We start from the raw sequence: 113,889 nt of genomic DNA, 5'->3' as shown, positions 1-113,889 counted from the left end.
AGTCGACGGCCCGCTGCCGAGGGACGGCAGGGGCCGTGGGACGCCCGAGAGCCTGCCCGGCCCGCCTGTGACGGGCGGGAATCCACTGGCTGGGCCGGGCCGCGCGATGACATGCTGTCCGGCGTGAACGGACCCGTAATCCCCTTCAGCTTCGCCCCTGAGCTGCACCTTTTCCTTGCGGCAGAGCGCAGCGCCGCCCGTACTCCCGTGGTGACCGACGGGGCGTCGACGCTCGGCCATGTCGTGGAGTCGCTGGGCGTCCCACTCACCGAGGTCGGACGGTTCGTCGTGGACGGCACGGAGGCTTCCGCCTCCCACATCCCCGGCGCGGGCGAGAGCATCGAGGTCTACGGCGTCGAGCGCCCGCAGCAGGTCCCCGGCGCGCCGCTGCGGTTCCTGCTCGATGTCCACCTCGGCACGCTCGCGCGCAGGCTGCGGCTGCTCGGCGTCGACGCGACGTACACGAACGAGGACCCCGGCGATGCGGCGCTGGCCGCGCTCTCGGCGAAGGAACAGCGTGTGCTGCTCTCCCGGGACCGCGGTCTGCTGCGCCGCCGGGAGATCTGGGCGGGCGCGTTCATCTACAGCGACCGGCCCGATGACCAACTCCGGGACGTACTGGAGCGTTTCGCCCCCACGCTCGCCCCATGGACGCGCTGCACCGCCTGCAACGGGCCGCTGGCAGACGCCGACAAGGACTCGGTCCGCGAGCACCTCGAGCACGGCACTCAGCGTACGTACGACGTCTTCGCGCAGTGCACCTCGTGCGGCCGCGTCTACTGGCGCGGCGCTCACCACTCCCGGCTGGAGGCGATCGTGGAAAAGGCGCTCAGGGACAGCGCCACCTGAGCGGCGGGGCGAAACGGCGGCCCTCGGTGCTTCCTGTGAAGCATCGAGGGCCGCCGCATACCGGCGCGTCCGGTCGGTCGTAGGAATTCCTCAATCCGGGTGACGAATGTCGGTCCTTTGAGGAGGAGCGGGGGATGGGGAGGAGGGGAGGTGCCGCCGGTGATGCGTCGACGGCCATGTGTCGGTGTATCCGTCCGTGCGTCCATTCCGTTGCGATGAGGGCGCGTGTCCCTTGCTGTTCCAATTGCGTGTCAGCAAAGGCGTTTTGGGAGTTCGCCGGCTGATGGATCCCTGTATCGAAGGAAGCTGATTGCTCATCAGGTGAGGAGTGTGCTGGCTGGCGGTTGCTCGTAAAAGGGCACTGTTTTGAGGTGAGTTCAGGCCCCGGCGGACGCTGGCCGGGCAGCGGAGCGGCTCTCTCGGCTGGGCGAGGCCGCCGGGTTTGAATGCAGGTGCCCATGCCGATCCCCATACCGACCGCGGTAGCCCCCTCATACCGACCCCGTGCCATACGGGAGCGCCTCCCACCTGCGTACTGCCGGAGTCCCCCTGCCGGCGTCCGCCCGAGGGCGCCGAACATGGCGGGGGCACGCCGGCAAAGCCCTCGGCGTGTCGCCGAGCGCGTCGTCCGGAGCGGTCCTTCGGCGGGCATCGCGCCGCCTCGGAGGCGGCTTGGAACCCCTTTAGCCCACTCGTTGCGCGACACGCCGACGACGCGCGCCATCCAACGGGTGAATTCGCTGCCTTCCGCCACCCGAAGAGCCCAGGGGCTCCCTCGAATGCGACGTTCTCCGGTGGTGCGGGGCCCCGATTCGGCTGACGGTGATCACGTCGCTACTGCGATTCCGATGTGCCGACAAACAGTCAGCCTTCGCAGTCGTGCCGAAAGGAACATGTCCTCATGCGCACTGCTCGCACACTGTTCGCTTCGGCCGCCATCACGGCGGTCCTTGCAATCTCTGCACCAGCCGCACATGCCATGATCACGGAGGACAACGCCGCGGGTGGTTCCTCCTCCAGCGACCACGACCGCGACAGGCACTGCCGCGACGGGCGTGACCATGGCCGCGACGGCGGTCGTGACAACGGCCGCGACAACGGCCGCGACAACGGCCGCGACAACGGCCGCGACAACGGCCGCGACAACGGCCGCGACAACGGCCGCGACAACGGTCGTGACAACGGTCGTGACAACGGTCGCGACGGCGGTCGTGACAATGGCCGGGGCAACGGCCGCGATGGTGGCCGCGACAACGGTCGTGACAATGGTCGCGATGGTGGTCGTGACAATGGCCGCGATGGTGGTCGTGACAATGGCCGCGATGGTGGCCGCGACAACGGTCGTGACAAGGGCCGCGATGGTGACCACGGCCGCGACTACGGGCGCGATGGTGGCCGTGGCCACGGCCGCTACTGCCACTGGCACCGTCCGAGCGGTGGGGTGCACACCGGCGGTGGCTTCCTGGCCAAGACCGTGGTGAACGACTGGGATGACGACGACCACGGCCGTGGCGGCGGCCGGGACCACGGCCGCGATGGTGGCGGCTACGGACGCGATGGTGGCCGTGACGGTGGCGGCTACGGACGCGATGGTGGCCGTGACGGTGGCGGCTACGGACGCGACCACGGCCGAGGTGGCTACGGCGACCACGGTCGAGGCGGCTACGGCGACCACCGCAAGCCGCACGGTGGCATCCACACCGGTGGCGGTGGCATGGCGACCAACAGTGGCCTGGCAGCCGGCTCGGTGCTGATGCTCGGTGGTCTTGGTGCCGGTGCCTACATGCTGCGCCGTCGTAACGCCTCGGGCTCCGCGGCGGCCTGACAAGGCTGCCCCGTACGGAGGCCGCTGCGCCGTCGCGGCCACCGTTCCTCGTGGACGGTGGCCGCGGCGATTGCGTTCCGCTTCCCCTTCACGCCTCGCCGCCGCCCCGTTCACGAAAGGCACCCTCACATGACCGCCCAGCAGTCGCCGCCCCAGCCGAACACGAACCCACCCCGCACCGCCGTCTCCGCGACCCGCCCTGTCGGCCGCGGTCTGCTGTGGTCCGCGGCGGCGTTTCTGCTGGGCTCCCTCCTCGTCTACAACTCCGTGGACACCTCGGCAGATCCCAAGCCGCAGTCCTCCACCGCCGTCGCCGCCTCCGCCTCTCCCAGGGCGACCGCCCCCGCCGATCAGTCCGCCGGTCTGGCTCTGCCCCGCTCCTTGCCGAAGCGACTGACGATTCCGGCGATCGCGGTCGACGCGCCCTTCACCCAGTTGGGTATCGGTGCGACCGGCCAGCTCGACGCACCGCCCGCAGGCAACAGGAACCTCGTGGGTTGGTTCAAGGACGGTGCGACGCCGGGTGAGCGTGGCTCGTCGATCGTCGCCGGACATGTGGACACCAAGACCGGACCGGCGGTGTTCATGCAACTCGAATCGCTCAAGCCCGGCAGCACGATCAACATCACCCGCGAGGACGCCATGGTCGCGACCTTCAAGGTCGACTCCGTCGAGACCTTCAACAAGTCGCGGTTCCCCAACGACCGGGTCTATGCCGACTCTTCGAGCGCCCAGCTCAGGCTGATCACCTGCGGCGGTGCATACGACAGGAAGGTCAGGGACTACGTCGACAACGTGGTGGTCTTCGCCCACCTTTCCTCGTACAGACACGCCTGACATAACTCCGTTTCGCACCCGGAGGCCGTACCTCGATTCCGCACAGGTGCAACCGAACAGGCCCAGGCCGGCACCCCGCCGGCCTGGGCATCGCCATACCGCTTGAAGGGAGACGGCCTGAAGGGAGGCGACACGCGGCGCACCGGTCCTTCTCTCTATACGGAATACCCGGGGAATAAGGGGAATAATGAGATGAGCCATCGCTGACTTCGCATTTCATGAGGTACCGCATCCACTCTGCTGACGGGATGAAATGAGCGCCGGAGGCCAGGGACCGTCGAATCCACGAACGGGCCGGAAACCGGCTCGTGGAGGTACCGCCGCCACCGATCGGATGCTCCGCGTTCTGCTGCGCCGCCGCAAGCGGCCGCTGAGCGCCGAGGACGTGACGGTCACCGATCGACCCGCGGTGCGAAGGGCGGTATCGGCGGCCGCGCTGGGCAACACCATGGAGTGGTTCGACTTCGGTGTCTACGCCTATCTCGCGGGCACCTTGGGCAAAGTGTTCTTTCCGTCGAGCTCGCCCGGGGTCCAGGTGGTCTCGACGTTCGCCACATTTGCGGCGGCGTTTCTCGTCCGGCCGCTCGGTGGCCTGGTATTCGGACCGCTGGGCGACCGTATCGGGCGCCAGCGGGTACTGGCCGCCACCATGATCATGATGGCGGCCAGTACCTTCGCCGTCGGATTTCTGCCCTCTTACAACACCATCGGCTTCGCCGCACCGATTCTGCTGCTGATCTGCCGACTGGTGCAGGGCTTCTCCACCGGTGGCGAATACGCCGGAGCGACCACATACATCGCCGAATACGCTCCGGACACCCGGCGCGGATTCCTCGGCAGCTGGCTCGATTTCGGCACCTTCGTCGGCTACTCGCTCGGCTCCGGACTGGTGACCGTCCTCACGGCCGTGCTCGGCGACGACGGCCTGGTGGACTGGGGCTGGCGGCTGCCGTTCCTGGTCGCCGGCCCGCTGGGGCTGATCGGTCTGTACATGCGACTACGGCTGGAGGAGACCCCGGCCTTCCAGCGTGAGGCGGAGCAGGCCCACCACGACGCGGAGGAGGTCCGCGCCGCGGGCGGCCAGGACCCGGTGGAGGAGGCCCGGCAGTCCGGCCGGGGCCGGCTGAAGGAGATCTTCACCCGGCACTGGCAGGCGGTGCTGATCTGCATGGGCCTGGTGCTGCTCTACAACGTCACCAACTACATGGTGACGTCGTATCTGCCGACGTTCATGACCGAGACCCTTGGCGAGGACGCCCTCACCGCCCAGCTGCTCGTACTCGGCACCATGATCGTCGTGGCGCTCACCATCACCACGGTGGGCCGTACCTCCGACCGATGGGGTCGCCGGCCCGTCTTCATGGCGGGCAGCGCCGCCCTGATCGCCCTCGCGGTGCCCGCGGTGCTCCTCATCCGCGTCGGCGGCATCCTGGCACCGGCCTTCGGCTGCCTGATCCTGGGGCTCCTGCTGGTGTGCTTCGCCGGCACCTCCGCCTCCACGCTGCCCGCGCTGTTCCCGACCCGGCTGCGCTACGGAGCCCTGTCCATCTCCTTCAACATCTCGGTTTCGCTCTTCGGCGGTACGACGCCCCTGTTCGTGTCCGCGCTGGTGCAGGCGACCGGCAGCGACATGATCCCCGCCTACTACCTGATGGCCGCCGGGGTGATCGGGCTGATCGCGACCTTCTTCCTCCACGAGACGGCGGGCAAGCCGCTGCGTGGCTCCGGCCCGATGGTGGAGACCGAGGAGCAGGCCCACCAACTGGTCGCCAGGAGCCGCGCCGAGGCGGGGCGGCGGGCCAGGGACGTCTGGATCCGACTGCGGCACCCGTGGGCGCGGCACTGAGGAGGGCGGGTGCGCCGTGCCGGCCGGCCCGACACCGAGGGCGACCGCCCGCCCTTACCCGCCGGTCCGGCACGGAAGACGACCGGCCGCCCGCCGCGCTCGGTGGCCCCGGCCTGACGCCCGCTCACCCAGTCGGCGCAAGGGGCGGGAACCAGAGCCGGCCCGGGGGATCAGGGGCGGACGGTCCCCGATCGGCGGAGTTCGCGTCCCTTCGCCAACTGGTCAGGTGCGGGGGCCTGCTGGTGACCGTGGCGTGGACCTGACGGTCTATCGTGGGCGCATGTCCGCCCCAGAACTGATTCGCATCGTCTCCCGCGACTCGCCGATGGCCCTGGCCCAGGTGGAGCGCGTCCGCGCCGAACTCGGCGCGCTCCATCCCGGCATCGCCACCGAGGTCATCCCGGTCAAGACGACCGGCGACCGCTGGATGGGCGCGCTCTCCCAGGTCGAGGGCAAGGGGGCGTTCACCAAAGAGGTCGACGCCGCCCTCCTGGCCGGTGAGGCGGACCTCGCGGTGCACTGCGTCAAGGACATCCCCGGCGACCGCCCGCTGCCGGCCGGCACGACCTTCGCCGCCTTCCTGAAGCGCGACGACGTCCGTGACGCCCTGATCCACCCGGGTGGGCTCAACCTCGACGAACTTCCTGCGGGCACCCGGATCGGCACCTCGTCGGTCCGTCGGATCGCCCAGCTCGCCGGTTTCCACCCGCATCTGCAGTGCGTGCCGATGCGCGGCAACGCCAACCGCCGCATGGAGAAGCTCGCGGCCGGTGACGCGGATGCGCTGCTGCTGGCGGTCTCGGGGCTGGAGCGCATCGGCCGTACGGATGTGATCACCGAGATCCTGTCCGTGGACGAGATGTGCCCGCCCGTCGGCGCGGGCGTGCTGGCGCTCCAGTGCCGCGAGGGCGACACCGAGACCATCGACGCCGTGAGCGGTCTGGGCCACCCCCAGACGCACCAGGAGACCACCGCCGAGCGCATGCTGCTGCACGTCCTGCAAGGTCACTGCAACAGCCCGATCGCCGGCTACGCCACCACCGACCGGCGCGGTGAACTCTCCCTGCGGGCCTGCGTCTTCACCCCGGACGGCAAGACGGTCCTCAACGCGCACGAATGGGCCGGTCCGCTCACCCCGGAGACGCTCGGGACGTCCGTGGCGGTCGCCCTGCTGCGGCAGGGCGCGCGTGAGCTGATCGACGGCATCGCGCACTGAAGTCACCCGCCCGCCGGGCCCGGGAAACCGGGCCCGAGGGGACCCCACGCCCTGCCGTTCCCGGCATCGCGTAGGACCGCACCCCTGCTCGCACCCCGTCCACGCCCGGCCATCGACGCGTGACATCGGTTCCTTACTGCTTCCCGACTGCTTCCTCGACCGTTTCCTTGACCGGGAAGAGTCAGGTCGTAGGCTGAAAACCGATGGGTCACCGCCGACCAGCGGTGACCTGTGACCGGGGGAACGGGGGAGCACGGATGGCCGTGCGCATTCACTTCAGCCTGGAAGATCTCGCCAGGACGCATATCGCCGAACGGCCCGACCCGCTGTGGGAGGTCCTGCTCAGCCTGCACCTCCTACAGACCCGCTGTGGCGCGCCGGCGTTCGCCCGCTGGCGGCAGCGGACCCTGCCGCGGCTCGACGGCCGGATCCGCGGGCTGCTCGCCCTCGCGCCACCACGCGGCTACAGCCCCGACTTCCTCACGCCCGATTCCTCGGCCGTCGGCCTGGAGGAGGGCCTCCAGGACCTCGCGGCCACGCCGCGCAGCCGGCTCCGCACCGACCTCGCGCGGCTTTCCCGCTCCCGCCAAGTACCGCTATGGGTAGAGGGATCCGCAGTTGCCGCCGGTCCTGGTGTACCCCGTCGAGCGCAGCCCCGACTGGGCGCACACCGACGGCGACGACCGCGCACGGACCGGTGCGAAGGGCCCGTGCGCCGCCCTGCTGGGGCACACCCGAGCGGCGGCGCTGGAACTCGTCGCCGCCGGCTGCACCACCTCCGAACTGGCCCGCCGGCTGAACGTCTCGCCGGCCACGGCGACCCACCACACCGCGATACTCCGCGAGGCCGGACTGATCGCCTCGAACCGCACGGGCGGGAGCGTGCACCACACCCTCAGGTCGCTGGGCGAGGCGCTGCTGCGGGGTGATCCGGAAGCGGGGTGACGGGTACCACCACGACCTGCTCGTCGTCCTCGTAGATGACCCGTCCCGGGTCGGTGGACTCGACCCGCTTGCACGGCACTTCATGCTGGGCGAGCAGATCGAGGTAGCCCTCCGCCCGTTCGAGGAGGTGCACGGCGGTGGCCTTGAACCAGGCCACCGCCCCCGGGTTGAGATCGCGGTCGTAGACGGTGGGATCGACGTCGGAGGGGTTGGTGAAGTGGGTGTCGTACCAGTCGTTGCCCGCGCGCCAGAACCGGTACTGCTCGTCGGTGAGCCTGCCGTCGCGGGCGAGGCCGTTGGCGAGGGCGAAAATCCCGGGGAAGTGTCCGTGCGGACTGCGCGTGGTCCCCTGAAACCGCACGTACAGCGTCTCTCCCACGAAGGGTCCTCCTCTTGGACCGGTGAATCGGTCAACTTGTCGATTCTGGACGGGGAGTCTGCCAGGGCGACGCCGATCGCGACGCGTCGTCGTGGCCCGTGGCGACCGCCCATCTGCTCCACGCTGTACTGTTCCGGCCTGTTCCAGTGGTCCTCTGGCGGCGCGTCATGTCACGCCGTCCGGGGTGTGGCTGGAACATGGCCGGATGCGGAGGGAATGCAGCGGAGGCGACAGCGGTCGGCGGCCGGAGCGCTCGTTCGGCGACTGGGGTGTGCGGTATCCGCGGCGGGTGCTGATCACGGCCGGGATACTGTGCGTGCTGCTCGGCTGGGTGGCGCTGGGACTTGGCGAGCGGCTCTCCGTCGGAGGGTTCGCCGCGTCGGGGACGCCCTCCGCACGGGCCGAGACCTGGGCCGCTCGCTACGGGGCCGACCGGCCGGAACTGTTCCTGGTACTCCACCTGAAATCCGCCCGGCTCTCGCTCGACAGCCCGGCGGCGCAGAGGGCGGGACGCCGTATCACGGAGCGGCTGGCGGCCGAGCGTGGAGTGTCCCGGGCACGCTCCTACTGGACCGCGGCGGACGAGGCGCCGCCCTCGACCGATGGCCGCTCCGCCCTCGTATACGTCGATCTGGACGGCAGCGAGACCGACACGGCCCGCACGGCCCAGCGGTTGGTGCCGCACTACACCCCACGGGGCGGCCCCTTCGAGATCCGGGCCGGCGGGCCCGCCTGGAGCCTGGCGCAGTCCACCGGGCAGGCGCGTACGGACCTGGTGCGGGCGGAGCTGATCGCGGCCCCGCTGACCTTCGCGATCCTGACCGTGGCATTCCGGTCACTGGTGGCGGCGCTGCTGCCGGTCGTGGTGGCTGGACTGTCGGCGGTCGGCGCGCTGGCGGTGCTGCGGGTGCTCACCGCCGTCACGGACGTCTCGGTGTTCGCCGTCAACCTCATCGGGGCACTGGGCTTCGGGCTCGCGGTGGACTATGCGCTGTTCATCGTCGCCCGGTTCCGCGAGGAGCGGGCTCGGGGGCTGGCGCCGCCGGAGGCCGCGCGGGTCACCGTGGCAACGGCCGGCCGTACGGTCGCGGTGTCGGCCGGCACGGTGACCGCCGCCCTGGCGGCGCTGCTGGTGTTCCCCTTCTCCTTCCTGCGCTCCATGGCGTACGCGGGGATGGCGGTGGCCTTGCTGGCGGCGCTGACCGCGGTGGTCGTACTGCCGGCCGTACTGGCGTGCTGGGGGCCGGGGGTCGCTTCGCTGGATCCGTTCGGGCGTCTGCGGTGGGTACCGGCGCCGACGATCGGCGCGGCCAGCCCACTGTGGCGTGCGGTGGCCACGGCGGTCACCCGGCGCCCGCTGTGGTGGGGAGCGGGTTGCCTGGTACTGCTGGCGGTCTTGGTGCTGCCGTTCGGCCACGGCCGGCTGGGGCTTGCCGACGAGCGGATCCTGCCCGGCGGCGCCGAGGCCCGGACGACGGGGGAACTCATCCACCGGGAGTGGCCGACCTCCGGGGAGCGCTCCCTGGCCGTCGTGCTTCCGAGGGCCGATCCGGTCGCCGACAGGGCGGAACTGGACGCCTACGCCAGGAGGCTGACCGCGCTGCCCGGTGTGCGCGGCGCGGCGACGGTGACGGGACGCTACGCGGACGGCGGGAGGGTGGCCTGGGCACGCCCGGCCGGGGCGGCGGGGGCCGCGGCGCCGAGAGCCCGTCCCCGGCCGCCTGCGGCCTCGCCCGGCAGAGGGGAGCGCGGGACCGTGGTGAGGCTGACGATGACGCCGGATCCGCAGTCCGAGCGCGCGGCCGATGTGGTGCGCGCGGTCCGCGAGCTGCCGTCACCCGGCCCCGCGCACCTGGCCGGCTGGGCCGCGCAGGTCGTCGATGCCCGCGGCGCGTTGCTGAGCCGGCTGCCGCTGGCCGCGGCGCTGATCGCCGTGGGAACCATGACGGTGCTGTTCCTGTTCACCCGCAGTGTCGTCATCCCGCTGAAGGTGGTCGCGGTGGCGGGCCTGAGCCTCACCGCGGCTCTCGGCGGCATCGTCTTCGTCTTCCAGGACGGGCATCTGCGGTGGTTGGTGGGCGACTTCGCCACCACCGGCACGCTGGACATGACCATTCCGCTGTTGCTGTTCAGCGTGGCGTTCGGCCTCTCCGTCGACTACGAGCTGTTTCTGCTCTCCCGAATCCAGGAGCACTGGCGGATCACCGGAGACACCACCGCCTCGATCGTGCACGGCATCGCCCGGACCGGCCGGCTGTTCACGGCGGCCGCACTCACCGTGGCGGTGGCCATGGGCGCACTCGCCTCCTCAGGGGTGCTGCTGCTGAAGGAGCTGGGATTCGGCCTCGCGCTGGCCGTGGTGGTCGATGCCACGCTGGTACGCGGTGTGCTCGTACCGTCCGTGATGCGCCTCGCCGGGCGCGCCAACTGGTGGGCACCCGCCCGTATCCGCTCACGCCGAGGACGGGCCACCGCCCCGGAGGGCGCGGCCGGCGAGGTGCCGTCAACTACAGAGCCCACGGCTACGGACCGGAACGCCGCCGGTCGCCTCGGGTGACGCGGGCCGCCCGGAATGGCCTGCTCACCTGTGGTCGGAATGCGACCGGAGCGACTCCACGAGGGCGCTCGCCTCCCGGAGCGTCATGGCCGGACGCAGATCGGCGTCCCCGCCGCTCACGCCGAGCCGCTCGCCCATCACCAGGGCGAACTCCAGGAGCGCGAGCGAGTCGAGGTCGAGTTCCTGGAACGTCGTGCTCGGCCGAAGCGCATCGGGTTCGACACCGAACGTCTCCGTCAGGACCGCACAGATCTCGGCATAGGCACCGGAATCAGAGCCTGGGGCAGACGTGGGGTCGGATACGCGATCAGCTGCGACATCGGATACGGGATCAGACACGAGTTCAGACATGAGCCGTCACGGCTCCCTTCCTTGCCGCGCCGGCGGGTGCAGCGCCGGCGGATGAACAGGACAGCGGCGCGGACGCCGCCATGCCCGACCGCACATACTGCGCCGACAGTTCCGCCGGCGGTTCCAGACCGGGTGTGGCCGCGTCCAGACGAGTGCGGTCGTAGCGGCGCCGGGCCCACCAGTACGGCGTCAGCCCGGCGGCAAGTCGCATGAGGAACCGCTCCAGCGGCCGGACGTCCTCCGGCGCGAGATCCGGATCCAGCGCGAAGTCGAGCCAGTCGCACGGCTCCAGGGCGATCCGCAGCAGCTCCTGGACCGGATAGTCGTGAGGGTGCGTCAGGTGGTACGTCGCCACCAGGCCGCCTTGGTCGCCTTGGCCGTTCGGCCCGCTCGCCGGCCGTGGCTGCTCCGGGAGGCGGGCGTCGGCGCACCGCAGCATCGCGGCCGCCGCCCAGTCCACCTGCAGCAGATTGACCACGGCATCGGGCCGGCCCGGCATCCGCGCCGTATAGGGGAGGCGGATGTCGTCGGGAGACAGGCCGGCCGCCCGCAGTACGTGCGAGGGGTCCTGCCGCCCGAGGACACCGGCCCGCGCGGCCTGGACCGCCAACCAGTGGCGAGGTTCACCCGGCGCGACGGGCCGGTCCGTCACCAGCACACCCGGCCGCATGACCACTACCGGCCGGCCCCGCTCCTGCGCCCAGCCGCGGACCAGCGCCTCGGCACGGAACTTGGACTCCTCGTACGAGGTGGCGAACCCGAACCGCCCCTCCTCCAGGGTGTCCTCGAACACGGTTCCCTCGCGCCGCTCGCCGGCGACGAACGCGGTGCTGACGTGGAACAGCCGCGTGCTGCGCGCACCGGCGTCCAGCAGTTGCAGGACGTGCTCGGTGCCCGCCACGTTGGCCCGGTGCAGCGCCGTGGTCGGGCCCGTCGGGCTGGTGTCCGCGGCGCAGTGCCATAGCTCCTGTGTCCGCCGGGCCAGCGCGCGGTGGTCCTCGGCGGAGAGGCCGAGCCGGGGCGCGGCCAGCTCGATCCGTACGGGCGTGACCCGCCGATGGAAGTCGGCGGCATCCCACCGGGCACCCGTACTGCGCACCGCCCGCAGCAATCGCTCCCGGGCCGTGCCCGGATCATCCCGTACGAGAGCGCTGACGGGGCGGTCGTCCCTGCGGAGCAGCCCGGCGAGCAGATGCGCTCCGAGGAAGCCGGTGGCACCGGTGACCGTGATCAACGAATCACTCCTTCGATCGTGTGCCGGCCGCGGCCCGGCCGCTCGGCCGCGCCACACACCACCACACTCACGCAACGGATGATTTTCCTATTTATGCGCCGTACATTGCAGTATGTCGGAGTGTCAGAAGGCGGGCATACTGGCGCACGGGCGAAAAGGCGCGCATTCGCGTGAACTCACCGTCGCAAACCGCTGCTGCTGCTGCCGCCGCTGCCGTCGGTCGTCGTCCCCGTTCGCCCCGACCCGCCTCAGGGTGCCGAGCGGAGCACCAGCACCGCGTTCTGCCCGCCGAACCCGAACGCATTGCTCACCGCGGCCGTCATCCGCACCGGTCGCGGCGCCTTGCTGACCACATCCAGCTCGATCTCCGGATCCAGCCGGTGCAGATTCGCCGTCGGGGGGACCACCTGATCCTCCAGGGACAGCACCGTGCAGGCCGCCTCGATCGCTCCCGCGCCGCCGGCCGCATGCCCCAGCGCACCCTTCACCGCGGTCACCGGCGGCGGGCGGCGGAACACCTGGCGCAACGCCGATGCCTCGGCTCGGTCGTTCAACACCGTCGCCGTGCCATGGGCGTTGACGTGCGCGACGTCCCCCGGCTCCAGCCCGGCGTCATCCAGAGCGACCGCCAGCGCCTCTGCCGCTCCCCGCCCTTCCGGGTGCGGTGAGGTGAAGTGGTAGGCGTCGCAGGACGCCCCGTACCCCGCCAGATAGGACCGGATGCGGGATCCCCGGGCACGCGCGTGCTCCAGCCGCTCCAGGACCAGCACCCCGGCGCCCTCGCCGAGGACGAACCCGTCGCGGTCGGCGTCGAAGGGGCGGGAGGCGGCGGCGGGATCGTCGCCGCGGCGCGAGAGCGCACCCATCTGATGGAAGCACGCCGCCGGAATGCGGCTGCACAGCGATTCGCTGCCGCCCGCCACCACGACATCGCAGGCATCGGCGAGCAGGAGTTGCCGGGCGGTGCCCAGAGCCGTCGCCCCCGAGGCGCACGCCGTACTGACCGTCAGATTCGGCCCGCGCACTCGTAGATCCATCCCCACCTCGCCGGCGACCATGTTCGGCACACTGCGTGGAATGGCCAACGGCGAGATCTCGGTGGCCCGCCCGCCGGAGATCTTGGCGAACTCCTCCTCGTAGCGCTCCATGCTCGCCGTGCCGACCCCCAGGACGACACCCACCCGGACCGGATCCCAGCTCCCCGCGCCCAGGCCGGCATCCGCCACCGCCTCACGGGCCGCCACCAGCGCCATCGCGGCACACCGGTCGAGCCGCCAGGACAGCCGCCGTCCCAGGCGCTGGTCCGCATCGAAGTCGGGCACCCGGCAGCAGAAGTCCACCGGCAGGCCGTCGAGCGCCGGACAGCGCACCGCGTTCGACGTTCCGCGGAGCACCCCCTGCCAGGTCGCCGCCACCCCCACGCCCGCGGGCGTGACCAGCCCCAACCCCGTCACGGCCACATCCCGCGCGCTCATCCGGCCCCCACCACCAGCACACCTGCCCCAGCGATTCCCGGCATCCCGTCAGTATCGGCAGTCGGTGCCCGTCCTCGGTGACGCCGAGCCGCGCGGTAGCCCGAGCGGCGCAGCAGGTTCCGACGAACCGGCGCGGAGGCGGACGGGTGCGGAGCGGATGCGGGCCGCGCCGAAGCCCGCACGCCTGGCGCCGGGGTTCCGGCCTTTCTGGCGGCACGTCTCCGCGACACCCGCCCAGCCTCGACTCCCTGTCACCCCGTCAGATTCCTCAAACTTCCTTATTGTTTCCCTTGGTAGGGGAAGTTAAGGTATTTTCATGAGTGATCATCTGTACTCCGTGGAGCAAGTCGCCGAACGGTTGGGCCTGCACGTACGCACCGTCCGCAACTACGTGCGGGACGGGCGGCTCGCCGCGGTCCGCATCGGCAAGCAGTACCGGATCGCGCACGAGGATCTGGAGGCGTTCACCGGCCGCTCGGTGCCCGAGCCCCCGGATGCCGCGGCTGGACGGTCTCGGCACACCGAGGTGTCGAGCATCGTGGAGATCGACGCGATCGACGCCACGATGGCCCACCGGCTGACCACCCTGCTGACGGCCTCGGCCGCCAACCGCCGCCCAGGTGACGGGCCCCTGCGGATCGAGACGGCCTACGACAAGGAGAGAGCGCGGATGAAGGTCATCGTCCTGGGCGGCCTGGCCGACACGGCCTGGCTGTTCACCTATATGGAAGGGGTCCTCGCGTCATGAGCGCGATCTACAAGTCCGAGGCCGGCGAGCGCGAGCTCCGGCGCCACTATCAGGAGGGGCTGCGCACCTGGCCGGTCCCCGCCGAGGAGGTGCGGGTGCCGACCCGCGAGGGCGAGACCTTTGTCGTCGTCTCCGGCCCAAAGGACGCACCGCCCCTGCTGCTGCTCCATGGCTCGGGGGCGAACGCGATGATGTGGCGGGACGACATCGCCTCCTGGGCACGGCACTTCCGCACCTACGCCGTCGACCTCATAGGTGAGCCGGGGCTGAGCGCGCCCTCCCGTCCGCCGCTGTCCTCCGACGCCTGCGCGCTGTGGCTGGACGATGTGCTCGCGGGACTGGGGATCACGAGCGCCTCCGTCGTCGCGTCGTCCCTCGGCGGCTGGGTGGCGCTGGACTACGCCACCCGCCGACCGGAGCGGGTGACGCGGCTGGCCCTGCTGTGCCCCGGTGGCCTGGGGCGGCAGAAGATGGGTTGGCTGGTCAAGGCCCTGCTGCTGCCCCCATGGGGACGCTCGGGGGTGCGCCGGTCGGTCGCGTCCGTGGCCGGCCTGGAGTCGCCGGATGTCGGGCACATCCTCGATTCCGTGGCGCTGACCTTCCTGCACTTCAAGCCGCGTACGGAGCAGCTGCCCCGGTTCTCCGACGATGTGTTGCGTCGCCTGACCATGCCCGTACTGGTGATGGTCGGTGGCCGCGATGCCATGTTCGACTCCGAGGGCACCGCCCGGCTTGTGCGACGGTGCGTCCCGCACGCGACCGTGAACGTCCTGCCGGAGGTCGGGCACGCGATCCTCGGCCAGACCGATTCCGTCCTGGAGTTCCTCCGTGACCGGCCGGCCGTCGAGGAATGCGACGGAAATGAGCAGCCGGCCCGCTGAACTCGCCGAATGCGGCAGCTTGTTCGGCGACACGTCCGGAGTTGGCTCCTGAGTGGCCGGCGGTCGCCTCGATCCCGAACGCGGAGTCCGCACTCCGTTCAGCTACTCATCCCGCATAGGCAGCCGAGCGGATTCGGGCGGCCATTGGGGGCTCGTAGTGTCCAGTACATGATCGAGAGCAAGGCGAGGTCCGGAGCGGCACTCAGGGCAGGGGGAATCGGCTGTGCGGTGGCCGTACTGCTGCCGGTTCTGGTGATCGGCGGGGTGTTCCTCATTTTCTCCATCGAGCGCGCCACCCCCGAGGGCTATCCCGACGTCAAGCCGGAGTCCATGGCACGCCGCGTCACGGGGTACTCCAAGGGCGCCTTCGCGGCCCTCGGCCTCGACCGCACTCTCCAACCGAATGTCTACGACATGCGCAAGGGCGACGAGAACACCCTCGACTCGGACTTCTGCTATCCGGACGGCGTGGAAAGCATCGCCGACCAAGCCGAGGAGGGCGCATACCGGCTCTATCACCGTTGGTCAGTGGGAAAAGTGGCCCCACGTGAGGGATCCTCCGCCCTGCGCAGCCTCCGTGACCACCTCACCAGCACGGGCTGGCGTATCACGGAATCCGGGGTCGGTGAGCAGCGCCACGAGCGGACTCTGAAAGCGGAACGAGACGGCGGCTACACCATCGCCCTCACCTGGGAAGCCGACCGCCGGCGCCTCAGCGGCGGCAGCTCGGCTCCCTGCGCGACGAACCCCGACTGGAAGGAGTCGGACGGCCGCTACGCCGAGCCGAGCGTAGGTCGACCGCCGGTACTCACCGGTCGTGCGTCGAAGTGAGGGCGAACGGTGTGCAAAGGGTGTGGCGCGCAGCACGCTGATGCATTGGTGACCCAAGGGGTGAAATGCCGCATGGGGTGTCATCCAAACCGTGCATTCAGCCGACAACGGTAATCAATACTCATCAACGCCTATCAACATCCATCAACACCCATCAACGGTCTCAGTCATTGGGATGATCTTTTGCGTGCTCGCCACGCGCATGACAGGATGTCCCGCGCCGCACGGGGGAGCGGCGCATGAGTAGGGACAACCTCCCTTTGCGCACCAAGAGTTCAGCTGACAACTGAGGTGCTCCCTTTATCCCGGGGCGGCGAAACCTGCTGAGCCGCATCCATCGACACAACGGGAACGGGACCATCGACATGAACACCGCGACGCACACGCCCAACGCCACGCCCATCTACGAGAAGCTCGTCAAGGAGCACGGCGATGTTCTCGCCGAGACCCGTGAGGCGGCGGAGCGTTCCCAGCTGAAGGCATCCCAGGCACTGGACTGGAGCGACCTGCGCCGCCACCACGGGTGAGCGCGGGTCAGTCGGGTCAGTCCGACGGGGGAGACGCGGGGAAGGCGTCCAGCAGTCGCGTCGGAGCCGCCTGCCGCCAGGAGTCCACGAGGATGTCCCGCAGTTCGGCCATATCCTCCAACTCGGCCAGCCGGACCCGCACCCATGAGGAGCCGGCCTCGTGCGGCGGTACCCAGAATTTCTTCGGTTCCGCCGCGATCAGCTCCTGACGCTCATGGATCGGGCAGCGTACGGCGAATGACGTCTCATCGTCGGGGATGGTGATGAACATCTTCCCGGCTACCCGGAACGTGGGTATCTCCCAGGCCTCCTTCTCCACCGTTTCCGGCAGGGAGAGGGCGATGCGGCGGACGTCGTCAGAATCGGGCATGGCTCTACTTTAGGCATACAAAGAACCACGCGAAGACGTACGTGTGGATGCCGCCGTTTCAGGAGGGGGAGCGCGGGCCGCCGTCCCTGATCAGGTTCTCGACGTGGTCGAAACGCGCGTGCAGTGAGCGCAGCTCCGAACGGAACGCCTCCGCTTCCTCGCGGGCGTGATGCCCGACCGCCTTACCGAAGCGGACCACGTCCTGCTCCGCGCGGCCGACGAACCAGGTGGCCAGAGCGGCCGTGATCACACCGAATGCCGTAATGGCGCACAGCATCAACAGGGTCGCGAGCACGCGGCCCCACAGCGTTACCGGGTAGAAATCCCCATAGCCCACGGTGGTCGCCGTCTCCACCGACCACCACAATGCCCGCGGATATGACGTGATATTGGCGTGCGGGGCACCGGATTCGGCGACGACTACCAGAGCGGCACCACCGAGCAGCACCGCGGTCATCAGCAAGGTGACCCAGAGCGCCGCCTGGGCGTGCAGCCGGCGCCACGCCTCATTTCTGAAGAGGCGGTTCAGTGCGGCGGCGAGAAACGACGGCACCAACGGACGTCCCCTTCCCTTGCGGACCTGGTGGACAACCGGCCTTTTCCTCGACGCCGACATTAACAGGGGAAAACGCCATGCCCGGAAATGCCGGCTAATGATGACGTGTCAAACACCGCGCCGTCGTATTCCTTGGGCCCTGGCCCCGGCCCTGATGCTCAGCGGCGTGGCTCCGCGGGCGTATCGCCGCGCACCGCGTGCAGGTAGAGCGCCAGGGTGTCGAGGGTGAAATACGAGCTGTAGGAGACGTCGGGGAAGTCACCGCCGGTGTGATAGCCGCCGATGACGCCGATCAGGGCGTAACCGGTGAAGTCCCGCACCAGGAACGGTCCGCCCGATGTGCCGCCGATATAGCCGGCGCAGGCGATCTCAAGGAAGTCGCCGGGGGCGGCCGGGTCGGCGCTGGTGTACCGATGCGTGGACGAGGTGCAGTCCAGCGGCTTGGGGTGGGTGGTGTCGCTGTTGCCGGGGTAGCCGATGAGCCGTACACGCCGATGGTCGTATCCCGGGTACGGCATGAGATCGAAGCCACCGGTCACATCCTCCACCTCGGCGCCGTCCTCACGCGCCAGGAGCCGTACGACGGCGTAGTCCCAGCGGGCACCCGCGTCGGTGCCGAGGTCGTAGTACCGCTGGTCCAGGTAGATACGGTCGACGGGGTAGATGCCATGCGGCTTTTGGCCGTCGTGGTACTGCGGCACGAACGACAGTCGGCGCTTGGGGTCGGGGGAGCGCAGGCAGTGTCCGGCGGTGACCACAAGGTCGCGGTGCGGGCTGCGCACCACCGTTCCGCCGCAGAACCGGCCGGTGTTGTGCGCGTCCGTCCAAAAGAACGTCCCCACCTGGGGGAGGCCGTCGAACGGGTGGCTCGGTGGCGTGGGGGCCCCGGACCGAAGCGGCGCCCGCGAACTCCGCGGGGCGACGGCCGGTTCGGCGGCCGCCATCCGCTCCGGAGTCCAGTAGGCATCGGCCGATGACGCCGCCGACCGGCCCGGCGGGTCCACGGCGTGCGCGACCGGCCCGGACGGGACGGCGAGCGACAGGCCGAGAAGCACGGCGACGAGCAGGACGGCACGGCGGCTGCGTACGGCGATCGGCAGGCTCATGGCTGCCTTATGCCCCCGTACTTACGCCCCCGTAACACCGTCGATGCTCTCCCGGAGCAGATCCGCATGGCCGTTATGGCGCGCGTACTCCTCGATCATATGGACCAGGATCCAGCGCAGTGAGACGTCTTTGCCGCCGACATGGCCGGCTTCCTGCTCGGAGAGCTGACCGGCGTCGTCCAGCGAGGAGTCGGCGGTCAGCGCGCGGCTGCGCGCGACTTCCTCCTGCCAGGCGGCCAGCACCTCGTCGAGGCTCCGGTCAGGGGCGAGCGCGAAGCCGTCTCCCTTGTCTTCCTCGAACACCACGGGCACGTCGTCCCCGGCGAACACCCGCTGGAACCAGTTGCGTTCCACCTCCGCCATGTGCTGGACCAGCCCCAGCAGCGTCATCGAGGACGGTGCCACCGAGGCCAGGCGCGACTGCCGATCGTCGAGTCCCGTGCACTTGAGGGCGAGCGTGGCGCGGTGGAAGTCCAACCAGGCTTCCAGCGTCGTGCGTTCATCCCCCTGCGGCGGCGGTACGGGGCGTCCATCCGGTGTCGTAACCATGCACCGAACCCTCGCACACGCCACTGACACCGCACCCGTGCGAGGTCCGACCCGTGATGCGGAACGTCTGCTGAAGGTGCGCGACACCGTTGCCCGGGTCACTGGCCCCCCGGCCAGATCGTTCCAACAGCGGGCGTCGGAGAATATGGTGCCGCTTTCCGCTGAGCACGCATCCCCACCTGCCCCGGTAGGCGTGTGCGGTGTGGGCCGGCGGCCGGCCGCCCGTGCGATCCGAGGTGCGTTTCATGTGAGATCCGCCGCGTGTTTCGGATAGGGTCGGGGCGGAGGTGTTCCCCGTGCCCAACGAACAGGACGCGCTGTTCGCGTCGGTCGACGCGCTGCTCGACCAGGCCGCCGCGCCGGACTCCCTTCCGGCACCGGCCGAGCGCAAGCGGCTGCGTGAGGCGGGCGGGCTGAGCCAGGACCAGGTCGCCAAGGCGCTGTCGGTACGGCGCGAGACGATCACCAGTTGGGAGTCGGGCCGGACCGAGCCGCGGCAGCCCAAGCGCGCCGCCTATATCCGGCTCCTGGAGGGCCTTGCCGAACGCTTCCCCGCCGAGCGGACCGCCCCCGCGCAGGTCCCCGCTCCGGCCGCGGAGCCCGTCCCGATCGCGGAACCCGCCCGGGCTGCCGAACCGGCCCCCGAGCGGGCTCCCGTTCGCGCCGCCGAGCCGTCCCCGGTCCCGGCGCGGCCCGCACGCCCGGCCCCGTCGTCGATGTCGCCCCGCCGCCCGGCGAACGGGAGGTCCAACGCCACCAGCACCGCGAGGACGGCAGTTCCCAGCACCCCGGCGCGCAAGACCGCGGCCCCCGACGTCGCGGCCCGCAAGCCCGCCGCTGACCCGGCCGCCCCCACCGCGGCCGCCCCCGACCCCCGGTTCGCCCACGGGCCGCTGGCCGTGCTGGACGGCGACGGCACGGCGTACTGCGTGGACGGGCTGGTCCTCGACTGCCCGGCCAGGAGCGTCGCAGCCCTGGTGGACTGGGCGCTGACCGAGGCGAAGCTCGGGGCACCCCGCCTCCATCGCCACGGCAAGGACGCCGACCCGCTCGTCGTCATCACCGCCGCGGCGGCCGAGCGCTTCGGTCTGCCGAGCACGCTGGAGGACCGGCGCGGTCTGCGCCTGCCCGCGGACCACAAGGTCATCACCCAACTCGCGCGTGCGAAATGGCAGCTCACCCGGCGCGGCTTCGGCCCGTGGCCGAGGGTCTACCGACCGGCGCAGAACGGCCGGCGCCGGTGCGTCCAACTCGCGATCCTTCCCTGGGGCGCGCTGGACGCCCGCTCCTGGGGGGACACGGACCAGCTGTCGCCGGCCGAACTCGCCCGTGTGCTCGGCGCGTACGCGACCCGGGTCATCACCCCGCGCGGTTCGACGGCCGTCTGCGGTCTGGAGTTGATGACCGCGCTGCGCCCACCGACCCGTGCCGTCAAGGACGAGAGCACCGGCTCGTGGATCTCCGGCCCGAACCCCGGCGCGCTGACCGAGCCCCTCGACCCGGCGCCGCCGGAGGCCCCCGCAGAACACCCGGTCGTCGCCGCCCGCTACCCGCGCCACCACGAACGCACCCCGGACCAGGTCCTCGACGAGGAGGCGTACGACTGGTTCCGGCCCCTCACCGATGAGGAGTGCGCCCGCGGCTATACGTACGGGGTCGGTATCGACGTCAATATGGCGTTCGCCGCGGCCGCGAACCGCCTCACCGTCGGCACCGGGCCGGCCACGCACGTCCAGGCCCCGGAATTCGACGCCAAGTTGCCCGGCAGCTGGCTGGTCGACCTCTCCCACGTCGAGATCGACCCACGCCTGCCCAACCCCTTCACCCCGAAGGGCAACCGGCCCACCGGACCCGGCTGGTATGCGACCTCGACCGTCGCCTACGCGGTCGAACTCGGCGCCCGGGTCCGGCCGTCCGAGGCGTACGTACGGTACGAGCACGGCGCCTACCTGGACGCCTGGTACACCCGGCTGCGCGACGCCTACATGGCCACCATGGCCGACCTCGGCGTCAGCACGGGTATGCCGGACGCCGACTTCCTCGACGCCATGGCGCGGCACAAGGACGCCGACCCTGGGCAGGCCGCCGTCCTGTCGGCCATCAAGTCGTCCGTCAAAGGCGGCATCGGCAAGCTGCGTGAACGGCCGCAGGGCATCGGCTACAAGTACGGCGAGCGTTGGCCCGCCCTGGAGCGGCCGACCTGGAGCCCCCACATCCGGGCGGAACTCATCGGCAAGGCCCGCAGCAACATGCACCGCAAGATGGCGAGGCTCGCGTCGGTCGGGCTTTTCCCCGTCGCGGTGCTGTCCGACTGCGCCGTCTATCTCTCCCATGGCCCTTCGCCGCTCGACTTCCTGCCGTATACGGACGACGGCAAGCCGCTGCCCGGTGGATTCCGCCTGGGGGTGTCGCCCGGCATGGTCAAGCACGAAGGCACCCAGGAATTCCTGTGGGTGGCCGCGATGACCGAGGACGAGCAGACCAACCCGGCCCGGCACATCAAGGGCACCGACGCCGCCGCCGGCGGGGAATAGGGGATCGCGATGGGCATCCTCGGCGACAGCCTCGACAAGGCCGTGGCGGGCACGTCCACCCGCCCCATCCCCAAGTCGGCCGGTGCGCAGATGCGCTTCCTGGTCAGGCACGAGAAGGGGTCCACACGAGTGGTGGCGGAGCGCCTGGGCATCTCCCAACGGACCGTGGAGCGCTATATCAAGGAGCAGATCAGGCGGCCCCGCAAGGATCTCGCCGCTCGACTGGTCGCGGAGGTCACCAAGGACTGGCAGCCGCGGGTGCGCGACCGGGCGAAGAAGAAGGCCGCCAGCACCGCCGGGATCACGATCGAGACCCGGGCCCGCTTCGGGTTCACCGCCGCTCCCGGCACTACCGACGACGGCCGCATCCGGCTGATCACCCAACATTTGCCCCCTGCCTACGCCGCCCGCCTCTTCGACGCTCAAACCGCCGGCGCCACCGAACAGCAACTGCAGAACATCGCCGCCGAAGGCCTCCAGGAGATCTACTTCAAGGACCGGGGGCGACGCGCGGACGGGCTGATGGTGGAGTTCACCGATATCGACTATGTGGAGTGGGGGTTGGAGTCCTAAGAGCCGTCCCGCAAGCGATCTTCGAGGGATTACTGGCCAGTGGGAGCCATGGGAGCCGCAACCGCATCCGCACGTAGTCGGCTCCCCCGGGACCGGGCCGTCTCCCGCCGTCTACACACCAGCCGTGCTTGACATAGAACCTGCGGGCCCGAGCGTTGGCCTACCACGCTTTCAGATCCTCGGCCGATGCCTCTCGCACTCGAAAGCCCAAAGCGTTCTGGACGACTTCGGTGACATCGCCTACGAGGAACTGAAACCGCATCACCACATAGCCTATGCCCGAATACGTGATGGTTCTGGCTACAGCCGAGCAACGCGAAGGGCTTCTCACGCACCTCGGCATCAGGTTCCATGAGCCGCTTTGACGGTGTATCGGATCTGACGCCCCAGCGGATAGTGGGGATAGCACCGGCTATGGCAGGCGCCACCCGAAATGGACCTGCGGTGAAGGTGAAAAGGCCGGGGATCTGGGTCTGAAGTTCGTTTGGTCCGGGCGCGGAGGGCGGGAATTCAGAGAGCAACCAGCGGCCACTTTGCGTACACGAAGAGGCCTAAATTTACGTGAAGTTTCAGCAGTTTTCCGTTTGATTTCGGTTTGCGTCCCGGCGTACTGTGGGAGGTGGTCCAACTGGAGAGGGCTGGACCATTCCCAGCGATTCCAAGGAGGCACAACATGAGCTTCCGCAACGTACTCCCTCTCAGGCACAGGGATGACTGCGGCGGTTGGGGCGACGGATACGGACGTGGCTACGGACGCGGACGTCGCTTTGGTCGCGGTCGTGGACGCGGCTACGGTCGCGGAGGACGCGGCTACGGTCGCGGAGGCCGCGGATTCGGTCGCGGAGGCCGCCACTAGCGAGCCAACGAGATAACTTCGAGGCTGGTCCCCGTCTGTAAGGACTGGCCTCGTAAGTTGCCGCGAGACGCAGGCTTCCGGTGACACCGAGCCTGCTCCTCAAATCCCCTATCTGTGTGCGATCTGATGCGGCATCTCGGCTTACGGCCATCGACGGCGAAGGTAAGCACCATAAGCGTCATCGGGGCCGGTGTCCGGTAACGCTGCGACGGTCGCTATCGGTAGTGACACTATGAGAACCCTCGTTCACTCCGTGAACCGGGGGTTCTCGCACGTGGCCGTCGAAGCCATCGAGTGTCATGGCGGCCCAGGCCTTACCGAGTTGTCTCACAATGAAAACGCTGCGTGCGGCATCCTTGTCCACACGCAGCGCGTTTCCGGGGCCTTCCCAGCCAGGAATACTCAGTATTCTCCTCGGCTTCTCGCATTGCAATACCTGTCGTGGCAGGGGGCTGATGGACCCTGCCGGTGTGGCCCGTCTGTCTGAGGGGGCAGGCAGGCCACACCGGCAGGCGCCCCCGGGGATCGTCTGCCCGCAGGATCGCCTACCGTCCCGAAAGCGACCGGTTACCCAGGGTTGCGCGCGTTATCGGGACGAGCCCGCCACCCCCGCCCGCCGCTCCACCGCCGCTCAGGCCCCTACCTCGGCCTCTGTCTCAGGCCCCCCTCAGCACCTCGATCACGCCCGCGTAGCTGGCCTGGCCGTGGCCGGCGGCCTTGGCGCGTTCCATGGTCGCCTTCAGCAGTTCCGGCAGGGCGTTGTCGATGCCGCGTGCCGCGGCCGCGTGGATGAGGTGGTCGATGGCCGCGATCTGTACGTCGACGGTGGCGTCGTCGCCCGGGTAGTCGCCGGCGTCCACCTGAGGTGCGTAGGTGGTGAGGAAGCCGGCCACGGCCGTCAGCCAGCGGATCGCCAGGGGCGTGAAGGTCGTGGCCGGTGTCTGCTCCGCGCCCACCAGGGCGGTGCCGTGCAGCCAGCCGGTCATGGTGGCCCACATCAGGCCGAGCAGGGCGGAGTCGTAGAGGGAGGCCAGACCGGGGTCGGTGCCCAGGTACAGCGGGTCTCCCAGGGTGGCGAGGGTCGGCCGGTGGGCCTCGAAGACGGCGTCGGAACCGCTGTAGAGGAACATCATCTCCGGCCTTCCGACACCCGGCGGGGTCGTCATGATCGCGCCGTCGAGGTAGTCGGCGCCGTGCGACCGGGCCCATGCCGTCGCCTCGTGGGCCTGCTCCGGGGAGCCGGAGGTGAGGTTCACCAGGACCTTGCCGGCCAGGGAGTCGGTGAGGGGATCGAGGACGGTGTGCAGCGCCTCGTAGTCCAGTACGCAGGCGATGATGAGCGAGCTCGCCGCGAGGGCCTCCTCGGGCGTCGCGGCCAGCCGGGCGCCCCGGGCGACCAGCGGTTCGGCCTTGTGTGCCGAGCGGTTCCACACCGTGGTCGGGTGGCCGCGCTCCAGTAGCGCGGTGGCCAGCGCCGAGCCCATCTGGCCCAAACCGATGACGGTGACGGCCGGGTGAGGCGTATTCAGGGCGTTCATGGCACAACTCCTTGTTCGCCGCCTGCGGCTGACTCCCGCGGCGGTGGTCGATCACGTACGGACCACGTTCGCAGCCGGCGGCGACCGGAAGAAGTGACAGTGGTGACGGCCGGCACCAAATTCCTGCCATACCCTTCAGGCATGAGCGCTGGTTCCGTCGCCGTAGTGGTGCCCACCGATATCGGGGTTCCCTCCTGGGACCTCTACGAGTTGAGCATCCCGTGCACCGTCTTCGGCAAGCGGCAGCCCGACCTGGCCGACCCCTGGTACGACCTGCGGCTGTGCGGAACGGCAGACCAGCCGGCCGTCGCGGGCGGCAGTACCGGCCTGGAGCTGCGGACCAGCTACGGGCTGGACGACCTCGTCGGCGCCGACACCGTCATCGTGCCGTCGGTGCCCGACCCCTGCGTCGAGGACGGCAGACCGCTGCCGGCGGACCTGATCGACGCGCTGCGCCGCGCCTACGACGCGGGCGCCCGCATGGTCTCCCTGTGCACCGGAGCCTTCGCGCTCGCCGAAGCGGGGCTGCTCGACGGGCGCCGTGCCACCGCGCACTGGATGCACACCGCCCAACTGGCCGAGCGCTACCCGAAGGTGCAGGTCGACGACTCGGTGCTGTACGTGGACGACGGTGACGTCCTCACCAGCGCCGGGCTGACCGCCGGCCTCGACCTCTGCCTCCATCTCGTACGCCGTGACCTGGGCGCGCATGTCGCCAACCAACTGGCCCGGCGAATGGTCGTGCCCGCACACCGGCCCGGTGGCCAGGCGCAGTTCATCGACCTGTCCGTACCCGTCGCCGACGACCAGGGCCTGGGTCCCGTACTGGAGTGGGCTCGCGCGCACCTGGATCAACCGCTGTCGGTCGAGGACCTGGCCCGGCGGGCGGCGATGAGCCCCCGCACGTTCTACCGCCGGCTCCAGGCGGCCACCGGGACGACGCCCCTGCAGTGGCTCCTCAACCAGCGCCTGGGTCGTGCGCAGAGCCTGCTGGAAGCCACCGACCTGCCGATCGACAAGATCGGTGAGCTGAGCGGGCTGGGGACGGCGAACAATCTCCGGCACCACTTCGTCAAGCAGGTGGGGGTGTCGCCGGGGGAGTACCGGCGGGCGTTCCCCAGGGCGGTGCCGGGGCGGGGCCCGCGCTGAGGGACGCGCCCCGCCCGCCGGCAGGTGTCCCGGCGGGCTCGCCGATGGGCCGCGCGCCGGTTCCGGTGCAGGTCAGCCGCTGTCGATGCGGTTGGTCGCCGTCCGCAACCACCCGGAGGTAACCTGAATCCATTGCTCCTGCTCCCCCGCGCAGGGGAGGTCACATGACCACATGCGAGAGTCTGCGCCCCAGCAAGGCGGACGCACCCCGCTACACACCGATCGCCGAGCACGGCCTGATCGGCGATATGCGCACGGCCGCGCTGGTCGGCACGAACGGCACCATCGACTGGTACTGCTGCGCCCGCTTCGACGCCCCCAGTGTCTTCGCGGCGATCCTGGACGCCGACCGCGGCGGGGCCTTCGAGCTCGCCCCGGATGTGCCCGCCCGGACGAAGCAGTTCTACTTCCCCGACACCAACATCCTGATCACCCGGTTCTTCGCGGACAGCGGCGTCGGCGAGGTCCAGGACTTCATGCCGATCGTCGGCGATTCACGCGAGGCGGGCCGCCACCGGCTGATCCGCCGGGTGCTGTGCGTGCGCGGGTCGCTCCCGTTCACCGTACGGGTGGCCCCCCGGTTCGACTACGGCCGGCAGGCGCACACGGTGAGCATGCAGCAGGGCCAGACCGTCTTCGCCTCCCCGGACCTGTCCCTGGCGCTGACGTCGACCGTCCCGGTGGAGATCGACGGTCCGGACGCCTGGTGCTCCTTCACGCTCCAGGAGGGCGAGGCCGCGGTCTTCGCCCTCGACCGGATCGGCGGTGGGCTGGAGCCACGGGCCTGTGCGGTGCTGGAGGCGGAGGAGCTGTTCGGCGCCACGGTGCGGTACTGGCGCGGCTGGCTGTCCCAGTCCCGCTACCGGGGACGCTGGCGCGAGATGGTGCACCGCTCCGCGCTCACCCTCAAGCTTCTGACGTACGCGCCGACCGGGGCGATCGTGGCCGCTCCCACGGCCAGCCTGCCCGAGCAGATCGGCGGGGAGCGCAACTGGGACTACCGCTATGCCTGGGTGAGGGACGCCGCGTTCTGCATCTACGCCCTGCTCAGACTGGGCTTCACCGACGAGGCCAAGGCCTTTGTGCACTTCCTGTCCCAGAACATCTGCCTCAACACCGGTGGCGACGGCCCGCTGCAGATCATGTACGGCATCGACGGCCGCAGCGAACTCCCCGAGGAGGAACTGACCCATCTGGAAGGCCACTTGGGCTCGGCGCCGGTCCGGATCGGGAATGACGCCGTCAACCAACTCCAGCTGGACATCTACGGGGCCCTGATCGATTCCCTCTATCTCTACGACAAATGGGGAGAGCCGCTGTCCAGCGACCACTGGGACACCGTCGGAAAGCTGGTCGACTGGGTCTGCGACAACTGGGACCAGCCGGACGAAGGCATCTGGGAGACCCGCGGCAAGATCCAGAACTTCCTCTACTCGCAGCTGATGTGCTGGGTCGCGATCGAACGGGCGATTCGGATCGCCACCCACCGCGGACTGCCGGCGGATATGCTCCGCTGGTCCCGGACCCGCGACGCGATCTACCGGCGGATCATGGACCGTGGCTGGTCCACGGAGCGCAAGGCGTTCGTCCAGCACGAAGGGGACGATGTGCTCGACGCGGCCGTGCTGATGATGCCGCTGGCCAAATTCATCTCGCCCACCGACCCGAAATGGCTGTCCACCCTGGACGTATTGGGCGAGGACCTGGTCTCCGACTCCCTGGTCTACCGCTACGACCCCCGCGGCAGTCCGGACGGACTGCGCGGCGAAGAGGGCACCTTCTCGATCTGCTCCTTCTGGTACGTCGAGGCGCTCTCCCGCGCCGGCCGCGTGGACGAGGCCCGTCTCGCCTTCGAAAAGATGCTGACGTACGCCAACCACGTCGGCCTCTACGCCGAGGAAATCGGCCGCACCGGCGAGCAGATGGGCAATTTCCCGCAGGCCTTCACCCACTTGGGACTCATCAGCGCGGCGTTCAACCTGGACCGGGCGCTGGGGTGAGGCCGGCGCACCGGAGGCCCCCCGCTGAACCGTGATCTGCGCCCTCGGACCATCCGCGTACGGCTGCTGGACCGACGGATGTAGTGCCGGCCCCGGGCGGTTCGTACCGCAGGAGGGTTTGCCGGGCCGTTCGTGTCCTGTGCGCCGAAGTGCGGCATCAGGCCCGATGACACGGGCACACGTAGGGCTCGGAGACCTGGCGGAGAGGATGTGCGGAGGTCGGTGACCATGACGGCGGAGGCGAAGGCGAGGTATCGGCACGCGGGGGAGCGGGGCTCGGTGTGGCGGCCGTGGAGGAGGGCGCTGCTCGGGGGAGCGGTGATGGCGGGTGCGCTGGGGACCGGGAACGCGGTGGGGGAGGCGGGCGCCCGGACGCTCGGTATCGGGGGGTATGCGGGGCGGCTGCTGCCCGCTGTCGTGGTGAGCGCGCTGGCCGTGCCCGTCATCCTGGTGTTACGGGCCGGGCGGCCGGCGCGGCGTCGGCCGCTGGGGCTGGGCCCGCCGTCCGCGGTGGCGGCGGGCCTCGTCCGCGGCATCGTCGTCACGGGGTGGTGTGCGGCCCTGGTGCTCGGGGCCGGCACCGCGGCCGGATGGGTCCGGTGGTCCGGGCTGGAGCCGGCCGCCCTCGTCTCGTTCCTGGTGGGCAATGCCCTGGTGGCGGTGCTGCTGGAGGCGTTGCCGGAAGAGTTGACGCTGCGCGGACACGCCTGGGCCTCGTTGCGCGAGCGGTTCGGCGGGGCGGTCTCGGCTGTGGGGACGACGACGGTCTTCCTGCTGGTACCGGCCGTGTCCACCGTGGTGCAGGCCGGGGTGGCGCACACGCTGGGAGTGAGCGCTCCGCCCGTGGGACTCACGCCCGCCGGACAGGACCCGCTCGCGTACCTGGTGCTGCTCACGGTCTTCGGCCTCACACTGGTGGCTGCGCGGACGGCACCGGGGCGGGCGCCGCTGTGGGCGGCGATCGGTGCCCACCTCGCCGTACTCAGTGTCAACCGGGTGGTGTTCGAGGGGGACCGGCGTGCCGCGGGCTGGTCGGCGAGCGTCGCGCCGGTCCACGCCGCGGTTCTGGAACTGGCCTGTCTGCTGGCCACGGCGGCGGTCTTCCTCGGGGCGCGGCTGCTGCCGTCCCGCAAGGACGTACGGGCAGGGAGTCCGATCGGCGCGCGCGGGTCGGGTACGCCGACGCGTCGTCAGGCGCGTTCGGCCAGCACGAGGTTCGCCGCGAAGCCCAGGAAGGTGATGCCGCTGATCTGCTCCATGCGGCGGCGGAAGGACCGGCGCCTGGCCCGCTCGCCGAGGGCGGAAGCGGCACGGGAGAGCACCGCGAACCAGATGGCCAGCTCCAGGACGTCGATCGCGGTCAGTAGGAGAGTGGTGCTGAAGACCGCTGCCCCATGGGGGATGAACTGCGGGATCAGGCTCATGTAGAACACGCCCGCCTTGGGGTTGAGCAGGTTGGTGGCGAGCCCGGCGCGGAAGGCGGCAAGCCGTCCGTGGGAGGCGTCGGGGGAGGCGGCGGCGGTCTCGTCCGCCGCGTCCATCTCGCCGTCGTGCCGCCCCTGTTGCCTGGACCGCCACAGTGCCGTGATGCCCAGCCATGCCAGGTACCCGGCGCCGGCGATGCGCAGGGTGTCATAGGCCAGGCGGGAGGCGGTGAGCAGTGCGGTGAGCCCGACGGCGGTCGCCAGGCCCCATGCGAGGCAGCCGGTGATGATGCCCAGGGCGGCGGCGTACCCGCCCGTCCGGCCGTGTGCGACGGAGGTCCGGACCACGAGCAGAGTGTCCAGTCCCGGCGTGACGTTGATGAGCGCGGCGACGCCGGCGAACGCGAGGGTGGCGGTGAGCATGTCACGAGGCTAATGGCTCAGCACTTGCCGCTCCGAACTCCGTCCGGGAACTGGCGCACACGGCCGCCCGGAGTCGTCGTCCCGTCGGGGTGCAGCTGCCTCCGGCGGCGGCTCGTCCCCGCGTTGCCGCGGACATGCGCGGGGACGAGCCGACTTACCGGGTGCGGCTATCTGCGACTACTGGTGAAGCTCCCGAAGCCGCGAGGCTTTACAGGGGCCGTGCCCACAGGTCCCACTGGAGGCCCGAGCCGTCGCAGAAGGGGTCGGCCCACTTGCCGCTGCTGACCAGGTCGGTGCCGGCTGCCTGGCATCCGCTGAGGGTCCAGAACTTCTTGCCGGTCCACACCGTTCCGGGAGGCCCGTCCATCGGCTTGACCTGGTGCTGTGCCTGGGCGGTGGTCGGCGCGGCGGCCTCGGCTCCGGTGGTGGCGTGGGCCTGGGCGGCGCCGCCCAGGCTGACGACCGTGAGTGCGGCGGCGGCGAGTGCGGTGGTCAGAGTTCGCTTGTTACGCACGTGATGTCCTTTCCCCGTAGTGTCGTGACGTGTTGCGGGCCCGTCGCTCCGTACACGGATACGGGGACTTCGACGTATGACAGCACTTTGTATGACGTGGGTCACATGCGCGGTCTCGGGTGGCGTTCGGCGAGGACCTCATCGATGACGTGGTGCGCGATAGCCGCCATCACCGGGTTCGTCTCCTGGTAGTAGCCACATTCCATGAGCGCGACGGACAGCGCCCAGCCGCGCCCTCGTGCCCAGGTCGCCTCGTCGACGTCCAGCGCGGCCCGGAAGGCGCCGCGCGCGCCGGCGGGCAGCACGTACCACGCCGCGATCAGGTCGACCGCGGGATCCCCCAGGCCCAGGCAACCGAAGTCGATGACGGCGCTGAGCCGTTCACGGGCCACCAGCAGGTTCCCGGGCTGCAGATCGGCATGGATCCAGACGGGCGGGCCGGGCCATCCGGGCGCCTCCAGAGCCGTGTCCCAGACCGCGGCCGCGGCATCGGCATCGATGGTTCCGCGCAGTTCGCCGATCGCGGTGCGGGTCGCGGCGTCCCGCACCGCCAAGGGTTCGCCGCGGTACGAAGGGGGCCCGTCCGCCGGGTCGATGCGGTGCAGCGCGGTGACGAACTCCGCCAGATCCTTCGCCAGCCGGCCGGGATCGGCGATCCGACCGATGACCGGGGTCTCGCCCTCAAGCCAGCGGTAGACGGACCAGGGGAAGGGGTAGCCCTCAGCCGGCGTGCCCAGGCCCAGCGGTTCGGGGACGGCGACCGGAAGCGGCGGGGCGAGCCGGGGCAGCCACCGGTGCTCCTTCGCCACGTCGTCGGCGGCTCCCGCGATGCGGGGGAGCCGTACGACCAGGTCCTCGCCGAGCCGGTACATCGCGTTGGACGTGCCGGCGGAGTCGACCCGCGTGACGGGGAGATCCGCCCACTGCGGAAACCGCTTGCCGAGCAGCCGCCGTACGAGGGAGTCGTCGATGTCCACCTCGTCGGTGTGCATCCTGTGCGTGCTCATCACTACCTTCCTCGGCCTCTTCGGCCACTTCCTCGGCCTGGCGTCGATCCGCCGGCGGAGATCATCGCAGTCCGAAGTCGCAGAGTGCCGTGCCTTTTTCGGAAGCCGAGCGGCCGAGCGCGTGCGCACGACGGAGGGCCCTCCCGATACCGGTGTATCGGGAGGGCCCGGCAATGCCGGTGAGGTGCCTACGGGGCCACTCGCCAGCTCAGCGATCCGGCCAGCAGCTTGCGCAGCGCCGGGTCGAGGACCGCCTTCGTACGGTCGCTCGCGCGTGCGGTGACCGTGTGGCGCCGGCCGTCCGCGGGGACGCCGAGCGTGCGTGGCGTGAGCGAGGTCTTGCCGCGCGCGGCCTTGCGCTCGCGACCGTCGACGTACCACTTGACCTGTGCCGAGGAGGGCACGGTGACCCGGATGCGGTCCCCGCGGCGCAGTGCGCGGTCGGTGGCCACCGGGCTGCTGACCGCGCTCGCATAGCGGTAGAAGCCCGCGATCATCGCCTCGCGACCGGGGAGGTTGAACTCGCGGCCGAGCGTCCGCATGATCGAGTTCTCCGTGGGCCGGTTGAGCCCGTACTGGTAGTAGCCGCCGCCCTCGTACGCGCCGACCGGTCCGCCGTCCGGCGACTCCTGGCCGAGCCAGCGGTACCACTTCTGCTGCTGGGAGCCCATCTCGTCGGCGGACAGCTTGGTGAGGTTGACCTGGGTGGGCTCGGGGCCGGTGTAGGTGCCCGACTGGCCGTAGTCGTACTCGTCGGCGAGCTTGCCGAGCGAGTGGCCGGTCTCGTGGACGGCTATCTGGTCGGACTGGTCGTTGTCGGAGGAGGCGGTGGCGATGCCGTCGTAACCGACCTGCGAGGAGACGTCGTTGTAGCCCGCCCCGCCGTACTTGGTGGAGTTGGAGAGGACGACGACGAGGTCGGCGGCCGGGGCCTTGGAGGCGTACGACTCGACCTTGCCGGTGTCGACGCAGAGCAGGCGCTCGGTGCCGTCGCAGAAGAAGGCGGAGTCGAGCGCGGTGTCGCGGACCACGTCCTTGGTGGGGTCGCCGGAGACGCCGGACTCGTTGGAGACCGCGTCGACCGCCCAGACGTTGAACAGGCCGGTGTACGAGGCGTAGGGCTCCACTGCCGTCATCTTGGCCCACTTGGCGCGGACGTCGGCGTGGAAGTCCTCCTGCTGGTCGGCGGTGTAGCCGTCACCGACGAAGGCCACATCGAGCTTCTTGTCGACCGGGCCGTTCTGCACGATCGGCGTGACATCGCCGTCGCCCGCGGCGATGGCGGCCTTGTCGGAGGCGGAGAGCGGCTTGGAGGCCGGGACGGTGGCCTCACGGGGGTGGGAGCCCGAACCGGTGAAGTACTCGACCTTCTGGGTGCGTTGGGCCTGCGGGGCCGAGGGGGCTCCCTGAGCGGTGGCCGCGACGGCCGTCGTGGCGGCCAGCGCCGCGACGGCCAGCCCGGCGGAGACCGCGGTGCGCACGGAGATGCCGACGGATATGCGTCTGTTCATGGGGGGTTTCCTTCCGAAGCCCGCCGTAGGGAAGGCGGGTTGAGACGGATTGAGCGCGCTCAACGTAAGGGCTGCGGAAGGAGACGGGCAACGGAAGTGGCCCAAGTGTCCAGATGGAGGGATGAGTTCGGGACGGCGGCGGGCGGACTCCGCGCCCGCCGCCGTCCCGATGCGGCTCAGACCTCGATGATGAGCTTGCCGCGCACATGGCCGGCCTCGCTCAGCTCCTGGGCCTTGGCGGCGTCGGCGAGCGGGAAGGTCTCGGCGACCGGCACGGTCAGCCGCCCCGCGACGGCGAGGCGGGCGTGCGTGGCCAGCCCCGCCACGACCTGCTCCGACGGCGTACCGCCCGCGGAGAACGGCACGCCGTGATCGGCGGCGTCGGGGTCGGCGATGGTGACGATGCGGTCCGTGGTCCCGCCGCGCAGGGCGATCGAGACCGGCAGCGCGTCATGGCCGGCCGCGTCGAAGACCGCGTCCACGCCCTGCGGGGCGGCCGCCCGCACCCGGTCGGCCAGGCCCTCTCCGTACGCCACCGGGACCGCGCCCAGCGCCCGCAGGAAGTCGTGGTTGACCGGCGACGCGGTACCGATCACCGTGGCGCCCGACGCCACCGCGAGCTGGATGGCGATCTGGCCGACCGCCCCCGCCGCGCCGTGCAGCAGCAGCGTCTCGCCCGCCGTCAGGCCCAGCAGATCCAGTACGCGCTGCGCGGTCTCACCGGCGACGGGCAGCGTCGCCGCGGTCGCGAAGGACAGCTCGGCCGGCTTGGGTGCGATGTCCCCCGCGAGGGCGTACTCCGCGTACGCACCGGTCCTGGTCCAGCCGAAGACCTCGTCGCCGACGGCCAGACCGTCCGCCGGCCTGCGGTCGGTGGTGCCCCCGCCGTCGGCGCCGATCGCGTCGACGACCCCGGCGAACTCCAGGCCGGGCACGGCGGGGAACGTCGTCGGGTAGTGCTGCTCCATCCACCCGTAACGCCGCTTGTAGTCGAGCGGATTGACGCCGACCGCCACCACCTTGACCCGTACGTCACCCGGGCCGGGCTCCGGCTTGTCGGTCTGCCCGAACGTGAGCACGTCCGAGCCGCCGAACTCGTTGTAGATGATCGCCTTCATGTGGAAACTCCCCGCTGGATGCATCGATGCGGCACATACGGCGTATGCGCGGTATCTGCCGCATGTGCTTGATCGGTTGATGGCTTCAGCTTCGTCGGTGAGGTGGGGTCCGGCCGCCGGCCATCAGGACAGTCCGGCCTGGTCGAAAGGCCAGCACTCGTCCCGGAGCCGCTGGCTACGCTGGAGTACATGGAGATGACCGGATCCGGATCCGTAGCCGCCCTGACCGCCGCCTACGAGGTGATCCGCCAGCCACTGGGCGAGATCCTGCCGCGGCTCTCCACGCTCCTGGCCGAACTGCTCCCGCACCGGGCGGTGGCCGAACTCTCCACGCACTGTGCGCACTCACCGTTCAAGACGTACGGCGATGCGGAGATCACCGGCCGGCTCTCCACCGCCGACCTGGCGCCGCTGCTCGCCACGGGCACTCCGGGCCGCCCGTGGCAGGGCACCCTCCCCCTCGCGGGCGCCGAGCGCTCCGTGCTCGCCGTGACGAGCCATGCGACACCTCGGGGCGCCGTCCTGCTGTTCGTACGGGATGCGGACGGCGGAGAAGCAGACGGCGGCGGGGACGACGGTGTGCTGCCGGCGGTCGACGAGCCTGCCGCCGCGCTCGTACAGGCACTGTGGGACGTGGTGACCAGCCACTTCGACCGGCTGGCGGCCGAGGCCGTGCCCGGGGCGCTGGCTCGCTCGCGGACCGCCGCCGGGACACGGGCCCGGGTGATCGCGGAGCTGGGCGAGGCGTACTCGGCCGCGCTCACCGGGCTGCTGGGTGTGCTGCGCAGCCGCACCCTCGACGATGCGGCGGCCCGCGCCACCGCCACGGATCTGGCGGTCTCGGCCCTGGTGGAGCTGCGGGCGGAGGCCGAACGCGACCAGGAGATCGCCGAGGAGCCGGCCGGGCAGGCCTTCGCCCGGCTCGCCGAGTCGCTTCGGCCGCTCGTGCGCTACAGCCCCGTCCGGCTGGAGCTGGGCGCGCCCGACTCCCAGCTGACGGTGGCCGCCGATGTGGCGCACGCGGCGCGGGTGATCGTGCGGGCCGTGCTGCTGAGGGTCCTGGAGCAGGAGACCGTGACCCGTGTCCATGTCGGCTGGCAGCTCACCGATGACGAACTGCGCGCGACCGTACGCGACGACGGGCCGGGCACCCTCACCTCCGACGGCCTGGCGACCGGCCGGGTCACCGACCGCCTCGACGTACTGAACGGGCGGCTGGACGTCGATGCCGTACCCGGCTGGGGGACCACGGTGTCGGCGACGATCCCGCTACGGGTCTCCCAGGACCCGGCCCCCGACCCGCTCATCGCGCTCGGCGAACGGGAGCTGGAGGTACTGGCCCGGCTCGCGCTCGGCCACCGCAACCGGGCGATCGCCCAGGAGCTGCACATCAGCGAGTCGACGGTGAAGTTCCATGTCGCCAAGATCCTGACCAAACTGGGTGTCGGGTCCCGGGGCGAGGCGGCGGCGCTCTTCCACGCGGTGGCGTAGGACCGTCGCCGTACGGACTTCCCGCGGTGGCCCGGGACCGCCGGAGAGCCGGGGCGGCGGATCACGTCAGGCGAGGTGTTTGCCGTTGTCCACGTGCCGGGCTCGGGGCACGCCGCTGAACTGCGCGGCCTGCCCGCCCGGCGCCGCACGCATCGTCCGCTCCGCGCCCGCACGTTGCTCGTCGGCCTCCGCCACCGGCGTCACATCGGTCCAGTAGATGTCGAGCATCGTCCGCAGCGACGTCGGCTCGCTCGCCGGCCCTATCGGCACCGTGATCTGGTCCAGGGCGCGCCACAGTTCGTAGTCGGCCTGCTCGGCGATGCCGCCGGCCCTGGCGTGCGCGGCCTGGTGCTTGTGCACGGCGAGGGCGAGGTCGCGCAGGCGGTCCCGGTGGTTCTGGGCGACCTGGTGGTTCAGGGACCGATTGAGGTCCTTCTTCGCCTTGTTGATCTCCGACAGGGCGTTCTGCACCGTCCGGCTGAAGTTCGCCGCGCGGTGCCGCCATGCGTCGTACTCCCGCTTCGAGGCGAACCACTCCTCCTTGCCGGCCTGCCCGCGGGCGAAGCACGCCAGCCGGAACTGCTCGCGCTCCTCGCGCCGTTTGCGCAGCACCGACGAGTTGCGCTGGAAGAGCGTGTTGAGGGCGCCGCGGGTGCGGTCGATGAGGGCGGGGTCGATCAGCACCGCCCAGACACCGGGGTCACGCGCCGGGGGATGGGCGTGGTCGAGAACCAGTTGTTCGTAGTCGGAGTCGTCGAGTCGGGCCAGGCGCTGTGCGTCCATCAGTCGGCCTCCAAGCCGGTGGTGGGCTGCTCAGTCCATGGTGACGGCTGGGTCTGACAGTCGGGCAGGGCGCACGGGGATCGGGGTGAATGCGCCCCTGGCATGGGACGGGCACACATCGAGGTGAACGCGGGCGGGTGGTCTTCCGTATCCCTTCACAGCCGTGTCCCTTCAGGACACCGGTCCACGATGCGAGGAGGGCCCATGACCGACCCTGGTTTCCCATCGATCCATGCTCTGCCGGACGGCGACGCCGAGGTGTCCTTGGTGGTGCGCCTGACGTGGGAGGACGTCGCCGCGCTGGGCCAGGATGCCGCCCGCCTCGCGGCCCGGGTGAAGCGCCCGGTGACCCTGGACGAGGCCGCCAGCCACCGGCTGCGTACCCGGCCGCCGGCGCCCCAGCCCAAGACGGTGCCGCAGGAGCGGGCGCAGCCGGCCGTCGCCGGTACGACCGTGTCGACGTTGCCGGCCCGCTCCCCGCAGGAGCAGGCCCGGCAGGCGATCGAGAAGATCAACGGCACCGCCACCGGACATGAGACCGCGTAGGCCGGCCGCGCGCCGGCTCAGCAGCGCTCGTCGGTGTAGCCGTCGGCGCCGGACGGCCGGACATCGCGATCGCGCAGGGTGATGGACAGGCGCTTGCCCCAGGAGCGGCAGGCTGCGGCGAAGTCCTGCTTCCGGTACTCGACGACGAAGATTCTGTTGTCGTAGGCGTCCGCGAAATCGGTGCATTCCTTGTAGCGGGTGCATTCTTCGACGACGGCGAAGTCGAAGCCGATGCGCTTGCGCCGGGACAGCAGATCGGTGGTGTTCTTCTGGGCGATGGCCAGGTGTCGCTGATGTGCGCGGCGCGCGAGGAGTTCGGCGAAGGCGGCCGCATGACGGGCGCTGAGCTTGTTCCGGGAACGTTCGTAGGAATCGAGGTTGTCGGGTTCCACGGCGTCGTATCCGGCCTTCGCGCAGCCGTCGATCCAGGGGCCGACGACGTCCATCAGAGACTTGCGCTTCGCGGCGGTGGAGATATCGAGCAGGGGCTCGTCCCAGTCCTGGTCGATGACGGGCTTTCCGTCGTCATCACGCAGCAGGAGTTCGGGGTGGCGGGCCTGCCAGGTGTCGGTGTCGTCGGGCTGGGCCTGGAAGGCATTGACGTAGCAGATGTTGTAGAGACCGGGCACGGGCTTTGCGGTGCGGTCGCGGGAGACGGCCCGTACGTTTCGGGGTGGTGAATAGGCGCCGCCGAGCTGATAGTCGAATACGGCGTTCGCGGCCGGCGGCCGGACGGAGCCGGTGTCCTGCTGGGGGCGGGCGGCGGAGCACGCCGTGCAGAGAGCCAGGGCCAGGACAGCGGCGCCTATGGCGAAGGGGCGGAGCGGGGGCATGGCCGGAGCCTACGCGTGGGGGGCTGGGACCTCGCCGTCCGGGTGACTCCGGCGCGGCGAGGTAATCCCCGATCAGCTCATCAGTCGCGCTCGAATCCGCTCCCCGAACGGCCCATCAGCTGCCCGCCCCCTTGGCGATTTCCCCGCTCGACTACTCGGCCCCGCGATCCCTCTGCCACTCACGCAATCGCATGGCGTCGCATCCGCAGCGGCGAGGCTCATCGGGTCTTTTCCATACGACGTTCATACTGCCACCGGACGCCGACAGCGCTGATCCAGCGGAAATGACGGCTTTCACTTCCCTGAAACCGGGCGGGTGGCGAGAGGACGGGAATGCCCGAGGAGTTTTCGGAACGGCGCCGGGCGACGGCTTGGCTGCACGTCCCTGACGGACGCTTAGCGGAGCACATCGAGGACGACCTCGGGCCCGGACATCCCGCGCTGCGGGACACCCGGCTCTACCGCAGGGTGAGCGGAGTGGACCGGCACGCCAGGGAAGTGAGCGAGAAGGAACTCGCCGCCCTGGGGGATCCTATGGCCACCGTGTTCTTCCAGCGGAACAGCTTCCCCATGGCCGTGGAGGAAATCCTGGACGGACTTCCCCGCGTCGCGGATCAGCCCAAGGTCTATCTGGTGAGCGAGTCGGGCACGATCCCGCCCACCGACGCGCCGCACCTGCGACGGGACATCCGCTTCGCCCTCACCTACGCCGTACGGGGCAACGAGGCCGACCTGCTGATCAGCACCGGCGCCAACAGCGACCCCAGGACCACGTTCCTCCAGGTCGCCGCCTGGGACGAGGCGAACCAGGTCTTCAACTACTACATGCGGATCACCCCCGCCTGGGTGTGGACCGGCAACTCCTGGGACGCGCTGGCCGCCGCCTCCCGCGGCAGCGGCTGCTTCGACAGCCACGTCAACGGCAGCGTCGTGATGAAGGAACTGAAGCAACCCTGGATCAACTGGCAGTCCCAGTCCGCCGCCATCCGACTCGACGCGGACGACCCCCTGCGGGAGAACCCCCTGTACCAGCGGGTGATCGGCGCGGAGAACCTGGAATCGACGGTCCGGGCCCAGATCGACCGCTGGAGCCGGGCCCGGCTGCGCGCGGTCACCGCCGGCGCCACCGTGGAGAACCCGGACCACCTCCTGCGTCAGCTGTTCACCACGACGGCCGTCAACCTCACCAGCACCGCCGCCCAGAGCGCGGCAGTCGGCCGGGACGGCGACGATCCGCTGCCGCTGCCGATGGGCTTCTGGCTGAACAACGACGCGCTGCTCGACGATCTCGGGATCGAGGTGGACGCCACCGTCCCGGCCACCACCGCCACCCTCTACGCCGACAGCCTCGACACCTTCGGCTTCCGGCTGGAGGAGAAGGCCAGCGGCTTCAGCCGGCCCGGAGACACCTTCTTCGCCTTCGTGGTGCCCGAAGCCGCCCTGGAGGACAACAGCGTCGTACGGGCCATGTGCGAACACGGGCTGATCTCAGCGAAGTTCGCCGCCTGCGCGCTGATGGTCGACTTCCCCAACCCCGTCTTCAGCGCCCACCGCGCCCGGCTGATGCGGTACGTGCCCACCGAGGCCACCGCCGCCGAAGGACTCGGCGACCGGATCGCCGAGCGCATCCTGGCGGCCGCCGGCCAGCTGACCACCTACAGCCCCGAAGCCCAGTTCGCGGCTAACTGGAGCCTCCCGGACGCCACTTGGCGCGAGGACTTCTCCCGCCGGATCACCGACTATCTGGCGAAGGTCCGGCAACGGATCACCACACGAGAAGGCTTCGACGACTACGTCCTGCTGGCCGAGTCACGCCGCAGGCAGTTCAAGGCCCTGAAGCTCCACGAATTCGAGCTGACCCTGCCCACCACCGACATCCCCGCCACCGCCCCGCCGCTGCGGATGCGCGAGGACGCCACCGTGACCGACCAGCCCTGAGGACGCCGCCACCGCGGCCGCACAGATCCGAGGAGCACCACCACCATGACCACCATCAGCAGCTACGGACCGCCCGGGGGACTGACCGACCTCGGCGAATTCGGCCGCAAGGCGTGGGACGTCTTCGTCTCCGACAACATCGACGCCGCCATCCAGGGCCCCGACCCCGGCGAGGTGCTCCACGACGCCCCGCGGTCGCAGTTCTACAACCTCACCAAGACCGACACCGCCGCCGACGCCCGGACCGCCACCGTCAGCTGGACGGCCTTCCCCCGGATCCTCAAGATCAGCTCCCCATCCGACGCGCAGCGCTGGAAGAAGGCCGAGGCCAGCCGCAAGGCCCAGGACGAGTACTGCGAGTGGAGCGTCACCCGCCGCGACGGCAAGATCACCAAGGCGGCCTTCACCTGCGAGAGCCCCGAGTACTGGGACGTCCTCGCGAAGACCAGCCCGGAGACCGTCCTGAGCCTCTACCGCCGGCACATCAGCCCCGACGTGCAGGAGAGCGACCTCTTCGTCAACGGCGCGTACGACCGGGCCAACAAGTGGAACAGCACCACGACGAACGGTGCGATGCACCTCATCCAGAAGAACAACACCCTCGCCGCCGAGATCGAACTGGCCGCCGCGGGCACCATCCGCCGGGTCATCGACGGAACGGAGCTGACCGCCGAGCAGGAGCTCATCAAGTGCAGCGCCTACGGCCAGGCCGAGCGCAACAGCGACCCCCACATCGGCGCGTCGGTCAACGCCCTCGCCCGTCAGAAGGCGTCCATCAGCCTCGCCGACCCCGTAGGCCTCTACTTCGACGGCCTGTCCACCGAGGGCTGGGCCACCCCCGACGGCTCCGACCCGCAGAGCTACTGGACCTACGAACGCGGCGAGGCCGACCACCGCGTACGCGCCGTCTACGAGGTCCCCGCCGACAAGAACTTCACCGTCGGCGACATCACCATCAACGGCCGGCCCATCCAATTCGGCGCCCAGATCGCCGACTTCATCACCATCAAGCTCATCGCCGTCGCCTGCCGCTTCGGCCAGAGTGCCACCGAGCCGCAGACCGCCTGCAAACAGGAGGCCGCCACCGAACTCGCCCGCCCGGAGGAGGCCTTCGTCGCCAGCGCCTTCTCCGCCTACGGATACCTCGGCACCGCCCCCGGACGGGCCCTGCGGCCCACCCGGAATGCCTGACGGCGCGCGCTCACCGCTCGATGCGGGGCCTCAGCTCCGGTGCCAGCGCCATGGTCAGGGCCCGGAAGATCTTCACCTCCGGATTCGCGTCGTCCGCCCGTACGGCGAGGTAGCTGCTCTCCCAGGGGGCGTCCAGCACCGGAACGAACGCCGCCCCCGGCCACGCGTAGTAGCGGGCGAAGGACTTCAGCCCCGAGCCTGCCGCGCGGCCGGTGATCACGCCGGTCAGCACCTCGTGGGGCGTCAGCGCACAGTCCGGGCTGCGGCGCTGCGCCTCATGATCGAAGTACAGGTAGTCCGTGAACGGGGCCGGCGTGTGACCCGGCACCCGGACGAACGGCAGGTCGATGATGCCCGCCAGGCGCACCCCCTCCTCGCGGGCGTCCGCGATCACCGACGCCTCCGGCACCGCGACGATGCGCTGCTCCGTGGTGAGCACGTCCGCGACGACCCGCTCGTCGTCCGGTGCCGGCCGCACGAACGCGATATCCACCCGGTCCTCGGTCAGCGCGGTGACGTGCTCGGTGAAGTTCAGCTGCCGCAGCTCGACGGGGACGCCGGGGCGGGCCCGCCGGAAGGCGTTGATCGCGGCCGGTGTCAACTCCGCCGAACCATGGCCCATGATGCCGATCCGCAGCGGGCGGGTGACCTCGTCCAGGGGCTCGCGTATGACGTCGGCGATGTCGTCCAGCGCGGCGTTCGCGGCGGCCAGCAGGGTACGTGCGTGCCCGGCCAGCCGCGCTCCGGCCCGGGTGGGGGAGACCGGGTTGCGGTGCAGCAGCCGGGTGCCGAGCTCGGCTTCGAGCTGGCGCACATGCTGGGTGACCGCGGGAGGGGAGAGGAACAGCCGCGCGGCCGCCCGTTTGAAATGTCCTTCCTCGACCACCGCCAGGAAGGACGACAGCAAGCGAAGGTCCATGTCAACCACCCTAAAGGCACAGGTGGGCGGTTCGAACGGGCATTCACGAATCGTGAACGCGGGCCGCGCCGGCGGACCGGCGGCGCGGAGACTGAGCGCCATGAGCAGCACGATCAAGCCATCGGCAAGGCCCGAGCCGTTCGCCGGCGACCGCACCACCGATCCCGCACCCGCGCCACCGCCGCGCCGCTACGGGCGACGCGTCGCCCTGATGATGCTGGCCTCCGGATGGAGCGCCAACCAGTTCTCCGCCCTGCTGGGCGCCTACCGCACCGAGATGGGCCTGTCGGAGTCCGCGGTGACCGGCCTGTTCGCGGTGTACGTCATCGGACTGATCCCCGGGCTGCTGACCGGCGGCCCACTGGCCGACCGATGCGGCCGCCGCCCCGTCGCGCTCCTCGCCCTGGTCGTCAACCTGCTGTCGACCTGCCTGCTCATGGCGGGCTCGGCCGCCACCTGGTGCCTGCTGCCGGGCCGCTTCCTGACCGGCCTCGGCGCGGGCGCCCTGCTGGCCGCCGGCAGCGCATGGGTCAAGGAGCTGTCCTCACCGCCGTACGACCCGACCACCTCGCCGGGCACGGCCGCCAAGCGGTCCGGGATGTTCGTCTCCGCGGGCTTCGCCTCGGGAGGGCTGATCGCCTCATTGATCGCCCAGTGGGCGCCGTACCCGATGCTCACCGCGTATCTGCCGCACCTCGTCCTGGCCATCGGGGCGGGCGCGGCCGCGTACGGCGCACCGGAGTCCCGGCCGGCGCGGACCCGGCCGACCGAAGGGGCCGCCCCCGCCGCACCGGAGACCTTCGCACGGGCGCGGTTCTGGCGGTCGGTACTGCCGGTCGCCCCCTGGGTGTTCGCGGCCCCGACGATCGGCTTTGTGACCCTGCCCGGCCTGGTCGACGGCGGAATGGCGGGGTGGCAGACCGTCTACGCCGGCGTCGCCACCGCCGTCGTCCCCGGAGCCGGGCTGGTCGTCCAGCCACTGGCCCGCCACCTCGCCACCCGGCACCGGCTGGCCAACGGTGTCGCCGGGCTCCTGGTCATCGCGGCCGGGCTCACCTGCGCCGCACCCGCCGCGGCCGCCGAGCAGCCGTGGCTCGCGCTCGCCGCGGCCGCGATCCTCGGCGCCGGCTACGGGCTGACCCTGAGCTTCGGCCTCACCGAGGTCGCCGCCCTCGCCCCGAGGGCACACCTGGCCCGTCTGACCTCCCTGTTCTGGACGCTGGCCTACACCGGCATGTTCACCCCGTACGCCCTCGCCGCGCTGTTCTCCGCAGGGCTCGGGGTGCCGGCGCTCCTCGGGGCGGGCGCGGGGCTGGCGGTGCTGGTCTGCGCGGTGTTCGGGCTGCTGAACCGCTACGGCCGCTGAGGCCCGCTGACGGCGGCCTCGGAGGAGACGAGGAGCGTCAACGGTCCCTCACCGGCGCCACATGCATGGCGTACGCCTCGCTCAGGTCGCGGATGTCCACGGAGGCATGGACCGCCACGGCGGTCGCCGAAGCGGTGTGGCGCCGCACCAGGTCCAGGACCGCCCGGCTCAGCGCCGACTTGGTCGGTGTGCCGCGCCCGGGCAGGATCGCGAACTCCACGTGGATCAGCGCGTGTCCGGGCTCGTCGTGCGCGATGACGGCCTCGTCGACGCGGCGGAAACGGGTCTTGCAGCTCTCGACGGTGATGCCGTCGACCGTCTCGGCGGCCAGCTTGTGCAGTTCGCGGGCGAAGCCACGGCGATCGAAGGACTCCTGCAGTGCTTCGTCGTAGTCGACGAGGATGTGCGGCATTCTCTCGTTCTCCTTCCAACTGGTGGACACAGACGGGTGTACGGGGAGGGACACTAACGGACCGCCCAGCCCCGGCTTCTGAGTGCTTCGGTGAGCGGGTGGGCGACGTCCGGGGCCACCACGAGCCCGACCGAGCCGTCCGGCGACGCCGGTGCGTCCGGAAGGACCATGTCCTCCAGGTCGAGCCGGGCCTCGCCCACGTCGTCGAGCAGCCGCCGGAGTTCCTGGTGCCGGCCGCCGACGGCGACCGACAGCACGGTGGGGGGACGCGCCGCGGCGCCGCCGTACGAGGGCGCGATCCGGGCCCGGCCCCCGATGCCGCGCCGCAGCACGTCGGACAGGTCGGCCAGCGCGTCGTGCTGCGGTTCCGGGTCGTCGCCGGCCAGGCGGGCCAGGGCGTCGGCCGCGGTCTCCAGGTCCGTGCTGAGCCGGGCGAGCAGCGGGGCGAGCGCGGCGGCGTTGGCGGCGAGGATGTCCGCCCACAGGGCGGCGTCGCCGGCCGCGACCCGGGTCACGTCCCGCATGCCGCGGCCGGCCAGCCGCACCGCGTAGTCCTCGCCGTCCAGGAGGCGGGCGGCGGTGAGGCTCGCCATCAGGTGCGGCAGATGGGAGACCAGTGCCACGGCACGGTCGTGGTCGGGCGGATCCAGCAGCACCGGCACCGCGTTGCACAGCGAGACGAGTTCCAAGGCGCGGTTGAGCGCATGCTCGCCGGTCTCCGGGGTGGGGGTGAGCACCCAGTGGTGGTCCTGGAAGAGATCGGCGCGGGCCGCGAGCGGGCCCGAGCGCTCCCGGCCGGCCAGCGGGTGCCCGCCCACCAGGGTGGTGGTGTCGCAACCGAGGGCCAGACATTCGGCGTGCACCAGGGACTTCACGCTCGCCACGTCCGTGTACACCCGGGCCAGCTCGGCTTTTTGCTGGTCCGCGATGGTCCGGGCGATCAGCGACGGCGGGACGGCGATGACGGCGATGTCCACCGGCGCCGCCGGCGGCTCGGGGGTGCCCGCTCCGCGTGCGGCGGCGATGCGCACGCTGTCGGGGTCGTGGTCGATCAGATGGGCGGTCACTCCCCGGCCGGTCAGGGCCAGGGCGATCGAGGTACCGATGAGACCGGTGCCGACGACTGCAGCGGTATGCAAGGAAGGGCTCCTCGGCCATCAGGGGTGGGTGGCGGACCCGTGCGGGCCCGGCCGGTGCGAGTCCGCACGGGCTCGGAAGGGGGCTACCGGTCGGCCGACGCCTGGACCGCCGACTCCGGCTCCGGTTCCGCGGCGACCGGCCGGCGGGCCAGCCGCCGCAGCAGCGCGGGGTCGGCCAGCATCACGGCGTTGCCGATCAGGATCAGTGCGACCCCCGCCAGGTCCCGCGCCGTCCACCGGAACGCCTCGAACACCGTGGAGAGCAGCAGCGCCACGATCGGGAAGAGCACCATCGCATAGGCGGCGCGCTCGCCCCCGATCCTGCCGAGCAGGGTGAGATACGCGCCGAAGCCGACGACCGAGCCGAAGACGGCGAGGTAGACAAGCGATCCGGTGTACTTCAGCGTCGGCTGGAACAGCGCCCCGTGGCCGAAGACCGCGGCGAACGGCGCCATCAGCAGCGCTCCGTAGGCCATGGCGTAGCCCGTGCCCTGGATCACCGGGACCCCCGCGGCCTGGGTCTTGCCGGACACCACATTGCCCAGGCAGAAGACCAGGGTGCCGATGGCCGAGAGCACGATGCCCTGCCCCGACCCGGAGGAGAGCCCGAAGTTCTGGAACTCCGGCCAGAACACGGTGACGATCCCCAGCAGCCCGACGCCCCCGCCGACCAGCATCTTCGCGGTGATCGTGCGCCGGAAGAACAGGCGGGCGAAGACCATGTTCACCAGCAGCGACATCGCGAAGACGATCGAGACGAGGCCGGTGGTCAGATGCTGCTCGGCGAAGTAGAAGCAGACGAAGTTGGAGGAGAACATCAGCCCGCCCATCAGGACGAACTGGCCGTGCACCCGCAGGGGGTAGCGCAGCGGCAGCCCGCGCACACGGGCCCACGCCAGCAGGATCACGGCGGCCAGCGCGAACCGGTACGCGATCGACGCCGTGGGGTGCACCTCGCCCAGCTGGCCCTTGATCGCCAGCCAGGTAGAGCCCCAGATCAGCACCGTCACGACATACAGAACGGCGTTCACAGGCAGCTCCGTTCGAGCAGCTCCACCAGCCGGCGGGCGCCCTCGGCGATCTGCGCCGGCGTCAGATAGCTCAAGGAGAGCCGTATTTGGTGACGTCCGCCGTCTCCGGGCGGATAGAAGTAGTTCATGGGGGTCCAGATCACTCCGTGTTCGCGGGCGGACGCCTCCAGGAGATCATTGTCCGCCGCGACCGGGAGGGCCAGGGTGAGGAAGAACCCGCCCTCGGGCACGTTCCAGCTGATTCCCGCGGCCTCCCGCCGCTCGCGTGGCAGCAGTGTGTCGAGGCGGTCGAGCAGGACCGCCAGGTTCTCCTGGTAGAAGTCGGCGGCCGGCTTGTTGGCCTCCCGCAGCCGGAAGTCATGGGTGAGCAGCATGCCCCCGATGACCGCCTGGCTGAGCGCCGGGGTGTTCACCGTCACCATGCCCTTGATCTTGGACAGTTCGTCCGCGAGAAGGGTGCGTCCGCCGTCCGCCGCCTGAACGTGCTGGTCGGCGATCACATAGCCGACCCGGGCACCGGGGAAGCAGGTCTTGGCGAAGGAGCCCAGGTAGATCACCCGCCGTCGGGTGTCCAGCGCCTTGAGCGTGGGCAGTCCGGTGCCGGTGCGGGTGAAGAAGCCGTACGGGTTGTCCTCCAGGAGCAGCAGATCCGCTTCCTCGGCCACCTCCAGCAGCCGACGGCGGTCGGCAGTGGGCAGACAGCTGCCGGTGGGGTTGGAGAAGTCCGGCACCACGTAGAACGCGCGGGGGCGCTTGCCGGCCGCCCGCAGCGCGGCGACCGTCTCGCGCAGCGCGTCCGGGTCGGCGCCCCGCTCGCCCTCGGGGACGTGCACGGTCTCGATGTCCAGCAGCCGGGCCGCTCCCGTGATGCCGACGTAGCAGGGGGAGGAGACCAGAAGCACGTCCGCGGGGTCGGCGAACAGCGCCCGCAGGACCAGGAACATGCCCTCCTGGCAGCCCACGGTCACCACAAGGGACCGCGGATCCGCCTCGATGCCCTCGTCGTTGCGCAGGGCGCGGGCCACCAGTTCGTGGATCTGGCCGTTGGTGCGCCCGTACTGGAAGAGCAGTGTGCGGATCTCGTCCGGGGTGTGGCCCGCCTCCTCGGCGAGGTACCGCCGGTAGGCATCCAGGTAGTCGCCGATCCGGTCGACCTCGAAGAGCCCTTCGTACGGGCGGCCGGGGCCGAAGGAGATCGCGTCCGGGTAGCGGGAGGTGACCTCGTTGAGGAAGTTCATCACCTCCATCAGCGGGTCGCCGAGCGAGCCGTGCAGCCGCTCGGCCGACAGCACGGTGGTGGGGGAGGCGTCGGTCACCGGGGGTCCTCCCAGAGGACGGGGCAGAATTCCGGGTCGGTGTAGTCGGGGTTGCCGTGTGCGTCCGCGCGGACCAGCACATCGTTGTTGTAGACGACGCGCTCGCCGGAGGACAGCCCGAATCGCCGCCACCGGTTGGTCCGGTCCTGCAGATGCAGCGAGATGGCGCGGCGGGGGCGGTCGCTGACGTTGTAACCGCTGCCGTGGTAGGTGCGGCAGTGATGGAAGCTGATGTGGCCCTTGGGGATGTCGACCGGAACCTTGCGCACTTCCGCCTGGTTGTATGCGGCATTCTCGGAGAGCATCTGCTCCAGCTCCGAGCGGTCCCGCTCGGCGAAGTGCCGGCTGGTGGAGTCGTCGCCGCCGATCTCCTTCCAGCGGTGACTGCCGTCGATCATCGTGATCGTCCCCATCTCCTCGTCGCAGTCGTGGAAGGGGATGAACGCGGTGAGCATCTCGTCGGAGGAGCAGGTCTGCCAGTAGTGCCGGTCGAAGTGCCAGGGCACGATGTTGCGGGCGTCGTCCGCCCGCGGCGGCTTGTGGATGAGGGTGCTGTTCCACAGTCGTATCTGGCTGCTCTGCGCGATCCGGGCCGCGACCGCCGCGATGACGGGCTTGGCCAGGACGCTGCGGATGGCGTCGTCCTCGTAGAAGACGTAGTCGTTGTGCCGGTGCACATCGCCCTGCTCGGGCTCCCAGTAGGCCAGCCGCGGCGGCCGGGCGGGCAGAGTACGGTCCCGGTGGCCGGCGTAGAAGCGGTCGGCGGCGGAGTTCAGCAGGTCGACCTCCTCGTCGGTGAGCAGCTTCTTCGACAGATACCAGCCGTGCTCCTGGTAGAACTCCACCTCCTCGTCGGTGGGCAGCAGCGCCTGCTCGGCGGCGGTCAGCGGGTACGGTGCGTGCGTCATGCCATGTCCCTGTCGTCGGGGGTGAGGGGGTACGCGGGGTCGGGGGAGCGGTGGAGGAGGTCCGGGCCGATCGTGTCGATGCGGGGGCGGCCGGTCAGCGCCATCGCCTCGGCCAGTTCGTCGCGCAGCGTGGTCAGGACGCGTTCGGCGCCGGCGGCACCGCCGACCGCGAGGCCCCACAGGACCGGGCGGCCCACCAGCACCGCGCGGGCCCCGAGCGCCAGCGCCTTGAGCACGTCCGTACCGCGGCGGACGCCGCCGTCGACGAGCACCTCACAGGCGTCCGGGACGGCCGCGACCACCTCGGGCAGGGCGTCCAACGCGGCGATGGCGCCGTCGAGTTGGCGTCCGCCGTGCGTGGACACGATCAGGCCCTCGACTCCGAGGTCGGCCGCCTGCCGGGCGTCCTGCGCGGTGAGCACGCCCTTGAGGACCAGGGGCAGGCCGGTCAGCGAGCGCAGCCAGGCCAGGTCCTGCCAGGTGAACGCGGCGTCGTGGTGTCGGTCGGCGTGCGCGGCCAGCGTCGAGCCGCCGGCGCGGCCGGTGTGCAGACCGCCGGTGTGCTCGTCGTCGAGGTTGGCCGGCCGGATGTGGGACGGAAGGTGGAAGCCGTTGCGCAGATCGCGCTCCCGGCGTGCCATCCGCGGGGCGTCGACGGTGATGACCAGGGCGCGGTAGCCCGCCGCCTCCGCCCGTCGGACCAGCGACTCGGTCACCTTCCGCTCGCGCAGCACGTAGAGCTGCAGCCACAGCGGACCGGACGCGGCCCGGGCGGTCTCCTCCAGCGTCCTGCTGGCGAAGGTGCTGGTGATCGTGAGGGCGTCCAGCGCACCGGCCGCGCGGACGGTGGCGGTCTCGCCCTCCGCGTCGACCAGGCGGTGGTACGCCATGGGCGCGATGCCGATGGGCAGGGCCACCGGACGGCCGAGCAGCGTGGTGCCGAGTTCGCAGTACGAGACATCTACCAGGGTGCGGGGGCGCAGCCGGTATCGGTCGTAGGCCGCGCGCTCGCCGCGCAGCGTCACCTCGTCGCCGCTGCCGCCTGCGATGTAGTCCCACACCGCCGGGTCCAGCTCGGCCCGGGCCGCCGTCGCGTAGTCGCGTGGGGACAGCGGCTCCTGCTCCGGGCCGTCGGCGGGGTGCGCGGGCGCGGCCCGGTCGGTCGGCGCGTTCATGCGCCGGTCCGCGCGGCGCCGACCGGGACGGCGGCCTGTGGATCGGCGGCCCGCTCGCGCTCCTTGGCCTCGTAGAGGGCCTTGATGTTGCCGCTGCCGAAGGTGCGGGCCTGAAGCCGCTGGATCAGCTCGAAGAACACCGTCCGGCGGGCGTAGGGGGAGCGGGTGAACACCTGCACCAGCTGGCCCCATTCGTCGCGGTCGGCCAGCAGGCCCAGCTCCTCCAGCACCGCCGGGTCGATGTCCACCTCGATGCCGCGCTCGGCCAGCGTGGCGTAGTAGCCGGCCGGCGCCGAGAGCAACTGCACTCCGGAGCCGCGCAGTTCACGCGCCGCCCGGACGATCTCGTCCGTGCCGTACGCCACATGCTGCACGCCCGGCCCGTCGAAGCCGTCGAGGAAGTCGTGGAGCTGCCCGCGGTCGCCGACGGGGTCGGGCTCCACCATGGTGAAGGTGATACCCCTGGTCTCGTCCTGGACGACCTTCGACGCCATCGCCTGGCCGCCGACGACGATGTACTCGTCGTAGGTGTGCTGCAGCCCCAGCGCCCGCCGGTAGAAGTCGACCATGGCGTCCAGCGACCCGGGACGCAGGCACAGGGCCAGATGGTCGACCGAGCGCAGCAGCCCGGGGTCCGGCGCGACCTCGTCGATGACCGGCAGATAGCGCCCGGGCAGGAAGTCCCCTGACGGATCGTCACGCTCGACGAAGGTGTGGACCAGGTCGTTGGTGGCGGCGACGGTGGCCCGGACCACCCGCCCCCCGCCGTCCTCGAACGTCTCCGGCGTCGCGACGGCGTCCGCTCCCGCGGCCACCGCCCGCTCGAAGTCGCCGACCGCGTCGGTGGACCGCAGGGCCACATCGCGTACACCGTCGCCGTGCCGGCGTACGAAGTGCGAGGCGGCGTGGTCGGCGTGCAGGGCGGAGGTCAGCACCAGGCGGACCCCGCCGTGCGCCAGCACCAGCGAGCGGGCGCCGGCGAGCCCGGTGAGCGGGCCCGCCTCGGCCACCACCTGGAAGCCGTAGGTCGCGCAGTAGTAGTGGGATGCCTGATTGACGTCCCCTACGAAGAACTCCACATGGTCGATGGAATGCGCGGTCACAGTGATCCAATCTCTCGTTCGGGAGGGTGTACGGGCACGCCGGACCGACCCGCGGCGCATGGCTGCGGGGGGAAGGTCGCTATGGCGTCAGGGCGAAGGGGGAGTCGCCCCCGCCGCCTCGGCGAGGGCGTGGAAGACGGTGGCGGTCGAGGTGGCACCGGGATCCTGGTGGCCGATGCTGCGCAGCCCCAGGTAGGCCGCCCGGCCCTTTCTGGCCTGGAGCGGAACGGTGGCCCGCATACCGGCCTCGGCCGCCCGGGCCGCGGCTTCGGCGCAGGAGGGGAAGTCGGCGCCGGAGTCCGCAGCGTCGCGGAACGCGCCGACCGCGGGGGAGAACGCGTCGACCATGGTCTTGTCGCCGGGTACGGCGGCACCCAGCTGCTGCATCCTGTCGAGGGCCGCGGCGAGCCCCGCCGCGAAACGGCCCGCCTCGACCTCCGGCGAGGTGCCGAGGGCCGCGCCGAGGGCTCGGAACGCCCCGCCGTAGAGCGGACCGGAGGCGCCCCCGACCACCGCGACCAGGGCGTTCCCGGCGGTCACCAGCAGCGCGCCGAGCGAGGCCGCGGCCGGCGGGGCCCCGTCGAGCGCGGCGTCCACCGCGGTGAAGCCACGGGCCATGTTGGCCCCGTGATCCCCGTCCCCGATGGCCGCGTCGAGCCTGGTGAGGAGCTCCTGCTGCCGGATCATGGCCGCGGTGGTGCGGTGCATCCAGTCGAGAGCGAACGGGACATCCACCGGATTTCCGGCGGGTGCGCCGTCATGGCGCGGTAGGTTGTCGAACTTTTTGGCAGGGTCCGGCATGGCAGGCGCTCCTTCTATCCCCCGTGCCGCAGCGTTGCGCAGCGAGCCGGATAGCCGACGCATTTCCGAAAGCTGTTCGGCATTGCCGAATGCCTTAGAAGCAAAACGCAGCGACCCCGGCCCCGTCAAGGGATTCCGGCGCAGTGGTCGTACGGGTAGCGGATTCGGGTGTGAACCGCCCCTCCGGGGCGGCGAGTTGATGAACCGCCGATGAACCCCGAGGGTCTGCGGAAGGGGTGTCAGTCGGAGGCGCGCAGCCCCGCGTTGCGCGGTGCGCCCAGGTCCCGCGACAGGCTGCGGGCGACCTGCCGGACCGCGATCGCGCACTCCTGACGTGCCGTGTCGGTCAGCAGATGCTCGACGGGGCCGACCAGTCCGATGGCGCCGGCGACATCGCCGGTACGGTCGAACACGGGCGCCGCGATGCCGGCGTCGCCGAGCGTCAACTCCTGCTCGTCCACCGCGTGTCCGGTCTCCCGCACCCGGTCCAGCTGGGCCGTCAGCAGGTCAGGGGCGTCGATGCTGGCGCCGGTGACCCGGGGCAGCTCGCCCGCCAGCAGCCCCGTGCGCCGCTCGGCGGGCAGGAACGCCGCGATGGCCTTGCCCAGGGCGCAGGCGTTCCAGGGCAGGGTGGCTCCGGTCTCCAGAACCTGCACCGACCCGCCGGGCCGGAAGGCGTGATGGACGACCAGGACCTCACGCCCCGTCAAAAGGCCTACCCACACGGCCGATCCGACCTGTGTGGCGAGCAGGTCGGCCCAGGTCACCGCGCGGGTGCGCAGCTCGTGCGAGTCCAGGTAGGCGTTGCCCAGCGTCACCAGGCCGGGGCCCAGCCGGTACTTGCCCGTCTCGCGGTCCTGGACGACCATCCCCTCCGCCTCCAGGGTGCGCAGGAGGGCGTGGACGGTGGGCTTCGCCACCCCGACGCGGTCGGCCAGTTCCGTCACGCCCAAGCGCGGTGTCGCCGTGGCGAGTTCCCGGAGAACGTGGAACGCCCTGTGCACCGCCTGGACCATGAACACTCCTTGTTCGGTATTGCTGAACGGCGTTCCGAACCGTAGGGTCCTTGTTCATGACACCGCTGATCGGCATCGTACGTGTGTCGCACCCCGGTGCATCGGCAAGCCGGCGAGCTCCGACCGTGCGCTCACCTGGGCCGTTCGACTGCGCTCACCTGAGCCACTCGGTGACCAACAGCACACATACTGATCAGTAGCGTCACCGCCCCGCGGGCCTAAAGTGAGGCCGGATGGCGCCGCCGGACACCCGGCGGTGGCCCCGCACCCCTCGATCCGACCAGGGAGACTGCATGCGCTCTCCGAAGGACTTCTTCCGCCCGCTGGCCGTCGGCGCGCCGACACCCGTGCGTGAAGTACCTTTCCGGCCGTCCCGGATGATCCACTTCTTCGACCCGGGCAACGAGAAGATGGCGGCCAAGGTGCCGGCCATCGCCCCCACCGTGGACGTACTGCTCGGCAATCTGGAGGACGCCGTCGCAGCCGACCGCAAAGAGGCGGCCAGGTCGGGCCTGGTGGAGATCGCCAAGAAAACGGAGTTCGGCGAGACGCAGCTGTGGACCCGGATCAACAGCCTGGACTCGCCGTGGGCGCTGGACGACCTGCTGACGCTGGTCACCGAGATCGGTGACAAGCTGGACGTGATCATGGTGCCGAAGGTCGAGGGCGCCGAGGACATCCACTACGTCGACCGGCTGCTCGCACAGCTGGAGGCGAAGGCGCAGATCCAGCGGCCGATCCTGGTGCACGCCATCCTGGAGACCGCCACCGGCGTCGCCAACGTGGAGGAGATCGCCGGGGCCAGCCCCCGGATGCAGGGCATCTCGCTCGGCCCCGCCGACCTGGCCGCCAGCCGCCGGATGAAGACCACCCGGGTCGGTGGCGGACACCCCGGATACCTGGTCCGGGAGGACCCGCACGGCCAGGACGACGCCGCGCCGCGAGCCACCTTCCAGCAGGACCTGTGGCACTACACCCTCGCGCGGATGGTGGACGCCTGCGCGGCGCACGGCATCCTCCCGTACTACGGGCCGTTCGGCGACATCAAGGACACCACCGCCTGCGAGGACCAGTTCCGCAACGCCTTCCTGCTCGGCTGCGTCGGCGCCTGGAGCCTGCACCCGGTGCAGATCGCGATCGCCAAGAAGGTCTTCTCGCCCGCGCCCGCCGATGTCGCCTGGGCCCGCAGGGTCATCGAGGCGATGGGCGACGGCACCGGCGCGGTGATGATCGACGGCAAGATGCAGGACGACGCCACGTACAAGCAGTGCCAGGTGGTCGCCGAGCTGGCGGACGCCCTCGCCTCCCGCGACCCCGAACTGCGCGACGCCTACGCGGCGGCCGACACCCTGCAGAACAAGGAGTAAGACCCATGTCCGACGCGACCCTGCGGCCGCGCCGCTCCGTGCTCTACATGCCGGGCGCCAACGAACGCGCGCTGGAGAAGGCCAAATCTTCGGCGTCTATCCCCGCCGACGCCCTGATCCTCGACCTGGAGGACGCCGTCGCCCCCGACGCCAAGGCCGACGCCCGCAAGCGGGTCGCCGCCGCGGCCGCCTCGGGCGAGTACGGCTACCGCGAGGTGACGATCCGGGTCAACGCGCCGGGCACCGCCTGGCACGCCGACGACCTGCGGGCCGCCGCCGAGGCCGGCCCGGACGCGGTCGTGGTGCCCAAGGTGGACTCCGCCGACACCGTGCGGGAGGTCGAGCGCGCGCTCGAAGCGGCCGGCGCCCCCGACCGCACCGCCATCTGGGCGATGGTCGAAACCCCCCGCGCGATGCTCGACGCCCGTGCGGTGGCCGCCGCCAGCGAGCGGCTCACCGTACTGGTGATGGGCACCAACGACCTGGCCAAGGAGCTGCACGCCGAGCACGTCCCCGGCCGGGCCCCGCTGCTGACCGGGCTGTCGCTGGCGCTGCTGGGAGCCCGCGACGCCGGCAAGGTGATCCTCGACGGCGTCTACAACGACGTGAAGGACGCCGCGGGCTTCGAGGCCGAATGCGTACAGGGGCGGCAGTTCGGATTCGACGGCAAGACGCTCATCCACCCCTCGCAGGTCGAGCCCTGCAACCGGGTGTTCGCCCCGTCCGCCGACCAGATCGACCGCGCGCGGAAGATCATCGACGCATTCGACGAGGCCACCCGTGAGGGACGCGGAGTCGCCACCGTCGACGGGCGGCTGATCGAGAATCTGCACGTCGAGGACGCCCGCCGGATCCTCGCGCTCGCCGCGGCGGTCGCCGGGCGATGACCTCCCGGGCCTGACGGAGCCTTCCCGGCACGAAGCTTATGGCGGCTGCCCGGTGCGTGAAAGCGCGCCGGGCAGCCGTCGTCTGTCGCCGTGCGACCGGCCGGCTCAGTAGCCCGACGGCCGCACTACCCCCGTCTCGTACGCGAAGACGGCCGCCTGCGTCCGGTCGCGCAGCCCCAGCTTGACCAGGATCCGGCCCACATGGCTTTTCACCGTCTGCTCCGCCACCACCAGCCGCTCGGCTATCTCCCCGTTCGACAGGCCCTGTGCGATCAGCGACAGCACCTCGGTCTCCCGCCCCGTCAGATCGCCGACGCGGTCCTTGAGCGGGGTGCGCGGGGTCCTGGTGACCCGGGAGAACTCGGCGATCAGCCGCTTGGTGATGTTCGGGGCGAGCAGCGCTTCACCGGCGGCCACCACCCGTACCGCCTGAGCGAGTTCGGTGGCCGAGGCGTCCTTCAGCAGGAAGCCGGAGGCGCCCGCGCGCAGCGCCTCGTACACATACTCGTCGAGGTCGAAGGTGGTCAGGACCAGCACCTTGACGGTGGCGCCGGCCGGTTCGGTGATCTGACGGGTCGCCTCGATCCCGCCGAGCCGGGGCATCCGGACGTCCATCAGGACGACGTCGGGGGCGAGTTCATCGACCTTGGCGACGGCGTCCAGGCCGTCCACGGCCTGACCGACGACCTCGATGCCGGGCTCGGCGTTGAGCAGCACCGTGAAGCCCTGGCGGACCATCACCTGGTCGTCGGCGATCAGCACGCGGATGGTCGTCATCGGGTGTCCTCAACAGGGGAATCAGGGGAGACGGAAGTGGCAGAGGGGTGCCGGGCGTTGTCGGGCAGCAGCGCGGTCACCTCGTAGCCGCCGTCCGGGGTGCGGCCGGCGGCCAGTTCACCGCCGAGCATGGCGGTGCGTTCGCGCATCCCCAGCAGTCCGTGCCCGGAGCCGGGGGAGGGCGGGGCGGGGCCGTCCGCCGCGGCATTGGCGATCCGGAGCGCGAGCCCGTCGGCGTGGTATCCGACCGTCACCCGCACCGTCGCGCCCGGCGCGTGCCGCATCGCATTGCTCAGCGCCTCCTGCACGATGCGGAACGCCGACAACTCGACGCCCGGTGCGAGCGGGCGCGGCTCTCCGGTGGTCTCGGCGGTGACGGCGACGCCGGCGGAGCGCACCTTGCCGAGCAGCTCGTCCAGCTGGTCCAGCGTGGGCTGCGGGGCGTGCCGCACCTCCTGCGACGGCGCCTCCTCCGAGCGCAGTACGCCCAGCACGCGGCGCAGTTCGGTCAGCGCCTCGACGGCGTTGTCCCGTATGCCCGTGAGGTTCTCCTTCAGCGCGTCCGAGGGGTTGTCGACCAGATGCGGAGCGACCTGCGCCTGGATGGAGATCACCGACATGTGGTGGGCGACCACGTCGTGAAGTTCGCGGGCGATCCGGCCGCGCTCCTCCAGCAGGGTGCGGCGGGCCCGTTCCTCGGCGGTGAGTTCCTCCTGCTCGACGAGCCGGGTACGGGCCACCCGGCTGATGCGCAGCGAGGCGCCGACCACCACCGCGGTCGCGAAGCTCACCGCGCCGCGGGTGAGGTCGTCGTTGTGCCCGCCCGGTGCCGGGGCGGGGGCGGCGGGGGAGGCGAGGGCCATGTTGACCATCCCCACCAGGAGCGTGACCACCAGCGCCTCGGCCGCGACGCGGGGGCGGACCCGCAGCGCGAGGAGCAGCAGCACGAGGGTGTGCAGTGCGACCCCCGCGACGCTCCAGGGCCACAGACTGTCGTGGTCGACGACGGACTCCGCGGCCTGTGCGGTCAGGAAGAGCGTGAGCGTCGACAGCCACCAGGCGAGGACCGGGCGGGTCAACGCGAGCACGGCGGTCGCCGTCTGGAGCACGAGGAGCAGCAGCACCCGCGTCGGGAACGTCTCGTCCTGGTGCCGGTCCCCGCCGAGCAGCTCCTGGTAGTCGTTGGCGTTGAGCAGGAACATCAGCACCGCGAACAGCACCACATGGGCATGCGGCAGCCGTCCGAGCCAGCGCATGCGCGGCAACGGATCCCGCGCCGCGGTCCACAGATCCGCGCGCAGCGTACGCAACGCCGTCCCCGCGGCGGCCCGCAGCCGCCGTCCCCCGCCGTCCCCGGCCCCCTCGTTCACAAGATCCACTCTAGCCTCGCCCCATCGTCACCGGAACGGAGCGTTGCTCCCGCACGACCCGGCTACCGCCACGGCTCGCGCGCCGCCCCTGCTCGTACGTACGGAACGCGGCCCAGCACACCAGCAGCGCCCCCGCGAACACCGGCAGCCAGCCCAGCCGGGCGAGCACCCAGCCGACGCCGTCGGGCGCGGTGTGCAGACCGGGCAACGGCCGACCGGCCAGCAGCCCCACCGCCGTCACCGCCATCATCGCGGTCTGATGCCACAGGAACACCGTCATCGCCGAGAGATTCAGCAGCGCCACCGCGGCCCACACCGCAGGACGGCGCAGCACCCGGCGCAGCCGATCGCGCACCAGCAGCGCCGCTCCGCACTGCGCGAGTCCGAAGCAGACGGCCGCGAGGGTGGGCGGGTTGAGATTGGAGATCCCGGCGCCCGGCACCCCGACCATGGCGGCCGGATAGCCGCCCCACAGCACGAGCCCGGCGGTGGTGGCGGCGCCCCCGGCCAGCAGCGCCCATCCGGTCCGGCGTTCCCGCAGCCCGCCCCGCGCCCAGGAAACCCCCAGGCAGTACGGGACCAGCCACCCGGCCAGCACATTGATCCAGCCGAGCCAGGCGGGCCCGCCCAGGCCGAACCGGACCAGATCGACATGCAGCACGACGGCGAGCGCCCACAGCGGGTGCAGCCTGGCCACCAGCGGCGTCACCGCCGTCAGCACGGCGAAGACCAGCAGGAACCAGAGCGGGGACAGCACCAGCATGGCCAGCGTCCGCACGGTCTCCACACCGGCCCCCGAGGCCAACATCAACGCCGCCACCACGCTCCAGACCACCAGCACCGCGGCAACCGGTCGGAACAGCCGTGCCATCCGGGCGCCGAGCCACCGACGATAGGTCTCGCCCCGGCCCCGGGCTGCGGCGTAACCATGCGCCGCCGTCTGCCCGCCCACCAGGAAGAAGACCGCCAGGGTCTGGAACACCCAGGAAACCGGGGCGAGTTGCGGCAGATGTCGCAACGGGCTGGCGCCGTGCACGGTGCCGCTGTCGACGACGAGGGCGGTCACCAGCCAGTGCCCGAGCACCACACCGAGGATGGCCAGCGCGCGGAGCGCGTCGATGGTGCGGTCGCGGCCGGCCGGGGTCGCGGAGTCGATCCGCTGGACGAGGTCACGCAGCACGGCGGCGCTCCTCGGTCGGGAGGCGTCCGGAGGCGATCCGCGCGAGATTCTCCAGCGACAGGGTCCCCGGGCGGAGGTAGTCGCTGTGGCCGCCGGAACCCGCCGCGAAGACCCGGGCGCCGAAGGCCGGGGAGAGCGGATCCTCGCCCAGACCGAGCGTGGCGAACGGCAGATGGATCTGCCCGTGCGGCACATCGGCGATCCAGTCGCCGGCGCCGCGGCCGGCCCAGACCGTCGCCCGGGTGTGCAGCGCGGCGACTCCGGCGGAGCCGGCGCCGGGGCTTCCGTACAGCACGATGTCCGCCACGGAGAGCCCCGAAGCGGCCCGCCCACAGACGACCGAACCATAGGAGTGGCACAGAACGGAGACCCGGGCAGCCGGCCGGGCCTTGCTCAACTCGCCGACGAATCGCACGAGTTGCGGTGCGGCATCCGCCGCGAGCGCGGGGGTCAGCACCTCGGTGCTCAGCGTGCCCGGCGTCGCGTAGCCCAGCCAGGCGATGACGGCCGTGCGGCGGTCCAGTTCGTGGTGGAGCGCGAGCGCACCGGCCCGGAAGCGCTCGTAGGTGTCGAGGCTGGTGTCGGACCCCGGCACCAGTACGGCGATCCGCTCGGCCCGCGCCAGATCGCCGAAGACCTCGGCGGTACGGCCCCCGTCGCGGCCGTCGAAGGACAGGAACTGCCGCGCCGGAGCCGCCATGGCGCGCAGCGCGGCGGCCCGCCTCCGGTCGCCGTGGTCGGCGGCCGTCCGCCCCGCCGCGCGGATGCCGTCGCGGTTGACGGCGTACCGCGCGGCGAGCGCGCCCGGTGTGGCGGCGCGCAACGGGCCGACGTCGGCCGGGGCGGGCGCCGGGACGGCCGCGGGGCGCGCCGCACCCGAGACGGGCACGGCCACCGAGGCGGCGACTAGAGCGGCGAGCAGGGTGCGCAGCAGACGCTGGCCGCGCGGGCGGGACGCCATGAGCGGTGATCCTTCCGTACCGGAAGCCGGTGGTGCTTCCGGTACCGAAGCTATGGATCACCCCCCTTGATCCACGTCCCGCCAGGGAGCGCACTTACCGTCTGGCTCTCAGGTAGGGGGGTAGGGGTCCGGCCTCCGGCCCCTCGTCACGCCCGGCGCAGCAGCAGCTCGGTGTTGCGGTCCCCGGCCGTGCCCGCCATCACTTCGTGGACATCACCGGGTGCCGGCATACGGGCGGCGAGACCGGGCGCGTTGTAGGCCAGCTCCCGGTAGAGGGACGCCAGCCCGACGGCCGACAGGTCGTCGAAGTTCGTGCGGTACGGCGCGGCCGACTCGATGAGCGTGGTGAACAGCGACAGCGTTCCGTCGTGGTTGTCGACCAGTTCGAGGAGCCGGGCGTGCTGAGGGTAGTCGATATGGGAGGCGGTGTTGACCTCCCAGAAGGAGCGGGCGGGGGTGGCATGCGCGTGCGGGGTGATGCGGTTGACGTGGCTGTGCCCGTTGATCCAGGCCACCACGTTCGGAAAGCGGTTCAGCAGGGCGATGACCTCGGCGCCGTCGTGCCGGGTCTCGTCCGTGCGGGCCGCGTCGGGGCGCCGCGTCATGCTCGGACTGTGGTGGTGGCTGAAGACGAGGATATGCGCGTCGTCGCCGCCGGGGTTGCGCACCACCCGGCCGTCCGCGTCGTGATAGCGCGAGCTGTGTGCCGCCAACGTCCGTTCCAGCCAGCGCAGTTGCTCGGTGCCCAGCGATCCTTCGTAGTGGCCGCTGCGGTAGGTGGTGTCGATGCTGATGCCCACGACTCCGTCCGCGATGGGGAAGGAGTAGTACATCCGCTCGCCGTCCAGGTGGTTCTCGGTGTAGCCGTGCCCGACCGGCCCCGCTCCGGCGAAGGCCGGGTTCAGATGCGCGCGCAGGTAGTCGTGCGGCGTGGCCAGGCGCCGGCGGGCGTCGGCGGTCACCGTCCGCGCCCTGGCGGCGTTGCGGCGCAGGATGTCCTTGAGCACGCTGCTCTTGGGGTCGTCGCCGGTCTCCAGAACCTTGGCGAACGCGGCCACGTCCGAGTCCGGCACGGAGAACAGCTTGCGCGCCCCGGTGATGTACTCGGCGAGCTGTGGGTCCTGCGGGGTCAGGCAACCACCCGGGAGGTCGTCGTGGTTGCCGGGCGTCGAGTACCAGGGAATGTGCAGGCCGGGGCTGGTGACCGGGCGGATCGCGGCGTCGAGGAAGCCGGGTATCCGCGGCATTCCGCGCCGCTTGTCCTGGTCGCGCAGGCTGTCGTCGGGATGCCAGTACAGCGGGAGGCCGGAGTTCTGGACGCCTTCGTACGCCGCCGGGTCACCGGTGTTGGGGGTGATCCGACCCCCGCTCATCACGGTGAGGAACCACTCCAGCTCCACCATGGAGTGGTTGTCGATGTTGTCCCCCGTGGACATCACGAAGGCCGGCGGCCGGCCGGTGTGGGGGCCGCCGCCCAGCGCGTTCACCTGCTCCACCAGCGACACCGCGCCCGCCACGTTCAGCGCCTCCTGCCCCCGCCACGATCCCGGGGACCCGGCGCGCAGGAACTCGGTCCGCAACGGGCTCTGGACGTCGGCCACATGGAGATCGGTGAGCTGGACGAAGCACGCCAGGGCGGTGCGCCGGTCCCGGCGTGCGGCCCTGGCGGTGGTGAGTTCGTCCCGTACGACCAGGGGCCAACCGGGGCCGGGGGCGATGCGCCGGTAGCCGGCACGGCCGGAGAGCCGGGCGGTCGTCTCCAGGGTCGTGGTCCCATACGGTGCGGCGCGTCCGGAGAGCGGGCGTGCCGACGACGGGCCGGGGCCGCCGCGCTGTGCCGGCACGGCGCCCGCGTCCGTGGTGCCGCGGCTCATGTGGGGGAGTGCGAAGGCGGCGCCGGTCGCGGCGACGGCGGCACCAGAGGTGAAGAGGAATCGACGACGGTCGGTGGTGATGTCAATGCCGGCCATGGGGCCCTCCGTGCGGTGGCGGGCGTACCCGGCCACAGCGGTGTCACCAAGATTCGGAATCTCTCATTCCGAACTCTGCGGGAGGCTCGTGGCCGGCAGTTGAACGGGCCCGGAACGTGGCACACCGATCGCCCGTCGGTCTGACCCGTTTAGCAACCGTTGATCCCCGACGGCCAAGATCGGTTCGCAGGCGCACACCACCGACTATTTAGGGGGAACCCATGAGTGTCGTGACGTTCTACACGCTCGAATGCGTCGAGCAGGAGGACTGGAACGGGGCGGACGACATCTACATCACCATCAACGGTGTGCGGGCCTACTCGACCAGCATCGAGAAGGGCGACAAGCGCCACATCAACAAGTCCTTCCCTTTCTCGGGTGATGTCGCGACGGTCCGCATGTACGAGAGCGACAGGCTCGACGACGACGACCTGCTCGGCGAGCAGATTCCGCTTCTCGGCGACGGCGAGATGAAGTTCCGAGAGGACGGTGCCCACTACACGCTCTCCTACAAGCTGTCCTGACGACAGCCGTCGGCGGGCCGGTCGCAACAGACCGGCCCGCCCGCGTGTGCTCGCTCGACGGCGATGCGGGCCCCTCGCATGCCCGCCGGTGGCTTCCACTCAGGCGGGTGGGTAGCCACGGGAGTGCACCAGTTCCCGGGTGAGCCGCGTGAAGGCGCGGGCGGCGGCGCTTCGGTAGGCGTTCTCGCGGCGCAGGAGGCTGACGGTGCGGGCCGGCAGGGCGGGGGAGAGGCGCAGCGGGGAGAGGCGCGGATGGTCGTGGGTGACGGCGTCGGGCAGGACCGTGGCCAGGGAAGTGCGCTGGACGATCTCGGCCAGCGCCTGGATGGAGTTCGACTCGACGGCGATCCGCGGCCGCACGCCATGGGCGGCGAAATAGGTGTCGATATGGCCGCGAGTGGCGAAGTCGCCACTGAGCAGCGCGAGTTGGCGCTCGCCGAGGTCGCGCGGCGACAGCGGCTCGGCCCGGTCGGCGGCGGGCGGGCCGGCGCCGACGACCAGACCGAGGGTTTCGGTGAACAGCGGGGTCGCGGTGATGCCGGGCGGATGGGCGCCGTGGAAGGCGATACCGAGGTCGAGTTCGTCGGCCAGCAGCCGGGAGGCGATGCGGTCCTGCGTCATCTCCTTGACGTCCAGGGTGATCCCGGGGTGGCGGGCGTGGAGCTCGGCGACCAGAGGGCCGATGAGGTAGGCGGTGAAGGTCGGCGTGGCCGCCAGTCGCAGATGGCCACGGGACAGGTCGGACACGTCCAGCACGGCGCGCTCGGCGGCCGCCAGGTCCCGTAGGGCCCGCTGGGCGTGGTGGACGTAGACCTCGCCGGCGTCGGTGAGCCGCACGGTGCGCCCCGTGCGGTCCAGCAGCTGCACGCCCACCGTGCGCTCCAGCTGCTTGACCTGCTGGGACAGGGTGGGCTGGGAGATATGCAGGTCCTCCGCCGCGCGGGTGAAACTGCCGTGCTCGGCGACGGCGAGCAGATAGCGCAGATGACGTAGCTCCAGGGCGGCCATACGCCCATGATAGGACAGCCATAGATGCCATCGATAGGTGTCATGCATATTGCGTCTTGGACGCTATAGGTGCAGGTCGTGCAGGCTGAATGAGGTCAGCCCGCAGCGGGCCGACAGCCACCGAAGGGATTCATCCGTGCAGGACCTCACCGAGGGCGTCGCGCGATTCCAGCGGGACGTCCACCCGGCCAAGGCGGAACTGTTCGCGCACCTGGCGACCACCCACCGGCCGACGACGCTGTTCATCGGCTGCTCCGACGCCCGCGTGGTTCCCGAGCTGATCACCCAGAGCGAGCCGGGCGAGCTGTTCGTCATCCGCACCGCCGGCAACCTCGTCCCCGCCCACGCGCCCGGCCCGGACGCGGTCGCGGCCGGCATCGAGTACGCCGTCGCCGTCCTGGGCGTACGCGGCATCGTGGTGTGCGGGCACTTCTCCTGCGGCGCGATGACCGCCCTCGCCGAGCGCCACGACCTGACCGCGACGCCGGCGGTCGCGGACTGGCTGCGCCACGCCGACGCGGCCCGTGCCCGCGCCTCGGCGTCGGCCTCGGCCGCCGAAGGGGAGGTGAGCGCCCTCGTGCGCGAGAACGTGCGCGCCCAACTGGCGAACCTCGCCACCCATCCGTCGGTCGCCCGCGCCCTGGCTCAGCACACGCTCACCCTCAGCGGCTGGGTCTACGACATCCCCACCGGCACCGTCGAAGAAGTCGACCCCGCCGGCCGCCCGCCCGTCCCCGCGGGCTGAGCCGACCCACCGGCCCGCGCACCCGCCGTTCCCGCATATCACCGGCGAACGGCGCCCCCCGAAGGCCTGAACCCGCAAGCCCGAACCCGAAAGGAAACCCTTCCTCATGATGCACGCTCAGTTCGACCCCGCCGCCCGTCAGGCCCTGGCCGCCGCAGCCGTGGAGGCCAAGCTGCACAAGGACCTGTCCTGGCAGCAGATCGCCGACGCCGCCGGCCTGTCCGTCGCCTTCGTCACCGCCGCAGTCCTCGGCCAGCACGCCCTCCCGGAGCCCGCCGCACACGCGGTGGCCGAACTCCTGGATCTGGACGCCGACGCCGCGTTGCTGCTGCAGACCATCCCGACCCGCGGTTCCCTCCCCGGCGGTATCCCGACCGACCCGACCGTCTACCGCTTCTACGAGATGCTCCAGGTCTACGGCACCACCCTCAAGGCGCTGGTCCACGAGCAGTTCGGCGACGGCATCATCAGCGCGATCAACTTCAAACTGGACGTGAAGAAGGTCGCCGATCCCGAAGGCGGCGAGCGCGCGGTGATCACGCTGGACGGCAAGTACCTGCCGACCAGGCCCTTCTGAGTCCCACCCTGAAGGCCGGTCAGCACGGCCTGAACCAGGTGAGCGTGCCCGCCCGGACAAGGGCGGGCACGCTCGGCTTCCTTCCCGATGCGCGCCGAGCGCCACCTCGGGCGGTGCGCCGCCGCGCGGGCCACGCAATACAAAAATGCCCCGGACCGAATTGACGGCCGGGGTATTCCTCTGCGTATATTGAGGGCTTCTGTGTCTCAACTCAGCCGAAACTCAAACGAAGACACATTCCCAATGTTCATTCCGAACTATATCCGAGCGGAGTTCAATTGTCAAACGAGGAATTGCGGCGCGAGCAGGAATTCACCGATCTGCTCCATGGGCGACTCGCCGAAATGCGGGACGGCGCCTCGGCGGCGGTGCGCGAAACCCTGCCGAGGGAGGGGAACAACGCCCAGGCGCGGCTGGAGCGCGATGTCATGGTGGCCGAGCAGGCGGGACTGCTGGCCGCCTTCGAAGCCGGGGAGAACGGCCTGTGCTTCGGCCGGTTGGTGTTCCGCGACGGCAGCGACCACCACATCGGCCGGATCGGTATCCGGCGCGACGACGCCGACCGCACCCCGCTCGTCATCGACTGGCGGGCCGAGGTCGCCCGCCCGTTCTACCTCGCCACCGGCCACACCCCGATGGGACTGCGCCGCAGACGGCACATCACCACCGAGGGCCGGCGGGTCACCGACCTGCACGACGAGATCCTGGATCTGACCGACGCCGAACGCACCGGCCACGAGGGCACCGACGCGGACGCCGTGTTGCTCGCCGCGCTGGACGCGGCGCGCACCGGACGGATGCACGACATCGTGCAGACCATCCAGGCCGAGCAGGACCGCATCATCCGCGCCCCGCACCACGGCGTGCTCGTCGTGGAGGGTGGCCCCGGCACCGGCAAGACCGTCGTCGCGCTGCACCGCGCGGCATATCTGCTCTACGCGCACCGGGAGCTGCTCGCCCGTCGCGCCGTGCTGATCGTCGGGCCCAACCCGGCGTTCCTCGGCTACATCGAGGAGGTGCTGCCCGCGCTCGGCGAGACCGGTGTCCTGCTCGCCACCCTCGGCGAGCTCTTCCCCGGCGTGCGCGCGACCGGCACCGACACCGCCAGGGCGGCCGAAATCAAGGGCGGCGCGGCGATGGCCGACGCGCTGGCACGCTTCGTACGCGACCGGCAGTCCCTGCCCGACCCCGCGATCGTGATCGAGCACGACGACGGCGACCTGCGGCTGGACGCGGACATGGCGTACGAGGCACGACGCCGGGCGCGCGAGACCGGGCTGCCGCACAACCTCGCGCGCCCCCACTTCGCCTTCCGTGTCATCGACGCGCTCACCGACCAGCTGGTCGACCGGATCGGCGCGGACCCCTACGGCGGCCCGAACCTGCTCAGCCCCGACGACATCGCCCAGCTCGGCAAGGCCATCGCCGTCAGCCGCGAAGTGCACCGCGCCGTCGAGGAGTTGTGGCCCCTGCTCACGCCGGAGCAGCTGGTCGGCGACTTCCTCGCCGACCCCGTCCACCTCCCCGACGCGGACGCCCGAGCGATCCGCCGCGTGGCCGGCGAGGGCGAGTGGACCCCCGCCGACGTCCCCCTGCTGGACGAGGCCGCCGAACTCCTCGGCGAGGACGACTCGGCGGCCCGTGCCGCGGCCGAGGCCGAGCGCCAGGAGCGGATCGCCTACGCACAGGGCGTGCTCGAACTCTCCTACGGCTCCCGCACCCAGGAGTTCGAGGACCGCGACGACGAGGACTCCGAGGTGCTGGCCGCGCACGACCTGATCGACGCCGAACGCCTCGCCGACCGACAGGAGGAGACCGACCACCGCAGCGCCGCCGAACGCGCCGCCGCCGACCGCACCTGGGCCTTCGGCCACATCATCGTGGACGAAGCGCAGGAGCTGTCCGCGATGGCGTGGCGGCTGCTGATGCGCCGCTGCCCGACCCGCTCGATGACGCTGGTCGGCGACCCGGCACAGACCGCGGAACCGGGTGGCTGCGGCACCTGGGAGACGATCCTCGCGCCGTACGTGGGCGAGCGTTGGCAGCACGTCAGACTCGGTGTCAACTACCGTACGCCGACCGAGATCATGGAGCTCGCCGCGCGGGTTCCCCGGGCCCTCGACCCGGACTTCGCGCCACCGCGCTCGATCCGGTCCACGGGCCGACCGCCGTGGGCGCACCGCACCGACGACCTGGCCGGCGCGGTGGCCGAGGCCGTCCGGCGCGAGACCCGCGGCGCGTCCGGCCGCCTCGCGGTGATCGCCCCGCGCTCGCACCATGCGGCGCTGCTCACCGCCCTCCCGGCCGCCTCCGCCGGCCTCTCGCCGGATCTGACCAGCCCGGTGGTGCTGATCGACCCGAGGCAGGCCAAGGGCCTGGAGTTCGACACGGTGATCGTGGCGGCACCGGAGGAGTTCGGGGCCAGCGACCTGTACGTCGCGCTCACCCGGGCGACCCAACGGCTCGGCGTGATCCATACCCGGCCGCTGCCGGCGGGGCTGGAAACCCTGCTCCCTGAGGAGAGGGCAACGGCGCCGCTCTGAGCGCCGGTCGACGGTCGGGCGCGGGCGCGGATGCGGGACGGGGTGGAGGGGAAGCGAACGGGGCGCGAGAGGGCCGGGTATAGCGGGCACAGGCCGCCCGCGCGCCCCGGTAATGCCCCGGCGGACTCCCGAGCCGGGGCATGGACGACACCGTCCCTGGCAAGGCATGACCCGCCCACCGCCCCAGGCCTCCGTGGGCAGGCCGTCCCGGCCGCTCCGTGCCAGCCCTTCGCGCAGAGGGGCAGATTGGAGGTTCGGCATGCCCGGAAAGCACCGGAAGCCCCGGCGCCGTCCCGAGCACCGCTCCGCGAAGGCCGCGATCGCCACCGCCGTCGGCGTGGTCCTGGGTGCCGCGGGCCTCGATGTGGCGACGGCCACCGACGCCCCGCCGCGGACCGCGGACGCCGCCCGCGTCGGCCCTGCCCATCCCGTACGGGACGCGCCCGTTGGTGCCTTGGCCGGCGATGATCCGGCGGCGCAGGACCCCTCCGAGTACGTGCGCCAGGTCGTACGGCTGGTGAACGCGGAGCGTGTCGGCCACGGGTGCGCGCCCGTACGGTGGAACGCCGTGCTGCAGCGAGCCGCGCAGCGCCACTCGGACGACATGGCCACCCGTCACTTCTTCGACCACACCAACCCCGACGGCTCCGACCCGGGGGAGCGGATCACCCGCGCCGGCTACGCCTGGTCCGCGTACGGCGAGAACATCTCCGTCGGCCGGGCGACGCCCTCCGCCGTCATGAACGCCTGGATGGACAGCCCCGGCCATCGCCGCAACATCCTGCAGTGCGACCTGGCGGACATCGGCGTCGGCATCCGCTTCGGCACCGGCGGGCCGTGGTGGACGCAGGACCTCGCCGCCCAGGTTGACGGCCATCCCGGGCGCTGACCGGCTCTACGGGAGAGGTGACCTCCTAGCCCAAGTTGAGGGCCGTGGCGAGGTCCACGGACGGGTCGAGCGAGGCGACGACGCGGGCCTGGAGAAGTGCTCCGCGGTCGGCGAAGCGGCTGGTGCCGAGGGCCGCGTTGAGGTGGGTGGCAGTGCCCGCCGTGGTCGCGACGGCGGCGTTCAGGCGCAGGACGCCGGTCCTGGTGTCGAGGGACGAGCGGATGTCGGGCCGGGTGAAGGTGCCCAGGGTGATCGTGGTGGCGGCGTGCCCGCCGTCGGCGACGCGGGCCCTGAAGGTGCCCTGGGACAGGTCGGCTTCGAGGTCGGTGACCTTGACGGTCTTGTGGGCTCTGCCGTTGGTCAGCGCCATACCGGAATGGACGAAGTGCAGTTCGCCGCCGACCTTGCCACCGCTGTTGGTGACCGCGCCGTCCTTGACGCGCAGCCGCATACCGCCGTCGGTGTGGCCGGCGGGGTCGTGCGGCCCGGCCTCGCCTCCGCTGTCGGCCTCGCCCTCGCTGCCGACCTCGGCGATCGTCACACCGTCGGCCGCGAGCGCGGAGAGCAGGACGACGGGCACGCTCACGACGGCCGAGCCGCTCCGGACGGGCACCTCGGTGTGGCCGGCGGGCCGTACGGGAGCGCCCGGTGCGTCCGGCGGCGGGGTGGCGGGGGAGGGGTGTGCCGGAGCGGGAGCGGCCGCGGGAACGGCGATCGCGAGCGTCAGAACGGCGGCCGTGACGAGGCGGCGAGGGTGCATGCGGATCCCTTTCATGAGCGGGAGGTCACTCCACGTGCCCATCCGTACTCATGATGAAGTCTTCCGGCGCCTTCCGCCGGGCACGGCCGTGGCGGGCGGCGACCGACGGGAGGGGGTGAGGCGGCGCGGCGGGGTACGGCGAGGTGGCGGCGCGCAGCGAACCGTCGGCAACTCTTCTCATATTTTGTGCAAAATAGAGGGTGTCCTGCTAGCAGAACGCGTTAGCGTGCTGTCCCCGCCCCACCTCGGCACCAGGGAGCCATGACCCGCCATGACCGTCACCTCCACGCTTCCCGCCACCATGCGTGCCGCCGTACTGCACGGACCCGAGCGCCTCAGCATCGAAGAGCGCCCCGTTCCCGTCCCCGGTCCGGGCGAGGTACTGGTCCGCGTCGAGGCGGTCGGCACCTGTGGTTCGGACGTGCACTACTACCGGCACGGACGGATCGGCGACTTCGTCGTACGGGAACCGCTCGTCCTGGGCCACGAAGCGGCCGGCACGGTGGTCGCCTGCGGCCCGGGAGTCGACGCCCGCCGGATCGGCCGGCGCGTCTCCGTCGAGCCCGGCACACCCTGCGGCAGCTGCGGCGAATGCCGTCCGGGCCGCTACAACCTCTGCCCCGACATGCGCTTTCTCGCCACACCGCCGGTCGACGGCGCCTTCTGCGAATACCTCGCCGTGCGCCAGGACTTCGCCCACGAGGTCCCCGACTCCCTGACCGACGAGGAGGCCGCCCTGCTGGAGCCGCTCTCGGTGGCGGTCTGGGCCTGCCGCAAGGGCCGCGTCGCGCCCGGCGACCGCGTCCTGATCACCGGTGCGGGGCCCATCGGACTGGTCGCCGCCCAGACGGCACGGGCCTTCGGCGCACGGGACGTGCTCGTCACCGACGTCCTCCCGCACCGCCTCGAACTCGCCCGAGCCACCGGCGCCACCGCCCTCGACGTCTCCCGCACACCGCTGCGCGAAGCGGAGTACGCACCCACCGTCCTACTGGAGTGCTCCGGGGTTCCCGCGGTGAGCGGTGAGGCGATCCGCACCGTGGCCCGGGCCGGACGCGTCGTCCTCGTCGGGATGGGCGGGGACGAGATCCCGCTGCCCCTGAGCCGGGTGCAGAACTATGAACTGGAACTGACCGGCACCTTCCGCTACGCACACACCTGGCCCGCCGCGACGGCGCTGGTGGAGTCGGGGGCGGTCCGGCTCGACTCCCTGGTCTCGCACGGTTACGGTCTTGCGCAGGCTGAGAGCGCACTGACCGTCGCCACCCACGACGAGACCGCCGTCAAGGCCGTCATCTACCCGCAGCGGTAGGCCGCGGCCGCCGCTGCCCGATCGGAAAAGGGGCGGCCCCGATGGCTTCCACGCGGTCGTCGCTGGCCGAGGTCGACCGGCGACGGCGGGACGTACTGGCCCATGTCGTCGCGCACGGAGAGGTACGCATCGACGATCTGGCCCGGCACTTCGGGGTCAGCCTCGCGACCATGCACCGCGATCTGGACCAGCTCGCCGAACGCCGGCTGCTGCGCAAGGAACGCGGCCGGGCCGCGCCGTTCCCGACCCTCACCATGGAGACCGCGACCCGCTTCCGCATCGCCGTGAACCGCCCCGTGAAGGAGGCGCTCTGCGCCGCCGTCGCCGACGAGATCCGCCCGGGCAGCACCGTCGTCCTGGACGACTCGACCACGGTCTTCCCGCTCGCGGCCCGGATCGCCCGCACCGAAGCGGTCGCCGTGGTCACCAACTCCCTCGGCGTGGCCCGGCTGTTCGACGAGACCCCGGGCGCCGACGTCACCCTCCTCGGCGGCCGCTACCGCGGGGAGTTCGGCTCCTGCGTCGGCCCCGACGTGCTGCGTGCCCTCGGCCGCATCCGCGCCGACCTCGCGGTGATGTCGGCCGTGTCCGTCCTCGGGGGCCGGCTCTTCCATCCGGTACGCGACTACGCGGAGATCAAGGAAGCCATGCTGGACTGCGCGCAGCGCTCACTGCTCCTGGCGGACCACACCAAGTTCGGCAAGACCGCCACGCATGCCTACGGCGACATCGCCCGCTACGACCGGGTCGTCACCGATCACGCCACGCCGCCCGGCGAACTGGCCGAACTGCGCCGCCTGGGCGTGCGTGTCGACGTGCTCGACGCCTGACGCCCGCGGCAGGCGCCTCGGGTCGACGCGCATCGTCGATGTGGGCCGTACCCCGCCGTACCCCCCGGCGAGTGCCCGGATATCGGGCGGCGCCTGCCATTTTCCGACAATCAACGCCCTGCGCAGGAACATCCGTTGACGCCGGGCCCGTCCTGATGTGATGGTACGGCCGCCCGGGTCATGGACATGCCGTCCTCGACACGTCGTCCTCCTGCCGTGCAATGCCCCCACCCGTCGGAAACCGGCCGGACGACGACACCACGCTGCCCCGACCCGGTGTCCCACCAGATCCTCCGTCGGCAGAACGCGCTACCCCCTCAAGGAGCCATGGTGTTACGAAGACTCTCGGTGGCCGGCATATCCCTCGCCGCCACCCTCGCAGCAGCCGTCCTCGCCGCGGCCCCCACGGCCGCGGCCACACCACAGACCCCCCGGCCCGCCACCGGCAGCGCCCTGGCCCAAGCCGCCCCCGACATCGACGTGGCCAAGGTCCAGGCACACCTCACCGAGCTGAACAACATCGCGACCCGCAACGGCGGCAACCGCAAGTCCAGCGGACAGGGCTACCGGGACTCCGTCGCCTACGTCAAGAACAAGCTCCAGGCGGCCGGTTACACCGTCACCGAGCAGCCCTGCACCTCCGGCTGCGCCGGCGGAGCCGGACCCAACCTGATCGCCGAATGGCCCAAGGGCGACGCCGGCAGTGTGTACATGTTCGGCTCCCACCTCGACAGCGTCGGCGCCGGACCGGGCATCAACGACAACGGCTCCGGCTCGGCCGCGCTCCTGGAGAACGCACTCACCCTCGCCGAGCAGAACCCCGACATGGCCGCCCGCGTCCGCTTCGGCTGGTGGACGGACGAGGAGCAGGGCCTCAACGGCTCCGACTTCTACGTCAACTCCCTCTCCACAACCGAGCGTTCGAAGATCAAGGCGTACTACAACTTCGACATGGTCGCCTCGACCAACGGCGGCTACTTCATCAACCACGTCGGCTCCGCCGCCGCCGCGCCGATGAAGGCGTACTGGGACTCCCTCGGCCTCCAGCCGGAGGAGAACACCGAGGGCGCCGGCCGCTCCGACGACTACTCCTTCGAACAGGCGGGCATCCCGACCTCCGGATACGCGATGGGCGCCGGCGCGCGGAAGACCTCCGCCCAGGCGGCCAAGTGGGGCGGCACCGCCAACCGCTCCTACGACCCCTGCTACCACCAGTCCTGTGACACCACCAACAACATCAACAGCACCGGACTGAACCGCAGCGCGGACGGCATCGCCTACACCCTGTGGAAGCTCGCCGCCGCCGACACCACCCCGGCGAACGACTTCTCCCTGGCCGCCGCCCCGTCCTCGGGAAGCGTCGACCCGGGAGCATCGGTCTCCAGCACGATCTCGACGGCGACCACCAGGGGCTCCGCCCAGACGGTGAAGCTGTCGGCGTCGGGCGCCCCGGCGGGCGTGACCGTCTCCTTCAGCCCCGCCTCGGTGACGTCCGGCGACAGCTCCACCATGACCGTCGCCACGTCGGCGACCGCGGCCCCCGGCACGTACTCCCTCACCCTCACCGGCACCGGATCCGTCACGCACACAACGACCTTCGCCCTGACGGTCAAGGGGACCGGCAGCTGCACCAGTCAGCAGCTCCTCGGTAACGGCGGATTCGAGAACGGCACCACCCCCTGGACGGGCGACACCGGCGCGATCGGCGCCCACTCGGGCCAGTCCGCCCACAGCGGCAGCAGGTTCGCCTGGCTCGGCGGCTACGGCTACTCCGCCGCCGACACCCTCAGCCAGCCGGTGACCGTTCCCGCCGGATGCAGTCGAGCGACGCTGACCTACTGGCTGCACATCGACACCGACGAGACCGGCAACGTCGCCTACGACACCTTCAAGGTCAAGGTGGGCAGCACCACCCTGACGACCCTGTCCAACACCGACGCGTCCAACGGCTACACCCAGCGCACCCTGGACCTGAGCCGCTACGTCGGACAGCAGATCACGCTGACCTTCACCGCCGCTGAGGACGCCGGCCTCCAGACCAGCTTCGTCCTCGACGACGCGGCCCTGCAGACCGGCTGACCTCCCGCTGCCCGGAGGGGCGAGACCGGCCCGCCGGCACCTCGCCCCTCCGGCGCACGGCCGACGTGCGCCACCCGGCCCGCCCTACGTCTCCGGGCTCAGGCCCGGGCGGTGAAGGGGCACTGCCAGTCGGCCGGCTTGCGACGGCCCGAGTAGCGCCGGGCCTCGGAGAGCTGCTCGTACTCCACGAGGTTCGGATTGATGTCGCCCTGCAGCTCGATGTCCTGCTTGCGTATCTTCTCCTGGAGCCGGTCCCACAGGCCGGCGGCCTTGATCCGGTCGAACTGGGCGTGGGAGTTGAAGGCGAGCATCGGGAACGGTGGTCGGCGGCCGATGCGGCTGTGCGTCTCGTGCAGCCCGATGACGAAGAACGGGTGCCCGGCCACGCTGTAGGCGAAGGCACCGGACGACGGGTCGCGGTCATAGCCGTCAGCCCAGGGGTGGGACAGGCTGTCGTGATCGTGCACAGCCTGGAGCTGCTCCCACATCAGGTCCTCGAACTCGGTGTCCGGCACGTTCAGCGGGCCCGAGAAGGTGGCGACGAAACTGGTGAAGGGCTTGGCGTCCCAGTCCACCGACTTCACATAGGCGTGCAGGTCCTCCGTCATCTGCCGGGCGGCCCCGTCGTCCCCGAGCCAGGTGTAGTGATGATGGGTGATACCGCCCTGCCGCCACGCCGAACGGCCGGCCAGGCAGGGAAAGGCGTCGCCGAGCAGGAACTGCCCGACTTCGGTGGCGGCGGAGGCGTCAACCGTCATATTTGTGACCTTCGGGTGAGGGGGGCATCGCACGTGGTGGGGGCCCTGGCCGTGCTGGGGACTCTGGAAGTGAAGATCGAACCCCACCAATTCGTCAAGACATGGCAGGGGGACACCTGGTCCGCCGCCCTCACCAGCGGCGACGCGAACATGGCCGAGGCGGGCCGCATCCCGTCGGACGCGACGTCGCCCCGGCGGGCCGCACGGCCGGATTCCGCCCGGGAGGCGCCGTCAGCGCGCGGCGGGCAGGCAGCTCCCCGTGCGTTTCAGGGTGCGGATCACCGGCGCGGTCTCCAGGGACCGGACGGCGTCCAGCGCGGCCACGCGCTCGGTCAGATACCGGCACAGATCATCGGCGCTGCGGCAGTTGACCGCGGCGACCAGATTGCTCGGGCCGGTGGTCATGGCGGCGAAGGAGACCTCGGGATGTCCGGCCAGCTCATGCGCGGCGTCGCTCAGCTTGGAGGGCCGTACGGACATCCACAGCCGGGCCTCGGTGGGGAACCCCAGAGCGGCCGGAGCGATGTCGACGGCGTAGGTGAGGACGCCGGCTCGCCGCAGCGCGTCCAGGCGGCGCTTCGCCGTGGAGTCCGCTCCGCCCACGGCGGCCGCGAGCTCGGTGTAGCCGGCCCTGCCGTCACGCAGGAGGATCTTCAGCATCGCCCGGTCCTGATCGTCGAGGACCACCGGTCCGTCGCCCGGGGACGGCGGGGCGGGCCGCAGACGATCGACCTGCTCCACGGAGAGCCGGGCGGAACCGGCCCAGTCGTTCGGCAGAGCGGTGGCGCGCAGCAGCAGGTGCGCGGAGACCGCGGTGACCCGGCTGGTTCTGGGGAGCTTGTGCAGCAGCAGGGCATCGCGTTCGGCGGCGGACGGCGTCTGGACGTTGCAGGAGATCTCCGTCCCTCCGGAGAGCAGATACACGAAGGACGTGTCGGACCGGGCGGCCAGAGCGCCGGCGATGGCACCGGCGGCATCCGGGGTGCACTGGATCATCCTCGTCACGGGAGCGACCGGAAACGTGGGCCGACAGGTGGTCTGCCAGCTCCTGGCGGCCCGCGTGGGCGAGGTGAGGGCGTTGACCCGCGCCCCCGACGCGGTCCGGCTTCCGCGGACGGTCGAGGTGCACCAGGGCGACCTCGCCGACTCCGGCGCGCTGGAATCGGCCCTGGAGGGGGTGGACGCGGTCTTCCTCATGTGGCCCTTCCACAGCGCCGAGCCGGCCGCCGCCGTCGTGGCGGCCCTTCAGCGACACGCACGCCGCGTGGTCCTCCTGTCCTCCGGCGCCGTCCAGAGCGTGCTCGCCTGGGACCAGCAGCCACATCCGGTGGGACGCTCCCACCGGGCGGTGGAGCAGCTGATCGAACACTCCGGTCTGCGCTGGACCCACCTGCGGCCGAGCACCTTCGCCGCCAACGCCCTGTGGTGGGCCGACCAGATCCGCACCGGCGATGCCGTACGCGGCGCCTTCGGAGCCGTGGCCATGGCACCCCTGCACGAGGCGGACATCGCCGCCGTCGCGGTACGGGCCCTGACCGACGACGGCCATGACGGCGCCACGTACGCGCTGACCGGCCCGGAGGTCCTGACCCAGGCCGAGCAGGTCCGCGTCATCGGCGAGGCACTCGGCCGGCCCTTGCGGTGGCAGGAGCTGTCACGGGAAGCCGCTCGTCAGCTGCTGCTGGCCGGTGCGGTGATCCCCGACTCCTTCGTGGAGGTCCTGCTGAACGGGCACGCCGAGATGCTCGACGCGCCCCGCCCCGTCACCACCGGAACGGTCGAGGAGATCACCGGCGCACCGGCGCGGACTCTGCGCCAGTGGGCCCTCGACCACGCCGACGCGTTCCGTCCGCGCCGGTGAGCACCTACGGGGCCGCGGAGGCGCCAGGCCTCCTTGGGGCACAGCACCGCCGCCGCGGCTCCCTACCGTGCCCTCAGCGCACCACCGGCCCCTGGGTGTCCGTACGGACCCGCAACGCCGCCACCAACCGGGAGGCGACCGGCACGGGCACGCTGTGCCGGTCGGCCGCCCGCAGCAGCGCACCACCGATCGCATCGAGCTCCAGCGGACGGCCCGCCTCCGCGTCCCGTTGCATCGACGACTGGCTGTCGCCCGGGAACGCGTCGTACAGCGCCAAGGTCTTCGCGGGATCGGCCGGCGCACCACAGGCCCTGCTGACCGCGGCGGCCTCCGCGACCAGTGCGGCCAGCTCCTCGCGCCGCTCGGTCCGTACCTCACCGATGGCCAGACCGTAATGGGTGGTGAGCAGCGCGAACGGAGCCAGGAACGCCAGCTTGGCCCAGAGCGCCGCGGTCTCGTCGTCGGCCACGCGCGTACGTACCCCCGCCTCCTCCAGCACCGCCGCCAGCGGTCCGAGGCGCTCGGGCGCTCCCGCCAGATCGATCTCGGTGAACGGGCTGCCGTGCTCGATGTTCCCCGGCGCGGTACGGGTCGAGGCGACGCGGATGACGCCCGGCACGACGCGCCGCGCGCCGTAGCGGCCGCGCAGCACGTCCGGGTGCTCGATGCCGTTGAGCAGCGGAACCACCCAGCCGTCACCGACGATGTCGGGTGGGATCCGCTCCAGCGCCGCGGGGAGCGCGGTGTGCTTGACGGCGACCAGGCACAGATCGACCGGTTCCCGCAGCTCGGTGACCGCCTCGACCTGCGCGGTGAGGGCGCCGAACTGCGCGCTGCGCACCCTGATTCCGTCCCGCCGCAGCACCCGTACCGTCGCCTCCCCGGCCACACAGATCACCCGGTGTCCGGCGCGGGACAGCACGCCCGCCAGGAGACCGCCGACTCCTCCCGGGCCGAGCACCGCCACGCTCCAGGGGCGGTCGGCGGGCCCGGTCGCGGGGCGGCTCGAAGGCTCGGAGAGCACCGTCCGGCAGTCCCGCCACGCGGATGCGCTCAGGAGCGGTCGAAGGCGGCTGAACAGACTGAGCAGACCGGCGCCCGAGGCCTCCCGGAACGCGGGGTCGACGCGGGCGATGTCGAGTTCGTTCGCGGCCGTGAGCTCGGCGAAGTCCCGCCGCAGCGCGAGGGACGGCGTGTGGGTACGACCGGTGAAACGGTCCCGGATGGCGGCGTCGGGCTCCGCGAGGGCGGGGTAGGAGGCGCCCCGCTCGCAGCTGGCGTAGAAGTACACCAGCGCCTCGGCCTCGGCGCCGATGAGCGCGGCCAGTTCCGCGCGGCGGTCGAGCGGCAGCAGGGGTACGGCGAAACCATCGGTGCCGTAGAAGGCATGGCACAGGCCGGCGAGTCGCAGGGCCGGCCGGGCACCCCACGCGGCGAGCTGTTCCTGCACCCGGTGGAGGTGAGCCAGGAGCGTCCCACCGGGATGCTCAAGCGTGTCGGCGTCCCACTCGCGCAGCAGGTCGGTGACGCGGGCGGCCACGGAACCGATTTCTTCAGTATCTGAAGCGAAGTCTGAGTCGAGATCAGGATCGGCGCCTGAACCATTGGCGTCAGGAGGTACGGAGAACATGGGCTGCGGGGCTCCTCTCGGTGCGTGACGGGTCGGCACCTGCCCCGGCCGCGTCTGCCGTCCGGCCTGGCGCGGGAAAGGGGCGCGGTTGCCGCCCTTGGCCCTGCGGTGATCATCGAGGATTCCGTAAATCCAAGTCAATCCTCGGATTTCCTTGCCACTTTCCAAGCAATAGCTTGGATTTCGCATGGCTCTCAAGGACCCGGACCTCTGCGGAGAGCGTATGTTTTGACCTCTCAGGGCCCGGTGCCTACGCTCGAAGTAGACATCTGTTTGAGGTTGCAACGATGTCCGCGAAGCAGGTTCGGAGTCCTGCTAAGTCGCCTCCGTACGGTGCGTCAGGGCCTCGCGCGTTCCCGGCGCACGGCGGTCAGGCCAGGAGAACTCCACATCGACATGCCGAAGTATCGGCAACGCACCGACCCCGAGAGGGGACCATCATGCGCGCGAAGACCAAGACCCACCGCATAGCCGCGGCACTGTGCGCAGTGCCCTTCCTCGTGCTCGCCGGGGCCGGCGCCGCCAGCGCGGCTCCCGCCGCCGCACCGGCAGCCGCACCCAGCCACGCCTCCGCCCACGGATGGGACTGTGACGACGACTGGGGCTGGGGCGACGGGGACTGCTACGACCACGGCTATGGCAACGGCTACGGATTCGGCGTCATCATCATCGGCTGACCGTCCGGGCCGTGAGACGCCCGAAATCCTCCTACCGCAGGGGACCTGCCCGCACGGGTCGGCCCCCTGCAACCGTGCCGGGCCGCCGGAAGGTGGGCGACGCGCGCGGACGCCGCCGACCGTGTTCCGGTCGGCGGCGTCGGACGGACCCGGCGTCAAGCGGCTTGCTGTAGTCGGTGCAGGGACGCCACCAGCTTGTCCACCTCCTCGGGTGTGTTGTACAGCGCGAGGGAGGCACGGGCCGCGCTCTCCACGCCGTAGTGGGCCAGAGCCGGCTGGGCGCAGTGGTGGCCGGCCCGGATGGCGATGCCGTCGCGGTCCAGCCAGTCAGCGATCTGTGACGGATCGTGACCGGCGAGGGTGAAGGTGAGTACGGCGATCCGTTCGGGCGCGGAACCCAGCAGCTCAAGCCCCGGAACCGTGGACATGGCCTGCTGCGCGTGCGCCATGAGCGAGGTCTCGTACGCGGCGATGGCGTCGCGGTCGAAGGACGTCAGCCAGTTGAGCGCGGACAGCAGACCGACCACGCCGGAGATGTGCCCGGTACCGGCCTCCAGGAGGTGGGGCACCGGTGCATAGGAGGTACGGTCGAAGCCGACCGACTCGATCATGTTGCCGCCGCCCTGCCACGGCCCCATGCTCCGCAGGATCTCGGGCTTCGCGTACAGGGCGCCGATCCCCGTGGGCGCGAACAGCTTGTGCCCGGAGAACACGTAGAAGTCGGCGTCCAGGTCCTGCACATCGACGGGGAAGTGCGCCACCGCCTGCGCCCCGTCCACCAGCACCTTGGCCCCGTAGCGGTGCGCGAGCGCGGTCATCTCGCGGACCGGCGGGACGGTGCCGAGCACATTCGACGCATGGCTGATCGCGACGAGTTGGGTGCGCATCGACAGCAGATCGGCGTACGCGCTGAGGTCGATCTGCCCGTCCGGTTGCAGCGGTACGGGCACCACCCGGGCCCGGGTCTCCTTGGCGACCAACTGCCAGGGGACGATGTTGGAGTGATGCTCCAGCACCGGGACGAGGATGTCGTCCCCGGGGCCGAGGTTGGCCCGTCCCCAGCTCTGGGCCACGAGGTTGATCGCCTCGGTGGTGCCGCGTACGAAGACGATGTCGTCCGATGACGGTGCGCCGAGGAAGTCGGCGACCGCCGCCCGGCCCGCCTCGTACGCCTCGGTGGCCTCCCGGGCCATGGTGTGGGCACCACGGTGGATGTTGGAGTTGGCGGATCCGTAGAAGGCGGCCAGCGTCTCGATCACCTGACGCGGCTTCTGTGTGGTGGCTCCGTTGTCCAGCCAGACCAACGGGTGCCCGTTCACGGTCCGGTGCAGGATCGGGAAGTCCCGCCGCGCCAACTCGGGGGAGAAGGGGACGGGTTGACCGGGGAGACCAGCGGGTTGTGAGGGTTGCGGAAGGCCGGGCGGGGAGGCGACGGACGGTGACCCTCCGGCGACCGGATGCGCGACCGGTTGCGCGGCCGGAGCCGAAGCCGGAGTCGTAGCCGTCGCCGGAGCGGTCGTGGCGGCCGTGGTCGCCGCCGGTGCGGTGGCCGGAGCCTTGACCGGATGCAGCGCCGCGGCCGGATCCGTGGTCGCCTGCGGGACCGTGTCGAGCCACCGGCCCCGCGTAACGTCAGGAGTAGTCATGGTAGTTGGAGACCTCGACGTTCTGGAGCACGGCGAGCGCGTCCTCCACCAGCACCGCGGTGTTGAAGTACGCCGTCATCAGGTACGACGTGATGCCCTTCTGGTCGACGCCCATGTTCCGCATCGACAGGCCGGGCTCCACCTCGTCCTCGACCTTCGCAGGGCGCAGACCCACCACGCCCTGCTCCGCCTCGCCCACGCGCATCAGCAGGATCTCGGTGGTGCCGATGCCCGCGCCGCCGGAGAACCGCACCTTGTCGGAGGGCAGCAGGGGGACCCCGCGCCACGTCAGCAGCGGGCTGCCGAAGCGGTTGTCGATGATCGGGGGCACGCCCCGGCGCGTACACTCCCGGCCGAACGCGGCGATGGCCCTGGGGTGCGCGAGGAAGTAGGCGGGCTGCTTCCAGACGCGGGTCAGCAGTTCGTCGAGGTCGTCGGGGGTCGGCGAGCCGGTGCGCGCCTGCACCCGCTGCCCGGGGGCCACGTTGTTGAACAGGCCGAACTCCGGGTGGTTGAGCAGCGAGGCCTCCTGCCGCTCGCGCAGCGCGTGGACGGTGAGGTTGGACTGGGCCCGGGTCTGGTCGATCGGCCCGTTGTAGAGATCGGAGACTCTGGTGTGCACCCGCAGCACCGTCTGGGCGAGGGTCATGTGGTACTCGCGGGGCGTGTCCTCGTAGTCGACGAACGTTCCGGGGAGGTCCGGTTCGCCGTCGTGGCCGGCCTTGAGGTCGACCGGCACCTCGGCGCCCGGCATCACGCCGTCCGCCGCGAGGTAGGCGTCCATCGCGCCGCGCACCGTCGCATCGCGGTCGCACAGCCCGGCGAGCACGCTGCGCTCGACGCACAGCGCCACGCCAGGGGTGAGCGCCTTGACGCGGTACGGCATGGGCTCGGAGCGGGTCCAGGCGTCGAGGTCGAAGAACTGGCCGTCGCCGACCACTTCGAGCAGGGCGTCCTCGCCGTAGCGGCCGCTCACCCGCTTCTCGGCGCGGCCCTGGGCGATCACCCACAACCGGTCGTGCGCGTCACCGTCCTGCGCGAGCATCTGCCCGGCCTCGAAGGGAACTTCCGTGAAGGCGCCCGCCAGTTCGGCCAGCAGCGCGTCGTCGGCCTCCCGGAGGTAGGGAAGTTCCCGCAGGTCGCCGGGGATGATGCGGGGCGAGCCGCCGTCGGTGTGGGTGCTGATGCGGTCGTCTCCGAGGACGTACGTACGGCGGCGGTTGACGCGGAAGACACCTGCTTCGACGTCGACCCAGGGCAGGGCGCGCAGCAGATAGCGCGGGGTGATGCCGCGCATCTGGGGAGTGGTCTTGGTGGTGGTCGCGAGCTGCCGTGCCGCATTCGGGCTGAGACTCATCTGGTCGTTCACAGGACCTCCTCGCAGACAGACATGCCGAACGGCCGGCGCGGGGCCGACGGCACGCGGGAACGCACCGATCGTGTTGTCGGGCTCCGCCGGCCCGCAACCGACCGTCTGCCGGGGTGCGGCCTGAAACGCTCGCTGAACTGAATGCGCACTTCCGTATGCATGAGCGACTGCCTGACGTCGAGCCGTCAGTGCCACGCCCCGGCGGAGCGGAATTAGTCATTCCATCGACGTCGAGGCGTGTCGCTCGACGTCACAAGGCGCCCCATATACGACCAGATTCGCCCCCATAACACCGCTTTGCGTTTCCTAAAGGGTGACTTATGGCGCTGACCTATGACGATCCGCCAGGTTCTGGTGAGGTATGCGGGGAGAGCCGGGGCGCGCGGAGGCCGATGGGAGCGGGGGAACGGGGGAGCGGATGATCCGCCGGGGGAACGCCGGCTGCGGTCCCAAGGCGGCGTCGAGCCGGGTCGGAGAGCGGTCCGCTGCCCGGGGAATGAGCCTGTGTTTGTTGGGGACTTGTGTGAAAGGGGTGTCGTGGCGGGTGGAGGGTCCGTAGTGTCGGCTGGCGCCGGAGCCTGCTCTGGGGATTCTCCGTGGGATCCGCCCCTTGGCTCCTGGACCATGAGGCAGTGCTTGCGCCGAGGGAGCAGTGGTGACATCCCTGATCGTACCGGTCATGATCACATTCGGGATTTTCCTGTTGGCCATGGTGGCCGTGGGTATCGCGACCTATCAGGACACGTTGACGTTCTCTGATTTCGCATTGGGCGGACGCCGGCTGAGTGCGCCGCTCGCGGCCCTCTCCGCGGGGGCCAGTGATATGTCCGGCTGGCTGTTCCTGGGATTGCCGGGGGCGGTGTACGCGGCAGGTATCGGCGCCTCATGGATTGCCGTCGGCCTCGCCGTCGGCACGTATCTGAACTGGCGCCTGGTCGCGCCGCGGCTGCGTACGTATACGGAACTGGCCGGCGATGCGAAGACGCTGTCGGCGTATTTCGAGGAGCGGTTCGAGGACGGCAGCAGAATGCTGCGGGTGGTGTCGGCGACCGTCACCGTCGTGTTCTTCACCGTCTACGTCGCCAGTGGGCTGCTGGCCGGGGGCGTGCTCTTCGAGGGGATCTTCGGGGGCGGTTTCGAGTTCGCGCTCACCGTCTTCGCCGTGGTGATCGTCGTCTACACCGTCCTGGGCGGCTTCCGCGCGGTCAGCGTGACGCACTCGGTGCAGGCCACACTGATGTTCTGCGCCGCCGTGGCGCTCCCGACGATCGGCATCGGGCTGCTGGGGGGCTTCGGCGCGATGCACGAGGCGCTCACCCGCAAGAGTCCGGCCCTGCTGGACGTGGGAGCCAAGGCCGGTTTCGACGGTGTGCGCTGGGCATCGGGGGAGCCGCTCGGCGCGGTGGCGGTGATTTCGCTGCTCGCCTGGGGGCTGGGGTATTTCGGTCAACCGCACATTCTGGCCCGCTTCATGAGTATCCGCAGTACCCGGGAGATTCCGTTGGCCCGCCGAATCGGCGTGAGCTGGGTGGTCGTCTCGCTGGCGGGCGCTTCGCTCGTGGGGCTGGTGGGTGTCGCCGCGCTGGACCAGCCGCTGGAAAACCCCGAGACCGTATTCATCGCGCTGTGCGCCCAGTTGGTCAATCCGTGGATTGCCGGCATTTTGCTGGTGGCCGTGCTGGCCGCGATCAAGTCCACCGCGGACAGCCAGCTGCTGGTCTCGGCGATGGCCCTGACCGAGGACTTCTACCGGGCCTTCGTCAAACGGCGGGCCTCGGACGCGTCGATGGTGCTGGCGTCCCGTGTGGCGGTGGTGGCCGTCGCGGTGGTGGCGTACGTCATCGCGCTCAGCGGGGGCGCCGTGCTGGACATCGTCGCGTACGCCTGGGCGGGCTTCGGTTCCGCCTTCGGCCCGGTGATCCTGCTGTCGCTGTACTGGCCGCGGATGACGCGGGCGGGGGCGATGGCCGGCATGGTCGCCGGGGCGGTCACCGTGGTGCTGTGGAAGCACATCGACCCACTCCTCGGGCCGCTGCAGTCGGGCGTGTACGAGATGGTGCCGGGGGTGCTGGCGGCCACGGCGGCGGCGCTGCTGTTCGGGAAGTTCGTCGGCCGCCCTCCGCGACGGGTCTGGTCCGGCTCCATGGAGAAGCGCGCGGCGTCGTCGGTCCCGGTCGGCTGAGGCCGAGGAGAGGGCTCCTCCCTGACGTCCACGACCGCAGTCGGCTCGACGCGCGGAGCTGCGGTTACCGCGCGGCGATGCTGTGCTGGAGGTGGCGCGGGACGCCAGGGCCGTACGTGCCCGTAACGGCGGGTAGTCGAACCCGCACGGCAGGTACGGTTTCGCTGACGCGGCGTGATCGGGCCGCGGTGCGCGACGACGCGCGCCGGACGAGCCGCGAAGGAGCCGACCGTGGACACGGGCACGCAGCAGGACACCGACGGGCGGCACTGCCTGGTGACCGGTGCCACCGGCTACATCGGCGGACGGCTGGTGCCGGAGCTGCTGCGGGCGGGTCACCGGGTGCGCTGCCTCGCCCGGACCCCGGGCAAGCTGCGGGACCATCCCTGGGCGCCGGACGCCGAGGCGGTCAAGGGCGATGTCACCGACCCGGCGTCGGTCGCCCGCGCCATGCAGGGGATCGACGTCGCCTACTACCTGGTGCATGCGCTGGGCACCGGACGCGACTTCGAGGAGAAGGACCGCAGAGCCGCGCGGATCTTCGCCGAGCAGGCACACGCGGCGGGCGTGCGGCGGATCGTCTACCTCGGCGGTCTGACACCCGAAGGCGTCCCGGAGCGGGAGTTGTCCCGGCACCTGCGGTCGCGGGCCGAGGTGGGGCGCATCCTCCTCGACGGTCCGGTGCCCGCCACGGTGCTGCGCGCCGCGGTGATCATCGGGTCGGGCTCGGCGTCCTTCGAGATGCTGCGCTACCTGACCGAACGCCTTCCGGTGATGGTCACCCCGAGCTGGGTGCGCACCCGCATTCAACCCATCGGGGTCCGCGACGTGCTCCGGTACCTCGTCGGCTCGGCGGGCATGCCGGACCACGTCAACCGCACCTTCGACATCGGCGGCCCGGACGTCCTCACCTACCGCGACATGATGCGCCGGTACTCCGTCGTCGCCGGACTGCGCCGTCGGCTGATCGTGCCCGTGCCGGTGCTCACCCCGGGGCTGTCCAGCCACTGGGTCGGGCTCGTGACACCGGTACCGGCGTCCATCGCGCGACCGCTCACCGAGTCGCTGCGCCATGAGGTCGTCTGCCACGAGCACGACATCGTCCGGTACGTCCCCGACGGCCCCGGGCAGCCGCTGCCGTACGACGAGGCGCTGACGCTCGCACTGCGCCGGGTGCGCGACGCCCAGGTCGCCACCCGCTGGTCGTCGGCCTCGGTGCCCGGCGCGCCGAGCGATCCGCTGCCCACCGACCCGGACTGGGCCGGCGGCAGCCTGTACGAGGACGAACGCCGGCTGACCGTTCCCGCATCGCGCGAGTCCCTGTGGCGGGTGATCGAAGGCATCGGCGGGGACAACGGCTGGTACTCCTTCCCCCTGGCCTGGGCGGTGCGGGGGTGGCTGGACCGCTTCGTCGGCGGTGTGGGCCTGCGCCGCGGCCGGCGGGACGCCGAGCGGCTGCGGGTGGGCGACTCGCTGGACTTCTGGCGGGTCGAGGAGATCGAACCGGGCCGTCTGCTGCGGCTGCGCGCCGAGATGCGGCTGCCGGGCCTGGCCTGGCTGGAGATGTACGCGGAGAGAGACGGCGACGGCCGCACCCGCTACCGGCAGCGCGCCGTGTTCCACCCCCGCGGACTGTCCGGGCACGCCTACTGGTGGAGCGTCTCGCCGTTCCACACCGTCGTCTTCGGCGGGATGGCGCGCAACATCGCCCAGGCCGCCGCGAAGGGCATGAGCGCGCACCGGACACCCACGCCGGCCGACCACGGCGCAGACGCCCGCGGCGGACGAAGCGCCCCGTAGCAGGCCCGACACGACGCCAACAGCCCCGACACGACACCGACAGCCCCTACACGACACGAACGGCCCCGACATGACACCAGGAGAGGCGCCATGGCCATCGCGGTCGTCCTGTTCACCGCGGACCTGCGGCTGCACGACCATGCCCCGCTGCGGGCCGCACTGCGCGCGGCGGACGAGGTGGTGCCGCTGTTCGTGCTCGACCCCGGCATCCACGCGGCGGGCTTCGACGCGCCCAACCGGCGCGCCTTCCTCGCCGACTGCCTGGCCGACCTCGACGCCGGACTCCGCGAGCGCGGCGGCCGACTCGTGCTGCGCTCGGGGCCGGTGGCGCGCGAGGTGGGCCGGATCGCCGCCGAATGCGGGGCGGGCGAGGTGCACATGGCGGCCGGTGTCACCCGCTACGCCCACCGTCGCGAGGAACTCCTGCGCAAGGAGCTCCAGGAGCGCGGGGTGGACCTACATGTGCACGATGCCGTGATCACGGCACTCGCACCCGGGGCGGTGACCCCGGCCGGCTCCGACCACTACGCCGTCTTCACCCCCTACTTCCGCCGCTGGTCCGCAGAACGGCTGCGGGACACCCACCCGGCGCCCCGCACGGTGCGCGTACCCGCCGAGGTGCGCTCCGAGCCGCTGCCCTCCCGCGACACGGTGTCCGGAACCTCACCCGGTCTGCCCGCAGGCGGGGAACGCGCCGGCAGACGGCGGTTCTCGGACTGGAAGCGATCCGGCCTGGGCGCCTACGAGGAGCGGCACGACGACCTCGCCGGCGACAAGACCTCCCGCCTCTCGCCCTATCTCCACTTCGGGGTCCTCTCGCCCGTCGAACTCGTCCAGCGGGCCCGCGCGCACGGCGGCCCCGGGGCGGACGCGTTCGTGCGCCAACTGTGCTGGCGCGACTTCCACCACCAGGTGCTGGCCGCCCGGCCCGGCTCGTCCGTGAGCGACTACCGCACCCGCGACGACCGCTGGCGGACGCAGGACGAGGCGGCCGAGGAGATCACCGCGTGGCAGGAGGGCCGCACCGGCTATCCCGTCGTCGACGCGGCGATGCGGCAGCTGCGCCACGAGGGCTGGATGCACAACCGCGCCCGCCTCCTGGTGGCCAGCTTCCTCACCAAGACGCTGTACGTGGACTGGCGGATCGGCGCCCGGCACTTCCTGGACCTGCTGGTGGACGGCGACATCGTCAACAACCAGCTCAACTGGCAGTGGGTCGCCGGAACCGGCACCGACACACGCCCCCACCGCGTGCTCAACCCGGTGGTCCAGGGCAAGCGCTTCGACGCCCAGGGGACGTACGTACACCGCTGGGTGCCCGAGCTGCGGGACGTCCCCGGCAAGGCGGTCCACGAACCCTGGCGACTCCCCGCGCCCGAACGCGCCCGCCTGGACTACCCCGAGCCGCTCATCGACCTCGCGGACGGCCTCGCGCGCTTCCAACACGCCCGGGGCCGGCGCTGACGGACTTCGCGGACACGCCTGGGCCGTCGGAGTGAGTTGTGCTCCGGCGAGGGCTCCTACCGGGCAGGGATCAGCGCATGCCCAGGGGTGCCGACCGGGACGTCCCGGCGCGGGTGGCCCCAGCGGCGCCCCGGACCGGACGAAGGAGGGCGTGTGAAGACCGTATCGGGACCGACGGACCACGTGGTCGTCGTCGGCGCCGGGCTGTCCGGCCTCTCCGCGGCCCTGCACCTGCTGGGGGCGGGCCGCCGGGTCACCGTCGTCGAACGGGACGCCGGGCCGGGCGGACGAGCCGGCCGGCGCGCGCTCGGCGGGTACCACCTGGACACCGGCCCGACCGTGCTGACGATGCCGCACCTCGCCGACGAGGCCTTCGCCGCCGTCGGCGACAGCCTCTACCGGCGGGTGGACCTCGTCGCGCTGCACCCCGCCTACCGAGCCCGCTTCGCCGACGGCTCGCACCTCGACGTCCACACCGACGGCGACGCCATGGAAGCGGAGGTACGGCGCTTCGCGGGCCCCGCCGAAGCCGACGGCTACCGGCGCCTGCGGTGCTGGCTCGAACGGCTCTACCGGGCCCAGATGCGCCGCTTCATCGACACCAACTTCGACTCGCCCCGCCAGCTCCTGCATTCGGACCTGGCCCGGCTGGCGGCGCTCGGCGGATTCGGCCGGCTGGACCCGCGGATCGGCAGCTTCCTCACCGACGCCCGCCTTCGGCGCGTCTTCTCCTTCCAGTCGCTGTACGCGGGCCTGGCCCCGGCCCGGGCGCTCGCCGCGTACGCCGTGATCGCCTACATGGACACGGTGGCCGGCGTGTGGTTCCCGCGCGGCGGTATGCACGCGCTGCCGCAGGCGATGGCCGATGCGGCCGGGGACGCGGGTGCCACGTTCCGCTGGTCGGCCGAGGTGACGCAGCTGGAGCGCGCGGCCGGCCGGGTACGGGCCGTACGCCTCGGCTCCGGGGAGCGCATCACCTGCGACGCGGTGGTCCTCAGCCCCGATCTGCCGGTGGCGCACCGGCTTCTGGGGCGCGCACCACGGCGCCCGCTGCGGCTGCGCCACTCCCCGTCCGCGGTGATCCTGCACGCCGGCACCGACCGCACCTGGCCGGAACTCGCGCACCACACCATCTCCTTCGGCGCGGCCTGGGAGCGCACCTTCGACGAACTGACCCGTACGGGGCAGCCGATGAGCGATCCGTCCCTGCTCATCAGCCGCCCCACGACGCACGACCCGAGGCTCGCCCCACCGGGCAGGCACCTGCACTACGTCCTCGCGCCCTGCCCCAACACCGCCACCGGGCCGTCCGCCGCAGCCTGGCGCGACCTCGGGCCGCGCTACCGCGACAGCCTCGTGGCCGAGCTGGAACGTCGCGGCCTCGACGGGTTCGGAGACCACATCGAACACGAACTCCTGGTGACGCCGGCGGACTGGACGGCCCAGGGACACGCGGCGGGCACGCCCTTCTCGGTCTCGCACACCTTCGCCCAGACCGGCCCCTTCCGACCGCGCAACCTGGTGCGGGGCCTCGACAACGCCGTACTGGCCGGCTGCGGGACGACGCCCGGGGTCGGCGTGCCCACGGTGCTCATCAGCGGGAAACTCGCCGCCGCCCGCATCACCGGCGGCCGTCCCCCGGCCCGCCGCAGGGTCGCCGCGCCGGCCGCTCCGCGCCGCCCCGGCCGGGAACGGCGGCCGTGATGACCCGCCGCGAACTGGCTGCCGCCGGCATCACCGACCCCGCCCTGCGCGCGGCGTACACCCACTGCCGGCAGCTCAACGCCCATCACGGCAAGACCTACTTCCTCGCCACCCGTCTGCTGCCGGTCGAACGCCGCTGCGCCGTCCACGCGCTGTACGGCTTCGCCCGCTGGGCGGACGACATCGTCGACGACCTCGACCGGCGGCGGACGCCCCAGGAGCGCGACCGGCTGCTGCGGCTGCTGGAGAACGACCTCGCGCACGGTCTGCGCACCCGCGGCGGCGACCAGCCCGTGGTACGGGCCGTGGCGGACACCGCCGCCCGGTACGCCATCGAGCCCCGCCTGTTCGCCGACTTCCTGGCCTCGATGCGCGACGACCTCAGCGTCACGGACTATCCGACGTATGCCGACCTGCGCGCCTATATGCACGGTTCGGCGGCGGCGATCGGCCTGCAGATGCTGCCCGTCCTCGGGACCGTGGCGCCCCGCGAGGTGGCGGCGCCGCACGCGGCGGCCCTCGGCGTGGCCTTCCAGCTCACCAACTTCCTCCGGGACGTGGGCGAGGACCTGGACCGCGGCCGCGTCTACCTGCCGGCGGACCTGCTCGCCGCCCACGGGGCGGACCGGCCGCTGCTGGAATGGAGCCGCCGCACCGGACGCCGCGATCCGCGGATCCGCGCCGCGTTCGCCGCCGCCGAGGCCCTGACGAGAGCGGTCTACCGCGAGGCGGAACCGGGCATCGCCATGCTCGACCCCCGGGTGCGGCCCTGCATCCGTACCGCCTACACGCTGTACGGAGGCATCCTCGACGCGATCGCGGCCGACGACTACGCCGTACTGCACCGCCGCTCCGTGGTGCCGCGCCGGCGCCGGGCACTGACGGCCGTGGTCGGCATCGCACGCATCCTCGGCGCCCGCGCCCGTACCGGCACTCCGCGCCCGGTGGCTCCGGTACGCGGCGAACCGACCCCCCAAGGGGCGGGGGACCGGCGGTGACCGCCCGGAGGGACGGAGCAGGCTGGACCTCACCGCTGCGGCTGCGGCGCGGCCCGAAGTGGGAGGCGCAGCCGCCCACTTGGCGCGCGGCACGGCCCGCGCTGATCGCCGACGCCCTCAAGCGCGCCGGCGCGCGGCCGTCGGGCAACTGGTTCGTCGTGGGAGCCTCCCGGGACGTGACCGCCGGCGGCCGCCCCCGCGGCAGAACGGTGGGTGGCCTGGAGGTCGTCCTGTGGCGGACCCCGGCGGGTGAACTGCGGGCCGGACCCGGCGCGTGCCCGCACCTGGGGGCTCCGCTGTGCGACGGCCGGGCGGTGGGTGGCACGCTGGTGTGCCACTGGCACGGACTGGCCCTGGACGGCGGCCCGTTCGCCGGCTGGGAGCCGTTCCCGGTCCACGACGACGGCGTCCTGGTGTGGGTGCGGCTGGACGAGGTCGGGAACGAGGAGCCGCTGGAGCGCCCCGTGGTGCCCGCCCGACCGGCGGCGGGGGCGGTGGACGCGGTGTGCACGGCGGTGGGACGGTGCGAGCCCCAGGACGTGGTCGCGAACCGGCTCGACCCCTGGCACGGCGCGTGGTTCCATCCGTACTCGTTCGTCGATCTCCGCGTGGTCCGAGTGCCGCGGCACGAGCAGGACGACGCGTTCGCCGTCGAGGTGTCGTTCCGCGTCGCGGGCCGTCTGGTGGTGCCCGTGCGCGCGGAGTTCACCGCACCCGGCCCGCGCACCGTCGTCATGCGCGTCACCGAGGGCGAGGGGGCGACGTCCGTCGTCGAGACGCATGCCACTCCGCTGACCGCGAGCGCGGCGGCGGAGCCGCGAACGGCCGTGATCGAGGCCGTCGTCGCCGCGTCGGACCGGCGGGGCTTCGCCCTGGCGCGCGCCGCCGCACCGTTGCTGCGCCCCCTGATGCGCCGGGCGGCAGGCCGGCTGTGGCGCGACGACCTCGCCTACGCCGAGCGCCGCTGGACCCTGCGGAGCACCGGGCGTCTCCCCGGCTGAGCGGACGCGCCCGGCCCGCCCCGCCGCTCAACGGCGGGCCGCCGCACCCGCCAGGGCCCGCAGGACCCGGGAGCGGCCCGCCCGCGGCACCGTCCACAGCACCTGGCCGCGGATCCCCCAGTCGGTGAGCAGGGCGTTGGCCGCCAGGAAGCCGGAGGTCGCCGCCCGCTCCATCAAAGCCACCGGAAGGCGGGTGCGGACCAGGTCGCCGGCGACCATCACGCGCGGGTGCGGGGTCCGTACGGACGGCCGTCGGTGGTAGCCACCGACGTCGAACAGCGGGCAGTCGGACCGCCATTCGTGGCGCGCGTCCACGATCCGCGCCTCCCGGGTCTCCGGGTAGACCTCGTGCAACCGGTCGACGAGCCGCTCCTGCACCCGCTTCGGCTCCGCCGCGGGATCGACCGCATAGGCGTGCAACTCCACCACCGAACCGCCGGTGCGCGTCGCCCAGCGGGCCGCCTCGCCCTCCCAGCGGTCGAGGACGCTGACGTTGTCCAGGCCCCCGAATCCGCTGGTGCCGAGGAAACCGGCACGGTCCTCACGCACCGGCCGGTCGAGCCACAGGCGGGAGACGAGAAACGGCGGTGCGGCGCGCAGCCCCTGGACGTCGTCGCGCCAGCCCGCGCTCCCCAGAGCCGGCGACCTCGCCACGATGCCGCGCAGTCCGGCCGTGTCGAGCGCGAGGACCACCGCCTGGTGCCGCTCCCTCGTCCCGTCGCTCTCGACCTCCAGATCGCCGCCCACCGGGCGGACCGCGTCGACCGGGGTGCCGGTGCGGATGTCGACGCCGTGCTTCTCCAGATAGCCGCCCAGCGGCTCCCACAGCGCCCGCGGGAAGGGCTCGCCCGGCACGTCGAAGAGCAGACCCTCGGAGGAGCCGAGGAAGTAGATGTGGAACATCACCAGCAGTTCGGCGGCGGACAGTTCGCGCGGGTCGACGAAGAAGCTGCGGGAGAAGACCTCGAACGCGAGATGGTGCGCGGCCTCGGGGAAGCGGACGCCGGCGAGGAAGTCGGTCGCGCGGACACCGTCGAAGCGCCCGTAGACCTCGGGCACCCGCACGTCGAGCAGCGGCAGCGCGGCACGCGGGTCCATCGAGGCGAGGTCGCGCCAGCCGAACGTCGGGCTCAGGGCCACGAATCCGAGCGCGCTCCAGGGCGGCGTCCGGGGCACTCGCGCGAAGCTGTCGGTCAGTCCGCCGCTGTGCCGCAGGGGGTAGTCGGGCAGGGGAGTCAGGCAGGTGAGAGCCGGGTCGGTCCGGCGCAGCAGACCGCGCAGGTTGTAGTACTGGCGGAAGAAGGCGTGGAAGCCGCGGCTCATGGTCACTTCCGAGCCGTCCGCCAGGCACGTCCGCCACCCGGCGAGGCGGCCGCCGAGCGAGGTCTCCCGCTCGTGGAGCGTCACCCGCACACCGCGTTCGGCGAGCGCCGTGGCCGCGGCGATACCGGCGATGCCTCCGCCGACCACCGCGACACGAGGTGCCTCGCCGCCGGTGAAGCGCGCCCGGCCCGGGGTGGGCATCAGAACCTGCGCCTTGCGGTCGCGGCCCCGCCGGACGGCCCCGGCGCGACCGAAGGCGCTCATACGGCGGGCCCCGTCACCGGGGCGGAACCGTTGCGACCGAGGAAGGTGTGGACGATGCCGGTCTGCCAGCCGGCGACGGGGGCGGTGCGCACACCGGTGAACCCGGCCCGCGCGAGCCGGGCCGCGAACGCCGGGGCGGTGTCGAAGGCCAGGACGCTGCGCCACAAGTGGCGGTAGAGCGCCCGGTCGCCGTTCAGGGTGCCCGCCGGGATGATCAGTGCCTGGCAGACCGCCGTCCACACCGCCCGGTGGAGCCGGGATCCGCTGAGGCTGTAATCGTGCACGGCCAATCGCCCGCCGGAACGCAGCAGGGCCCGCATGACGGCGAGGACACCGTCCGGGTCGGTGACGTTGCGCAGCAGATAGGCGGCGAAGACGGCGTCGTAGGGACCTTCGTCGACGGTGCGCAGTTCCTCGGCGGTCAGATGCAGAAACCGGACCGCGGCGGGCCACCGTTTGGCCTGCGCGCGTTCCAGCATGCCCGCGGAGGCGTCGACGGCGGTGATCCGGGCGCGCGGAGCGGCATGCAGCAGGGCCCGGGTGGAGGCGCCCGTACCGCAGCCGAGGTCGAGTACGTGCAGACCGGCGCCCTCGTGCGGCAGGCCCAGCCGGCGGGCCGACCGCAGCAGGTCGGCACGGTGGCCCGGGTTCATCGCCGTGAGGCGGTCGTAGCTGTGGGACGCGTGGTCGAAGGCGCGGGTGAGGTCGTGGTCGCGCAGCAGCGTCATCGGCGGCTCTCCTCGGACGGGGCGGTCGCGTGCACCCCGGCTACGGGGCGGCGGGGCAGGAAGGGCAGCTCCGCCGCGGTGCGGAGCATCGGGCCGACGGGCGTGCGCAGGCCGATGCCGAACTCCTCCCAGGGCGTGGTGGCGCCGTCGAGGAAGCGCAGCAGCCGCGCCGTCGGGACCCGACGGAACAGGTCGGTGAAGAACCCGGGGCCGTCGATCCGGCCGGTGTCCAGCGCCCGCAGCAGCACGGCATCCATGGCCAGCGCCCGCCGGCCGTGCAGACGGGGCGCGAGGTCGCCCCCGTCGCGCAGCGCGGCGGCGATCGCCCGGCTCTGCCGCTGCACGGCGGCGAAGGTGTAGCCGGTCGCCGGCCGGGTGGCACCGCCGGCCGCCCCGACGCGGAAGACGGCCGGCCCGATCCGGCGGGGGAAGCGTGCGTCGGTCATCGGGATGACGCCCTGCTCGGCCGCTTCCACGGTGAGCGCCCCCAGCCGCAGGACCTCGCCGGTGTAGTGGCGCAGCGCGGTCTCGTACGCGGCCGTGGCGAGCGGCGCGCGGGAGAACTCGGTGTACTCGACCAGCGCCCGGTCGGGTGCGAGGGGCAGCACGTAGCCGAACGCGAGTCCGTGGCGCGGCTGCGGCACCCGGAAGTCCATCAGGTCCGCGACCTCGGGGTCGAAGCATGCCCCCGCCGTGCGCACGAACCAGCCCCGGAAGTGCTGCAGCAGCGTCGTGCGGGCCGGTGGCAGACGGCGCAGCGGCCGGGAGTCGAAGACGTACCGGCCCCGCAGGAGCCGAACCCGGCCGTCGGGGGTGGTACAGCGGACCTCGGCCCCGCCGGCCACGGTGCGCACGGCCCGGGCCGTCGCGCGCAGGACACGTGTCTGCGGGTATCGCGCCAACCGGGAGAGCACCAGCGCCTCGAAGGGCGCGGACCGCAGCATCCGATAGCGCAGCGGTGCGGTGTCGGTGGTGACTTCTCGGCCGTCCGTGCCGCGGACCCGCAGCCGCGACCACGAGGCCAGCACCGCGTCCTCGAACTCCCCGGGCGCGTCGTCCCAGTAGCACCAGGTGCGCTCGGCGGGTCGCAGCGGTCCGTCGGGCGCCTCCACCACGGTCAGCGAGGTGGTCCCCGTGTGCGTCAGCCAATGCGCGAGGCTCAGTCCGGCCGCCCCGCCCCCCACCACGACGGCCTCCGCCCACCCGGCCGGTGCGGTGGTGCGGCGGCTCACCGCGCGCGCCGTCCGACCGCCGGTGCCCCGCGCGGGGATCGAACGCGCTGACCGGTCATCATCCGCCTCCTTCACGCTGCCGCCGGCACGGGCCGACGGCGACGGGCGGTCCAGCCGATCACGTCACAGGCGCCGATGCCAGTCGCCGCAACGCCGCCCGCCCGGAGGCGACCGCATCGGGTGACGGCTCGTCACCGCCGTACGACCTACTCCAGGACGGCCGGCGGTGCGAGGGATCGGTGTATCGGTCAGCCTTCCGGCATCTCCGAGAGCCGGAAGGGTCCCGCGGCGCCGGGGCCGAACATCACCGGGAGGTTGCGTCCTTGCGGGACGACGACGAGCGGCTCGTTGCGGTATTCCCGGAGGAAGTTCTCCAGCGGTTCCCAGATGAGGCTCCGGTATCCGGCCTCGGACCGTTGGCGCTCAAAGGAAAGAGTGAGAGCGGATTCCGTCAGGCTGACGCTCACGGCGTCCACTTCGAGCCACTCTCCGCCGATCCAGGCTTCGAGCCTTACGTATGACATGACGCAAGGGTGCCCTGCCGCGCGGGGTGCTGGCAATCGGCCACGATCACGATGAGGGACGGCGAGGACCCGCAGCGGTACGGCCGGGATGAGGCCCAGCGTCCGGCCGCCGGGGGAGTGCGACCTATTGGAGCCCGGTCTGCGTCTTACTGAACAATTCGCCTTCGGAGTAGAAGAACACCGCGCTGCTGATTCCGTCGACGCCGTAGCAGGTCCAGGTGACGGGGTAGTTCTCGGCGGGCTCGGCCTCGGTTTCCTGTTGGCATGTGTTGGCATACTTCAGGAGGGTTTTCTGGCTGCTGCCGGCCTTGATTTTCCAGTATTCCGCGAGGGTCAGCGGGTCGCTGGCGGCGGCACTGACCTCGTAGATGCCGGCGGCCATGAGCAGGCCGAGGGCGCCGACGCCGGCTATCACGCTCTTCTTCACGGGTGGGTTGTCCTTATGCGGATCCGGATGCGGTTCTGACGGGGACCGGCATGGGTGGGCCGGGCTCCGTGGCCCACGGCGGCGCGATGCGCCACGGGGAGGTCTTGATCGTATCGGGACCCGTTGCCCGTCGCTGCCCCCAAGCCGGCCACTTCACCGTAGCCGTGCCGCTTCCCGGAGGTCATCGGTGGTTCGCCCGGCACCGCGGCGTCGCTCGCGCGGTGCCGGATGCGTGCCTGTACGAGGCCACGCCGAACTCGGCCTTCTTTGTCCGTGCGCGAATGCGGCTACGCAAAATCGGACAAAAATGATGTTAATCTGCCGCTCCCGACCGGCCCGAGTCCCACCGAACCCCACCGAGTCCCTCGGCTCCTGCCGACTCCAGGCCCCACGACGCACGCCGCCCCCGTCCCGCCGGGTGGAGAGAGAACCCCGATGCCCTCGAAAGGCACCCGCATCGCCGCTCAACGGCCTCCTTATCTGCGCGACCTGGCGCAGGGGCTGGAACGGTTCTTCGAGCCCCGCCGAGAGGACTGCCCCTGGTGCTCCGGCCGCGACCTCCGCCGGCGCCTGCGCACCACCGACCTCATCCAGCGCAAACCGGGGTCCTTCACGCTGGAGCAGTGTCACGGCTGCGGCCATGTCTTCCAAAACCCCCGGCTGAACGCGCAGGGCCTGGAGTTCTACTACCGCGACTGCTACGACGGCCTCAACGAACGGGCCATGGAACGGCTGGCGTCCTCGCGCATCTGCCGCAAGCTCTACCGGGCCCGAGCCCGGGCACTGGTGCCCTTCGGGCGCCCCTCCCGCTGGCTGGACGTGGGTACGGGCCACGGCCACTTCTGCTCGGAGGCCCGCTCGATCCACCCCACCACACGATTCCACGGCCTCGATCGAGGCGAAGGCGTCGAGATCGCCGCCCGCACCGGCCGCATCACCCACGCCTACCAGGGCTCGTTCACCGACCTGTCCGGTCAACTCGCCGGCCGTTACGACGTGGTGAGCATGCACCACTACCTGGAACACACCATCGACCCCCGCCGGGAACTCGCCGCCGCCCGCACCGCTCTGCGCCCCGGCGGCCATCTGCTGATCGAGGTGCCCGACCCCCAGTGCCTCTCGGCCCGGCTACTGGGCCGCTGGTGGGTCCCCTGGCTTCAGCCGCAGCATCTGCACCTCATCCCGCTGCGCAACCTTCGCGGCGCGTTGGAACAGCACGACTTCACCATCAAGGCCGTCGACCGCCGCGAACCCCACGTCCCCACCGACCTGGTCGCCGCCGCCCTCAACCTGCTCAACTCCGCACTACCGGGAGAAGACCTCCCCTGGCTGCCCGCGGCACCTGGGCGGATCAGCCGCCTCACCCGCGCCCTGGCATATCTGAGCGCCGCCCCCTTGCTCCTCGCCCTCTTCGGCCTCGACACGCTCCTGGCACCGCTCGCCCGCCGCACCCGTCTGTCGAACGCCTACCGCGTGGTCGCCTGCCGCAACTGACGACCGGCTCAGCAAGCGCCCGCGACCGAGCCGGCCAGTCGACGAGTCGATGGAGCGATGAGTCGACCAGCCGACCTGCCGACCGGGACCGGCGTGATTCACTGCGCGGGTGACTGATTGTGACGTGCTGCGCGTCTTCTGCGGTGCCGACGGCCGATACGGCAACGCGCTCGGAGTCGTACGTGACGGAACCGCCGTCCCTACGGAGGCCGAGCGGCTGGCCTTCGCCAGGAGAGTGGGTTTCAGCGAGACCGTGTTCATCGACGAGCCCGAGCGTGGCGTCATCGACATCTACACGCCCACTTCGAGACTTCCCTTCGCGGGGTACCCGTGCGTGGGCTCGGCCTGGCTGCTCGGCGTGCCCGCTCTGGTCACGCCCGCCGGGGTCGTACGGACCCGGGCCGAAGGGGAGTTCACCTGGGTCGAGGCGCGAGCCGAGTGGGCACCACCGCGCCTGCTGCGGCAATACCCCTCGGCGGCGGAGGTGGACGCGCTGGCCGTACCGGAGCCCGGAGAGTGGATCTACGCATGGGCATGGCAGGACGAGGCGGCCGGCGAGGTCAGGGCCCGCGGGTTCCCCGGTCGCGGCGACGGCATCGACGAGGATGAGGCCACCGGCGCGGCAGCACTCCTGTTGACCGCACGCCTCGGCCGGCCGCTGCGCGTCTCGCAGGGACGCGGCTCGCAGATCCTTACGGCCCCGCGGTCGGACGGCCTGATCGAAGTGGGCGGCCGGGTCAGGAGTGAGAGGCCGACGTAGCCGGTGTCCGGGGGTGACTGCGTCCCGAGCCGGTCAACCGCATAGCCAGAGGAGGCCGCTCTCCGTCGCATAATCGACGCCTATGCGAGACACGAGGCTGTCGGAGCCGCCGGAGCCGCCGGAGCCGCCGGAGCCGCCGGAGCCGACCGAGCATTACATCTTCAACGACGGCCAGACGATCGTGCTGGAGCGCGGATTCCAGTGGGAGCCCGCGCCCGACCGGAATCCGATCGAGCTGGAGCGCATGACCGCGCATTGCGCCGTCCGAGCACTGGCCGAGTTGTGCGAAGGGCTCGTCAGGCCCATGACGTTCGGTGTGACCAGAAACTGGGTGGACGGGAGTACGGCTGGTCGGCCGATGGCGATCCGCCGCGGTGGAACTGGTTTCTCAGGATGCCGCAGTCGCCGTCTGACGCCTGGCCAACCAGGGGCCGATGTACCGGCGGGCCGTCCGCCGCGCAAGGATCGCGCGGCGGACGGCCACCAGGCTTCGACGAGGAAGGATCGGTACGAGCAGCGGGCTTGTCATCGGTGGTGGGTGGCGAATAACGGCAAGGCACGGGCCTCGGAGTGCGCGGGGGCAGGGTCGGGTTCCGGGGAGGCGCGTGTTGCCCGTGGCTGCCTGCCGGTCACCGGGTCCTCCGTCAGCAGCAGCGTCAGCAGGAGTGCTGCGGAGCGCTCGCTGAGGGCATGGGCGGTGGGCAGGAGCCGGTGGCGTTGTCCGGCGGGCAGGGACAGGGCCACACACGTGGCGCGTCCGGGAATGCCGAGCGGGAACGCCACACAGACTTCGTGGTGGGAGTACTCCAGGAGGTCGAACTGGGCGGCATGGGGGCCGTGTCCGTCGAGTGCCTCGAACAGGGCCCGGGGATTGGTGATGGTGCGGTCGGTGAGCTTGATCGGCCGATAGCGGGCGAGATGGTCCATCCGGCCGTCGAAGTCGAGCTGGGCCAGCAGGCTCTTGCCGACGGCGCTGGCGTGCGCGGTGTCGCGGAAGGCGACGTACTCCGTCACCGCCGGCGCATCCGGCCCGTAGGCGGACTGGAGGACTCTGACGTCTCCGGACATATAGCCGCTGACATAGACCGCGGCACCGAGGCGGTCCCGCAGGCTGGTGAGCGTCCGTTGGAGTAGCTGTGCGCGCTGCTCCGGGTGGCGGGTCATGGCCATGAGGGGGCCGGGGAAGTGCGCGCCGGCGGTGGTGGAGATCAGATGCTGACCACGCAGCCAGTGCAGCAGCCAGGCAACCGCGGCGGGGGAGAGCCGGGTCCGGACGGCCAGCGCCCTGGTGGTGATGCCGCCCGCGGCGTCGACGAGGTAGAGGATGTCCAGGGCCTGGGCCGCCGCCCGCCATTGCTGAGGGGTGTCGATGTGTACGGGAGTGCGGCGGGCCATCTCCGTCAGCACCGCGGGACGCAGCGCATGGGCCGACCACCAAGGCTCGTTCCCCCTGCCGTCGTTCATGGAGCCGCTGCCGTCGTACATGTCCCCGCCGTCCCCGCGGTCCCCGCTGTCTTCGTGCAAGGTGGCGGCGGGCCCGCACACGGGCTGCTCAGGTGGCAGCGGCAGCAGCAGGCCGTGGGCGGAGCCCGTGGCACCGCATGCCGGTGTGCGCCGCGGCTGTTCGGCCACCGTGGGGTCGTCGGCCGGCCAAGGTGTCGCCGGCCGCTCGGGACCGTGCTGTCGGCCCAGCCCGGTCGCCGGCACCCAGACCAGCTTGGCGCAGGCCGCCTCCGTTCCCTCCACGGCTGCGGCTATGGGGCGCTCGCCGGCTCTCACACCTTCCTGGTGCGTCGCAGGCTCGGCCGGCGGGCCACAGCGGAGTCCGGCGCGCACTTCGTCGACGAACTGCGGATCTTCGAGCGCGGAATGCGCCGGCGACTCGGCGCTCGCGTGGTGTGCCGACGCCGCCAACAGCTCGCGGGCGTCACCGTGTCCATGCCGCGCGGCCTCCGCGACGAGAAACCGTACGCTCTCGTGTCCCTGGCCACGCACCCGCGTGGTCAGGGCGGCCAGCCGGAACAACGCCCCCGGGTGACCGGCCTCGGCCGCCGCGCCCAACCAGTCGGCGGCAGACTCCAGCTCCTCCCGGGCCAAGGCCTTCGATCCCAGCCGGTACAGCGAGTTGGCGTGCGCGCGCTTCTCGGCGGACAGCGCATACTCGGAGGTCAGGGGGCCGAAGTCGCCACAGGGCCGGTCCCAGAAGTCGGGTGCTCCGGTGAGCCGGCCCAGCAGTTCCGCGAGCGCGGTCGGGACCACTGGCTCCGGGCGCCCCGCCCCGTCGCGGTGGTCGTCGTACCTGCTCACATCCCTCACCTGTCCTTCTTTCCGTGCTGCTGCTTCTTTCGGTGCCCTTCGCGAATATGCCCGGCGAGAGTGCTCCTTAGATGTGCAATCGCCTTGTTCCGCAGATTGTGGAGACGGACCGCGGGTATGCCGAGCCTGGCGACGATCTCCGGATCGCTCAGCCCCCGGCTCTGCAGGTCCACCACCTGCCGCCGGAGGCTCTCCGGCATCCCTTCGATCGCGGGGAGCACCAGATCCTCCAGGACCAGCCGGGGGTCCTCCTCCGCGAACGCCCGCTGCTCCGGCACGGCGGCCAGCGAATCGCCGCCCATCAACACCAGCCGCCTGCCCGTACGTTGCTCGCGGGATCGGTCGACAGCGAGATTGCGGGCCGCACGCCGCAGATACGCCACGACGTTCGTATCCGCCGCGAGCCCTCCGGCAGCCGCTTTGGACCCCACGCGCAGGAAGGCCTCCTGCGCGATGTCCTCGCAGGCGGCCAGCGACAGCGCCGGATAGGTGTGCCGCAGCCTCTGCGGCTCGGCCGCCATGAAGTCCGGGTAGTGCTCCAGCAGCCGCTGGCCAACGTCCGAGCCCAACGCCACAGTCTCCCCGGACAGGCCGTCGCCTACCACGGGCCCGGCCCCCTGCCTGCCGTACTGCCGCCGGTCGGATCAGCACAGATCGTGATCCGCACCGTCATCCGGTGCTCCCCGACCTGGTACGCCTCCTGACCCCCGATCGCGTACGCCTCCGTGCTCGGAAGGCCGGCGGCACACCGGCAACGCCCCTCGATGGTTCGCGGACGCCCGGCCGTTCTGGACCGAGGTGTCCCCCCGTCGTCCGGGCTGCGCTTCCGGCGCAGGCGCACCAGGGTGCCCAGCGCGTTCACCGCGCTCACGGCGGCCGAGACGTACCCGGTCCACTCCAAGAACGGCGTCATGTATGTGGTCTCCATCTATTGGACTGGGACGCGGTGCGCGTCCTCGCCCCTCTGACGAGCCCTGGGTACCACTTCTCCCTCCACCACCTCGCTCTTCACTCGGAGGAGTGAACTCCGGCCCAGACGTGACGAGTAGGGGAGCAGTGAGGGGGGCGGAGGCGACGGCGCGCGCCCCTTCCGCACCGTTGCCCCCACCCCCGGCGCCCCCACCCCCGGCGCCCCCACCTACGGCGTGACCGTCTTCCGGACGGTCACGCGCTGGTCGCCACGCCCGCGTTGGCGAGGATCTCGCGTGCGGACAAGGCGGTGCTCTGGGCGGCGTTCAGACCGGACGCCGCCAGGTGCCCGTCCACGATCCGCAGTCCTGCGGCGTAGCCGGCGAAGTCCGGCAGGCCTACGGGCTGTTGTCCCATGAGCTGCGCGACGGCGTCGCCGAAGATGTACGCGGGCAGGTTCTGCATCCCGGCCACGTGGATGTCGGCGGTGACCTTCTCATAGGCGCGGTCCAGTTCGGCGCCGGTCAGCGCCTGCGACCACGGACCCATGGCCTGCTCGCCGGCCAGCTCCCGTACGAACGCCTCGGCCAAACCTTCGGCGACGACGTGTTCCCCGACCGTGACGGCCATCGGATCCCAGACCACGTTCGCATAGCGCACGTTGTGATGGAGCTCGTGTGCGGCGGCATGGCCGATCTTCTGCAGGCTCGTGTCGGTGGGCCACATCGTCAGGTGGATCGCACCCGGGATGCCGCCCATGCCGAAATAGCCGGAACTGCGGACCGTCAGATGGTCGTCGTCGGGATCGCCGAGCACCAGGACGACATGCACCGTCTCGGCGTGCTTGATGCCGGGCACCGCACCGCCGATCCGCTCGATGCGGCGGTCCCCGAGGGCGGCTGACGGTGCGTAACAGGGGCCAGGGGTGGTCGTTGAGCAGGCATGACTACCCTTCGGAAGATCGTCACAGCTATGGGAACGACGGCTGCTGCCGTCGGCATCGTCTTCAGCGCGGGGCCGCCCGCGACCGCCGACGGCAAGTGGTGCAACCACGCCGTATGCATCGAGACCTACGACACGGGGACGTATCTGGGCAGGGTGGAGGTGTCGGTCGTCAACACCAACCAGCCGCACAGGATTTCCGCACGTGTGTGGGTCACCAACGACAGCGCCGACTTGTGGAGCGCCCGCACCAAAGCCGAGGACGTCGCCAAGTTCCGGACCTACCGCGACCAGGCCTACCCGAAGCGCCGTTTCCCAGCGGGCACCCGGCTGTGCGCGGAAGGCTTCCGCGGCGACGAGAGCGTCGGCCTTCCCTGCGTGACGCTCAGCTGACGCTCACCGCCCGACCTCCCCATCCGGCCGGCGGCCCAGGAGCCGGAACGCGGCCGGTGTGCTCTCGATACAGGAGACGTCGGACAGCCGGAGTCCGGCGCCCCTATAGGACGCCGGACTCCGACTCCGCCACCCGGGGCGACGGTCGCGCTGCTCTCCTTCCGGTACTTCGGTGCTACTCCGCCTCGCTCAGCTCGGCGAACACCACCACGTTGTCCGGGTAGTAGTGCTGCGACGCGTCGTAATCGCCACCGCAGGTGATCAGTCGCAGCCCCGGGCGGTCGATGTTCTTGTAGACCTCGATGGTGGGGAACTTGTTCTTCGGGTACTGCGCGACGCGGCTGACGGTGAACTTCGCGGACTTCCCGTCCGCCCGCTCGACCTCGATCGCCGCACCGGCCTTCAGGGAGGACAGCCGGTGGAACACCGACGGCTTGCCGTTCCAGCTGACATGGCCCGCGATCACCGCCGGGCCCTTCTCGCCGGGAGCCGGGCCGGGCGTGTACCAGCCCGCCTTGTCGGGGTCGACGGGCGTCTCCATCGCCCCGTCCTTCTTCTTCCCCAACGCCTCAAGGGTGGAGGAGATGTTGAGCGACGGGACGGAGATCCGCTGCGGAGCGGCTTTCCGCGCACCCCCCGTCTCCTGCTCACCCCCCTGACCGCTCTCAGTTCCTGTCCCCTTCTCCGTTCCGGAGGCGGCCTGGCCGCCCTGTGCGCGCTGCTGCCCGGCGGGGGGTGCCTGCGACGCGGGGTCCCCGCCCGCACACCCGCCGAGCAGCAACAACGCCGCAGCCGCGGCGCAGGATACGGCTTCGCGCCTTCCCCAGCCCCTCACGCGGCGCTCCGTCCGGCCGGCTCGGCGGCAGCGGTCGAGCGCTTCCTGCGGCCCACGACGATCGCTCCGGCCGCCGCCACGAACGCGAGTCCGCCGGCGCCCACCAAGGCCCTGGGGATCTCGTGACTCTCGGTCGATCCGCCACCCGTCTCGACGCCGCCCACCGGGATGGATCCGACCGCGGCGCCCTCGACGACACCGCAGTTCGTGGGGGCGGTGGCTTCCTGGGGCAGCTTGGGATCGAGTTCGCTCTTGCCCGCGCCGAAGTCGTACTGCTTGTTGCCGTTGGGGTCGATGCCGTGCTCCACCACGTGGAGGTCCTTGATGTGCTCGACCACGTCCTGGGACACGGGGATGGTGCGCTCGTAGGAGAGGTGGCCCTGGGCGTCCGCCTTGGGCATGCGGTCGACGGCGAGCCCGCTGTCCGGGCCGGTGCCGCCGTCGGTGGTGAGCGAGATGTTGATATCGCCGTAATGCACCGTGGCTTCGGTGTTGTTGATGATCCCGTCGCCGTCCGTGTCGGCGCTCGCGGACGGGCACTGGAAGTCGTGACCGTCGGTGGAGCCGTGGAGGTGCTGGGCATGCGGCTGGCCCGGGACGAGCCCGTCCGCCTCGATCTTCACGCTCAGCTGGTTGCCGTTGAGGCTGAGCATCACCGTGCCTTGGCTCCCCGAGTTGTTCAGGGGTTTCAGGTTGATCTGGTACGCCTTGTCCCCGGCGAGAGCCGGAGCGGCGGTCAGACCTGAGAGAGCCAGGGCGACAGGCAGAGCGAGGACGGCGGCGAGGCGAGCGGTGCGCTGGGTTGTCACGGTCGTTCGTTCCCTTCCGGCGGTCTCCCCGTCGGGATCGCCGTGGTCTCGTCCGTAGGCCCGTACAACGCGACTCCAGGCGGCCCGAGTTGACCGCCCGGTGTCGCCCGGGCACAAGTAGCCCGTAGTACGAGGAGCCACCGACGCCGCGTTCAGCGCACCGGCCGATGAGGCAACATGCGTAAAAAACGACGGCTTCTCTTGACCTCCGGGCTCCTCATGTGCCATGCGAAGGATCGCCTCTCCGACGGCCGCTGCCTGACGGCCTCGACGGCCCCGACGGCCGTCGCACCCAGACCCGTCGGCCGAGCCGGCAGCCAGTTCGCGCGGCGGGCCGCCGGGCCGGATGCCGGACCATCCACTGGAGAGCGGGGCACTGCTCGCAGGAGCCGCTCGGCATTGCTACGGGCCCGGGATCGGAGCTGGTGCTGGGGGACACGCCACCGACCGGGTGATGGCGCTCTGCCGAGGGAGAGTGTCCGGTACTTGTGACGCATGATCAATACACGCGTTCGGTGGTTAGTTGGCGTCGTCACTCTTGCGCTGGGCGCCGTGCTCGGCCCGGTCGGCGTCAGTCCGGCCGCCGCGGTACCCGTCCAGATGCCCGAGCCGCCTTCGGTGGAAGTCGTCCGCACGGAGCTCGCGGACCTGACCATCGAGGCACCACATTCGATGAACGGTTACTCGCGCGCGAAGTTCCCGCACTGGAGCCAGCAGGGAAACAGCTGCGACACCCGTGAGGTCGTGCTGAAGCGTGACGGCGAGAACGTCACTCAGGACGCGCAGTGCCGAGCCGTCTCCGGTTCCTGGCGCAGCCTCTATGACGACAGGACCCTGACGGCGGCGTCGCAGGTGGACATCGACCACATGGTGCCCCTGGCCAACGCCTGGCGGTCGGGCGCCGACGACTGGACGACGGACCGGCGCAAGCAGTTCGCCAATGACCTGGCGCACTCGCAGCTGATCGCCGTCTCCGCCGGCTCCAACAGGAGCAAGGGCGACCAGTCGCCCGACCAGTGGACCCCGCCGAGCCACGGCTACTGGTGCACCTACGCCCGCGCCTGGACGGACGTCAAACACATCTACCAGCTGTCGGTGACCCAGCCGGAGGCCGACCGGCTCGCCTCGATGCTCGACACCTGCCCCTGATGCCCACCGGACCTCGACGGCACGTCGACGAGGTGACCGCCGGCCCCGGCGGCGCGATGACCGACGAGGTGGGTGTCATCACCGGTGACCTCACCATCGCCACCGCGCTCCAGCCCGGCGGCCGGGTGGCGGTGCACATCCAGTACACCGGCGCCGAGGAGTGGTACACGCTCACCGGCAGCCCGGTCGCCGTGGCACCGGGTGGCCTGGGGGCCCTGCACACCGCCGTCGTGCAGGCCGTACGTCATGGCGGCGGAGCCGTCGTCCCCGCACCAGGCCGGCAGTGACGGGACGGGGTACCGGACGGGCTGCGGCGATCCCGCTCCTGGATGTCAGCGCGGGCGGCCCCCGGCCGGCGGATGCCGGAGCCGGGGGCCGCGGTGGTGTCGAGCCGGTCAGCAGTCGTCGGCGGGCGCCTTGGGGAAGGCGAAGGTCTTCACCGTCTTGCCGTCGTGCTTGGACTGTGCGTTCTCAGTACGCATGAGTGCTCCTTTACGGATGGGTATGACGTCCGAGCCGGTCGGAGGACCCGTTCGGGGGAGAGCTACATCTTGGAGTCGCGTTTGACCCAGGTCATCGGGGTGGACTTGCCGGGTGCCTGGACCGTGACGCGGGCCGGTATGGCGACGAGCTTCTGCTTCTCCGTGCCGCCGGAGGCGAGGTGTTCCTTGGCGATGATGTAGCCGATGTACGTACCGCCGTTGGCACGTCCGTCGAGCCAGCCGACCGACCCTTCCGGTACGTCGATCTCCACCCCCTGCTCCGCCATGCTCGTCCACTTGTTGGTCGTGGTGGTGGACTCGCTGTAGGTGAAGTTGACTTCGCCGCCGGGCGAGACACCGCCCTTGTCGCCGGGGGGTACCAGCGATGCGCTGACCTTCCCGCCGACGGACCAGCCCTTGGTCTCGGCCTTGTCCTGCCCGACGGTGGCCTGGGTCTTGTAGGTGAGCTTGGCCTTCCCGGTCACCTCCGCCGTGGACTGGATGGTGGGGTACTTCTTCTCCAGTACGCCCACGAAGCCGCACGGCGGGCTGTCGCCTCCCTTCTTCTCATTGGGCATGGTGCAGCCCTTCTCGGCCGTCAGACCCGTCCACGGCTCCACGTTGTCCTGGCTGGACTTGCGGACGTCGGGGTTGTCGACGACCTGCACGCCGCGTCACCAATAGCTGCCGCCCGATACGCATTGCGCCTGTGTGGTCACCCGTCGTCCGGTCCGCCTGCTTTGGGCAACAGAGACATCGGGGAATCGGCAAACCACACTGGCTTACTGCCATGGAGCGGAACGGTGGCGAACTCCTCTAAGGCCATTTCTTGGATTTTCGGTTCCAGGTATCCGAGCATCCAGGTATCCAGGTACCTGACCGTGCGCTGCGGGCGCGGTCAGGCCGCGCTGCCCGCCTGCCATTCCTTCCACGACAGGTTCCACCCATTGAGGCCGTTGTCCGGCTTGACGGTCTGCTCGGGCGAGTTCTTCACGACGACGACATCGCCGACCAGCGACTCGTCGAAGAACCACTTGCCCGGTGTGTCACCCCCACCGCCCTTGACGTCCCGCAAGCCGATGCAGCCGTGGCTGGTGCCGGAGCGGCCGAAGATCGAAGCGTTGCCCCAGTAGTTGCCGTGGAGGAAGGTGCCGGAGGTCGACAGCCGCATCGCGTGTGGCACGTCAGGGATGTCGTAGGACTCCCCGGGATTCTCGAAGCCGACGGTCGAGCCGTCCATGCGGGTCTGCTGGAGCTTCTCCGAGATGACCATCTGGCCGTTGTAGGTCGGGTTCTGGGGACTGCCGCCGGAGATCGGGATGGACTTGAGGGTCTTGCCGTCCCGCTTGACCGTCATCATCTGGGTGTCCATGTCGACGGTGGAGACCTGCGAGCGCCCGATGGTGAAGGTCACCGTCTTGGACTGCACGCCGGTGATGCCGTCGCCGCCCTTCACGCCGTCCAGGTCGATCTTCATGGTGACCTTGGAGCCGGCCTTCCAGTAGTCCTCCGGGCGGAAGTCCAGGCGCTGGGCGCCGAACCAGTGGCCGACGACCTGCTGGCCACTGCTGGAGGTCACCGTGATGTGGGACTGGACGTCCTTCTTGTTGGTGATCACCTTGTCGAAGTCGAACGACACCGGCATGCCGACCCCCACGGTCTTGCCGCCCTCGGGAGCATAGGAGCCGATGAAGCTGTTCTTCGAGGAGACCGTCGTGAACGTGGCGTTCTCGGTGGCCGAACGGCCCTCGGAGTCCTTGGCCTTCGCCACGATCTTGTACTTCGTGCCGCGCTCCAGCTGCACCGACGGCTTCCAGGAGGCACCGCCGGACGCCATCGAGCCGGCCACCTCCTTGCCGGACTCCGCGGCGGTCAGCTTCACCTCGGTCAATGTGCCACCGCTGACCTGCACACGGGTTCCGCCGATGCTGGCGCCGGTGGCACCGTCCTTGGACGACACCGTGATCCTCATGCCGGAGCCCTTGGCGCCGGCACCGTTCTCGCCGTCGTCGCCGCCCGCCGAGCCGCCCTCGCCACACCCGGACAGGGCCAGCGCCCCCGCCGCGAACAGAGCCGATGCGGTGAGCGTGCCACGTATCTGCCGGGACCGGTACCAAGCACCGGGCGCCGGCGGCCGCTCGGTCAGGAGCAGCCGGTGGCGCGGTGCACGGAACCGGGAAGGTACAGGGTTGTCCGGCGTTGTCACGAGCAGCTCCATACGGGAAGGCGGGCCAGGGACGGATGCGACATCGACGGCCGACCCTAGGGAGAATTTCTCAACGCGCCTCTTAGAACCGCTAATAACCGCCGTACCGCCGGACCGTGGACGCGTTGGCCGACCCCGCCGCAAGCCGATCTGCGCCGGGCCAGCCTGCCCCGCGCAATCCTGCGCGGCGCGGACCTGAGGCAGGCCGATCTCCGCGACGCGGACTTCACCGGCGCGGACCTGACCGGCGCCGATCTCACCGGCGCGAAGAACCTGTCGACCGCAGGCTTCGATGGTGCGGTCCTCAAGGGCACCCGGGGCATGCCTTCATGACAACGCGAGCACCAGCCGAAGCCGGAGCCGGAGCCGGATCGAGGTGTCGGTTACGGCGTGATGCTGCGGCGACGGTGCGCCACGGCCTGCCGACTACCCTTGCGGCATGACGATGCACAAGATCGGCCGGGTGAGTGTTGACGCGATGCTCGAGGACCTCAGGACACTCGTCGAAGTCGAGTCTCCGTCGCGCGACCTCGACGCCTTGAGGGCATCGGCCAAAGCCGTCGTCGGCGTCATCGAGAGCCGCCTCGGCGGGCAGGCCGTCCTCGTCGAGAGCGAAGCCGGGCCGCACGTCCACTGGTCGGCCGGTGGCGATCCGAAAGTACTGATCCTCGGTCACCACGACACGGTGTTTCCGCTCGGCACCCTTGAGCGCCGCCCGTTCATGGTCGAAGACGGTCATGCGACCGGCCCCGGAGTCTTCGACATGCTCGGCGGACTCGTACAGGCCATTCACGGCCTGGCTGCGCTCGAGGACCGGTCGGGTGTCGAGATCCTGGTGACCGCCGACGAAGAGGTCGGCTCCCGCTTTTCACGAGCGCTCATCGAAGAACGAGCCCTTGCCTGTGGCGCTGTACTTGTGATGGAGGGCGCCGCGGACGGCGGAGCCCTGAAGACCGGCCGTAAGGGCTGCGGCACGTTCGAAGTCTCTGTCGCGGGCCGGGCGTCGCACGCGGGCCTTGAGCCGGCAGCCGGGGTCAACGCCCTGGTCGAGGCCGCGCACCAGGTACTGGACATCGCGGCGCTCGGTCGCCCCGACATCGGTACGACCGTCACCCCGACCGTCGCGTCCGCAGGGACGCTGGACAACGTCGTGCCCGCGGAGGCGACCGTCATCGTCGACGTCCGGGTCGAGTCGGCCGGAGAGAAGGAACGCATCGAAGCCGCGTTCGCGGCGCTGGCTCCGCATATCGACGAGGCGGAGATCACGGTCCAGGGAGCTGTCGGCCGACCCCCGATGCCCGAGTCGGCATCGGCCGAGCTCTTCGCCGTGGCGACGAGGCTGCTTCCCGAAGTCGAAGGCAAGGCCGTCGGCGGCGGCAGCGACGGCAACTTCACTGCCGCACTCGGGGTGCCCACACTCGACGGTCTTGGGGCGGTCGGGGGCGGCGCCCACGCCGACCACGAGTACCTGGTGGTCGATGTCATGGCCGAGCGGGCGAACCTTGTTGCCGGCCTGGTGAACGCCATTCGGGACGCGTAGACGAGGGTTGCGTAGATCGACGCGTAGAAGCACCCACAGAAGCACCCACAGAAGGACCCGTAGAAGGACGCGTAGAAGAACGAGGCCGGTCGGTGCTTGACCGTCGTCGATCAGCCGTGTTGAGGGGGAAGTATGGAACTGCCGTCGGTTCCCGCCAGTGTCACCGCGATGTTCACCTCCGGGAAGCTGCCACCGGGGATGGCCGCATTGTTCACGCCTGCCGGAGAGTTGGCGGACGGGACGTACTGGTCCCATGTCTCGTCGGCTGTGGACGAATATCTGGCGGCCGGAGCCGTGGACGAGAAGGTGCGTGGTGTGCTGGCGCTCGTCCAGGCGTATGCATGCCTGTACGAGCTGGACGACTGCCCGGACCCGGACGACATGGACGAGGACAACGACCGGGCCGTAGAGCTGCTCAAAGAAGCCGAAGCCAACGGCGTCGACGAGGACGAGACCGTTGAGCTGTGGTGGTATTCCGAAGATCTGCGAAGGCGCGCAGACCAGTTCCGCGACTACATAGCGGAAACGGACGCCTACATCGCCAAGTACGGGGCGCTGCCGCAGCAACGGTTGGATGCGAAGTTGGAACCGGCGAACGACCTCTACTCCGCCGGCGATCGTGTCGCGGCAGTCGCGTTGTTCCGTGAAGTCGCGGAAATCAGTCCCTGGGACAGCGAGTTCAGCGGCTGTATCGACCGCATCGATGCCGGCTGGTGCCGGCTGTTGCACGACGCGGCCCATGTCGAGGGACCGGAGGCGGCGCGGAAGATATGGCAGGAAGCCAGGGCGCATTTCCGGGCGGCGAAGTTCCCGGTCACGACGCACTCCTGGCAGCTGGTCGAGATGCTGTTGGGCACAGGTGTGCCGGACATCATCGAGGTGATCATCTACCAGTGGCTGGAGGCCGCTGAAAAAGCCGGGGAGTCGGACGTGCCGGTGACCGAGGATCAGCAGCGCATCTTTGAGCTCGCCCTGGCCGAAATCGAGGAGTTTTCGGACGGCGGCTGAGCTGAGGGGTGAAAGAGTGGCCGCTAGAGCTCGACCGTTTCGCCGGGCTTCGGTACATGCAGCCGCTCACTCAGACCGGCCTGTGCGAAGGCGGCCGTCAGGCTGTCCGCACCCTGAGTGAAGTGACCCCACTGTTCGAAGTGCAGCGGCACGACCCGCCGCGCACCGAGGATCTCCGTGGCCCGCGCCGCGTTCGCGCTGGAGAGTGTGAGGTCCGCATCGCCCACCAGCGGTGTACGGGCCGCACCCACGAACAGCACCGCCACATCGATGGGCCCCGACCGCCCTGCGACCTGCCGCACGACATCCAGCGAGGCGTTGTCCCCGCTGACGTACACCGTCGGCAGTCCGTCCCCGCTCAGCACGAAGCCGGTCACCTCGCCGACCAGATGCTCGCTTCCGTCCGGCCCGTGCTGCGCGGGTGTGCCCGTGATGCGTATGTCACCGATCTTGTGCGTCTCCCAGTTGGGCAGTGCCCGCACCGGTCCGCCGAGCCGCTCTGCTGCCGAGCGGGTGGACAGTACGAGCGGGGAGGCAGCGGCGTACCCGCGTCCCGCCTTGTCGAGGTTGTCCGGGTGCTGGTCGTGCGAGAGCAGCACCGTGTCGACGGCGCCCACCTCATCCGTACTCAGCGCGGGCCCGGCCAGCTTGACGAGCTTGCGCTCGCCGATCGGGTAGTCGCCGGGGGCGTCGAAGGTCGGGTCGGTGAGCAGACGCAGGCCGCCGTATTCGATGAGCGCGGTCGGTCCGCCGAGGTAGGTGAGGGCGTTCATGACCGTGCCAGCGCTGTCGGCCGAGCAGATATTCCAGTCGAGTGGTACGGCCGCGAACGTCCGGCGAATCCTGCCCTGCACGACGAGCCGGGAGCCGAGCCGCACGATCCGTCGGATCCGGCGGCTCCGACGCGTCCGGCGGGCCGGCGTCGTTCGTAGACGCTCACCTGGCGGCCGCGCTCCGTACTGGTCGAGCGGCGCACGAAGTGACTGTCGAGGATGCGTTGCTTGGTGAGGTCGCGTTCCGTGTCGGGGGCCGGCGCCCCGGGGTCGGTGACGAGCACTATCCGAGGTGTGTCGAGCATGGCGCGCTCTATGGTGCGCGGGTCGGCCTCGATGCCCTTCAGGGTTCCCGACGCCGTCGGGCTCTGGGCCAGGGCCAGGTCCCGGAGGCCTTGGAAGGTGTCCGGTGAGACGAGTGCGGTGTCGCGGCGTGCGGCGGGGATGTAGACCACGCCGTCGCCCGAGTGGCGGACGCGGTCGACGAGGTGAGCTGCGGTGAGTACGTCGTCGACGCGGCTGGGTTCGGTACGCAGTCGGAGTTCCATCGGCAGCAGTGCCACCAGAGCGACGGCGACAACGGCGGGGAAGAGCACCCGGGGCTGCGCTTTGAGGCGCACCGCGATCGCGGCCAGTAGGGCGCCCAGGAGCAGTGCCAGGCCGACGTAGGCGAACAGGACGTAGCGCGTGACGTAGAGCGGTTTGATGACGGAAGCCAGCGCCAGGCCGACCTGGGGCAGTGCGCACAGTGGCAGCGCGACGGCCGCGAGGTTCACCCGGGCGAAAGGCGTCTCCTCGCGGCTGCCGTGTGTCGCGTGTGCCTGTGTCGTGCGTGCCTGTGGTGTGCGCGCCCCGAGGGTGGCGATCGCCACGGTGATCAGCACGCCGAGCACCGTCGACCAGCCCAGCGGTTTGATCCACGAGACCTGCCCGGCCTGTTCCTGGCTGGCCAGAATCAGCGGTAGAGCCGCGGCGAGGGCGCTGCAGGACGCGAGCGCCCACCCGATGACACGTGCCCGGTCGGGGCGGACGTACGCCATGGTGACACCGTGGGCGACAAGCGCGAGCAGCGAGAACCAGTTGAGCAGCGCGGCGATCAGCACCGCACCCGCATAGCAGGTCCACCGTCTGCGGTTCGGCTGCTCCAGGGCGCCCACCAGAAGCCAGGTCGCGAGTGCGACAAAGGCGAGGACGAGTCCGTATGGCCGTCCTTCCTGGGCGTGTTCCTGGACCGCGGGAATGACTGCCAGACCGCACCCGGCACCGATGCCGACCCAGCGATCCGCGAGCCGGGCCCCGATCAGGGCAGTCAATCCGCAGGCGATCGCGGTGGCGAGCACCGAGGGCAGTCGCAGGGTGGGCAGACTGTCGCCGAAGAGGGCGAACACCGTGTGCATCACCACGTAGTAGAGGCCGTGGACGATGTCGACCTGACCGACCATGTGCGCGATGTCGGCCAGTGACCGATGGGCTGCCTGCCAAGTCGCCGCTTCATCCCGCCACATGCTGTGTTCGCGTGTGATGCCCCACAGGCCGAGAGCGAGCGCGAGGCAGGCAGGGCCGGCCCAGACGGATATGCGCAGGCGACTGGATATGCCGCTGTGACTGGACATGCGTATGCGACCGCTTTGCACGGGCCCCCCTGGCCGATGGCGTCAGCTCGGCCAGGCAGCTGGTCCTGCCCCTTCGACGCGGCCCGCTTCATCAGCCAGACGGCCGAGTGAAGATCGCCGAATTCTCGCTGAGAAGGTAGAACAAAGTTTCATCATTTCCAAGTTTGTGGCTGCTTTCAGAGCGGTTATGGGGATATTCGGAGCGGTTGGGAATGTGGCGATGGTGTCGTCGCCCTTGTCGGTACGGGGCCGGCCTGGTGCGGGCGGGCCGGATGACGGCGGTCCGGGGTGGGTGTGCGGCGCCTGACGTACCGCCACGGAAGGAAGGGAAGGGAAGGGAAGGGAAGGGATCGGATCGGTGGCTGGCCCGTCATGAGGTGACGGAGAGGACGATCTTTCCGGTGGTGCGGCCGGTCTCCCCGAGGGCGTGGGCGGCGGCGGCCTCCTCAAGGGGGAAGACCGCGTCCGCGATGACGCGCAGTCGACCGTCTTCGACCAGGGAGCTGATCGCGCGCAGCCCCGCCTGGTCGGGTTCGACGAGCATGAACACCGCCCGCACCCCGGCCGCTTCGGCCTTCTGGTAGGGGAAGGCGTCGTCCAGCGGCAGGATCGAGATCAGCGTTCCGCCGGGGCGCAGGGTGCGCAGGGAGCGGACCCAGTTCTCGCCGCCGAGGCTGTCCAGGACCACATCCACGTCGCGGACGGTCTCGGCGAAATCCTCGGTCCGGTAGTCGACGAGTTCGTCCGCGCCGAGCGAGCGCAGCAGTTCGTGCTTGGCGGCGCTGGCGGTGCCGATCACATGGGCGCCCCGGGCCTTGGCGATCTGGACGGCCAGGTGGCCCACGCCGCCCGCGGCGGCATGGATGAGCACGCGCCGGCCCGGCTGGACGTGCGCGGTGTCCACCAGGGCCTGCCAGGCGGTGAGCGAGGCCAGCGGCAGGGCACCGGCCTGGAGGTGGCTCAAGCCCTTGGGGCGAGGGGCGAAATGGCGGGCCGGGGCGGTGACGTACTCGGCGTAGGCGCCGGCCGGATGCGGGAAGCGCGGCATTCCGAAGACCTCGTCACCCGGCTGGAAGAGGGTGACGCCGTCGCCGGTCTCCGCCACCACTCCGGAGACGTCGAAGCCCAGGATGAACGGAGGCTTCGCCCCGTTGGCGAACACACCCCGCTCGCGGGTCTTCCAGTCGGCCGGGTTCACACCCGCCGCGTGCACCCGGACCAGGATCTCGCCCCGGCCGGGCCGGGGGCGGGGCATCTCGACGACCTTGAGGACGTCGGGACTCCCCGGGGTGTCCTGGGAGACGGCACGCATGGTTGCGGGGGCAGGGCTGACGGTGGCCTGAGGCATGGTCATGTTCGCTTTCCGGTGGCACTTGTCGTGGTGTGTACCGGTTTCCCGGGCACGTCCTCAGCCTGTCGGAGCCACAGGATCCCCAGTAGCGGCCTGATGGCCACGACCTGAAAGGATCTGGCCATGCACCACGTCGGCGTACTGGCCCTGGACGGAGTCGTCCCCTTCGAGCTCGGCATCCCCGCCCGCATCTTCGGCGCCGCCCGAGACATGGCGGGCACCCGGCTCTATACCGTGACCACCTGCAGCCTGGACGGCCGCCCGGTACGCACCGAGTCCGACTACGGCCTCAGCGTCACCCACGACGCCTCCCTGCTGACCGTCGTCGACACCGTCGTCATCCCGCCCTCCCAGGCCCTCGGCCCGATCCGCGAGGAGGGCAGGCTGCCGGGCGCACTGCGCGACGCCCTGGCCGGCATCCGCCCCGGCACCCGGATCGTGGGCATCTGCACCGCCACATACGTTCTGGCCGCCGCCGGGCTGCTCGACCACCGGCCCGCCACCACCCACTGGCGGGAGGCCGACCGGCTGCAGCGGATGTTCACCACGACCCGCGTCGACCCCGATGTCCTGTTCGTCGACGACGGCGACATCCTCACCTCCGCCGGAGTCGCCGCGGGCATCGACCTGTGCCTGCACCTCGTCCGCCGCGACCACGGCAGTCAGATCGCCAACGAGGTCGCCCGCTCCTGCGTCGTACCGCCCTGGCGCGACGGCGGCCAGGCCCAGTACATCCAGCGGCCCGTCCCCGACACACGGGCCACCAGCACCGCACCCACGCAGGCGTGGGCCCTGGAACACCTCGCCGAACGCCTCACCCTGGCCGACCTCGCCGCCCACGCCAACATGAGCGTACGCACCTTCACCCGCCGCTTCCGCGACGAAGCCGGCACCACCCCCGGCCAATGGCTCACCCGGCAACGCGTCGATCTCGCACGCCGCTTGCTGGAAACCACCGAATGGCCCGTCGATCTCGTCGCCCACCGCGCCGGCTTCGGCACCGGCGTCTCACTGCGCCAGCACCTCCACGCCGCGATCGGTGTCGCCCCTCAGGCGTACCGCCGCACTTTCCGGGGCGATGGGGGTGGCCAGGGTGACGGGGGCGCGTAAGCCGGTAATGAGGTGCACGTGAGCGGGCAGCCGGGCGCGCACAAGGTGGTGCGCTCGTCGACGAGTTCGCGGGAGTTCGCAGAGGAGAGGATGAGGCCGTGGAGATCGCCGTCCAGTGGATACGGACGACTTGGACGAAGAAATCCCGGGGCGGAGAGGCCGCCGCCCGCAGGAACGCGACTCCGGTCGGCTTCGTCATCCCCAGCATGGCGCCTTCGTCCGCGCATGTGGTCCGTATGTATGAGCAAAACGGCTTCGAGCCGTATGACGGCGAGGAGGACGTGCGCCGGGTCGACGTACAGCTCCGGGAAGCAGACGGTCGACTGCGGGTCCAGCCCAGGGTGGAGCCCCTGTTCGGCCTCCCGCCTCGACCGCGCAGGCCCCCGGCCGTTCGCCTCGCTCCGGGCCAGTGGGTCCGCTGGCAGCTCAACTACCGTTTCAGTAGTGCATCGGGGATGCAGGACTGGTCGTACTGGATGGACACCTTCAACATCGCGTACGGACCCGTGGACGCCGATGTGTTCCTGTCGGAGCCCTCGGTCCACGTTGACGAGCGAGGACCACTTCGGTAGTTCCACTCCGGTGGTTCCGCCATAGGCGATCACGTCATTACGCCACCTGCGCAGCTCCGCGGTGACGGGTGTCCGAAGCGCCGAGGCGGTCGTCCGCCCCGGCGCCGCGGGAAGTGTCGGACCCGACGGGGCCGACAAGGACGATCAGAGTGCGCCGTTGAGGGTGATCAGACAGACGGCCGTCTCACCGTGGTCGGTCGGGTCCTCCGGTGTGATGTCCGGCAACTCCTCCAGCGAGTGCTGCAGCTGTACGAAGTCCATGTCGTCCGTCATGTGTGCCTCCAGGTGTGAGGTGGGGTGTTTTCTGCTGCGGTCGCCATCGGGCGCGCAGCACCGCCTCACCTGCCGCCAGAGCGAGGTCGAGGGCCGTCGCGTCGCCGGTGGCCTGCCAGAGCCGGACGAGAAACGTGCCGATGCCCGAGGATCCGCTGCACCAGTGGACCGACCGTGCGGGCTCGGCGTCGCCCGGGCACTGCGGCCACCAGGCGGCTGCCGGCCCACCGCGCCCCGGACCCTCGCCGCTATTCTCCCGGGCTGTGTCTGGGGCTGCGCCTACGCCTGTG

The 113,889-nt window shown here is 71.0% G+C and carries 101 protein-coding genes and 4 pseudogenes; 48 read left to right on the top strand and 57 right to left on the bottom strand.

The genetic code is table 11. The features are described 5' to 3' along the window. Window positions 1-123 precede the first annotated feature (123 nt). Window positions 124-849 carry a Mut7-C RNAse domain-containing protein gene (locus WAB15_RS00525; RefSeq protein ID WP_399149202.1) on the top strand — a complete coding sequence of 242 codons (726 nt, stop codon included), beginning with the start codon at window positions 124-126 and terminating at the stop codon, window positions 847-849. 826 nt (window positions 850-1,675) lie between these two features. Here WAB15_RS00525 and WAB15_RS00520 read toward each other — a convergent pair. Next, a complete protein-coding gene (locus tag WAB15_RS00520) occupies window positions 1,676-2,548 on the bottom strand; it encodes a hypothetical protein (RefSeq protein WP_407284841.1) in 873 nt (290 codons plus the stop codon). A 255-nt stretch (window positions 2,549-2,803) separates the two neighbouring features. Here WAB15_RS00520 and WAB15_RS00515 point away from each other — a divergent pair, with 255 nt between their 5' ends. From WAB15_RS00515 to WAB15_RS00500, 4 genes are all read left to right on the top strand, one after another. After that, window positions 2,804-3,511, top strand: a complete 708-nt coding sequence (locus WAB15_RS00515) for a class F sortase (RefSeq protein ID WP_399149204.1) — start codon at window positions 2,804-2,806, stop codon at window positions 3,509-3,511. A 334-nt stretch (window positions 3,512-3,845) separates the two neighbouring features. Then, entirely contained in the window at window positions 3,846-5,357 is a 1,512-nt protein-coding gene (gene proP, locus WAB15_RS00510; RefSeq protein WP_407284840.1) for a glycine betaine/L-proline transporter ProP, read from the top strand. A gap of 280 nt (window positions 5,358-5,637) precedes the next feature. Next, window positions 5,638-6,573, top strand: a complete 936-nt coding sequence (hemC, locus tag WAB15_RS00505; RefSeq protein WP_407284839.1) for a hydroxymethylbilane synthase — start codon at window positions 5,638-5,640, stop codon at window positions 6,571-6,573. A gap of 618 nt (window positions 6,574-7,191) precedes the next feature. Continuing rightward, window positions 7,192-7,518 carry an ArsR/SmtB family transcription factor gene (locus WAB15_RS00500; RefSeq protein WP_407284838.1) on the top strand — a complete coding sequence of 109 codons (327 nt, stop codon included), beginning with the start codon at window positions 7,192-7,194 and terminating at the stop codon, window positions 7,516-7,518. Here the strand turns inward: WAB15_RS00500 and WAB15_RS00495 are convergent. Continuing rightward, the gene (locus WAB15_RS00495; protein WP_407284837.1) at window positions 7,469-7,897 is read right to left on the bottom strand and encodes a hypothetical protein; all 429 of its coding nucleotides are present in this window, start codon (window positions 7,895-7,897) and stop codon (window positions 7,469-7,471) included. The two genes, WAB15_RS00500 and WAB15_RS00495, sit on opposite strands and share 50 nt — an antisense overlap. Window positions 7,898-8,102: 205 nt before the next feature. On the opposite strand from WAB15_RS00495, the gene WAB15_RS00490 reads away from it, so the two are divergent. Beyond that, entirely contained in the window at window positions 8,103-10,454 is a 2,352-nt protein-coding gene (locus WAB15_RS00490; protein WP_407284836.1) for an MMPL family transporter, read from the top strand. 24 nt (window positions 10,455-10,478) lie between these two features. On the opposite strand, the gene WAB15_RS00485 is transcribed toward WAB15_RS00490, so the two are convergent. The 3 genes from WAB15_RS00485 to WAB15_RS00475 form a co-directional block, all read right to left on the bottom strand. Next, window positions 10,479-10,805 carry an acyl carrier protein gene (locus WAB15_RS00485; RefSeq protein WP_407284835.1) on the bottom strand — a complete coding sequence of 109 codons (327 nt, stop codon included), beginning with the start codon at window positions 10,803-10,805 and terminating at the stop codon, window positions 10,479-10,481. After that, window positions 10,798-12,039, bottom strand: a complete 1,242-nt coding sequence (locus tag WAB15_RS00480; protein ID WP_407284834.1) for an SDR family oxidoreductase — start codon at window positions 12,037-12,039, stop codon at window positions 10,798-10,800. Before WAB15_RS00480 ends, WAB15_RS00485 begins: the two co-directional genes overlap by 8 nt. Window positions 12,040-12,287: 248 nt before the next feature. Continuing rightward, entirely contained in the window at window positions 12,288-13,514 is a 1,227-nt protein-coding gene (locus tag WAB15_RS00475; protein WP_399149212.1) for a beta-ketoacyl-[acyl-carrier-protein] synthase family protein, read from the bottom strand. Window positions 13,515-13,830: 316 nt separating this feature from the next. On the opposite strand from WAB15_RS00475, the gene WAB15_RS00470 reads away from it, so the two are divergent. From WAB15_RS00470 to WAB15_RS00455, 4 genes are all read left to right on the top strand, one after another. After that, window positions 13,831-14,262, top strand: a complete 432-nt coding sequence (locus tag WAB15_RS00470; RefSeq protein WP_399149213.1) for a helix-turn-helix domain-containing protein — start codon at window positions 13,831-13,833, stop codon at window positions 14,260-14,262. Beyond that, on the top strand, window positions 14,259-15,143 hold the full coding sequence (locus tag WAB15_RS00465) for an alpha/beta fold hydrolase (protein WP_407284833.1): 885 nt from the start codon (window positions 14,259-14,261) through the stop codon (window positions 15,141-15,143). The genes WAB15_RS00470 and WAB15_RS00465 overlap by 4 nt, the downstream gene beginning before the upstream one ends. 228 nt (window positions 15,144-15,371) lie before the next feature. Further along, window positions 15,372-15,974 (top strand): hypothetical protein, encoded by a 603-nt coding sequence (locus WAB15_RS00460; protein WP_407284832.1) that lies wholly within the window; start codon window positions 15,372-15,374, stop codon window positions 15,972-15,974. Between the two features lie 365 nt (window positions 15,975-16,339). Further along, on the top strand, window positions 16,340-16,501 hold the full coding sequence (locus WAB15_RS00455) for a hypothetical protein (RefSeq protein ID WP_399149216.1): 162 nt from the start codon (window positions 16,340-16,342) through the stop codon (window positions 16,499-16,501). 16 nt (window positions 16,502-16,517) lie between these two features. On the opposite strand, the gene WAB15_RS00450 is transcribed toward WAB15_RS00455, so the two are convergent. The 4 genes from WAB15_RS00450 to WAB15_RS00435 form a co-directional block, all read right to left on the bottom strand. After that, window positions 16,518-16,871, bottom strand: a complete 354-nt coding sequence (locus tag WAB15_RS00450) for an MmcQ/YjbR family DNA-binding protein (protein WP_407284831.1) — start codon at window positions 16,869-16,871, stop codon at window positions 16,518-16,520. Window positions 16,872-16,929: 58 nt separating this feature from the next. Then, a complete protein-coding gene (locus tag WAB15_RS00445) occupies window positions 16,930-17,427 on the bottom strand; it encodes a potassium channel family protein (protein ID WP_407284830.1) in 498 nt (165 codons plus the stop codon). A gap of 158 nt (window positions 17,428-17,585) precedes the next feature. Next, the gene (locus tag WAB15_RS00440) at window positions 17,586-18,533 is read right to left on the bottom strand and encodes a trypsin-like serine peptidase (protein WP_399149219.1); all 948 of its coding nucleotides are present in this window, start codon (window positions 18,531-18,533) and stop codon (window positions 17,586-17,588) included. A gap of 21 nt (window positions 18,534-18,554) precedes the next feature. Then, window positions 18,555-19,082: a DinB family protein gene (locus WAB15_RS00435; RefSeq protein ID WP_407284829.1), complete on the bottom strand. Its 528-nt coding sequence runs from the start codon at window positions 19,080-19,082 to the stop codon at window positions 18,555-18,557. 296 nt (window positions 19,083-19,378) lie between these two features. Here WAB15_RS00435 and tap point away from each other — a divergent pair, with 296 nt between their 5' ends. Together tap and tpg are read left to right on the top strand one after the other, a co-directional pair. After that, window positions 19,379-21,616 (top strand): telomere-associated protein Tap, encoded by a 2,238-nt coding sequence (gene tap / locus WAB15_RS00430; RefSeq protein ID WP_407284828.1) that lies wholly within the window; start codon window positions 19,379-19,381, stop codon window positions 21,614-21,616. 9 nt (window positions 21,617-21,625) lie between these two features. Next, the gene (gene tpg, locus WAB15_RS00425; protein ID WP_399149222.1) at window positions 21,626-22,189 is read left to right on the top strand and encodes a telomere-protecting terminal protein Tpg; all 564 of its coding nucleotides are present in this window, start codon (window positions 21,626-21,628) and stop codon (window positions 22,187-22,189) included. A gap of 1,512 nt (window positions 22,190-23,701) precedes the next feature. Here tpg and WAB15_RS00420 read toward each other — a convergent pair. Continuing rightward, window positions 23,702-24,583, bottom strand: a complete 882-nt coding sequence (locus WAB15_RS00420; protein ID WP_407284827.1) for an NAD(P)-dependent oxidoreductase — start codon at window positions 24,581-24,583, stop codon at window positions 23,702-23,704. Window positions 24,584-24,724: 141 nt separating this feature from the next. Between WAB15_RS00420 and WAB15_RS00415 the strand changes: the two genes are divergently transcribed. The 3 genes and pseudogenes from WAB15_RS00415 to WAB15_RS00405 form a co-directional block, all read left to right on the top strand. Beyond that, window positions 24,725-25,732 (top strand): GlxA family transcriptional regulator, encoded by a 1,008-nt coding sequence (locus WAB15_RS00415; RefSeq protein WP_407284826.1) that lies wholly within the window; start codon window positions 24,725-24,727, stop codon window positions 25,730-25,732. A gap of 164 nt (window positions 25,733-25,896) precedes the next feature. Beyond that, the gene (locus tag WAB15_RS00410) at window positions 25,897-27,732 is read left to right on the top strand and encodes a glycoside hydrolase family 15 protein (protein WP_407284825.1); all 1,836 of its coding nucleotides are present in this window, start codon (window positions 25,897-25,899) and stop codon (window positions 27,730-27,732) included. 228 nt (window positions 27,733-27,960) lie between these two features. Further along, a pseudogene (locus WAB15_RS00405) lies at window positions 27,961-28,698 on the top strand (hypothetical protein); the annotation flags it as partial. A 224-nt stretch (window positions 28,699-28,922) separates the two neighbouring features. Here the strand turns inward: WAB15_RS00405 and WAB15_RS00400 are convergent. The 5 genes from WAB15_RS00400 to WAB15_RS00380 all read right to left on the bottom strand — a co-directional run bounded on the left by WAB15_RS00400 (window position 28,923) and on the right by WAB15_RS00380 (window position 33,729). Further along, a complete protein-coding gene (locus tag WAB15_RS00400) occupies window positions 28,923-29,579 on the bottom strand; it encodes a LysE family translocator (protein ID WP_399149226.1) in 657 nt (218 codons plus the stop codon). 208 nt (window positions 29,580-29,787) lie between these two features. After that, entirely contained in the window at window positions 29,788-30,093 is a 306-nt protein-coding gene (locus WAB15_RS00395) for a hypothetical protein (RefSeq protein WP_399149227.1), read from the bottom strand. Between the two features lie 101 nt (window positions 30,094-30,194). Then, window positions 30,195-31,100 carry an aminoglycoside phosphotransferase family protein gene (locus tag WAB15_RS00390; protein WP_407284824.1) on the bottom strand — a complete coding sequence of 302 codons (906 nt, stop codon included), beginning with the start codon at window positions 31,098-31,100 and terminating at the stop codon, window positions 30,195-30,197. A gap of 188 nt (window positions 31,101-31,288) precedes the next feature. Next, the gene (locus tag WAB15_RS00385; RefSeq protein ID WP_399149229.1) at window positions 31,289-32,611 is read right to left on the bottom strand and encodes a M64 family metallopeptidase; all 1,323 of its coding nucleotides are present in this window, start codon (window positions 32,609-32,611) and stop codon (window positions 31,289-31,291) included. Window positions 32,612-32,787: 176 nt separating this feature from the next. Then, window positions 32,788-33,729, bottom strand: coding sequence for an NADP-dependent oxidoreductase (locus WAB15_RS00380; protein ID WP_399149230.1), 942 nt, complete (start codon window positions 33,727-33,729; stop codon window positions 32,788-32,790). Between the two features lie 189 nt (window positions 33,730-33,918). Between WAB15_RS00380 and WAB15_RS00375 the strand changes: the two genes are divergently transcribed. Further along, the gene (locus WAB15_RS00375; RefSeq protein WP_407284823.1) at window positions 33,919-35,220 is read left to right on the top strand and encodes a LuxR C-terminal-related transcriptional regulator; all 1,302 of its coding nucleotides are present in this window, start codon (window positions 33,919-33,921) and stop codon (window positions 35,218-35,220) included. A 66-nt stretch (window positions 35,221-35,286) separates the two neighbouring features. Here WAB15_RS00375 and WAB15_RS00370 read toward each other — a convergent pair whose 3' ends face one another. After that, the gene (locus tag WAB15_RS00370) at window positions 35,287-36,003 is read right to left on the bottom strand and encodes a hypothetical protein (RefSeq protein ID WP_407284822.1); all 717 of its coding nucleotides are present in this window, start codon (window positions 36,001-36,003) and stop codon (window positions 35,287-35,289) included. Between the two features lie 204 nt (window positions 36,004-36,207). On the opposite strand from WAB15_RS00370, the gene WAB15_RS00365 reads away from it, so the two are divergent. Next, on the top strand, window positions 36,208-36,549 hold the full coding sequence (locus WAB15_RS00365) for a hypothetical protein (RefSeq protein ID WP_399149233.1): 342 nt from the start codon (window positions 36,208-36,210) through the stop codon (window positions 36,547-36,549). A 17-nt stretch (window positions 36,550-36,566) separates the two neighbouring features. Here the strand turns inward: WAB15_RS00365 and WAB15_RS00360 are convergent, their stop codons facing one another. After that, the gene (locus WAB15_RS00360) at window positions 36,567-37,382 is read right to left on the bottom strand and encodes an endo alpha-1,4 polygalactosaminidase (protein WP_407284821.1); all 816 of its coding nucleotides are present in this window, start codon (window positions 37,380-37,382) and stop codon (window positions 36,567-36,569) included. Window positions 37,383-37,715: 333 nt separating this feature from the next. Here WAB15_RS00360 and WAB15_RS00355 point away from each other — a divergent pair, with 333 nt between their 5' ends. Both WAB15_RS00355 and WAB15_RS00350 read left to right on the top strand, forming a co-directional pair. Continuing rightward, window positions 37,716-39,320: a hypothetical protein gene (locus tag WAB15_RS00355; protein ID WP_407284820.1), complete on the top strand. Its 1,605-nt coding sequence runs from the start codon at window positions 37,716-37,718 to the stop codon at window positions 39,318-39,320. 45 nt (window positions 39,321-39,365) lie between these two features. Continuing rightward, window positions 39,366-40,511, top strand: a complete 1,146-nt coding sequence (locus WAB15_RS00350) for a hypothetical protein (RefSeq protein WP_399149236.1) — start codon at window positions 39,366-39,368, stop codon at window positions 40,509-40,511. Window positions 40,512-40,521: 10 nt separating this feature from the next. On the opposite strand, the gene WAB15_RS00345 is transcribed toward WAB15_RS00350, so the two are convergent. Continuing rightward, on the bottom strand, window positions 40,522-41,430 hold the full coding sequence (locus tag WAB15_RS00345; RefSeq protein ID WP_407284819.1) for a LysR family transcriptional regulator: 909 nt from the start codon (window positions 41,428-41,430) through the stop codon (window positions 40,522-40,524). 100 nt (window positions 41,431-41,530) lie between these two features. On the opposite strand from WAB15_RS00345, the gene WAB15_RS00340 reads away from it, so the two are divergent. Further along, complete coding sequence (locus WAB15_RS00340; protein ID WP_407284818.1) at window positions 41,531-42,796, top strand: MFS transporter; 1,266 nt, start codon at window positions 41,531-41,533, stop codon at window positions 42,794-42,796. A gap of 37 nt (window positions 42,797-42,833) precedes the next feature. Here WAB15_RS00340 and WAB15_RS00335 read toward each other — a convergent pair whose 3' ends face one another. The 9 genes from WAB15_RS00335 to WAB15_RS00295 all read right to left on the bottom strand — a co-directional run bounded on the left by WAB15_RS00335 (window position 42,834) and on the right by WAB15_RS00295 (window position 51,697). Then, on the bottom strand, window positions 42,834-43,208 hold the full coding sequence (locus WAB15_RS00335; protein ID WP_407284817.1) for a 5-carboxymethyl-2-hydroxymuconate Delta-isomerase: 375 nt from the start codon (window positions 43,206-43,208) through the stop codon (window positions 42,834-42,836). Window positions 43,209-43,261: 53 nt separating this feature from the next. Beyond that, window positions 43,262-44,347 (bottom strand): prephenate dehydrogenase, encoded by a 1,086-nt coding sequence (locus tag WAB15_RS00330; protein ID WP_407284816.1) that lies wholly within the window; start codon window positions 44,345-44,347, stop codon window positions 43,262-43,264. An 83-nt stretch (window positions 44,348-44,430) separates the two neighbouring features. After that, window positions 44,431-45,378: a DMT family transporter gene (locus tag WAB15_RS00325; protein WP_407284815.1), complete on the bottom strand. Its 948-nt coding sequence runs from the start codon at window positions 45,376-45,378 to the stop codon at window positions 44,431-44,433. After that, the gene (locus tag WAB15_RS00320) at window positions 45,375-46,694 is read right to left on the bottom strand and encodes a PLP-dependent aminotransferase family protein (protein ID WP_407284814.1); all 1,320 of its coding nucleotides are present in this window, start codon (window positions 46,692-46,694) and stop codon (window positions 45,375-45,377) included. Before WAB15_RS00320 ends, WAB15_RS00325 begins: the two co-directional genes overlap by 4 nt. Then, on the bottom strand, window positions 46,691-47,602 hold the full coding sequence (locus WAB15_RS00315) for a phytanoyl-CoA dioxygenase family protein (RefSeq protein WP_399149243.1): 912 nt from the start codon (window positions 47,600-47,602) through the stop codon (window positions 46,691-46,693). Before WAB15_RS00315 ends, WAB15_RS00320 begins: the two co-directional genes overlap by 4 nt. Then, window positions 47,599-48,777, bottom strand: a complete 1,179-nt coding sequence (locus WAB15_RS00310; RefSeq protein ID WP_407284813.1) for an alpha-hydroxy acid oxidase — start codon at window positions 48,775-48,777, stop codon at window positions 47,599-47,601. The genes WAB15_RS00315 and WAB15_RS00310 overlap by 4 nt, the downstream gene beginning before the upstream one ends. After that, on the bottom strand, window positions 48,774-49,880 hold the full coding sequence (hppD, locus tag WAB15_RS00305) for a 4-hydroxyphenylpyruvate dioxygenase (protein ID WP_399149245.1): 1,107 nt from the start codon (window positions 49,878-49,880) through the stop codon (window positions 48,774-48,776). The genes WAB15_RS00310 and hppD overlap by 4 nt, the downstream gene beginning before the upstream one ends. An 87-nt stretch (window positions 49,881-49,967) precedes the next feature. After that, entirely contained in the window at window positions 49,968-50,588 is a 621-nt protein-coding gene (gene dhaL, locus WAB15_RS00300) for a dihydroxyacetone kinase subunit DhaL (protein WP_407289128.1), read from the bottom strand. Between the two features lie 332 nt (window positions 50,589-50,920). After that, complete coding sequence (locus tag WAB15_RS00295) at window positions 50,921-51,697, bottom strand: IclR family transcriptional regulator (protein WP_407284812.1); 777 nt, start codon at window positions 51,695-51,697, stop codon at window positions 50,921-50,923. A 293-nt stretch (window positions 51,698-51,990) separates the two neighbouring features. Between WAB15_RS00295 and WAB15_RS00290 the strand changes: the two genes are divergently transcribed. Further along, window positions 51,991-53,064 (top strand): HpcH/HpaI aldolase/citrate lyase family protein, encoded by a 1,074-nt coding sequence (locus WAB15_RS00290; protein ID WP_407284811.1) that lies wholly within the window; start codon window positions 51,991-51,993, stop codon window positions 53,062-53,064. Between the two features lie 5 nt (window positions 53,065-53,069). Next, complete coding sequence (locus WAB15_RS00285; RefSeq protein WP_399149248.1) at window positions 53,070-53,951, top strand: HpcH/HpaI aldolase/citrate lyase family protein; 882 nt, start codon at window positions 53,070-53,072, stop codon at window positions 53,949-53,951. A 105-nt stretch (window positions 53,952-54,056) separates the two neighbouring features. Here WAB15_RS00285 and WAB15_RS00280 read toward each other — a convergent pair whose 3' ends face one another. The 5 genes from WAB15_RS00280 to WAB15_RS00260 form a co-directional block, all read right to left on the bottom strand. Beyond that, window positions 54,057-54,728 carry a response regulator gene (locus tag WAB15_RS00280; protein ID WP_399149249.1) on the bottom strand — a complete coding sequence of 224 codons (672 nt, stop codon included), beginning with the start codon at window positions 54,726-54,728 and terminating at the stop codon, window positions 54,057-54,059. Then, window positions 54,725-56,098, bottom strand: coding sequence for a sensor histidine kinase (locus WAB15_RS00275; RefSeq protein WP_407284810.1), 1,374 nt, complete (start codon window positions 56,096-56,098; stop codon window positions 54,725-54,727). The genes WAB15_RS00280 and WAB15_RS00275 overlap by 4 nt, the downstream gene beginning before the upstream one ends. Before the next feature lie 10 nt (window positions 56,099-56,108). After that, the gene (locus tag WAB15_RS00270; RefSeq protein ID WP_407289127.1) at window positions 56,109-57,275 is read right to left on the bottom strand and encodes an acyltransferase family protein; all 1,167 of its coding nucleotides are present in this window, start codon (window positions 57,273-57,275) and stop codon (window positions 56,109-56,111) included. Continuing rightward, a complete protein-coding gene (locus WAB15_RS00265) occupies window positions 57,268-58,239 on the bottom strand; it encodes an alpha/beta hydrolase (RefSeq protein ID WP_407284809.1) in 972 nt (323 codons plus the stop codon). The genes WAB15_RS00270 and WAB15_RS00265 overlap by 8 nt, the downstream gene beginning before the upstream one ends. A gap of 146 nt (window positions 58,240-58,385) precedes the next feature. Further along, the gene (locus WAB15_RS00260; protein WP_399149252.1) at window positions 58,386-60,209 is read right to left on the bottom strand and encodes a TIGR03767 family metallophosphoesterase; all 1,824 of its coding nucleotides are present in this window, start codon (window positions 60,207-60,209) and stop codon (window positions 58,386-58,388) included. A 221-nt stretch (window positions 60,210-60,430) separates the two neighbouring features. Here WAB15_RS00260 and WAB15_RS00255 point away from each other — a divergent pair, with 221 nt between their 5' ends. Continuing rightward, the gene (locus WAB15_RS00255; protein ID WP_407284808.1) at window positions 60,431-60,733 is read left to right on the top strand and encodes a hypothetical protein; all 303 of its coding nucleotides are present in this window, start codon (window positions 60,431-60,433) and stop codon (window positions 60,731-60,733) included. A 99-nt stretch (window positions 60,734-60,832) separates the two neighbouring features. Here WAB15_RS00255 and cynR read toward each other — a convergent pair whose 3' ends face one another. Beyond that, window positions 60,833-61,741 carry a transcriptional regulator CynR gene (gene cynR / locus WAB15_RS00250; RefSeq protein WP_407284807.1) on the bottom strand — a complete coding sequence of 303 codons (909 nt, stop codon included), beginning with the start codon at window positions 61,739-61,741 and terminating at the stop codon, window positions 60,833-60,835. A 136-nt stretch (window positions 61,742-61,877) separates the two neighbouring features. Here cynR and WAB15_RS00245 point away from each other — a divergent pair, with 136 nt between their 5' ends. The 4 genes from WAB15_RS00245 to WAB15_RS00230 all read left to right on the top strand — a co-directional run bounded on the left by WAB15_RS00245 (window position 61,878) and on the right by WAB15_RS00230 (window position 66,495). After that, complete coding sequence (locus WAB15_RS00245; protein WP_407284806.1) at window positions 61,878-62,486, top strand: carbonic anhydrase; 609 nt, start codon at window positions 61,878-61,880, stop codon at window positions 62,484-62,486. Between the two features lie 106 nt (window positions 62,487-62,592). After that, window positions 62,593-63,063, top strand: a complete 471-nt coding sequence (gene cynS, locus WAB15_RS00240; RefSeq protein ID WP_399149256.1) for a cyanase — start codon at window positions 62,593-62,595, stop codon at window positions 63,061-63,063. 293 nt (window positions 63,064-63,356) lie between these two features. Further along, window positions 63,357-65,606, top strand: a complete 2,250-nt coding sequence (locus WAB15_RS00235) for a HelD family protein (RefSeq protein ID WP_407289126.1) — start codon at window positions 63,357-63,359, stop codon at window positions 65,604-65,606. A gap of 259 nt (window positions 65,607-65,865) precedes the next feature. Continuing rightward, window positions 65,866-66,495 (top strand): CAP domain-containing protein, encoded by a 630-nt coding sequence (locus WAB15_RS00230; protein WP_407284805.1) that lies wholly within the window; start codon window positions 65,866-65,868, stop codon window positions 66,493-66,495. Between the two features lie 25 nt (window positions 66,496-66,520). Here WAB15_RS00230 and WAB15_RS00225 read toward each other — a convergent pair whose 3' ends face one another. Continuing rightward, window positions 66,521-67,255, bottom strand: coding sequence for a hypothetical protein (locus tag WAB15_RS00225; RefSeq protein WP_407284804.1), 735 nt, complete (start codon window positions 67,253-67,255; stop codon window positions 66,521-66,523). A 271-nt stretch (window positions 67,256-67,526) separates the two neighbouring features. Here WAB15_RS00225 and WAB15_RS00220 point away from each other — a divergent pair, with 271 nt between their 5' ends. The 3 genes from WAB15_RS00220 (at window position 67,527) to WAB15_RS00210 (ending at window position 71,476) form a co-directional block, all read left to right on the top strand. Continuing rightward, entirely contained in the window at window positions 67,527-68,567 is a 1,041-nt protein-coding gene (locus WAB15_RS00220; RefSeq protein ID WP_399149259.1) for an NAD(P)-dependent alcohol dehydrogenase, read from the top strand. A 41-nt stretch (window positions 68,568-68,608) separates the two neighbouring features. After that, window positions 68,609-69,397, top strand: coding sequence for a DeoR/GlpR family DNA-binding transcription regulator (locus WAB15_RS00215; RefSeq protein ID WP_407284803.1), 789 nt, complete (start codon window positions 68,609-68,611; stop codon window positions 69,395-69,397). Between the two features lie 327 nt (window positions 69,398-69,724). Continuing rightward, window positions 69,725-71,476, top strand: a complete 1,752-nt coding sequence (locus WAB15_RS00210; RefSeq protein WP_407284802.1) for a M28 family peptidase — start codon at window positions 69,725-69,727, stop codon at window positions 71,474-71,476. Window positions 71,477-71,574: 98 nt separating this feature from the next. Here the strand turns inward: WAB15_RS00210 and gntA are convergent, their stop codons facing one another. Both gntA and WAB15_RS00200 read right to left on the bottom strand, forming a co-directional pair. Continuing rightward, entirely contained in the window at window positions 71,575-72,234 is a 660-nt protein-coding gene (gntA, locus tag WAB15_RS00205; protein ID WP_399149262.1) for a guanitoxin biosynthesis heme-dependent pre-guanitoxin N-hydroxylase GntA, read from the bottom strand. 231 nt (window positions 72,235-72,465) lie between these two features. Beyond that, on the bottom strand, window positions 72,466-73,230 hold the full coding sequence (locus WAB15_RS00200) for an Lrp/AsnC family transcriptional regulator (RefSeq protein ID WP_407284801.1): 765 nt from the start codon (window positions 73,228-73,230) through the stop codon (window positions 72,466-72,468). Here WAB15_RS00200 and WAB15_RS00195 point away from each other — a divergent pair. Continuing rightward, window positions 73,196-74,095, top strand: a complete 900-nt coding sequence (locus WAB15_RS00195; RefSeq protein WP_407284800.1) for an NAD(P)H-binding protein — start codon at window positions 73,196-73,198, stop codon at window positions 74,093-74,095. The two genes, WAB15_RS00200 and WAB15_RS00195, sit on opposite strands and share 35 nt — an antisense overlap. 73 nt (window positions 74,096-74,168) lie before the next feature. Here the strand turns inward: WAB15_RS00195 and WAB15_RS00190 are convergent, their stop codons facing one another. Both WAB15_RS00190 and WAB15_RS00185 read right to left on the bottom strand, forming a co-directional pair. Then, a complete protein-coding gene (locus tag WAB15_RS00190) occupies window positions 74,169-75,119 on the bottom strand; it encodes a ketopantoate reductase family protein (protein ID WP_407289125.1) in 951 nt (316 codons plus the stop codon). Next, window positions 75,093-75,644: pseudogene (locus tag WAB15_RS00185) on the bottom strand (DUF6817 domain-containing protein); the annotation flags it as partial. The gene WAB15_RS00190 and the pseudogene WAB15_RS00185, both read right to left, overlap by 27 nt. A gap of 521 nt (window positions 75,645-76,165) precedes the next feature. Between WAB15_RS00185 and WAB15_RS00180 the strand changes: the two are divergent. Beyond that, entirely contained in the window at window positions 76,166-76,402 is a 237-nt protein-coding gene (locus tag WAB15_RS00180; RefSeq protein ID WP_399149265.1) for a hypothetical protein, read from the top strand. A 155-nt stretch (window positions 76,403-76,557) separates the two neighbouring features. Here the strand turns inward: WAB15_RS00180 and WAB15_RS00175 are convergent, their stop codons facing one another. Both WAB15_RS00175 and WAB15_RS00170 read right to left on the bottom strand, forming a co-directional pair. Beyond that, a complete protein-coding gene (locus WAB15_RS00175) occupies window positions 76,558-77,721 on the bottom strand; it encodes a SufS family cysteine desulfurase (protein WP_407284799.1) in 1,164 nt (387 codons plus the stop codon). Window positions 77,722-78,034: 313 nt separating this feature from the next. Continuing rightward, window positions 78,035-79,417, bottom strand: coding sequence for a family 2B encapsulin nanocompartment shell protein (locus tag WAB15_RS00170; protein ID WP_399149267.1), 1,383 nt, complete (start codon window positions 79,415-79,417; stop codon window positions 78,035-78,037). A 679-nt stretch (window positions 79,418-80,096) separates the two neighbouring features. Between WAB15_RS00170 and putP the strand changes: the two genes are divergently transcribed. From putP to WAB15_RS00140, 6 genes are all read left to right on the top strand, one after another. Further along, window positions 80,097-81,599 carry a sodium/proline symporter PutP gene (putP, locus tag WAB15_RS00165; RefSeq protein WP_407284798.1) on the top strand — a complete coding sequence of 501 codons (1,503 nt, stop codon included), beginning with the start codon at window positions 80,097-80,099 and terminating at the stop codon, window positions 81,597-81,599. A 231-nt stretch (window positions 81,600-81,830) separates the two neighbouring features. Beyond that, window positions 81,831-83,399 carry an SDR family oxidoreductase gene (locus tag WAB15_RS00160; RefSeq protein WP_407284797.1) on the top strand — a complete coding sequence of 523 codons (1,569 nt, stop codon included), beginning with the start codon at window positions 81,831-81,833 and terminating at the stop codon, window positions 83,397-83,399. A 90-nt stretch (window positions 83,400-83,489) separates the two neighbouring features. Continuing rightward, window positions 83,490-84,863 carry a cryptochrome/photolyase family protein gene (locus WAB15_RS00155; RefSeq protein WP_407284796.1) on the top strand — a complete coding sequence of 458 codons (1,374 nt, stop codon included), beginning with the start codon at window positions 83,490-83,492 and terminating at the stop codon, window positions 84,861-84,863. Between the two features lie 153 nt (window positions 84,864-85,016). Continuing rightward, on the top strand, window positions 85,017-86,567 hold the full coding sequence (crtI, locus tag WAB15_RS00150) for a phytoene desaturase family protein (protein ID WP_407284795.1): 1,551 nt from the start codon (window positions 85,017-85,019) through the stop codon (window positions 86,565-86,567). Continuing rightward, window positions 86,567-87,565: a phytoene/squalene synthase family protein gene (locus WAB15_RS00145; RefSeq protein ID WP_407284794.1), complete on the top strand. Its 999-nt coding sequence runs from the start codon at window positions 86,567-86,569 to the stop codon at window positions 87,563-87,565. The genes crtI and WAB15_RS00145 overlap by 1 nt, the downstream gene beginning before the upstream one ends. Further along, on the top strand, window positions 87,562-88,566 hold the full coding sequence (locus WAB15_RS00140) for a DUF5914 domain-containing protein (protein WP_407284793.1): 1,005 nt from the start codon (window positions 87,562-87,564) through the stop codon (window positions 88,564-88,566). The genes WAB15_RS00145 and WAB15_RS00140 overlap by 4 nt, the downstream gene beginning before the upstream one ends. 27 nt (window positions 88,567-88,593) lie before the next feature. Here the strand turns inward: WAB15_RS00140 and WAB15_RS00135 are convergent, their stop codons facing one another. The 5 genes from WAB15_RS00135 to WAB15_RS00115 form a co-directional block, all read right to left on the bottom strand. Next, complete coding sequence (locus WAB15_RS00135) at window positions 88,594-90,153, bottom strand: FAD-dependent oxidoreductase (RefSeq protein WP_407284792.1); 1,560 nt, start codon at window positions 90,151-90,153, stop codon at window positions 88,594-88,596. Continuing rightward, window positions 90,150-90,881: a class I SAM-dependent methyltransferase gene (locus WAB15_RS00130; RefSeq protein WP_407284791.1), complete on the bottom strand. Its 732-nt coding sequence runs from the start codon at window positions 90,879-90,881 to the stop codon at window positions 90,150-90,152. The genes WAB15_RS00135 and WAB15_RS00130 overlap by 4 nt, the downstream gene beginning before the upstream one ends. After that, window positions 90,878-92,113 (bottom strand): lycopene cyclase family protein, encoded by a 1,236-nt coding sequence (locus WAB15_RS00125; protein ID WP_407284790.1) that lies wholly within the window; start codon window positions 92,111-92,113, stop codon window positions 90,878-90,880. The genes WAB15_RS00130 and WAB15_RS00125 overlap by 4 nt, the downstream gene beginning before the upstream one ends. 248 nt (window positions 92,114-92,361) lie before the next feature. Next, window positions 92,362-92,637, bottom strand: coding sequence for a hypothetical protein (locus WAB15_RS00120; protein WP_407284789.1), 276 nt, complete (start codon window positions 92,635-92,637; stop codon window positions 92,362-92,364). A gap of 124 nt (window positions 92,638-92,761) precedes the next feature. After that, window positions 92,762-93,064 carry a hypothetical protein gene (locus WAB15_RS00115; protein ID WP_407284788.1) on the bottom strand — a complete coding sequence of 101 codons (303 nt, stop codon included), beginning with the start codon at window positions 93,062-93,064 and terminating at the stop codon, window positions 92,762-92,764. 435 nt (window positions 93,065-93,499) lie between these two features. Between WAB15_RS00115 and WAB15_RS00110 the strand changes: the two genes are divergently transcribed. Then, window positions 93,500-94,558 (top strand): class I SAM-dependent methyltransferase, encoded by a 1,059-nt coding sequence (locus WAB15_RS00110; protein WP_407284787.1) that lies wholly within the window; start codon window positions 93,500-93,502, stop codon window positions 94,556-94,558. Between the two features lie 109 nt (window positions 94,559-94,667). Next, window positions 94,668-95,318, top strand: a complete 651-nt coding sequence (locus WAB15_RS00105) for a PhzF family phenazine biosynthesis protein (RefSeq protein ID WP_407284786.1) — start codon at window positions 94,668-94,670, stop codon at window positions 95,316-95,318. 525 nt (window positions 95,319-95,843) lie between these two features. Here the strand turns inward: WAB15_RS00105 and WAB15_RS00100 are convergent. The 3 genes and pseudogenes from WAB15_RS00100 to WAB15_RS00090 all read right to left on the bottom strand — a co-directional run. After that, window positions 95,844-97,625, bottom strand: coding sequence for an IclR family transcriptional regulator C-terminal domain-containing protein (locus WAB15_RS00100; RefSeq protein WP_407284785.1), 1,782 nt, complete (start codon window positions 97,623-97,625; stop codon window positions 95,844-95,846). Window positions 97,626-97,630: 5 nt separating this feature from the next. After that, entirely contained in the window at window positions 97,631-98,203 is a 573-nt protein-coding gene (locus WAB15_RS00095) for an RNA polymerase sigma factor (RefSeq protein ID WP_407284784.1), read from the bottom strand. Between the two features lie 595 nt (window positions 98,204-98,798). Next, a pseudogene (locus WAB15_RS00090) lies at window positions 98,799-99,419 on the bottom strand (DUF2268 domain-containing protein); the annotation flags it as partial. Between the two features lie 96 nt (window positions 99,420-99,515). On the opposite strand from WAB15_RS00090, the gene WAB15_RS00085 reads away from it, so the two are divergent. Further along, window positions 99,516-99,878: a hypothetical protein gene (locus WAB15_RS00085; protein WP_399149283.1), complete on the top strand. Its 363-nt coding sequence runs from the start codon at window positions 99,516-99,518 to the stop codon at window positions 99,876-99,878. Window positions 99,879-100,053: 175 nt separating this feature from the next. On the opposite strand, the gene WAB15_RS00080 is transcribed toward WAB15_RS00085, so the two are convergent. Together WAB15_RS00080 and WAB15_RS00075 are read right to left on the bottom strand one after the other, a co-directional pair. Continuing rightward, on the bottom strand, window positions 100,054-100,713 hold the full coding sequence (locus tag WAB15_RS00080) for a class F sortase (protein ID WP_407284783.1): 660 nt from the start codon (window positions 100,711-100,713) through the stop codon (window positions 100,054-100,056). Beyond that, a complete protein-coding gene (locus tag WAB15_RS00075; RefSeq protein WP_407284782.1) occupies window positions 100,710-101,522 on the bottom strand; it encodes a hypothetical protein in 813 nt (270 codons plus the stop codon). Before WAB15_RS00075 ends, WAB15_RS00080 begins: the two co-directional genes overlap by 4 nt. A gap of 495 nt (window positions 101,523-102,017) precedes the next feature. Here WAB15_RS00075 and WAB15_RS00070 point away from each other — a divergent pair, with 495 nt between their 5' ends. Both WAB15_RS00070 and WAB15_RS00065 read left to right on the top strand, forming a co-directional pair. Next, a complete protein-coding gene (locus tag WAB15_RS00070; RefSeq protein ID WP_399149286.1) occupies window positions 102,018-102,671 on the top strand; it encodes an HNH endonuclease family protein in 654 nt (217 codons plus the stop codon). Beyond that, window positions 102,671-102,958 carry a hypothetical protein gene (locus tag WAB15_RS00065; protein WP_399149287.1) on the top strand — a complete coding sequence of 96 codons (288 nt, stop codon included), beginning with the start codon at window positions 102,671-102,673 and terminating at the stop codon, window positions 102,956-102,958. The genes WAB15_RS00070 and WAB15_RS00065 overlap by 1 nt, the downstream gene beginning before the upstream one ends. Window positions 102,959-103,215: 257 nt before the next feature. Here WAB15_RS00065 and WAB15_RS00060 read toward each other — a convergent pair whose 3' ends face one another. Both WAB15_RS00060 and WAB15_RS00055 read right to left on the bottom strand, forming a co-directional pair. Further along, entirely contained in the window at window positions 103,216-103,821 is a 606-nt protein-coding gene (locus WAB15_RS00060) for a hypothetical protein (protein WP_407284781.1), read from the bottom strand. 230 nt (window positions 103,822-104,051) lie between these two features. Beyond that, window positions 104,052-105,371 (bottom strand): Ig-like domain-containing protein, encoded by a 1,320-nt coding sequence (locus WAB15_RS00055; protein ID WP_407284780.1) that lies wholly within the window; start codon window positions 105,369-105,371, stop codon window positions 104,052-104,054. Between the two features lie 138 nt (window positions 105,372-105,509). On the opposite strand from WAB15_RS00055, the gene WAB15_RS00050 reads away from it, so the two are divergent. From WAB15_RS00050 to WAB15_RS00040, 3 genes are all read left to right on the top strand, one after another. Beyond that, the gene (locus WAB15_RS00050) at window positions 105,510-105,692 is read left to right on the top strand and encodes a pentapeptide repeat-containing protein (protein WP_407289124.1); all 183 of its coding nucleotides are present in this window, start codon (window positions 105,510-105,512) and stop codon (window positions 105,690-105,692) included. Window positions 105,693-105,798: 106 nt separating this feature from the next. Then, the gene (locus WAB15_RS00045; protein WP_407284779.1) at window positions 105,799-106,899 is read left to right on the top strand and encodes a M20 family metallopeptidase; all 1,101 of its coding nucleotides are present in this window, start codon (window positions 105,799-105,801) and stop codon (window positions 106,897-106,899) included. 132 nt (window positions 106,900-107,031) lie between these two features. Further along, complete coding sequence (locus tag WAB15_RS00040; RefSeq protein WP_407284778.1) at window positions 107,032-107,907, top strand: hypothetical protein; 876 nt, start codon at window positions 107,032-107,034, stop codon at window positions 107,905-107,907. 23 nt (window positions 107,908-107,930) lie between these two features. Here the strand turns inward: WAB15_RS00040 and WAB15_RS00035 are convergent, their stop codons facing one another. The 3 genes from WAB15_RS00035 to WAB15_RS00025 all read right to left on the bottom strand — a co-directional run bounded on the left by WAB15_RS00035 (window position 107,931) and on the right by WAB15_RS00025 (window position 111,641). Further along, window positions 107,931-108,680, bottom strand: a complete 750-nt coding sequence (locus WAB15_RS00035) for an MBL fold metallo-hydrolase (RefSeq protein ID WP_407284777.1) — start codon at window positions 108,678-108,680, stop codon at window positions 107,931-107,933. Continuing rightward, window positions 108,677-110,122 (bottom strand): glycosyltransferase family 39 protein, encoded by a 1,446-nt coding sequence (locus WAB15_RS00030; RefSeq protein WP_407284776.1) that lies wholly within the window; start codon window positions 110,120-110,122, stop codon window positions 108,677-108,679. Before WAB15_RS00030 ends, WAB15_RS00035 begins: the two co-directional genes overlap by 4 nt. Before the next feature lie 541 nt (window positions 110,123-110,663). Next, window positions 110,664-111,641, bottom strand: a complete 978-nt coding sequence (locus tag WAB15_RS00025; protein WP_407289123.1) for an NADP-dependent oxidoreductase — start codon at window positions 111,639-111,641, stop codon at window positions 110,664-110,666. A gap of 126 nt (window positions 111,642-111,767) precedes the next feature. Between WAB15_RS00025 and WAB15_RS00020 the strand changes: the two genes are divergently transcribed. Further along, entirely contained in the window at window positions 111,768-112,754 is a 987-nt protein-coding gene (locus WAB15_RS00020; RefSeq protein ID WP_407284775.1) for a GlxA family transcriptional regulator, read from the top strand. A 98-nt stretch (window positions 112,755-112,852) separates the two neighbouring features. Next, window positions 112,853-113,326, top strand: a complete 474-nt coding sequence (locus WAB15_RS00015; protein WP_407284774.1) for a hypothetical protein — start codon at window positions 112,853-112,855, stop codon at window positions 113,324-113,326. Window positions 113,327-113,470: 144 nt separating this feature from the next. Here the strand turns inward: WAB15_RS00015 and WAB15_RS00010 are convergent, their stop codons facing one another. Together WAB15_RS00010 and WAB15_RS00005 are read right to left on the bottom strand one after the other, a co-directional pair. Next, a complete protein-coding gene (locus tag WAB15_RS00010; RefSeq protein WP_399149298.1) occupies window positions 113,471-113,599 on the bottom strand; it encodes a hypothetical protein in 129 nt (42 codons plus the stop codon). Window positions 113,600-113,660: 61 nt separating this feature from the next. Next, a pseudogene (locus WAB15_RS00005) lies at window positions 113,661-113,889 on the bottom strand (lanthionine synthetase LanC family protein); the annotation flags it as partial.

The sequence above is a fragment of the Streptomyces sirii genome, from assembly GCF_045690365.1.
Classification (GTDB): domain Bacteria; phylum Actinomycetota; class Actinomycetes; order Streptomycetales; family Streptomycetaceae; genus Streptomyces; species Streptomyces sirii.
The sequence above is the reverse complement of the archived record's forward strand: the minus strand, read 5'-3'. Positions and strand labels throughout refer to the sequence as shown.

Excerpts from the sequence above, each read along its gene's own strand:
- WAB15_RS00515 (WP_399149204.1), top strand. The coding sequence starts at position 2,804 with ATGACCGCCCAGCAGTCGCCGCCCCAGCCGAACACGAACCCACCCCGC.
- proP (WP_407284840.1), top strand. The coding sequence starts at position 3,846 with ATGCTCCGCGTTCTGCTGCGCCGCCGCAAGCGGCCGCTGAGCGCCGAG.
- hemC (WP_407284839.1), top strand. The coding sequence starts at position 5,638 with ATGTCCGCCCCAGAACTGATTCGCATCGTCTCCCGCGACTCGCCGATG.
- WAB15_RS00490 (WP_407284836.1), top strand. The coding sequence starts at position 8,103 with ATGCGGAGGGAATGCAGCGGAGGCGACAGCGGTCGGCGGCCGGAGCGC.
- WAB15_RS00485 (WP_407284835.1), bottom strand. The coding sequence starts at position 10,805 with ATGTCTGAACTCGTGTCTGATCCCGTATCCGATGTCGCAGCTGATCGC.
- WAB15_RS00475 (WP_399149212.1), bottom strand. The coding sequence starts at position 13,514 with ATGAGCGCGCGGGATGTGGCCGTGACGGGGTTGGGGCTGGTCACGCCC.
- WAB15_RS00470 (WP_399149213.1), top strand. The coding sequence starts at position 13,831 with ATGAGTGATCATCTGTACTCCGTGGAGCAAGTCGCCGAACGGTTGGGC.
- WAB15_RS00465 (WP_407284833.1), top strand. The coding sequence starts at position 14,259 with ATGAGCGCGATCTACAAGTCCGAGGCCGGCGAGCGCGAGCTCCGGCGC.
- WAB15_RS00455 (WP_399149216.1), top strand. The coding sequence starts at position 16,340 with ATGAACACCGCGACGCACACGCCCAACGCCACGCCCATCTACGAGAAG.
- WAB15_RS00450 (WP_407284831.1), bottom strand. The coding sequence starts at position 16,871 with ATGCCCGATTCTGACGACGTCCGCCGCATCGCCCTCTCCCTGCCGGAA.
- WAB15_RS00440 (WP_399149219.1), bottom strand. The coding sequence starts at position 18,533 with ATGAGCCTGCCGATCGCCGTACGCAGCCGCCGTGCCGTCCTGCTCGTC.
- WAB15_RS00435 (WP_407284829.1), bottom strand. The coding sequence starts at position 19,082 with ATGGTTACGACACCGGATGGACGCCCCGTACCGCCGCCGCAGGGGGAT.
- tpg (WP_399149222.1), top strand. The coding sequence starts at position 21,626 with ATGGGCATCCTCGGCGACAGCCTCGACAAGGCCGTGGCGGGCACGTCC.
- WAB15_RS00420 (WP_407284827.1), bottom strand. The coding sequence starts at position 24,583 with ATGAACGCCCTGAATACGCCTCACCCGGCCGTCACCGTCATCGGTTTG.
- WAB15_RS00415 (WP_407284826.1), top strand. The coding sequence starts at position 24,725 with ATGAGCGCTGGTTCCGTCGCCGTAGTGGTGCCCACCGATATCGGGGTT.
- WAB15_RS00410 (WP_407284825.1), top strand. The coding sequence starts at position 25,897 with ATGACCACATGCGAGAGTCTGCGCCCCAGCAAGGCGGACGCACCCCGC.
- WAB15_RS00400 (WP_399149226.1), bottom strand. The coding sequence starts at position 29,579 with ATGCTCACCGCCACCCTCGCGTTCGCCGGCGTCGCCGCGCTCATCAAC.
- WAB15_RS00390 (WP_407284824.1), bottom strand. The coding sequence starts at position 31,100 with ATGAGCACGCACAGGATGCACACCGACGAGGTGGACATCGACGACTCC.
- WAB15_RS00385 (WP_399149229.1), bottom strand. The coding sequence starts at position 32,611 with ATGAACAGACGCATATCCGTCGGCATCTCCGTGCGCACCGCGGTCTCC.
- WAB15_RS00380 (WP_399149230.1), bottom strand. The coding sequence starts at position 33,729 with ATGAAGGCGATCATCTACAACGAGTTCGGCGGCTCGGACGTGCTCACG.
- WAB15_RS00375 (WP_407284823.1), top strand. The coding sequence starts at position 33,919 with ATGGAGATGACCGGATCCGGATCCGTAGCCGCCCTGACCGCCGCCTAC.
- WAB15_RS00370 (WP_407284822.1), bottom strand. The coding sequence starts at position 36,003 with ATGGACGCACAGCGCCTGGCCCGACTCGACGACTCCGACTACGAACAA.
- WAB15_RS00365 (WP_399149233.1), top strand. The coding sequence starts at position 36,208 with ATGACCGACCCTGGTTTCCCATCGATCCATGCTCTGCCGGACGGCGAC.
- WAB15_RS00360 (WP_407284821.1), bottom strand. The coding sequence starts at position 37,382 with ATGCCCCCGCTCCGCCCCTTCGCCATAGGCGCCGCTGTCCTGGCCCTG.
- WAB15_RS00355 (WP_407284820.1), top strand. The coding sequence starts at position 37,716 with ATGCCCGAGGAGTTTTCGGAACGGCGCCGGGCGACGGCTTGGCTGCAC.
- WAB15_RS00350 (WP_399149236.1), top strand. The coding sequence starts at position 39,366 with ATGACCACCATCAGCAGCTACGGACCGCCCGGGGGACTGACCGACCTC.
- WAB15_RS00345 (WP_407284819.1), bottom strand. The coding sequence starts at position 41,430 with ATGGACCTTCGCTTGCTGTCGTCCTTCCTGGCGGTGGTCGAGGAAGGA.
- WAB15_RS00340 (WP_407284818.1), top strand. The coding sequence starts at position 41,531 with ATGAGCAGCACGATCAAGCCATCGGCAAGGCCCGAGCCGTTCGCCGGC.
- WAB15_RS00335 (WP_407284817.1), bottom strand. The coding sequence starts at position 43,208 with ATGCCGCACATCCTCGTCGACTACGACGAAGCACTGCAGGAGTCCTTC.
- WAB15_RS00315 (WP_399149243.1), bottom strand. The coding sequence starts at position 47,602 with ATGACGCACGCACCGTACCCGCTGACCGCCGCCGAGCAGGCGCTGCTG.
- WAB15_RS00310 (WP_407284813.1), bottom strand. The coding sequence starts at position 48,777 with ATGAACGCGCCGACCGACCGGGCCGCGCCCGCGCACCCCGCCGACGGC.
- dhaL (WP_407289128.1), bottom strand. The coding sequence starts at position 50,588 with ATGCACCGCACCACCGCGGCCATGATCCGGCAGCAGGAGCTCCTCACC.
- WAB15_RS00295 (WP_407284812.1), bottom strand. The coding sequence starts at position 51,697 with ATGGTCCAGGCGGTGCACAGGGCGTTCCACGTTCTCCGGGAACTCGCC.
- WAB15_RS00290 (WP_407284811.1), top strand. The coding sequence starts at position 51,991 with ATGCGCTCTCCGAAGGACTTCTTCCGCCCGCTGGCCGTCGGCGCGCCG.
- WAB15_RS00285 (WP_399149248.1), top strand. The coding sequence starts at position 53,070 with ATGTCCGACGCGACCCTGCGGCCGCGCCGCTCCGTGCTCTACATGCCG.
- WAB15_RS00280 (WP_399149249.1), bottom strand. The coding sequence starts at position 54,728 with ATGACGACCATCCGCGTGCTGATCGCCGACGACCAGGTGATGGTCCGC.
- WAB15_RS00265 (WP_407284809.1), bottom strand. The coding sequence starts at position 58,239 with ATGGCGTCCCGCCCGCGCGGCCAGCGTCTGCTGCGCACCCTGCTCGCC.
- WAB15_RS00260 (WP_399149252.1), bottom strand. The coding sequence starts at position 60,209 with ATGGCCGGCATTGACATCACCACCGACCGTCGTCGATTCCTCTTCACC.
- WAB15_RS00255 (WP_407284808.1), top strand. The coding sequence starts at position 60,431 with ATGAGTGTCGTGACGTTCTACACGCTCGAATGCGTCGAGCAGGAGGAC.
- cynR (WP_407284807.1), bottom strand. The coding sequence starts at position 61,741 with ATGGCCGCCCTGGAGCTACGTCATCTGCGCTATCTGCTCGCCGTCGCC.
- cynS (WP_399149256.1), top strand. The coding sequence starts at position 62,593 with ATGATGCACGCTCAGTTCGACCCCGCCGCCCGTCAGGCCCTGGCCGCC.
- WAB15_RS00230 (WP_407284805.1), top strand. The coding sequence starts at position 65,866 with ATGCCCGGAAAGCACCGGAAGCCCCGGCGCCGTCCCGAGCACCGCTCC.
- WAB15_RS00225 (WP_407284804.1), bottom strand. The coding sequence starts at position 67,255 with ATGCACCCTCGCCGCCTCGTCACGGCCGCCGTTCTGACGCTCGCGATC.
- WAB15_RS00220 (WP_399149259.1), top strand. The coding sequence starts at position 67,527 with ATGACCGTCACCTCCACGCTTCCCGCCACCATGCGTGCCGCCGTACTG.
- WAB15_RS00215 (WP_407284803.1), top strand. The coding sequence starts at position 68,609 with ATGGCTTCCACGCGGTCGTCGCTGGCCGAGGTCGACCGGCGACGGCGG.
- WAB15_RS00210 (WP_407284802.1), top strand. The coding sequence starts at position 69,725 with ATGGTGTTACGAAGACTCTCGGTGGCCGGCATATCCCTCGCCGCCACC.
- gntA (WP_399149262.1), bottom strand. The coding sequence starts at position 72,234 with ATGACGGTTGACGCCTCCGCCGCCACCGAAGTCGGGCAGTTCCTGCTC.
- WAB15_RS00195 (WP_407284800.1), top strand. The coding sequence starts at position 73,196 with ATGGCACCGGCGGCATCCGGGGTGCACTGGATCATCCTCGTCACGGGA.
- WAB15_RS00200 (WP_407284801.1), bottom strand. The coding sequence starts at position 73,230 with ATGATCCAGTGCACCCCGGATGCCGCCGGTGCCATCGCCGGCGCTCTG.
- WAB15_RS00180 (WP_399149265.1), top strand. The coding sequence starts at position 76,166 with ATGCGCGCGAAGACCAAGACCCACCGCATAGCCGCGGCACTGTGCGCA.
- putP (WP_407284798.1), top strand. The coding sequence starts at position 80,097 with ATGATCACATTCGGGATTTTCCTGTTGGCCATGGTGGCCGTGGGTATC.
- WAB15_RS00155 (WP_407284796.1), top strand. The coding sequence starts at position 83,490 with ATGGCCATCGCGGTCGTCCTGTTCACCGCGGACCTGCGGCTGCACGAC.
- WAB15_RS00145 (WP_407284794.1), top strand. The coding sequence starts at position 86,567 with ATGACCCGCCGCGAACTGGCTGCCGCCGGCATCACCGACCCCGCCCTG.
- WAB15_RS00135 (WP_407284792.1), bottom strand. The coding sequence starts at position 90,153 with ATGAGCGCCTTCGGTCGCGCCGGGGCCGTCCGGCGGGGCCGCGACCGC.
- WAB15_RS00130 (WP_407284791.1), bottom strand. The coding sequence starts at position 90,881 with ATGACGCTGCTGCGCGACCACGACCTCACCCGCGCCTTCGACCACGCG.
- WAB15_RS00120 (WP_407284789.1), bottom strand. The coding sequence starts at position 92,637 with ATGTCATACGTAAGGCTCGAAGCCTGGATCGGCGGAGAGTGGCTCGAA.
- WAB15_RS00110 (WP_407284787.1), top strand. The coding sequence starts at position 93,500 with ATGCCCTCGAAAGGCACCCGCATCGCCGCTCAACGGCCTCCTTATCTG.
- WAB15_RS00085 (WP_399149283.1), top strand. The coding sequence starts at position 99,516 with ATGGGAACGACGGCTGCTGCCGTCGGCATCGTCTTCAGCGCGGGGCCG.
- WAB15_RS00070 (WP_399149286.1), top strand. The coding sequence starts at position 102,018 with ATGATCAATACACGCGTTCGGTGGTTAGTTGGCGTCGTCACTCTTGCG.
- WAB15_RS00065 (WP_399149287.1), top strand. The coding sequence starts at position 102,671 with ATGCCCACCGGACCTCGACGGCACGTCGACGAGGTGACCGCCGGCCCC.
- WAB15_RS00055 (WP_407284780.1), bottom strand. The coding sequence starts at position 105,371 with ATGGAGCTGCTCGTGACAACGCCGGACAACCCTGTACCTTCCCGGTTC.
- WAB15_RS00045 (WP_407284779.1), top strand. The coding sequence starts at position 105,799 with ATGACGATGCACAAGATCGGCCGGGTGAGTGTTGACGCGATGCTCGAG.
- WAB15_RS00040 (WP_407284778.1), top strand. The coding sequence starts at position 107,032 with ATGGAACTGCCGTCGGTTCCCGCCAGTGTCACCGCGATGTTCACCTCC.
- WAB15_RS00035 (WP_407284777.1), bottom strand. The coding sequence starts at position 108,680 with ATGAACGCCCTCACCTACCTCGGCGGACCGACCGCGCTCATCGAATAC.
- WAB15_RS00030 (WP_407284776.1), bottom strand. The coding sequence starts at position 110,122 with ATGGTCGGTCAGGTCGACATCGTCCACGGCCTCTACTACGTGGTGATG.
- WAB15_RS00025 (WP_407289123.1), bottom strand. The coding sequence starts at position 111,641 with ATGCCTCAGGCCACCGTCAGCCCTGCCCCCGCAACCATGCGTGCCGTC.
- WAB15_RS00020 (WP_407284775.1), top strand. The coding sequence starts at position 111,768 with ATGCACCACGTCGGCGTACTGGCCCTGGACGGAGTCGTCCCCTTCGAG.
- WAB15_RS00010 (WP_399149298.1), bottom strand. The coding sequence starts at position 113,599 with ATGACGGACGACATGGACTTCGTACAGCTGCAGCACTCGCTGGAGGAG.